This window comes from Mesorhizobium delmotii, assembly GCF_900149755.1.
GTDB classification, from domain to species: domain Bacteria; phylum Pseudomonadota; class Alphaproteobacteria; order Rhizobiales; family Rhizobiaceae; genus Mesorhizobium; species Mesorhizobium delmotii.
This window is the reverse complement of the sequence record NZ_FUIG01000043.1, coordinates 1-110,265: the sequence shown is the minus strand read 5'-3', so window position 1 is coordinate 110,265 and position 110,265 is coordinate 1. Positions and strand designations below refer to the sequence as shown.

The 110,265-nt window shown below is 62.6% G+C and carries 113 protein-coding genes, 1 pseudogene and 1 riboswitch; of the genes and pseudogenes, 49 read left to right on the top strand and 65 right to left on the bottom strand.

Going from position 1 to position 110,265, the window contains the following annotated elements; all coding sequences use genetic code 11:
• Positions 1-332: 332 nt before the first annotated feature.
• Positions 333-974: a LysE family transporter gene (locus BQ8482_RS26000; RefSeq protein WP_123150194.1), complete on the top strand. Its 642-nt coding sequence runs from the start codon at positions 333-335 to the stop codon at positions 972-974.
• A gap of 164 nt (positions 975-1,138) precedes the next feature.
• Here the strand turns inward: BQ8482_RS26000 and BQ8482_RS25995 are convergent, their stop codons facing one another.
• Both BQ8482_RS25995 and BQ8482_RS25990 read right to left on the bottom strand, forming a co-directional pair.
• The gene (locus tag BQ8482_RS25995; protein ID WP_065011316.1) at positions 1,139-1,279 is read right to left on the bottom strand and encodes a DUF1127 domain-containing protein; all 141 of its coding nucleotides are present in this window, start codon (positions 1,277-1,279) and stop codon (positions 1,139-1,141) included.
• A gap of 132 nt (positions 1,280-1,411) precedes the next feature.
• Positions 1,412-2,425, bottom strand: a complete 1,014-nt coding sequence (locus BQ8482_RS25990; protein WP_123150298.1) for an NAD(P)H-quinone oxidoreductase — start codon at positions 2,423-2,425, stop codon at positions 1,412-1,414.
• A gap of 187 nt (positions 2,426-2,612) precedes the next feature.
• On the opposite strand from BQ8482_RS25990, the gene BQ8482_RS25985 reads away from it, so the two are divergent.
• The 3 genes from BQ8482_RS25985 to BQ8482_RS25975 all read left to right on the top strand — a co-directional run bounded on the left by BQ8482_RS25985 (position 2,613) and on the right by BQ8482_RS25975 (position 4,461).
• A complete protein-coding gene (locus BQ8482_RS25985; protein ID WP_123150193.1) occupies positions 2,613-2,807 on the top strand; it encodes a DUF1192 family protein in 195 nt (64 codons plus the stop codon).
• Positions 2,808-2,894: 87 nt separating this feature from the next.
• Positions 2,895-4,142, top strand: a complete 1,248-nt coding sequence (locus BQ8482_RS25980) for an MFS transporter (RefSeq protein ID WP_123150297.1) — start codon at positions 2,895-2,897, stop codon at positions 4,140-4,142.
• Between the two features lie 31 nt (positions 4,143-4,173).
• On the top strand, positions 4,174-4,461 hold the full coding sequence (locus BQ8482_RS25975; protein WP_029348743.1) for an ArsR/SmtB family transcription factor: 288 nt from the start codon (positions 4,174-4,176) through the stop codon (positions 4,459-4,461).
• A gap of 136 nt (positions 4,462-4,597) precedes the next feature.
• Here the strand turns inward: BQ8482_RS25975 and BQ8482_RS25970 are convergent, their stop codons facing one another.
• The 6 genes from BQ8482_RS25970 to BQ8482_RS25945 all read right to left on the bottom strand — a co-directional run bounded on the left by BQ8482_RS25970 (position 4,598) and on the right by BQ8482_RS25945 (position 8,113).
• Positions 4,598-4,972 carry a nuclear transport factor 2 family protein gene (locus BQ8482_RS25970; RefSeq protein ID WP_123150192.1) on the bottom strand — a complete coding sequence of 125 codons (375 nt, stop codon included), beginning with the start codon at positions 4,970-4,972 and terminating at the stop codon, positions 4,598-4,600.
• Positions 4,973-5,047: 75 nt separating this feature from the next.
• Entirely contained in the window at positions 5,048-5,656 is a 609-nt protein-coding gene (locus BQ8482_RS25965) for a glutathione S-transferase family protein (RefSeq protein ID WP_123150191.1), read from the bottom strand.
• A 44-nt stretch (positions 5,657-5,700) separates the two neighbouring features.
• Complete coding sequence (locus BQ8482_RS25960; RefSeq protein ID WP_123150190.1) at positions 5,701-6,156, bottom strand: SRPBCC family protein; 456 nt, start codon at positions 6,154-6,156, stop codon at positions 5,701-5,703.
• A 10-nt stretch (positions 6,157-6,166) separates the two neighbouring features.
• Positions 6,167-6,508, bottom strand: coding sequence for an ArsR/SmtB family transcription factor (locus BQ8482_RS25955; protein WP_123150189.1), 342 nt, complete (start codon positions 6,506-6,508; stop codon positions 6,167-6,169).
• A 5-nt stretch (positions 6,509-6,513) separates the two neighbouring features.
• A complete protein-coding gene (locus BQ8482_RS25950) occupies positions 6,514-7,170 on the bottom strand; it encodes a glutathione S-transferase family protein (RefSeq protein WP_123150296.1) in 657 nt (218 codons plus the stop codon).
• 67 nt (positions 7,171-7,237) lie between these two features.
• A complete protein-coding gene (locus tag BQ8482_RS25945) occupies positions 7,238-8,113 on the bottom strand; it encodes an alpha/beta fold hydrolase (protein WP_123150188.1) in 876 nt (291 codons plus the stop codon).
• A 98-nt stretch (positions 8,114-8,211) separates the two neighbouring features.
• Here BQ8482_RS25945 and BQ8482_RS25940 point away from each other — a divergent pair, with 98 nt between their 5' ends.
• Together BQ8482_RS25940 and BQ8482_RS25935 are read left to right on the top strand one after the other, a co-directional pair.
• A complete protein-coding gene (locus BQ8482_RS25940) occupies positions 8,212-8,739 on the top strand; it encodes a winged helix-turn-helix transcriptional regulator (RefSeq protein ID WP_123150295.1) in 528 nt (175 codons plus the stop codon).
• A gap of 80 nt (positions 8,740-8,819) precedes the next feature.
• Entirely contained in the window at positions 8,820-9,050 is a 231-nt protein-coding gene (locus BQ8482_RS25935) for a hypothetical protein (protein ID WP_095495316.1), read from the top strand.
• 133 nt (positions 9,051-9,183) lie between these two features.
• On the opposite strand, the gene BQ8482_RS25930 is transcribed toward BQ8482_RS25935, so the two are convergent.
• The 3 genes from BQ8482_RS25930 to BQ8482_RS25920 form a co-directional block, all read right to left on the bottom strand.
• A complete protein-coding gene (locus tag BQ8482_RS25930) occupies positions 9,184-9,585 on the bottom strand; it encodes a hypothetical protein (RefSeq protein ID WP_095495317.1) in 402 nt (133 codons plus the stop codon).
• Between the two features lie 244 nt (positions 9,586-9,829).
• Entirely contained in the window at positions 9,830-10,012 is a 183-nt protein-coding gene (gene rpmF, locus BQ8482_RS25925) for a 50S ribosomal protein L32 (protein ID WP_029348751.1), read from the bottom strand.
• A 138-nt stretch (positions 10,013-10,150) separates the two neighbouring features.
• Complete coding sequence (locus BQ8482_RS25920) at positions 10,151-10,921, bottom strand: biosynthetic peptidoglycan transglycosylase (RefSeq protein WP_123150187.1); 771 nt, start codon at positions 10,919-10,921, stop codon at positions 10,151-10,153.
• A 78-nt stretch (positions 10,922-10,999) separates the two neighbouring features.
• Here BQ8482_RS25920 and BQ8482_RS25915 point away from each other — a divergent pair, with 78 nt between their 5' ends.
• Complete coding sequence (locus BQ8482_RS25915; protein ID WP_123150186.1) at positions 11,000-11,917, top strand: polyprenyl synthetase family protein; 918 nt, start codon at positions 11,000-11,002, stop codon at positions 11,915-11,917.
• Positions 11,918-11,944: 27 nt separating this feature from the next.
• On the opposite strand, the gene BQ8482_RS25910 is transcribed toward BQ8482_RS25915, so the two are convergent.
• From BQ8482_RS25910 to BQ8482_RS25890, 5 genes are all read right to left on the bottom strand, one after another.
• Positions 11,945-12,853, bottom strand: a complete 909-nt coding sequence (locus BQ8482_RS25910; protein ID WP_123150185.1) for a LysR family transcriptional regulator — start codon at positions 12,851-12,853, stop codon at positions 11,945-11,947.
• Positions 12,854-13,122: 269 nt separating this feature from the next.
• A complete protein-coding gene (locus BQ8482_RS25905) occupies positions 13,123-13,860 on the bottom strand; it encodes a class I SAM-dependent methyltransferase (protein ID WP_123150184.1) in 738 nt (245 codons plus the stop codon).
• 88 nt (positions 13,861-13,948) lie between these two features.
• Positions 13,949-14,821 carry a lytic transglycosylase domain-containing protein gene (locus tag BQ8482_RS25900; RefSeq protein ID WP_123150183.1) on the bottom strand — a complete coding sequence of 291 codons (873 nt, stop codon included), beginning with the start codon at positions 14,819-14,821 and terminating at the stop codon, positions 13,949-13,951.
• A 4-nt stretch (positions 14,822-14,825) separates the two neighbouring features.
• Complete coding sequence (ispG, locus tag BQ8482_RS25895; RefSeq protein ID WP_123150294.1) at positions 14,826-16,079, bottom strand: flavodoxin-dependent (E)-4-hydroxy-3-methylbut-2-enyl-diphosphate synthase; 1,254 nt, start codon at positions 16,077-16,079, stop codon at positions 14,826-14,828.
• A gap of 417 nt (positions 16,080-16,496) precedes the next feature.
• Positions 16,497-16,676 carry a YdcH family protein gene (locus BQ8482_RS25890; protein ID WP_095495322.1) on the bottom strand — a complete coding sequence of 60 codons (180 nt, stop codon included), beginning with the start codon at positions 16,674-16,676 and terminating at the stop codon, positions 16,497-16,499.
• Between the two features lie 240 nt (positions 16,677-16,916).
• Between BQ8482_RS25890 and BQ8482_RS25885 the strand changes: the two genes are divergently transcribed.
• Positions 16,917-17,120 (top strand): YdcH family protein, encoded by a 204-nt coding sequence (locus tag BQ8482_RS25885; RefSeq protein ID WP_077380473.1) that lies wholly within the window; start codon positions 16,917-16,919, stop codon positions 17,118-17,120.
• Positions 17,121-17,153: 33 nt separating this feature from the next.
• On the opposite strand, the gene BQ8482_RS25880 is transcribed toward BQ8482_RS25885, so the two are convergent.
• Positions 17,154-17,957 (bottom strand): IclR family transcriptional regulator, encoded by an 804-nt coding sequence (locus BQ8482_RS25880; protein WP_123150182.1) that lies wholly within the window; start codon positions 17,955-17,957, stop codon positions 17,154-17,156.
• Positions 17,958-18,080: 123 nt separating this feature from the next.
• Here BQ8482_RS25880 and BQ8482_RS25875 point away from each other — a divergent pair, with 123 nt between their 5' ends.
• From BQ8482_RS25875 to BQ8482_RS25825, 11 genes are all read left to right on the top strand, one after another.
• Entirely contained in the window at positions 18,081-18,962 is an 882-nt protein-coding gene (locus tag BQ8482_RS25875; protein WP_123150293.1) for a transporter substrate-binding protein, read from the top strand.
• 62 nt (positions 18,963-19,024) lie between these two features.
• A complete protein-coding gene (locus BQ8482_RS25870; RefSeq protein ID WP_123150181.1) occupies positions 19,025-19,690 on the top strand; it encodes an amino acid ABC transporter permease in 666 nt (221 codons plus the stop codon).
• A gap of 1 nt (position 19,691) precedes the next feature.
• Positions 19,692-20,342 carry an amino acid ABC transporter permease gene (locus BQ8482_RS25865; RefSeq protein ID WP_123150180.1) on the top strand — a complete coding sequence of 217 codons (651 nt, stop codon included), beginning with the start codon at positions 19,692-19,694 and terminating at the stop codon, positions 20,340-20,342.
• A gap of 4 nt (positions 20,343-20,346) precedes the next feature.
• The gene (locus BQ8482_RS25860) at positions 20,347-21,141 is read left to right on the top strand and encodes an amino acid ABC transporter ATP-binding protein (protein WP_123150179.1); all 795 of its coding nucleotides are present in this window, start codon (positions 20,347-20,349) and stop codon (positions 21,139-21,141) included.
• Positions 21,142-21,177: 36 nt separating this feature from the next.
• Positions 21,178-21,639: a RidA family protein gene (locus tag BQ8482_RS25855; RefSeq protein ID WP_123150178.1), complete on the top strand. Its 462-nt coding sequence runs from the start codon at positions 21,178-21,180 to the stop codon at positions 21,637-21,639.
• A gap of 24 nt (positions 21,640-21,663) precedes the next feature.
• Positions 21,664-22,869 carry an aminotransferase class V-fold PLP-dependent enzyme gene (locus BQ8482_RS25850; protein WP_123150177.1) on the top strand — a complete coding sequence of 402 codons (1,206 nt, stop codon included), beginning with the start codon at positions 21,664-21,666 and terminating at the stop codon, positions 22,867-22,869.
• A 103-nt stretch (positions 22,870-22,972) separates the two neighbouring features.
• A complete protein-coding gene (gene purE, locus BQ8482_RS25845) occupies positions 22,973-23,470 on the top strand; it encodes a 5-(carboxyamino)imidazole ribonucleotide mutase (RefSeq protein WP_123150292.1) in 498 nt (165 codons plus the stop codon).
• Complete coding sequence (locus tag BQ8482_RS25840; RefSeq protein WP_123150176.1) at positions 23,467-24,543, top strand: 5-(carboxyamino)imidazole ribonucleotide synthase; 1,077 nt, start codon at positions 23,467-23,469, stop codon at positions 24,541-24,543. Before purE ends, BQ8482_RS25840 begins: the two co-directional genes overlap by 4 nt.
• 200 nt (positions 24,544-24,743) lie before the next feature.
• Positions 24,744-24,869 carry a type B 50S ribosomal protein L36 gene (gene ykgO, locus BQ8482_RS25835; protein WP_006327841.1) on the top strand — a complete coding sequence of 42 codons (126 nt, stop codon included), beginning with the start codon at positions 24,744-24,746 and terminating at the stop codon, positions 24,867-24,869.
• Between the two features lie 114 nt (positions 24,870-24,983).
• Positions 24,984-25,568 (top strand): tetratricopeptide repeat protein, encoded by a 585-nt coding sequence (locus BQ8482_RS25830; RefSeq protein ID WP_123150175.1) that lies wholly within the window; start codon positions 24,984-24,986, stop codon positions 25,566-25,568.
• 87 nt (positions 25,569-25,655) lie between these two features.
• Positions 25,656-26,723 carry an alpha/beta fold hydrolase gene (locus BQ8482_RS25825; RefSeq protein WP_123150174.1) on the top strand — a complete coding sequence of 356 codons (1,068 nt, stop codon included), beginning with the start codon at positions 25,656-25,658 and terminating at the stop codon, positions 26,721-26,723.
• Between the two features lie 82 nt (positions 26,724-26,805).
• Here BQ8482_RS25825 and BQ8482_RS25820 read toward each other — a convergent pair whose 3' ends face one another.
• The 3 genes from BQ8482_RS25820 to BQ8482_RS25810 form a co-directional block, all read right to left on the bottom strand.
• Positions 26,806-26,994: an SRPBCC family protein gene (locus BQ8482_RS25820; RefSeq protein WP_123150173.1), complete on the bottom strand. Its 189-nt coding sequence runs from the start codon at positions 26,992-26,994 to the stop codon at positions 26,806-26,808.
• A gap of 68 nt (positions 26,995-27,062) precedes the next feature.
• The gene (pyk, locus tag BQ8482_RS25815; protein ID WP_123150172.1) at positions 27,063-28,499 is read right to left on the bottom strand and encodes a pyruvate kinase; all 1,437 of its coding nucleotides are present in this window, start codon (positions 28,497-28,499) and stop codon (positions 27,063-27,065) included.
• On the bottom strand, positions 28,496-28,942 hold the full coding sequence (locus tag BQ8482_RS25810; RefSeq protein ID WP_244602969.1) for a DUF1036 domain-containing protein: 447 nt from the start codon (positions 28,940-28,942) through the stop codon (positions 28,496-28,498). The genes pyk and BQ8482_RS25810 overlap by 4 nt, the downstream gene beginning before the upstream one ends.
• 287 nt (positions 28,943-29,229) lie before the next feature.
• On the opposite strand from BQ8482_RS25810, the gene BQ8482_RS25805 reads away from it, so the two are divergent.
• From BQ8482_RS25805 to BQ8482_RS25795, 3 genes are all read left to right on the top strand, one after another.
• Positions 29,230-30,027, top strand: a complete 798-nt coding sequence (locus BQ8482_RS25805; RefSeq protein ID WP_123150171.1) for an N-formylglutamate amidohydrolase — start codon at positions 29,230-29,232, stop codon at positions 30,025-30,027.
• Positions 30,028-30,037: 10 nt separating this feature from the next.
• On the top strand, positions 30,038-30,346 hold the full coding sequence (locus tag BQ8482_RS25800) for a DUF1244 domain-containing protein (RefSeq protein WP_095495334.1): 309 nt from the start codon (positions 30,038-30,040) through the stop codon (positions 30,344-30,346).
• Between the two features lie 219 nt (positions 30,347-30,565).
• On the top strand, positions 30,566-31,762 hold the full coding sequence (locus tag BQ8482_RS25795) for an MFS transporter (RefSeq protein WP_123150170.1): 1,197 nt from the start codon (positions 30,566-30,568) through the stop codon (positions 31,760-31,762).
• Here BQ8482_RS25795 and BQ8482_RS25790 read toward each other — a convergent pair.
• Complete coding sequence (locus BQ8482_RS25790; protein ID WP_123150169.1) at positions 31,720-32,631, bottom strand: LysR family transcriptional regulator; 912 nt, start codon at positions 32,629-32,631, stop codon at positions 31,720-31,722. The two genes, BQ8482_RS25795 and BQ8482_RS25790, sit on opposite strands and share 43 nt — an antisense overlap.
• 94 nt (positions 32,632-32,725) lie before the next feature.
• Here BQ8482_RS25790 and BQ8482_RS25785 point away from each other — a divergent pair, with 94 nt between their 5' ends.
• Positions 32,726-33,685: an NAD-dependent epimerase/dehydratase family protein gene (locus BQ8482_RS25785; RefSeq protein ID WP_123150168.1), complete on the top strand. Its 960-nt coding sequence runs from the start codon at positions 32,726-32,728 to the stop codon at positions 33,683-33,685.
• A 136-nt stretch (positions 33,686-33,821) separates the two neighbouring features.
• Here the strand turns inward: BQ8482_RS25785 and BQ8482_RS25780 are convergent, their stop codons facing one another.
• From BQ8482_RS25780 to BQ8482_RS25760, 5 genes are all read right to left on the bottom strand, one after another.
• Positions 33,822-33,980: a DUF3309 family protein gene (locus BQ8482_RS25780; RefSeq protein ID WP_036267059.1), complete on the bottom strand. Its 159-nt coding sequence runs from the start codon at positions 33,978-33,980 to the stop codon at positions 33,822-33,824.
• A gap of 119 nt (positions 33,981-34,099) precedes the next feature.
• Positions 34,100-37,276 carry an efflux RND transporter permease subunit gene (locus BQ8482_RS25775; RefSeq protein WP_123150167.1) on the bottom strand — a complete coding sequence of 1,059 codons (3,177 nt, stop codon included), beginning with the start codon at positions 37,274-37,276 and terminating at the stop codon, positions 34,100-34,102.
• Between the two features lie 2 nt (positions 37,277-37,278).
• Positions 37,279-38,460, bottom strand: a complete 1,182-nt coding sequence (locus tag BQ8482_RS25770; RefSeq protein ID WP_123150166.1) for an efflux RND transporter periplasmic adaptor subunit — start codon at positions 38,458-38,460, stop codon at positions 37,279-37,281.
• Positions 38,461-38,856: 396 nt separating this feature from the next.
• Positions 38,857-41,130, bottom strand: coding sequence for a xanthine dehydrogenase family protein molybdopterin-binding subunit (locus BQ8482_RS25765; RefSeq protein ID WP_123150165.1), 2,274 nt, complete (start codon positions 41,128-41,130; stop codon positions 38,857-38,859).
• A gap of 2 nt (positions 41,131-41,132) precedes the next feature.
• A complete protein-coding gene (locus BQ8482_RS25760; RefSeq protein WP_123150164.1) occupies positions 41,133-41,594 on the bottom strand; it encodes a (2Fe-2S)-binding protein in 462 nt (153 codons plus the stop codon).
• A 122-nt stretch (positions 41,595-41,716) separates the two neighbouring features.
• Between BQ8482_RS25760 and BQ8482_RS25755 the strand changes: the two genes are divergently transcribed.
• Positions 41,717-42,313 carry a TetR/AcrR family transcriptional regulator gene (locus BQ8482_RS25755; protein ID WP_123150163.1) on the top strand — a complete coding sequence of 199 codons (597 nt, stop codon included), beginning with the start codon at positions 41,717-41,719 and terminating at the stop codon, positions 42,311-42,313.
• A 14-nt stretch (positions 42,314-42,327) separates the two neighbouring features.
• Here BQ8482_RS25755 and BQ8482_RS25750 read toward each other — a convergent pair whose 3' ends face one another.
• The 3 genes from BQ8482_RS25750 to BQ8482_RS25740 all read right to left on the bottom strand — a co-directional run bounded on the left by BQ8482_RS25750 (position 42,328) and on the right by BQ8482_RS25740 (position 45,143).
• Positions 42,328-43,458 carry a patatin-like phospholipase family protein gene (locus BQ8482_RS25750; RefSeq protein WP_123150162.1) on the bottom strand — a complete coding sequence of 377 codons (1,131 nt, stop codon included), beginning with the start codon at positions 43,456-43,458 and terminating at the stop codon, positions 42,328-42,330.
• A 46-nt stretch (positions 43,459-43,504) separates the two neighbouring features.
• Positions 43,505-44,287 (bottom strand): 3-hydroxybutyrate dehydrogenase, encoded by a 783-nt coding sequence (locus tag BQ8482_RS25745; RefSeq protein WP_123150161.1) that lies wholly within the window; start codon positions 44,285-44,287, stop codon positions 43,505-43,507.
• Positions 44,288-44,456: 169 nt separating this feature from the next.
• Positions 44,457-45,143 (bottom strand): TetR/AcrR family transcriptional regulator, encoded by a 687-nt coding sequence (locus tag BQ8482_RS25740; protein ID WP_123150160.1) that lies wholly within the window; start codon positions 45,141-45,143, stop codon positions 44,457-44,459.
• A gap of 101 nt (positions 45,144-45,244) precedes the next feature.
• Here BQ8482_RS25740 and BQ8482_RS25735 point away from each other — a divergent pair, with 101 nt between their 5' ends.
• A complete protein-coding gene (locus tag BQ8482_RS25735; protein ID WP_123150159.1) occupies positions 45,245-45,691 on the top strand; it encodes a hypothetical protein in 447 nt (148 codons plus the stop codon).
• A 195-nt stretch (positions 45,692-45,886) separates the two neighbouring features.
• Here the strand turns inward: BQ8482_RS25735 and phaR are convergent, their stop codons facing one another.
• On the bottom strand, positions 45,887-46,498 hold the full coding sequence (gene phaR, locus BQ8482_RS25730) for a polyhydroxyalkanoate synthesis repressor PhaR (protein ID WP_123150291.1): 612 nt from the start codon (positions 46,496-46,498) through the stop codon (positions 45,887-45,889).
• A 299-nt stretch (positions 46,499-46,797) separates the two neighbouring features.
• Between phaR and BQ8482_RS25725 the strand changes: the two genes are divergently transcribed.
• Both BQ8482_RS25725 and phbB read left to right on the top strand, forming a co-directional pair.
• Positions 46,798-47,976 carry an acetyl-CoA C-acetyltransferase gene (locus BQ8482_RS25725; RefSeq protein WP_123150158.1) on the top strand — a complete coding sequence of 393 codons (1,179 nt, stop codon included), beginning with the start codon at positions 46,798-46,800 and terminating at the stop codon, positions 47,974-47,976.
• Positions 47,977-48,175: 199 nt separating this feature from the next.
• Positions 48,176-48,901: an acetoacetyl-CoA reductase gene (gene phbB / locus BQ8482_RS25720; RefSeq protein ID WP_065011280.1), complete on the top strand. Its 726-nt coding sequence runs from the start codon at positions 48,176-48,178 to the stop codon at positions 48,899-48,901.
• Positions 48,902-48,928: 27 nt separating this feature from the next.
• Here phbB and BQ8482_RS25715 read toward each other — a convergent pair whose 3' ends face one another.
• On the bottom strand, positions 48,929-50,173 hold the full coding sequence (locus BQ8482_RS25715) for an FAD-dependent monooxygenase (protein ID WP_123150290.1): 1,245 nt from the start codon (positions 50,171-50,173) through the stop codon (positions 48,929-48,931).
• A gap of 83 nt (positions 50,174-50,256) precedes the next feature.
• Between BQ8482_RS25715 and BQ8482_RS25710 the strand changes: the two genes are divergently transcribed.
• From BQ8482_RS25710 to BQ8482_RS25690, 5 genes are all read left to right on the top strand, one after another.
• A complete protein-coding gene (locus tag BQ8482_RS25710) occupies positions 50,257-50,841 on the top strand; it encodes a TetR/AcrR family transcriptional regulator (RefSeq protein ID WP_123150157.1) in 585 nt (194 codons plus the stop codon).
• Between the two features lie 667 nt (positions 50,842-51,508).
• Positions 51,509-54,916, top strand: coding sequence for a helicase-related protein (locus BQ8482_RS25705; protein ID WP_123150156.1), 3,408 nt, complete (start codon positions 51,509-51,511; stop codon positions 54,914-54,916).
• A gap of 14 nt (positions 54,917-54,930) precedes the next feature.
• Positions 54,931-55,317 (top strand): RNA-binding S4 domain-containing protein, encoded by a 387-nt coding sequence (locus BQ8482_RS25700; RefSeq protein WP_123150155.1) that lies wholly within the window; start codon positions 54,931-54,933, stop codon positions 55,315-55,317.
• Between the two features lie 149 nt (positions 55,318-55,466).
• A complete protein-coding gene (gene fdxA, locus BQ8482_RS25695; protein ID WP_023762879.1) occupies positions 55,467-55,805 on the top strand; it encodes a ferredoxin FdxA in 339 nt (112 codons plus the stop codon).
• 366 nt (positions 55,806-56,171) lie between these two features.
• Positions 56,172-56,753 carry a CarD family transcriptional regulator gene (locus tag BQ8482_RS25690; RefSeq protein ID WP_027152934.1) on the top strand — a complete coding sequence of 194 codons (582 nt, stop codon included), beginning with the start codon at positions 56,172-56,174 and terminating at the stop codon, positions 56,751-56,753.
• Between the two features lie 104 nt (positions 56,754-56,857).
• On the opposite strand, the gene BQ8482_RS25685 is transcribed toward BQ8482_RS25690, so the two are convergent.
• From BQ8482_RS25685 to BQ8482_RS25675, 3 genes are all read right to left on the bottom strand, one after another.
• Positions 56,858-57,631 (bottom strand): amino acid ABC transporter ATP-binding protein, encoded by a 774-nt coding sequence (locus BQ8482_RS25685; RefSeq protein WP_123150154.1) that lies wholly within the window; start codon positions 57,629-57,631, stop codon positions 56,858-56,860.
• A complete protein-coding gene (locus tag BQ8482_RS25680; RefSeq protein WP_123150289.1) occupies positions 57,628-58,308 on the bottom strand; it encodes an ABC transporter permease subunit in 681 nt (226 codons plus the stop codon). Before BQ8482_RS25680 ends, BQ8482_RS25685 begins: the two co-directional genes overlap by 4 nt.
• 159 nt (positions 58,309-58,467) lie before the next feature.
• Positions 58,468-59,241 carry an amino acid ABC transporter substrate-binding protein gene (locus BQ8482_RS25675; protein ID WP_123150153.1) on the bottom strand — a complete coding sequence of 258 codons (774 nt, stop codon included), beginning with the start codon at positions 59,239-59,241 and terminating at the stop codon, positions 58,468-58,470.
• Positions 59,242-59,572: 331 nt separating this feature from the next.
• On the opposite strand from BQ8482_RS25675, the gene BQ8482_RS25670 reads away from it, so the two are divergent.
• The gene (locus BQ8482_RS25670) at positions 59,573-60,436 is read left to right on the top strand and encodes an RNA polymerase factor sigma-32 (RefSeq protein ID WP_123150152.1); all 864 of its coding nucleotides are present in this window, start codon (positions 59,573-59,575) and stop codon (positions 60,434-60,436) included.
• Positions 60,437-60,439: 3 nt separating this feature from the next.
• Here BQ8482_RS25670 and BQ8482_RS25665 read toward each other — a convergent pair whose 3' ends face one another.
• From BQ8482_RS25665 to thiB, 4 genes are all read right to left on the bottom strand, one after another.
• Complete coding sequence (locus tag BQ8482_RS25665; protein WP_165848722.1) at positions 60,440-61,867, bottom strand: M48 family metalloprotease; 1,428 nt, start codon at positions 61,865-61,867, stop codon at positions 60,440-60,442.
• Between the two features lie 299 nt (positions 61,868-62,166).
• Positions 62,167-62,937, bottom strand: a complete 771-nt coding sequence (gene thiQ / locus BQ8482_RS25660; RefSeq protein WP_208867834.1) for a thiamine ABC transporter ATP-binding protein — start codon at positions 62,935-62,937, stop codon at positions 62,167-62,169.
• The gene (gene thiP / locus BQ8482_RS25655; RefSeq protein ID WP_123150149.1) at positions 62,937-64,556 is read right to left on the bottom strand and encodes a thiamine/thiamine pyrophosphate ABC transporter permease; all 1,620 of its coding nucleotides are present in this window, start codon (positions 64,554-64,556) and stop codon (positions 62,937-62,939) included. The genes thiQ and thiP overlap by 1 nt, the downstream gene beginning before the upstream one ends.
• Before the next feature lie 248 nt (positions 64,557-64,804).
• Complete coding sequence (thiB, locus tag BQ8482_RS25645; protein ID WP_123150147.1) at positions 64,805-65,818, bottom strand: thiamine ABC transporter substrate binding subunit; 1,014 nt, start codon at positions 65,816-65,818, stop codon at positions 64,805-64,807.
• Positions 65,819-65,861: 43 nt separating this feature from the next.
• A riboswitch (TPP riboswitch) is annotated at positions 65,862-65,976 on the bottom strand.
• Positions 65,977-66,078: 102 nt separating this feature from the next.
• Between thiB and BQ8482_RS25640 the strand changes: the two genes are divergently transcribed.
• Genes BQ8482_RS25640 through BQ8482_RS25625 form a run of 4 tightly spaced genes read left to right on the top strand, consistent with a single transcriptional unit; the run spans position 66,079 to position 69,143 of the window.
• On the top strand, positions 66,079-66,723 hold the full coding sequence (locus tag BQ8482_RS25640) for a thiamine diphosphokinase (RefSeq protein WP_123150146.1): 645 nt from the start codon (positions 66,079-66,081) through the stop codon (positions 66,721-66,723).
• A 1-nt stretch (position 66,724) separates the two neighbouring features.
• A complete protein-coding gene (locus BQ8482_RS25635) occupies positions 66,725-68,545 on the top strand; it encodes an ABC-F family ATP-binding cassette domain-containing protein (RefSeq protein WP_123150145.1) in 1,821 nt (606 codons plus the stop codon).
• 56 nt (positions 68,546-68,601) lie between these two features.
• Positions 68,602-68,844: a type II toxin-antitoxin system CcdA family antitoxin gene (locus BQ8482_RS25630; RefSeq protein ID WP_123150288.1), complete on the top strand. Its 243-nt coding sequence runs from the start codon at positions 68,602-68,604 to the stop codon at positions 68,842-68,844.
• On the top strand, positions 68,844-69,143 hold the full coding sequence (locus BQ8482_RS25625) for a CcdB family protein (RefSeq protein WP_123150144.1): 300 nt from the start codon (positions 68,844-68,846) through the stop codon (positions 69,141-69,143). Before BQ8482_RS25630 ends, BQ8482_RS25625 begins: the two co-directional genes overlap by 1 nt.
• A 32-nt stretch (positions 69,144-69,175) precedes the next feature.
• Here the strand turns inward: BQ8482_RS25625 and BQ8482_RS25620 are convergent, their stop codons facing one another.
• Together BQ8482_RS25620 and BQ8482_RS25615 are read right to left on the bottom strand one after the other, a co-directional pair.
• Complete coding sequence (locus BQ8482_RS25620) at positions 69,176-70,858, bottom strand: hypothetical protein (RefSeq protein WP_123150143.1); 1,683 nt, start codon at positions 70,856-70,858, stop codon at positions 69,176-69,178.
• A gap of 73 nt (positions 70,859-70,931) precedes the next feature.
• A complete protein-coding gene (locus tag BQ8482_RS25615) occupies positions 70,932-72,230 on the bottom strand; it encodes an adenylosuccinate synthase (RefSeq protein WP_123150142.1) in 1,299 nt (432 codons plus the stop codon).
• Positions 72,231-72,655: 425 nt separating this feature from the next.
• Between BQ8482_RS25615 and BQ8482_RS25610 the strand changes: the two genes are divergently transcribed.
• Positions 72,656-73,546 (top strand): DMT family transporter, encoded by an 891-nt coding sequence (locus tag BQ8482_RS25610; protein ID WP_123150141.1) that lies wholly within the window; start codon positions 72,656-72,658, stop codon positions 73,544-73,546.
• Between the two features lie 113 nt (positions 73,547-73,659).
• Here the strand turns inward: BQ8482_RS25610 and serA are convergent, their stop codons facing one another.
• The 5 genes from serA to glmM form a co-directional block, all read right to left on the bottom strand.
• Positions 73,660-75,258, bottom strand: a complete 1,599-nt coding sequence (gene serA / locus BQ8482_RS25605) for a phosphoglycerate dehydrogenase (RefSeq protein ID WP_123150140.1) — start codon at positions 75,256-75,258, stop codon at positions 73,660-73,662.
• A gap of 178 nt (positions 75,259-75,436) precedes the next feature.
• Positions 75,437-76,612 (bottom strand): phosphoserine transaminase, encoded by a 1,176-nt coding sequence (locus BQ8482_RS25600; protein WP_123150139.1) that lies wholly within the window; start codon positions 76,610-76,612, stop codon positions 75,437-75,439.
• A 201-nt stretch (positions 76,613-76,813) separates the two neighbouring features.
• The gene (locus BQ8482_RS25595) at positions 76,814-77,563 is read right to left on the bottom strand and encodes an outer membrane protein (protein ID WP_123150138.1); all 750 of its coding nucleotides are present in this window, start codon (positions 77,561-77,563) and stop codon (positions 76,814-76,816) included.
• A 191-nt stretch (positions 77,564-77,754) separates the two neighbouring features.
• Positions 77,755-78,585 carry an outer membrane protein gene (locus BQ8482_RS25590; RefSeq protein WP_123150137.1) on the bottom strand — a complete coding sequence of 277 codons (831 nt, stop codon included), beginning with the start codon at positions 78,583-78,585 and terminating at the stop codon, positions 77,755-77,757.
• Positions 78,586-78,809: 224 nt separating this feature from the next.
• On the bottom strand, positions 78,810-80,162 hold the full coding sequence (glmM, locus tag BQ8482_RS25585) for a phosphoglucosamine mutase (RefSeq protein ID WP_123150287.1): 1,353 nt from the start codon (positions 80,160-80,162) through the stop codon (positions 78,810-78,812).
• 515 nt (positions 80,163-80,677) lie between these two features.
• Between glmM and BQ8482_RS25580 the strand changes: the two genes are divergently transcribed.
• Positions 80,678-81,343, top strand: coding sequence for a hypothetical protein (locus BQ8482_RS25580; protein ID WP_123150136.1), 666 nt, complete (start codon positions 80,678-80,680; stop codon positions 81,341-81,343).
• A 462-nt stretch (positions 81,344-81,805) separates the two neighbouring features.
• Here the strand turns inward: BQ8482_RS25580 and ftsH are convergent, their stop codons facing one another.
• From ftsH to ybgC, 10 genes are all read right to left on the bottom strand, one after another.
• Positions 81,806-83,734 (bottom strand): ATP-dependent zinc metalloprotease FtsH, encoded by a 1,929-nt coding sequence (ftsH, locus tag BQ8482_RS25575; protein WP_123150135.1) that lies wholly within the window; start codon positions 83,732-83,734, stop codon positions 81,806-81,808.
• A gap of 123 nt (positions 83,735-83,857) precedes the next feature.
• Positions 83,858-85,231, bottom strand: coding sequence for a tRNA lysidine(34) synthetase TilS (gene tilS / locus BQ8482_RS25570; RefSeq protein WP_123150134.1), 1,374 nt, complete (start codon positions 85,229-85,231; stop codon positions 83,858-83,860).
• A 58-nt stretch (positions 85,232-85,289) separates the two neighbouring features.
• A complete protein-coding gene (ybgF, locus tag BQ8482_RS25565) occupies positions 85,290-86,381 on the bottom strand; it encodes a tol-pal system protein YbgF (RefSeq protein WP_123150133.1) in 1,092 nt (363 codons plus the stop codon).
• Positions 86,382-86,581: 200 nt separating this feature from the next.
• Entirely contained in the window at positions 86,582-87,088 is a 507-nt protein-coding gene (gene pal, locus BQ8482_RS25560) for a peptidoglycan-associated lipoprotein Pal (protein WP_123150132.1), read from the bottom strand.
• Positions 87,089-87,330: 242 nt separating this feature from the next.
• Positions 87,331-87,708, bottom strand: coding sequence for a four helix bundle protein (locus BQ8482_RS25555; RefSeq protein WP_123150131.1), 378 nt, complete (start codon positions 87,706-87,708; stop codon positions 87,331-87,333).
• A gap of 46 nt (positions 87,709-87,754) precedes the next feature.
• Positions 87,755-89,038: a Tol-Pal system beta propeller repeat protein TolB gene (tolB, locus tag BQ8482_RS25550; protein WP_244602968.1), complete on the bottom strand. Its 1,284-nt coding sequence runs from the start codon at positions 89,036-89,038 to the stop codon at positions 87,755-87,757.
• Between the two features lie 67 nt (positions 89,039-89,105).
• Positions 89,106-90,263 carry a cell envelope integrity protein TolA gene (tolA, locus tag BQ8482_RS25545; RefSeq protein ID WP_123150129.1) on the bottom strand — a complete coding sequence of 386 codons (1,158 nt, stop codon included), beginning with the start codon at positions 90,261-90,263 and terminating at the stop codon, positions 89,106-89,108.
• Between the two features lie 8 nt (positions 90,264-90,271).
• A complete protein-coding gene (locus BQ8482_RS25540) occupies positions 90,272-90,730 on the bottom strand; it encodes an ExbD/TolR family protein (RefSeq protein ID WP_077375321.1) in 459 nt (152 codons plus the stop codon).
• Positions 90,731-90,739: 9 nt separating this feature from the next.
• Positions 90,740-91,450: a protein TolQ gene (gene tolQ / locus BQ8482_RS25535; protein ID WP_123150128.1), complete on the bottom strand. Its 711-nt coding sequence runs from the start codon at positions 91,448-91,450 to the stop codon at positions 90,740-90,742.
• Between the two features lie 293 nt (positions 91,451-91,743).
• On the bottom strand, positions 91,744-92,217 hold the full coding sequence (gene ybgC, locus BQ8482_RS25530; protein WP_123150127.1) for a tol-pal system-associated acyl-CoA thioesterase: 474 nt from the start codon (positions 92,215-92,217) through the stop codon (positions 91,744-91,746).
• Positions 92,218-92,350: 133 nt separating this feature from the next.
• On the opposite strand from ybgC, the pseudogene BQ8482_RS25525 reads away from it, so the two are divergent.
• Positions 92,351-93,602: pseudogene (locus tag BQ8482_RS25525) on the top strand (glycoside hydrolase family 5 protein).
• Between the two features lie 3 nt (positions 93,603-93,605).
• On the opposite strand, the gene BQ8482_RS25520 reads toward BQ8482_RS25525, so the two are convergent.
• The 9 genes from BQ8482_RS25520 to BQ8482_RS25480 all read right to left on the bottom strand — a co-directional run bounded on the left by BQ8482_RS25520 (position 93,606) and on the right by BQ8482_RS25480 (position 101,592).
• Positions 93,606-94,514, bottom strand: coding sequence for a metallophosphoesterase (locus BQ8482_RS25520; RefSeq protein WP_123150126.1), 909 nt, complete (start codon positions 94,512-94,514; stop codon positions 93,606-93,608).
• Between the two features lie 299 nt (positions 94,515-94,813).
• Positions 94,814-95,836: a heme-binding protein gene (locus BQ8482_RS25515; RefSeq protein WP_123150125.1), complete on the bottom strand. Its 1,023-nt coding sequence runs from the start codon at positions 95,834-95,836 to the stop codon at positions 94,814-94,816.
• Between the two features lie 291 nt (positions 95,837-96,127).
• Positions 96,128-97,165, bottom strand: a complete 1,038-nt coding sequence (gene ruvB, locus BQ8482_RS25510) for a Holliday junction branch migration DNA helicase RuvB (protein ID WP_123150124.1) — start codon at positions 97,163-97,165, stop codon at positions 96,128-96,130.
• A gap of 43 nt (positions 97,166-97,208) precedes the next feature.
• Complete coding sequence (gene ruvA / locus BQ8482_RS25505) at positions 97,209-97,829, bottom strand: Holliday junction branch migration protein RuvA (protein WP_123150123.1); 621 nt, start codon at positions 97,827-97,829, stop codon at positions 97,209-97,211.
• A gap of 10 nt (positions 97,830-97,839) precedes the next feature.
• Positions 97,840-98,346: a crossover junction endodeoxyribonuclease RuvC gene (ruvC, locus tag BQ8482_RS25500; RefSeq protein WP_123150122.1), complete on the bottom strand. Its 507-nt coding sequence runs from the start codon at positions 98,344-98,346 to the stop codon at positions 97,840-97,842.
• A 330-nt stretch (positions 98,347-98,676) separates the two neighbouring features.
• Positions 98,677-99,207 (bottom strand): protease adaptor protein RcdA, encoded by a 531-nt coding sequence (gene rcdA, locus BQ8482_RS25495; RefSeq protein WP_123150286.1) that lies wholly within the window; start codon positions 99,205-99,207, stop codon positions 98,677-98,679.
• A 362-nt stretch (positions 99,208-99,569) separates the two neighbouring features.
• Positions 99,570-99,974, bottom strand: coding sequence for a hypothetical protein (locus BQ8482_RS25490; RefSeq protein ID WP_123150121.1), 405 nt, complete (start codon positions 99,972-99,974; stop codon positions 99,570-99,572).
• 276 nt (positions 99,975-100,250) lie between these two features.
• A complete protein-coding gene (locus BQ8482_RS25485) occupies positions 100,251-101,021 on the bottom strand; it encodes a sulfite exporter TauE/SafE family protein (RefSeq protein ID WP_123150120.1) in 771 nt (256 codons plus the stop codon).
• Between the two features lie 112 nt (positions 101,022-101,133).
• Positions 101,134-101,592 (bottom strand): Lrp/AsnC family transcriptional regulator, encoded by a 459-nt coding sequence (locus BQ8482_RS25480; RefSeq protein WP_123150119.1) that lies wholly within the window; start codon positions 101,590-101,592, stop codon positions 101,134-101,136.
• A 133-nt stretch (positions 101,593-101,725) separates the two neighbouring features.
• On the opposite strand from BQ8482_RS25480, the gene BQ8482_RS25475 reads away from it, so the two are divergent.
• The 9 genes from BQ8482_RS25475 (at position 101,726) to BQ8482_RS25435 (ending at position 109,696) form a co-directional block, all read left to right on the top strand.
• Positions 101,726-102,646: a DMT family transporter gene (locus BQ8482_RS25475; protein ID WP_123150118.1), complete on the top strand. Its 921-nt coding sequence runs from the start codon at positions 101,726-101,728 to the stop codon at positions 102,644-102,646.
• Between the two features lie 134 nt (positions 102,647-102,780).
• The gene (locus BQ8482_RS25470) at positions 102,781-103,428 is read left to right on the top strand and encodes a thiamine phosphate synthase (RefSeq protein WP_123150117.1); all 648 of its coding nucleotides are present in this window, start codon (positions 102,781-102,783) and stop codon (positions 103,426-103,428) included.
• 61 nt (positions 103,429-103,489) lie between these two features.
• A complete protein-coding gene (locus tag BQ8482_RS25465; RefSeq protein ID WP_123150285.1) occupies positions 103,490-104,461 on the top strand; it encodes a tetratricopeptide repeat protein in 972 nt (323 codons plus the stop codon).
• 174 nt (positions 104,462-104,635) lie between these two features.
• On the top strand, positions 104,636-105,202 hold the full coding sequence (efp, locus tag BQ8482_RS25460; protein ID WP_023800001.1) for an elongation factor P: 567 nt from the start codon (positions 104,636-104,638) through the stop codon (positions 105,200-105,202).
• Positions 105,203-105,283: 81 nt separating this feature from the next.
• The gene (locus tag BQ8482_RS25455; protein ID WP_123150116.1) at positions 105,284-106,084 is read left to right on the top strand and encodes an inositol monophosphatase family protein; all 801 of its coding nucleotides are present in this window, start codon (positions 105,284-105,286) and stop codon (positions 106,082-106,084) included.
• Between the two features lie 103 nt (positions 106,085-106,187).
• The gene (gene trhA / locus BQ8482_RS25450; RefSeq protein WP_123150115.1) at positions 106,188-106,880 is read left to right on the top strand and encodes a PAQR family membrane homeostasis protein TrhA; all 693 of its coding nucleotides are present in this window, start codon (positions 106,188-106,190) and stop codon (positions 106,878-106,880) included.
• Positions 106,881-106,991: 111 nt separating this feature from the next.
• Positions 106,992-108,017: a MotA/TolQ/ExbB proton channel family protein gene (locus tag BQ8482_RS25445; RefSeq protein WP_123150284.1), complete on the top strand. Its 1,026-nt coding sequence runs from the start codon at positions 106,992-106,994 to the stop codon at positions 108,015-108,017.
• A 1-nt stretch (position 108,018) separates the two neighbouring features.
• On the top strand, positions 108,019-109,050 hold the full coding sequence (locus BQ8482_RS25440) for a peptidoglycan -binding protein (protein WP_123150114.1): 1,032 nt from the start codon (positions 108,019-108,021) through the stop codon (positions 109,048-109,050).
• A 232-nt stretch (positions 109,051-109,282) separates the two neighbouring features.
• Complete coding sequence (locus BQ8482_RS25435; RefSeq protein ID WP_123150113.1) at positions 109,283-109,696, top strand: hypothetical protein; 414 nt, start codon at positions 109,283-109,285, stop codon at positions 109,694-109,696.
• 107 nt (positions 109,697-109,803) lie between these two features.
• Here BQ8482_RS25435 and BQ8482_RS25430 read toward each other — a convergent pair whose 3' ends face one another.
• Positions 109,804-110,154, bottom strand: coding sequence for a DUF1304 domain-containing protein (locus BQ8482_RS25430; RefSeq protein WP_123150112.1), 351 nt, complete (start codon positions 110,152-110,154; stop codon positions 109,804-109,806).
• Positions 110,155-110,265: the final 111 nt, after the last annotated feature.

Genomic DNA, 110,265 nt, shown 5'->3' with positions numbered 1-110,265 from the left:
GTTCGCCCGCGTTCCCGCGCGGGCGGTGGTTTTAGAGCCACCAAAATGGGAAATTCGCTGCGTATATAACCACTCCGTTGTCGTTTCGCAACGTTTTTGGAAGGTACCCGCGAGATTGGCGGGGGAGATCGAAACGTGTCAAATCAACCCGTTTGGCTTCGGCACCGTGCTTTCGGCGAGCCGCTCAGCGGGCGCGGCCGATAATCCGGCAAAAAGAGGTCCTCATGTCGGCATTTGCCGACTGTTAGAAGGGACATGTTTCATACACATTTCGCCCTCGGTGGCAGCGGCTGCCTTCAGGAGAGCAGGCCGCCGCCGATGTGGGCTGATCGATGTTGGAAACCGGGCACGCTGTCGCGGCGGGGTTGTTTCCGTTCGCCATTTCCTATGCGCTGTTGGCAATGCTGCCGGGCGCCAATTTTGCTGTCGTCGCGCAGGCCGGGCTAACCGCTTCGCGTGCCACAGCGCTTTCGGCAGCCGCTGGTATCGCCCTTGGCGCGAGTTCGTTGGCGGCGATCGTCGCGACGGGAGCCGGCGCGCTGCCGCCGGGGGGCATCGCACACCAGATGGCCGCCAGCCTATACGGCGCAGTGCTGGTCTTCATCGGCTGGAATTCGATGCGACGGGCGCTGTCTATCAAGACCGGCATCAACGAGCCGAAGCCGGTTTCAATCGCTCGATACTTCCGGCTGGGCTTTGTCACGGCAGTGGCAAATCCTGCCACCGCGCTGTTTTTCGCATCCTCCACGCTGAATTTAAATGCTAGTGGGGCAACTCACCTGTCCGCGGTCGCACTGGTGTTTGCTATTGCGATCGCCTGGTTTGGTCTTCTCGGCCTTTCCATTTCCCAACCGGCCACACGACGATTTTACAGTCATTTCCGAAAGCATGCGGACATCGTGCTGGGAGGAGCCCTGGTGGCCGCTCGGTTTTGCCGCACTTGGCTATTGAGACACGCAACCGCCGCTGCTTGACGGACCTCAAAACGACAAAACCCGCCGGACAGGGTCCAGCGGGCTCGGAACCGGCGACGGGAAACCCGTCTGCTGCGGCTCTGGCTTCTAAAGCAGGATCTCGGACCGAAGCACCACTTCGCGAAAAAGCGGCTTGATGCTTTCGGGCGAGATCACGCTCGAGATCAAAGCGCCTTGCGGGCGATCCTCTCGATGTCACCACGGTTGATGCCGAGGTCGTTGAGCTGACGGGCGTTCAGGCGGTTCAGTTCGCGCACGGTTTCATTGTACATGCGCCAGTTACGGAAAGCACGGATCGGGTTCATGGTAGTCCTCCATCGTTTCGATGCCGCTGAAATAGGCATCGTTGATGAAAAGTTGAACAGACGCTTTTGCATGGCCGCAATGCGTTTGTTGCATTGCACAATTAAGGTTTTGTTCAGCTTGTTTACCGACCGTCAGCCGACATCGAGCACGATCTTGCCGATATGGTCGCCGTCCTCCATTCGCTCATGCGCCCGCCACGCTTCCTTGAGCGGGAAGATCATGTCCATGACGGGTGCTACCTTGCGGGTGCCAAGCAGCGGCCACACCTGCGCCTCCAGTGCTGCGGCGACTGCCGCCTTGAATTCGACGGTGCGCGGCCGCAGCATCGAGCCGGTGTGGGTGAGCCGCTTGGCCATCATCTTCGAGAAATCGGCGCTAGCCACCGCCCCGCCCTGCGTGGCGATCTGGACGATGCGGCCTTCCACAGCCGCGGCCTCGTAGTTTCGCGCCACATAGTCGCCGCCGACCATGTCGAGGATGACGTTGGCGCCCTTGCCGCCGGTCGCGTCCTTGACCGCCGCGACGAAGTCCTCCTCGCGGTAGTTGATCGCCCGGTCGGCGCCAAGCTTCAGGCAGGCGTCGCACTTCTCCTGGCTGCCGGCGGTGGTGATGACATAGGCGCCGAAGGCCGAGGCGAGCTGGATCGCCGTGGTGCCGATCCCGGACGAGCCGCCATGGACGAGCAGCGTCTCGCCGCTCTTTAAGGCCCCGCGCTCGAAGACATTGTGCCAGACGGTGAAGTAGTTTTCCGGAACTGCCGCCGCTTCTGTGTGGGTAAAGCCGGCGGGCAGTGGCAGCACGCTGCCGGCATGGACCTTGACATATTCGGCATAGCCGCCGCCGGGCGTCAGCGCGCAGACCCGGTCGCCGACACGCCAGCGCGATGTCTCGTCGCCAAGGGCTGCAACTTCGCCGGACGCTTCGAGACCCGGCAGATCCGACGCACCGGGCGGCGGTGGATAGACGCCCTTGCGCTGCTGCACATCCGGCCGGTTGATACCGGCAGCGCGCACCCGGATCAGGATTTCGCCGGGACCGGGCACGGGCACGTCGCGCGTTTCCGGTTTCAGCACTCGCGGTCCGCCGGGTTCCAAGATCGCAATGGCCGTCATCTTCGCCGGAATTTTGTTCTGTCCACTCGCCATGAATTTTCCCGTCTCGCTTCGCCAGTTTCTTGCCAGCTGCCGGTTTTCTTGCCGACTATTTGCATCCATGCCCCTGCCCTATGTATGCTGATTGCCAAATCAGGCAAATGGCCACTGCAGCGTCGGGCGTTCGATTGGACGCGCAAAGGTAGCAGTTTAATTTTTTGCGCATGAGCGAGGAGCGACGATGGCGATCTTCGACGACGAACCCAAAAAGAAAGCCCGCCCGCATGAGATCGGGCAGGATCTGTCGCTGCTTTCCCTTAGCGAACTGTCCGAGCGGATCGGCATCTTGCGCGACGAGATCGCCCGGCTCGAAGCCGAGCTCAAGACCAAGAGCACCACCAAATCAGCGGCCGAGGCGCTGTTCCGCCGCGAATAGTTTCCAGAGCCGAATCGCCCGCCGCCGAAAAGCTCGAATGCGGCTGTCTTCAGATCCTCTCTAGATTCCAGCCGGATCAGCTAAATGATGTTTGCAAGCTACCGACCGATCCTCTCGCTGCTTCGCGGCACCGCTTTCCTGCTGGCGGCGACCGGGCTGCACGGGCTGCTGTTGCCGCTGCGCGGCCAGTTGGAAGGCTTCTCGACCGCATCGCTAGGCCTGATGGGCACGGCCTGGGCCGGCGGCTTCGTCACCGGCTGCTTTTTTGCGCCGCGCCTCGTGCGTCGCGCCGGTCACGTACGCGCTTTCGGCGCCTTTGCGGCATCGGGAGCCATCGTCGCGCTGCTCACCGGCCTGATCATCGACGAATATGTCTGGATCCTGCTGCGCGCCTTCACCGGCTTCACCATGGCCGGCGCCTTCATGGTCATCGAAAGCTGGCTGAACGAGAAGTCCACCAACGAGAACCGCGGCACCGTCTTCGGCCTTTACATGATGGTCACCTATGCCTCGATTATGGGCGGCCAAATGATCGTTGCCGGCGGCGACGTGAAGTCGGCCTCGCTGTTCATGATCACCGGTATCCTGTTCTGCCTGTCGCTCATTCCGACCGCAGTGTCGACGGCTTCGCACCCCAAGCCGCTGCAGGACGTCTCGCTCGACGTCAAGGGGCTCTATGTCAATTCGCCGGTGTCGGCGATCGCCTGCGTTTTGATCGGCATCGCTAACGGCGCGTGGGGCACGCTTGGTGCCGTCTATGGCGCCCGTATCGGCATTTCCACGGCCGAGATCGCGCTGATGATGAGCCTGGTGGTCGTCGCCGGCGCCGCCATGCAACTTCCGGCCGGACGTCTCTCCGACAAGACCGACCGCCGCTTTGTGCTGGCGGGCCTGGCCTTCGGCGCGGCGCTGTTCGCCGTCGCGGTCTTCCTGTTCGAGCCGCGCTCCGGCGTGTTCGTCATCGTCTGCACCGCCGCCTACGGCGCTTTTGCCTACACGCTGTATTCGATCGCCGTGGCCCATGCCAACGACCACGCCCGGGCGGAGGATTTCGTCAAGGTGTCGGGCGGCCTGCTGCTGCTCTATGGTTTCGGCACGATGATCGGGCCGCTGCTGGCCGCCGGCCTGATGGGCTGGATGCGGCCGGAAGGCCTGTTCCTTGCGACGGCCTTCGCGCATCTTTGCCTGGCGGGCTATACGTTGCTGCGCATCAGCCGGCGCGCGCCGGTGCCGATCGAAGACCGCGACACCTTCAAGACGCAACCGGCCGAGCGCTCGATCACGCCGGAAGCATTGCGGCTCGATCCGCGCAGAAAGCCTGAAACCAACGGTTGAGATTTAGAAAACTTTGCCCCACAAATAAGGCATGATGTTTTCTGACGCCTTCATGGCGATTGCCGATCCCAACCGGCGCCATCTTTTGGAAGAGCTCCGGCGCGGCCCGAAGACCGTCAACGAACTGGCCGCCGGGTTGCCAGTCTCGCGCCCGGCTGTTTCCCAGCATCTAAAGGTGCTGCTCGATGCCGGACTGGTCAACGCCAAGCCGGAAGGGACAAGGCGCGTCTACACGGTCAGCAATGCCGGCTTCCTGAAGCTCAACATCTGGCTCGACCAGTTCTGGGATGCAGAGCAGCTTGGCTCGCCCGGAAACTGAGATGCGCCGTCGCGTCTTTGCCAGTAGCGCACCAGGCGCGTCGAGCAGCTCGCCCGTGCCATGCTTGCTTGCGGGTGCCGAGATCATCATGGCTGTCGAGAAAGGCACACTGCTCCGTCCTCGTCAGGCCGATGAGCTAGCTCAATGGTTGTTGCGGGACGAAAACGCCGTCCTTGTAGGTAGCGCCGAAATAGACCTCGACGCTGTGCAGCCTACCGTCCTGGAACGAATGTAATTCGGTGTTGCGGAAGACCTTGCCGTCGAGCGTTTCGCAGCGATAGAGAACTAAAGCACCGTTGCCGTCCTCGCAAATCCTCTCGACGGCGATCGACTTGAACAGCGTGCTGTTCGGCCAGCAGCGCGCGAAGTAAGTCGCGCGATCGATGGCGTCGTCATAGGGGCTGGTGAAGGTGAAATCGTCTGTCAGCACCGCCTCAATGACGCTGCGGTCGTTGGCCTGGTAGGCGGCGAAGTAACTGTGGATCAGGTCCGATCTGCTTTTGACAGGCATGGCGAAAGCTCCTTTGGATTCAGGTGCTGGCGTTGAGCCGCACATCGTCCCATTGGAACAGTGTCGGGCATCGGCCTAAGCGTTCCAGCTTGGACGTTTCTGAACACGGTCGAGCCAATGATGGACATTGACGAGCGCGTCCGGAATGTCGGCGCCGAAGAAGGCGCCAAGCCACGCTGCGACGGCGGCGGTGATGTCGGCGACGGAGTACTGGTCGCCGGCGATGAACGGGCGGCCATCGGCGATCTCGCGGTCAAGCCACGCCCACTTTGCCGGAACGGCCTCGCGCTGCGTTTCGGCGAAAGCCGGGAACTGCACGAGCCGCTCCGCAAACATGGGATCGGAATGCTGGGCGATGCTGCCAATCGTTCCGAAGATCTCGATCTCGGCGCGGCGGTTCCACATCTCGACCTTGCCTTGGCTGACCGCGTCTGAGCCGAACAGTGCCGGCGTTGGATGAAGCGCCTCCAGACAGCGGCAGATGGCGATGCTTTCGGTGATCACCGTCCCGTCATCGAGCACGAGCACGGGAACCTGGCCTAGTGAGTTGAGCTCAAGGAATTGCGGCGCCTTGTGCTCGCCTTTTGTCAGGTCGACTTCAACCCGCGGAACGTCGATGCCTTTCTCAGCCATGAAGATGCGAACGCGGTAGGAATTCGGGCCAATGCCGCAGTAGAGTTTCATACTGTCCTCCCGATTCTGCTGGTCTTTGGCTCAGGCTGCGGCGCTCACGCGCATTCCACCCGCAGGTTGTCGAGCATCTGGCTCCAGCCAGCCTGATGGTTTTCGGGCTGATCATGGCCGTCAAGAAAGGCGCTTTGCTCGGTCATCACCAGCCGGCAGCCTGTGCCTTCTGGACTGAATTCAACCGTCAGCAGGCCGACAAACGATCGCTGGCCGCTGCTGGTCATGCCACCAGCCGAGACGATACGCTGGTCGCGCACGATGTCGAGGTAGCGCGTCTCGTTCACATAACTCTCGCCACCCTCGGGCCCGAAACGGCTGAGCGCAATGCCGCCCACCTGGAACTCGAAGCAGTCAATGCTGCTTTCCCACCCCTCGCCGGGCGAGCCCCAGCGCTGCAATGCGGCGGGATTGGACCAGGCGGCGAACACCCGCGCCGGCGAAGCGTCGTAGCTGCGTTCGAGCACTATGGTCGAATGGACGACGGAGCGTTCGCTCATGTTGGCCCCCTCAGTTTCCTTCAGTTTCGTCCTTGGTTTCCGCGAGAAAGGCGCCGAGTCGGTCGAGCCGCTGTTCCCAGGCCAGGCGCCGTTCGTTGATCCAGTGTTCGGCGGTCCTCAGCGCCTTCGGCTCGATATGGCAGGTGCGCACCCGGCCGAGCTTTTCGGTGCGGACGAGACCGCTCGCCTCGAGCACGTTCAGGTGCTGGACGACCGCCGACAGCGACATCGCCAGCGGCTCGGCCAACTGGCTTACCGAGGCGGGGCCGCACGACAGCCGCTCCACCATGTGCCGCCGCGCCGGGTCGGCGAGCGCCTGGAACATCAGGTCGAGCTGGGCGGTATCCTGCATCGGGCTTAGCCGTTGTTGTAGGGGAAGAGCTTGAAATAGGGCTGCGCTTCCTCGATCACGCGGGCGACAGACGGGCGTTTCAGCAACCGGTCGTGATAGCGTCTCACCGCCGGATATTTGTCGCCGAACGGCTCGACCTTGTTGGCGTAGAACAATGCCGGGGCGGCGGCGCAATCGGCCATCGTGAAGGCCTCGCCCATCGCCCATGTCCTCGACTGCATGTCCTGTTCGATGATGGCGTAGGCGCTGCGCAGCTGGGCGCGCGCCTCCTCGACGCCGAACGGATCGGTCTTGCCTTCCGGCCGCAGGCGGTCGCTGACGATCTTCTGCATCGGGTGCTGCACGTAAAAGTCATAGAAGCGGTCGGCGAGGCGGGTCTGGCGGGCGAGATCGATATCGGCAGGGATCAGCTCGACCGGTCCGGGATAATACGCGTTGAGATATTCGATGACGATCGTCGATTCCGGCACCGTCCGGTCCAGCGCTTCATCGCGCAGCATCGGCATCTTGCCCGCCGGCGACAATTTCAGGAACGCCGCGCGCGACTGTTCATTGCCGAGATCGACGACGACCGACGTGAACGGCGTGCCGTTCTCATAGAGCGCGATCAGCGGCTTCCAGCAGAAGGAGGCCAGCGGATGGAGATGCATCGTCAAGGACATCGTTTTGCTCGTTCCCTTGGTGGTTCGCCGCTGCATGGTTTACAGAGCTAAACACTGAAGCGATTACTTAACTATTGGATGGTGTGTCAAGGTCCGGCTCCGCGCTTATCTGGCCTTGGCTATGGGCGACGATGGCATCAACGATCGTGGTCCAATCGTCGGGATGGAGTTCGTGGCCGCCGCCTTCGATACGGACAAACCTCGCGCCGGCAACCGCTTCGGCGAGAGCGGCGCCATGCTCGACCGGAAAGATCGGATCGTCGGTGCCGTGGATAACGAGGAGCGGCGCCGTCATTTGACCCAGCCGCCCCTTCCAGTCCTCCCCGCCCTTGAGCATGAAATGATTGGTCGCGCTTAGAAAACCGCCGGACCGGTCGCAGTCCTGTTCGACGAAGGCCCTCGTTGGCTTCTCGTCGAAGGGATGCGCGGTGCCTGCGATCGCGTGCGCGTCCTTGACGATGAAGTCGATCACCTGGGCTCGGTCAGACCAGTCGACCTTCGCGCCTTCGGCCGAATGCTTCATATAAGCCTCGGTCGTGCCAGGCAGATGCGACGTGTCGATTCCTACAGGAGAAGTGCTGATCGCCGTGAGCGAGACGACCCGCGACGGATATTTCAGCGCCACAAGCTGCGCGATCATGCCGCCCATCGACATGCCGACCACACGCGCTTTCGCGACGCCATGGCCGTCGAGAACGCGGATGGCGTCGTCCGCCATGTCGTCGAATGTGTACGGCGGCTCGCCCGGCGCATATTTGATCGAACGGCCGGTATCACGATTATCATAGCGGATCACGAACAGACCCTTGCCGGCCAGTGTCCGGCAGAACGCCTCCGGCCACCAGAGCATCGAAGCCATGGCGCCCATGATCAGCAGCACCGATGGGTGCGCGGGGTCGCCAAACGTCTGGGACGCGATTTCGGGTTCCGCAGCCTTCATCATGATCGCATTCTCCTCCCTATAAACTGATTGCGTTTTGCAATCAGTTGCACGATAATAAAACTGATATGATAATGCAACCGGTTTCTTCGGAGAATCGCATGAGCATCGATCGCCGGTCTGGGTGCCCGATCAACCTGTCGCTTGAAGTGTTTGGCGACCGGTGGAGCCTGATCATTCTTCGCGACATGATTTTCGGCGGCAAACGCCACTTTCGCGACCTGCTCAACGGATCTCTGGAACGCATCGCTTCCAACATCCTCGCCGATCGGCTGAAGCGGCTGATGGAACTCGGCATGCTGACTAGGGCCGACGATCCCACCCACAAGCAGAAGGCGATCTACAGCCTGACCGAAATGGCGATAACGCTGGTGCCGATCCTGGCGCATCTCGGCGCCTGGGGTCGCGTCTGGCTGCCGGTCAGCGAGGAACTCTCGATCCGCGCCGAGCTTCTGGAAAAGGGCGGCCCGCCGATGTGGGAAAAGTTCATGGACGAACTGCGCCATGAACATCTGGGCACGCCTTCCAACACGCCGCCGGATGCCACCGTGCGTGCGAGTTTGCAGGCTGGGTACGAGGCGGTTGTCGCCCGAAAGGCGCCGGGCGCCGGGTGCGATCCTGACGCCTGACAAACTTATTTTCCCCATCGCAGACCGGCTCTGCTATTAAAGGGATTGAAAGCTATAATTTACGGGATTGGAAAAAGCCCTTGGTTGAGAACTCTAAGGATACTGCCCGCGCGCGGGCCGATTTGCGTTTCAAGAAGCAGGAAGAGGCAGCCACGGTTCGTCAGAAGGCGATGGCGGAATATGTCGCCGAGAGCGACGCCCGCCAGATAAAGACCAACAAACTGAGGGCGCTGCGCCTCGCCAAGGAAGCGGAAGACCTCGCCAATGCGCCTGCTGCTCCGGCAAAGAAGCCGCGCGCCAAGAAAAAATAGAGCTGGTTCCTTGCGCATGACACTGGAAGCCGGAATCGGTTTCCGGAAAAGATCATGCGCTGATTCAAAGCAGCCGCCACCGCGGGCATCAAGACGGCTGGCTTCACCGCCGATCCAGGCTAAGGCCGGGCCTCTAGTTCACGTTTATGTCACGAGTGGCCGCCCGCATCGACACCGAGAAACCGGCCAGGACGTCGACCAGTGCGATGACCATCAGCGTGAAGAAGACCGAGTGCGCCGCACCCTTCACCAGCAGGAACTCGACCAGGAACGCCACGAAGACGAAGGTCGACAACAGGTGGTCCATGACCGACGCGTTTGACGTGCGCGTCGATTTCACGATTTCGATGAAGAAGAGGATCAGCCCGATCAGCACGATCAGATCGCCGAGCGTCATCGAGAACACCCCGCCCGACATCATGCGGATCGAGAACATTTCGCTTGCCCAGGGATCGTCGCCGCCGCCGAATATTCCCAGAAGCCCGAGATTATAGAGGACGAAGGGCACGATCAGCAGCGGGATGGCACCGAACATCAGGCGGCTCCGGTTGGACAGCCTTCTCTAGTATGCGCTCGGCGTTCGCCGTCAAGAAATTTCGTACGTGACCGCGAACACGGACAAAGACCGTGCGAAATAACAGTGCCAGCCGGCCCGGCCGCCATCCGGCATGGCCGCTGGGCTTTTCGAAGATGATCCGGTGGGCGATCATCTGCGCACAATGCAAAAAGACCGGCGCAATGGCCGGTCCTTCGATAGTCACAAACCGTCGAAAGCTGTTTCAGCTTTCCTTCGGTTCCAGAACCTGGCGACCGCGATACATGCCGGTCTTCATGTCGATATGATGCGGGCGGCGCATCTCGCCGGAATTCTTGTCCTCGACATAAGTCGGGGCCTTCAAGGCGTCGGCCGAACGGCGCATGCCGCGCTTCGACGGAGAGGTTTTTCGTTTCGGTACGGCCATGGATATGCTCCACTACATGGTCAAAATGCCCCGGCTGCCCTCGTGAAAGGGCCGCGTCAGGGGCCGGAATCTGAGAAAGTCGGGTGCCTATACACGCCCTGCGCAGTTTTGGCCAGCGCCGTCGCGAAATTTTTTAAGCTATCGCAGACAGCCGACATAGGCGCCGGACCGACCCGCGCGCCGCTCGATCAGCGCGGCCAGCCGTCTCAGTCCCGGTCCGGGTTTCGCCGGGTTGCGTGCGATCGGGTTCGGCAAGGTGACGGCAAGCAGTGCCGCCTGGCGACGCGACAATCGTTTTGCCGAAACTCCGAAATGGTGCTGGGCGGCGGCCTCGATGCCATAGATGCCCGGCCCCCATTCGGCGATATTGAGATAGATTTCCATGATGCGCCGTTTCGACATCACCATGTCGACATAGACGGCCAGCGGCAGCTCGACGACTTTCCGGACCGAGCCCAGCGGCCGCGACCACAGATAAAGGTTCTTCACCGTCTGCATGGTAATGGTGGATGCGCCGCGCGTCATCTCCCCGGCCAAGGCATCGTCGACGACGCCCCTCAACTCGCCAAGGTCGATGCCGCGATGGAAACAGAACTGCCCGTCCTCCGACATGATGACCGAATTCGCAAGCGCCGGCGCCACATCGTCGATCGAGACCCAGCGCCGGTCATAGCCGGAAAACGTCGCCAGATCCTTCAGCATCAGTGTCGATACCGGATGCACGAACGGCGGCAGATAGAGAAAGGTCAACACCACCGGCATCAGCGCCAGCACGACGGCGAAGGTGATACCGCGCCGGACCCAGTGCCGGGGCCAACGTTTGAGACCGATGCGGTTGCCGCGTTTCGGCCTCACCATGTCCAGCCCTTCGGTTTCGTGATCGACGATCGGTTCCGCCAAGCCGCTCAATCCATGCTGCTCCCTGCCCCGGCATAATGGCGCTTGGCTTCTTGCGCAACGTCTGAGTGTCGGCTACCCGTCCCCGGCATGACGAAAGACGATCAAATACCGTTCGAGGCAGCGCTTGTCGCACGCACAGGGCCGATCGAGGCGCTGCTCAGGCAGCTGCTCGGCGACCGCCCGCTTTCAGGCGAGATCGCGCGGCCGCAGCGTCTGATGGAGGCGATGCGCCACGGCGTGCTGAACGGCGGCAAGCGCCTGCGCCCTTTCCTGGTCATGGAAAGCGCCGCGCTGTTTTCCGCCGACGGCGAGGCGGCGCTGCGCGTGGCGGCCGCGCTCGAATGCGTGCATTGCTATTCGCTGATCCATGACGATCTGCCGGCCATGGACGACGACGATTTGCGCCGCGGCCAGCCGACCGTGCACAAGGCCTTCGACGAGGCGACCGCCATCCTCGCCGGCGACGCCTTGCTGGCGCTCGCCTTCGACATCATTGCCGACGAAGCGACGATGCTGCCGGCCGAGCGACGGGCGGCGCTGGTGCTGGCGCTGGCCCGCGCCGCCGGAGCCGGCGGCATGGTCGGCGGCCAGATGCTCGATCTCGAAGCCGAGCGTATCAGGCCGGACGAAGCCGGCATCATCCGGCTTCAGGCGATGAAGACCGGCGCGTTGATCCGCTTCGCCTGCGAGGCGGGCGCAATCCTTGCCGGCGCGGCAGCGGCCGACCGTGAAAGACTGGCGGAATTCGGCTCGGCGATCGGGCTTGCTTTTCAACTTGCCGACGACCTGCTCGATCTGACGGCGGATGCGCACCAGATGGGCAAGGCGACCGGCAAGGATGCCGCCGCCGGCAAGGCGACGCTGGTGGCACTGCACGGCGCGAACTGGGCGCGGGACCAGCTTCAAGGCCTCGTCGACCAGGCCCACGCCTTGCTTCATCCCTATGGCGAAGACGCCGTGCTTCTGAAGCAGGCAGCGAAATTCGTGGCGGCCCGCAACAGCTGACGCTGTTCCAACTGTACTCCCGACGTCTTACGGCGCGCCATGTAGCCAAGGAGGGTTGGTGAACTGTTCGGCCAGAAAATCCACGAACACCCGCACACGCGGCGACAGAATTCGACCAGGCGGATAAACAGCGCAGATTGGCGGTCCGTCATGATGATTGTATCCGGTGAGCAATGCGGTCAGCCTGCCTGCCCTGATGTCCGGCCCGACCAATATCTCCGACATGCGGATGATGCCGACACCGGCGAGCGCCAGCCGGCGCAGGGCTTCGGTGCTGTTGGCCTCTATCGGGCTGCGGATACGCATGCTTTGCGGACCGTCCGGGCCGTCGAATTCCCAGATGTTGAGGCCGCCGCGTGATGTGATGCCGAGACATGTATGATGTTGAAGGTCGCCTGGCGTCATCGGTGTGCCGTGTTTTTCGAGATACCGAGCTGACGCGCAAATGACACGGTGATTGGGCGCCAGCCGCCGCATCACCAGCCTGGAATCGCTCTGGGCGGCAACACGCACGGCGACATCCGTCTCCTCAGCCAACAGGTCAATGATCGCATCTGTAAACATCAGCTCGAGCTCAATGGCCGGGTAGCGATCGATGAAAGCCGGCAACAACGGCACGATCAAACGATGGCCGAAGGCGCTCGGAAGACTGACGCGCAGCCGGCCGCGCGGTTCTGCGCCGGGTTGAATCGCGATTTCAGCCTCTTTGATGTCGCTCAGGATACGGCGAGCGCTGTCGGCATAGGTGCTGCCTTCCGCCGTCAAGCTGATGCGCCGCGTCGAGCGTTGCAGCAAGCGCACGCCGAGACGGGATTCCAGGCGACCTACAATTTTGCTGACGGCCGAGGGGGCCATCCGCAGCCGGCGCGCCGCCGCCGAGAAGTCGCCTTCCTCGACAACCGACAGGAACACGCCCATCGTTTCTTGCCGGTCCATGTGATCTATTCCATTTCGTCACAGATAAACGGAATTTATCACAGATTATCGGCGCAAGCACTACATAATATGGATTTCCTCCTCAGCATTCAAAAATACCAATGAGGAGGTGCAATGCGTTCAGAACAGCCAAACCTGCGCGATGCTCACGAACTGCATCGGTGGGCACGTCGCCAGCGCAGCGCCGCGATTGGCCGGTTATGCCTTCGGATTGTCCGCGTGCTGATTCGGTCAAAAGATGAGGAACCGCTCAAGGAGCAACGTCCGGGCTAGCGCAGCCGGCCGATCGGAATGATTTCGGGCGATGTCGGAGCGTATGGCTCGCCACGCCAATTGCCGAGCCATTCTTCGACGACCAGCCCGGTCTGGTCCAGCATCTGCGCAAGGCTTTCCTTTGTCGGGAAGGCGATTTTCGATTCGGCGCTGAGCACCCGCCCGCTGTCGGGAATTTCGTAATGGGTGGAGTAAGTGACGACACCGGTAGCGGGATCGTGGCGGAAATCGTTCCACGCTCTTACCGTGCCCAATCCGGGATGACTCAGTTCCCGTTGCGACCGTTCCGGCGTCCACTCGAGCCATTCCTCCGTGGCTGGATTTCGCGTGTCGAAGATGAAGCGCCCATCGGGAGCCAGATGAGCAGCGATCGTGCGAAGCACCGCCTTTCGATCTTCTGGCGTGAGGAACACCTGGAAGGCGTGCCCGGTCAAAAGCATCAGATCGAAGCGTCGTCCGAGCCGGACGTTTCGCGCATCGGCCTCGACCCAGTCGACCCTCTGCCCGCCGGCTCTGCGGCGGGCGATATCGAGCATCGCCGGCGCCGGATCGACGCCGGCCACCCTGCGCCGGTCGGCGAGCGCGGCGGCCAATTGTCCGGTGCCGCAGCCGAGGTCGAGAACGCAGCCCGCATGCTTGGCAAAGCCGACGCAATAGTAGAAGTCCACGCCGCCTTCGTTCTCGATATCGTAGAACTGGACGAGATCGGGATCGCTGTAGAGACGGTCGATCATCGTGGGCCTATAGCTCGAGCCATGGATCAGCAGAATTCGTGAAATGAAAGCACAGCTTCGGCGGTTGGCGGCCAATCAGTCGGTAACCCTACCGATTCCGCACGACAATGCATGCACCGCCGACGCTTTGCAGTTTCTGGCAGATGTTGTCGGCCTTGGCTTTGGAGTCGGCGCCGATCCGGACCGCATAGATGCCGCGCCTGCCGATCGGCGAGCGCACCCGGCTGACCACCGGATTATGCCCGCCAAGCAAAGCCGGAAACCGGCGCTTCACACCAGTCCATTGATTGAGCGCGGCGGCGCGGCGGAAATTGCCGGCGACCTGCACGCCCCACGGCTTGATGTTGATCGACGCCATGGCCACGGTTTGGGACTTGATGACCGGCAGCTTGCGGCAGGCGACCGCGAAGCTCGCTTTCTTGTCGAGCGGCTGGATGGTGCCGGTATAGGCGGTGTCGGTGAACCTGTCGGCCGGCTCGCCCATGATATCCAGAACGTAGTTTTCGGTCTCCATCGGCAGGAAGCCACCGGAACTCAGCCAGCGCGATACCCGGCTTTCACCGGCATTGTAGGCGGCGGCCGCCAGGCCCAGATTGCCGAAGCCGGTTTTCATTTCGGCGAGATATTTTGCCGAGGCGGGGATGGCCTGCTCGATATCGAAGGAATTGGCGAGACCGCGTATCTTGGCGGTGCCCGGCATGAACTGGGCTATGCCTTCGGCGCCGACCGGACTGACCGCATTGGGATCGAAGCGGCTTTCCTTCCAGATCAGCCGGGCAAAGAAATCCTTGGGCAGGCCGTTTTGATCCGCCTGGGCCTCGATCAAGTTGCAAACACGGTCGAGCAGCCGCTGCTTGGCGGGGCGCGGCGGATCGGCGTGGGCGGCTGTCGCCCAGCCCAGCCCACCAAGCAAAACCAATCCACCAAGCAAAATCGGCGTCGCCCAGCGGAAGCGCCGCATCGACCTACTCCGCCGCAGCCTTGCCGGGTTGCCCAAACCGCTGCTCGATATAATCGGCGACCATTTTTTCGAAGTCGGCGGCAATCGAAGGGCCGCGCAGCGTCGCCGCCTTGCTGCCGTCGACGAACACCGGCGCCGTCGGCGTCTCGCCGGTGCCGGGCAGCGAAATGCCGATATCGGCATGCTTGGATTCACCCGGACCGTTGACGATGCAACCCATCACCGCGACCTTGAGGTTCTCGACGCCGGGGTATTTTTCACGCCACACCGGCATGTTCTTGCGCAGATCCGCCTGGATATTCTGGGCGAGTTCCTGGAACACGGTAGAGGTCGTGCGGCCACAGCCGGGGCAGGCGGCGACGATCGGCACGAACTGCCGGAACCCCATGGTCTGCAGGAGTTCTTGCGACACCTGCACCTCGCGCGTGCGGTCGCCGTTCGGCTCCGGTGTCAGCGAGATGCGGATCGTGTCGCCAATGCCTTGCTGGAGCAGGATGCCCATCGCCGCGGACGAGGCGACGATGCCTTTCGAACCCATGCCGGCCTCGGTGAGGCCGAGATGCAGCGCGTGGTTGGAGCGGGTGGCAAGCTCGGTGTAGACCGCGATCAGATCCTGCACGCCGCTGACCTTGGCCGACAGGATGACCTTCTCGCGGCCAAGGCCGATCTCCTCGGCCATTTCGGCCGATAGGATCGCCGACTGCACGATCGCCTCGCGCGTCACTTCCTGCGCGGTCAGCGGAAAGCCCTGCCGCTGGTTGTCGTCCATCAGCCGGGTCAGAAGCTCCTGGTCGAGCGACCCCCAGTTGACGCCGATGCGCACCGGCTTGTCGTACCGGATCGCCATCTCGACGATCGCCGCGAACTGCCGGTCCTTCTTGTCCTTGAAGCCGACATTGCCGGGATTGATGCGGTATTTGGCCAGCGCCTCGGCGCAAGCCGGATGGTCGGCAAGCAGCTTGTGGCCGATATAGTGGAAATCGCCGACCAGCGGCACGTTGATGCCGAGCCGTCCGAGCCGCTCGCGGATGGCGGGCACGGCGGCAGCACTCTCGTCGCGGTCTACGGTGATGCGCACGATCTCGGAGCCGGCGCGATGTAGCGCCGCAACTTGAGCGACTGTCTGGTCGACATCGGCGGTGTCGGTGTTGGTCATCGACTGGACGACGACAGGGGCACCCCCGCCGACCATCACGCCGCCGACATCGACACCGACCGAGGTGCGGCGCGGGAAGGGAGAGGAAAAATATCCGGTCATGGCCGGCTGCCCTTTGTTGGCTCCGAATTCCGGAATCGGTTTCCGGAAACAATCATGCGCAAAAATCAAAATACAGCGTCGTTTGCGGGTCCGAAAGGACGCGCGGCGCTGTAGAAGGTCCGGGCATGAGGTGGAGGAGCAAAGATGGCTTGTCAATGGCGACAGGCAGGCAGACCTGCCGAATCGATAACAGGAAGACGGCTGGCAAGCCATCTTTCCTGTCCACGTCGCCGGAACAAAACAAGGGAACGCTCCGGCGGCATGGCTGCCACCGGAAAGGTCGCGCCGAAAGCGGCGCAACTATCCCCGCGCATGATTCCGAAAATCGGAATCGATTTTCGCTGGGATCATGCGCCAAATCAGAAGGGCTACAGCGTCCTTTGCGCGCCCAAAGGACGCCGGCGCTGTAGAAGAGCGTCAGTGCTTGGTCGGTTTCGCCTTCAGTTTTTCAATCTCGTCCTTGAGTGCCAGCTTGCGCCGCTTGAGATTCACGATTTCGAGGTCGTCGACCGATGGATGGTTCATCGCATCATCGATTTCGCGTTCGATGTCGCCGTGTTTCCGCTGCAGCTCATCAAGATGGGATGCAAGAGACATGATTGGTTCTCCCTTTCATGGTTTCCTCGATTGCAGCCGTCCAAGGCGCGTCCACCGCAAGTTCGCTTCTGTGACGGCATAATGACAGTGTGCCACTATCGGGCATCGATGTCGAATGCTGCGTGGTAGCATTCCACGACAATACGAAATGTGGTATTGGCTGCGCGCCGGTGCAAGATACCTCCGGCCTCGCCCAATCAGGCCCATTTTTGGGCGCCGCAGACGTGCAGACGGTAGATAATGTCCGAACAGGAACAGGCTGATATCCGCCTCGAATATTCTCGGCTGAAGCAGGAGCACGCCGATTTCGACGCGGCCATCAACGCGATGATCGCCATGAACTGCGACCCTCTGCAGATCCAGCGCATGAAGAAGAAGAAACTTTTCCTGAAAGACCGGCTGATGGCGCTGGAAGACCGGATCATCCCCGACATCATCGCGTGAGCGAATCCCACTTACGGTCGCGACAAATTCTGCTCATCCCGTGATCGAAAGCCTCGCGGCGCGTTCGCGCAGCAGGGCGATGAGATCGCCGGTCTTCTCCTCGGAAGTGTCGATTGGAACCACCAGGCATATCGTAGCCTCGACCTTGCCGGCAGCTGAAAAGACCGGCGCGGCAAGGCATTTTGTATAGGCGTCGACAAGACCTGAGGTTACACAGTAGCCGGCAGCCCCAGCCGTAGCGATATCGGCTATGAAGTCGTCCAGCAGCAATCTGCGGCCGTCTGGCAGGACGAGATCATCTTCGGACACCATGTCTTCGATCACCGCCCTTTCGAAACCGGCGAGAAGCAACCGCCCGGAAGCGGTCCACGGAAGCGGGATCTGCAGACCTGTGGCCGAACTGATCCGGAACGGCCTGGTGCCTGGACTGGAATGGACAATCGTGTAGCGGCCGCTTTGCAGCATGCACAATTCGGAGGTCTCGCCTGTCTCGCGCGACAGGTTGTCGACTTCCTGACGCCCTCGCCTGAGCAGGTCGTTGCCGCGCACATAGTCCATTCCGTAGAGATAAAGCTTCTTCCCGAAATAGACCCGATTACCGTCGCCGGCCATTTCCAGCAGGCCCGCATCCACGAGCGAGCGCACGAGCGTGTAGATCGTTGAGCGCGGCGCATTCACTCCCTTGGCGAGATTACCAATCCCGATCGCACGCTGGTTCGCGTGAAGAAACTCCAGGATATGGAGCACCCGGTTGAGACCCTTCTCGCGAGAGCCCGAATTCCTGTCTTCGTCCGGACCAGCGTCCGGCCGAACTGCCAAGGCATTGCCATCTTGCATTACTTGTTCCTGATGTTAGTATCTGTCTTGTACAGGATACATGTGTCTTTTGTAAGAGACAATCCAGCAGATCACTGATGCATGTATCGGCAAAGGGGAACACAACACGAAAAGGAGGTCGCCGTGAACGACACATCCAAAAGACGTGAATTTCTGAAACTGGGAATGGCCGGGCTCGCAACGGCCGGAGTGGTGGGCGCAGCAGCAACGGTCGATGTTCAGAAGGCGGCGGCGCAAGCGGCACCGGACAGCCTGCTGCGCACCGTTCTCGAGCGCGGCAAGGTGATCGTCGGCACCGGCAGCACCAACGCGCCATGGCACTTCGAAAACGATGCCGGCGAACTGGTCGGCATGGACATCACCATGGGGCGCATTCTTGCCAAGGGGCTTTTCGACGATCCGACCAAGGTCGAATTCGTCATGCAGGATCCAGCCCAGCGCATTCCGAACGTGACCACCAACAAGGTCGACATCTCGATCCAGTTCATGACCATGACCGCCCAGCGCTCGCAGCTGATCCACTTCTCCCGGCCCTATTACGTCGAAGGCATCGCCTTGCTGACCCTTCCGAACGCCGAAAACAAGACCTTCGACAAGCTGGTTGCCGGCGGTTCGGCGACACGGATTTCCATCCTGCAAAACGTCGATGCCGAGGCAAATGTGCACATCGTCCTGCCGGAGGCGCAGGTGATGCAGATTGACACGCAGGCCAACGTGCTGCAGGCACTGGAATCGAAGCGCGTCGACGCCGCCGCCGTCGATCTGTCGACGGTCCGCTGGCTCGCCTCACGTAATCCGGACAAATACTTCGATGCCGGCAAGAGCTGGTTCTCGATGCTTTACGGCGCCGCACTTCGGCAAGGCGACCCCGACTGGCTGACCTTCGTCAACACGACCTTCACCACCGCCATGTTCGGCCATGAGACGGCGCTCTATGACGCTGCATTCAAGGACTATTTCGGACAGGAGCCGCCGGCGCGCCATCCCGGCTTCCCGGTCATCTGATGCAAGCCGGCGGAAGGGCCGCGCCCTTCCGCCTCCTTCTCGTCGACAGCTGACAGGGACACATGGGCTATACCCTAAACTTCAACCTGATCTGGCGGCATTTCGACAAGCTCTGGGGCGGGCTGCTGCTCAGCCTCGAGCTGGCCGTGATCTCCATCGCGATCGGCATCGTCATCGGGCTGCTTCTGGCGGTCTGGTACGTATCGGCCGGGCGGCTGGTCCGGACCGCCATCGCCGCCTATGTCGAATTCATCCGCAACGTACCGCTGATCCTGCTCGTCTATCTCGTCTTCTACGGCCTGCCGACGGTGGTCGACATCGCCTACAGCGCGCAGACCTCATTCATTGCCACGCTGTCGCTCTATAGCGGCGCGTATCTGGTCGAGGTGTTCCGCTCGGGGCTCGAAGCGGTTCCGCGCGGGCAGCTCGACGCCGGCAAGGCGATTGGCCTGACGCCATGGCAAAGGCTGCTCCATGTGCGCCTGCCGACAATGCTGCGCATAACGCTGCCCGCGCTTTCCAACACGTTCCTATCGCTCTTCAAGGACACGTCCGTTGCTTCTGTCATTTCGGTGCCCGAGCTCACCTACGGCGCCCAGTGGATCAACTTCAACACCTTCCGGATCGTCGAGGTCTACCTTTTGGTGACGGCGATGTACCTCTTGACGGGCTACGCGCTTCTTTATGCGCTTCGGCTTGTCGAGCGCCGGTTCAGGGCGGCGCACTAGGATGCTTGGCCAGATCGCCTATGCCTTGCCCTTCCTGGCCCAGGGTTTTGCCGTGACACTGTGGGTGTCGCTGCTGGTCGTGGTATTGTCGCTCATCGCCGGTGTGATGATGGGCGTCGGCCTTGTCTATGGCCCGGCTCCGCTGCGCTGGGCAGTGCGCATTTTCAGCGACACCATTCGCGGCATTCCGATCCTGGTGCTCATCTTCTTCGTCTATTACGGCCTGCCTGCCGTCGGCATCCATCTGGAATCCTTCTGGGCAGCCGTGCTGGCGCTCACCCTGTTCAAGACGGCACAGGTCATCGAGTATCTGCGCGGTGCGGTCGGTTCCATACCGAAGGGGCAGTCCGAAGCGGCGATGGCGATCGGGCTGACCTTTCGCCAGCGACTGGCCTACGTCATCTTCCCGCAAGCGTTCAGGCGCTTCCTGCCGCCTTGGATCAATGGCGTCACCGATGCGGTGAAGGGCAGCGCGCTGGTCTCGCTGCTCGGCATCACCGACCTGATGCACGCCATCAACCAGGTCATCGGCCGCACCTACGAAGCGATGCCGCTCTACATCCTCGGTGCGGTCATCTACTTCGTCGTCAATTACGCCCTCTCCCTGGCCAGCCGACGGTTGGAGCGGCGTTTCTCCTTCATCCGGGAATAGTAAGATGTCCATCTCCCCGCCCGCCAATCCGGCGCTTCTCGACATCTCCGACGTTTCCAAATCCTTTGGATCCGTCGAGGTCCTGCGCTCCGTCAGCCTGCAGGTGACACGCGGCGAAGTGGTGACTGTCATCGGACCTTCCGGCAGCGGCAAGACCACGCTGCTGCGCTGCGTCAACTTCCTGGAGAGCTACGACAGCGGCTCCATCCGCATCGACGGCAAGGAGGTCGGCTTCCGCGACACGGGAACACGCCAGCGCCGCAGCGAGCGCGACCTGGCGAAGATGCGGGCCGAAACCGGAATGGTGTTCCAGAGTTTCAACCTGTTTCCGCATCTGACGGCGGCCGGCAACATCATGCTTGGCCTGCGCAAGGTGCGCGGCAAGAGCAGTACCGAAGCCCGTGCCATTGCCGAGCACTGGCTGGGCCGGGTCGGACTTGCCCACAAGGCCGACAGCCTGCCGGCCGAGCTTTCCGGTGGCCAGCAGCAGCGCGTCGGCATCGCCCGGGCGGTGGCGATGGAGCCGAAAATCCTGCTGCTTGACGAGATAACGTCCGCGCTCGACCCGGAACTCGTCGGCGAGGTGCTCGAGGTCGTGCGCAGCCTGGCCGAGGACGGTATGACGATGGTGATGGTCACGCACGAGATGGCCTTTGCGCGCGACGCGTCGAGCCGCATCGTCTTCATGGCGGATGGCGGTGTCAGCGCCGCGGGCCCGCCTGCCGAGATTCTGGGCACCGAGATCGACAATGAGCGTCTTCGCAGCTTCCTGGCGCGGTTTCGTGCCTCGCATTTCTGACACCGGGCGGCGAAAGCTGTCGCAAGGAGCCTTTTCATGACGCCTTACATCCGGCTCGCCGAATTGGGCCTGACGCTGCCCGAGCCGCCGACGCCGATCGCCAATTTCGTCACCCACGCCGAAAGCGGGCGGCTGATCTTCCTCTCCGGCCAAGGGCCGCTGCGCGCCGATGGCACGCTTTGCACCGGCAAGGTGGGCGAGGACGTCACGGTTGAAGAGGCCTATAAGCATGCCCGTCTCACCGGGCTGAACCTGCTCGCCGTCATGCACGCCGCGGCAGGCGACCTCGGCCGTATCGTGCGCGTCGTCAAGCTGCTTGGCTTCGTCAACGCCATCCCGACCTTCAGCGACCATCCGCAGGTGGTGAATGGCTGTTCCGATCTTTTCGCCGAAGTCTTCGATAGTATCGGCGGGCACGCCCGCTCGGCGATCGGTGTCGGTTCCTTGCCGGGAAACATTACGGTCGAAATCGAGGCGGTCGTCGAGATCGCTGCCTGACATCTACCAATGGGATCTCTCGAGATGAAAAACTATTCCGCAAACGGCTCCAACACGACAATCCGCGAACGGCTCGGCCTTCGCCCGATCATCAATGTTTCCGGCACGATGACGGCGCTCGGCGCCTCGATCATCGTCCCGGAAGCGATCGCCGCGATGTCGGAGATCGCTTCGCAATGGGTGGAAATGGACGATCTGCAACGCGCCGCAAGCACGGTCGTCGCGCGCCTCACAGGAGGCGAGGCCGGCTTCATCACGGCTTGCTGCGCCAGCGGCATCACCATGGCGATTGCCGGCACGATGACCGGCACCAACCTTCTCGCGATCGAGCGGCTGCCGGACGACACCGAGGGCCTCAAGTCGGAGGTCATCGTCCAGCTCGGCCACATCGTCAATTACGGCGCGCCGATCGACCAGTCGATCCGGCTTGCCGGGGCCAGGACCATACCGGCCGGCACGGTCAGCGTGACGCAGGATTATCATGTGCGCGACGCGATCCGCGACCGCACCGCGGCCGGCCTCTACGTCGTTGCGCATCACACGGTGCAATACGGCATGCTTTCGCTCGAGGAATTCTGCGAGATCTGCCACGCCAGGGGTGTCCCGGTGATCGTCGACGCCGCCTCCGAATACGACCTGCGCGGCTTTCTCGCACGCGGCGCCGACATCGTCGTCTATAGTGGGCACAAATTCCTCAGCGGACCGACAAGCGGCATCGTGACGGGGCGCAAGGATCTGGTGCGGGCCGCCTATCTGCAGAATCGTGGCGTTGCGCGGGCGATGAAGGTCGGCAAGGAAAGCATCGCCGGAACCATGGCCGCGCTGGAGGCCTGGGAGCGGCGCGACCATGCCGGCATCCGCAAGCGGGAAGAAGCCGCTCTGCATCTGTGGAAGGACGCATTGCAGGGCTCGCCCGGTATCGCTGCGCATATCATTCCCGATCCGACCGGCAATCCGCTCGACCGCCTGCAGGTGTTTGTTACGCCCGAAAGCAGGTTCACCGCCGCCGGCCTTGCCTCGGCGCTGGCGGCCGGTTCGCCCCCTATTATCGTCCGCAACCACGAGGTCGAGCGCGGTCACTTCTTCCTCGACCCGTGCAATCTTCATCCTGGCGAGGCGGAGATCGTCGCCGAACGCCTGCGGGCCGTGTTGAGCGCGGCCGAGCGTCCGGCGGATGCGATGAAGTCCGCCCGCAAGGATAGCGCCGGCGCCTTGCGCTGGCCGGATTAGGTAATGATGGTGCCTCGCGCCCGAATGCTGCGCGGAGGCACCACATCCTTGCCGTCGATCCCGAATTCCGCTAATGCGCGCCTTTGCCGCCGGGAGCAGAAGCTTGGACGATCACCGCGCCGACGTCGCCGTCATCATGGGCAGCCAGTCCGACTGGGCGACGATGCGCCACGCCGCCGAAACGCTGGAGGCACTGGGCATTCCGCACAAGCGGCTGATCGTCTCGGCTCATCGCACTCCCGACCGGCTCTATGATTTTGCCAAGGGCGCCAAGGCCGCCGGTTTTCGGGTGATCATCGCCGGCGCCGGCGGTGCGGCGCACCTGCCCGGCATGACGGCGGCGATGACGCCGCTCCCGGTTTTTGGCGTGCCGGTAGAATCGAAGGCGCTTTCCGGACAGGACTCGCTGCTCTCCATCGTGCAGATGCCGGCCGGTATTCCGGTCGGCACGCTGGCCATCGGCAAGGCGGGCGCCACCAATGCCGCCCTTCTGGCCGCGGCCGTGCTGGCGCTGACCGACGAAAAGCTCGCTGCCCGACTCGATGCCTGGCGCGCCGCCCAGACCGCCAGGGTCGCTGCCGAGCCCACGGACACGCCATGAGCCTGCCCGCGGGATCGACCATCGGCATCGTCGGCGGCGGCCAGCTCGGCCGCATGCTGGCCATGGCCGCGGCCCGCCTCGGCTACCGCATAGTCGTGCTGGAACCGCAGCCGGATTGCCCGGCGGCACAGGTCGCAAACCGGCAGATCACCGCCGCCTACGACGACACGGCTGCGCTCGCCGAACTGGCTGCAGTCAGCGCCGTCGTCACCTACGAGTTCGAGAACGTGCCGGTCATGGCTGCCAGCGCGCTTGCCGTCACGGTCCCGGTCTATCCGCCGGCGCGCGCGCTGGAAGTGGCGCAGGACCGGGTGGCGGAGAAGAAATTCCTCAACGGCATCGGCGTTCCCACTGCGGATTTTTGTCCCGTCGACAATGACGACGAATTGACGGCGGCGCTGAAAAAGTTCGACGGCAGCGGCATATTGAAGACGCGGCGCATGGGCTATGACGGCAAGGGTCAGCGCGTCTTCCGCAACATGGAAACAGGCGGCTTTGCCGGCACCTGCGAGGCGATGGGCAACGTGCCGCTGATCCTCGAATCCTTCGTCGCCTTCGAACGCGAGATTTCGGTGATCGCGGCGCGCGGCATGGACGGTTCGCTCGCCGCCTACGATCCGGCAGAAAACGTCCACCGCAACGGCATCCTGCACAGCTCGACCCTGCCGGCCAGGATAGAGTCCGAAACCGCCGCTGCAGCGCAGGCGGCGGCGGCAAAGATACTTGCGTCGCTCGATTATGTCGGCGTCATCGGTATCGAGTTCTTTGTCCTTGCCGACGGCGCGCTGCTGGCCAATGAGATCGCGCCGCGCGTCCACAATTCCGGCCACTGGACTGAGGCCGCCTGCATCGTCTCGCAGTTCGAGCAGCACATTCGCGCCGTCGCCGGCCTGCCCTTGGGAAATCCCGGCCGCCATTTCGACTGTGTCATGGAAAACCTGATCGGCGACGATATCCTGCGTGTTCCAGCCCTGCTCGCCGAGCCCGATCTGATGCTGCATCTCTACGGCAAGGCCGAAGCGCGCCCCGGCCGCAAGATGGGCCATTTTACGCGAATGAGCCGTCACCGTTGAGGCTATAGGACGGCACCGCTCTAACGCCGTCGGTCGAGCAGGAAACCAAACTCCGCCACGCTGGCTTCATCTATGAAGCACGCTTGCGGTTGACACGGACAAGGCTCCTCGTTTATGAGCCACGCACAAGTTGAGAGGCGCGCTTTCCGAGCGCGCCTTAATAATTCGGCCCAAGCGGGCCCAGACCGACGGGCAAGACCATGAAGATCAAGAATTCGCTCAAGGCGCTCAAGGCGCGTCACCGCGACAACCAGCTGGTTCGCCGCAAGGGCCGCGTGTACATCATCAACAAGACCGCTCCGCGCTACAAGGCGCGTCAGGGTTGAGTGTTTCGCGTGGAGGCGCCTGCCTCCGCCTGCATGATGTAATTTGCCGGCCTGCCGGCCCTTTCACGCTAAATTCAGTTTGACGATCTGCCGTCCGGGGTTAGATTCCCGGCCATGCGGATTCTCTTTGCATTCTTCGCGGCGCTTTTTCTTTTCGGTTTCGCCCCGCTTCCGGCTCAAGCGGACGATGCGGTCGCCCCTCCGGTTGCCACGACTAGGGAGGCAAGGCTCGACCAGCTGTTCGTCGACCTGAAGCGCCAGCGCAATGAAAAGGCCGCCGAGCGCATCGCCGCTCGCATCTCGCACGAGTGGTCGCAATCCGGCAGCGCCTCGATCGACCTGATGATGCAATGGTCGCAAAAGGCGATCGAAGATAAGAAATTCGACGTGGCACTCGATTTTCTCGACCAAGTGGTGACCTTGCAACCGGCCTATGCGGAAGGCTGGAACCGGCGCGCCACCGTACATTTCATGATGAATAACTTTGGAAAATCGATGTCGGACATCGACCGCACGTTGCAGCTCGAGCCGCGCCATTTTGGCGCACTGTCCGGCCTGGCGCAGATCATGGCCGTAACCGGCCACAAGCAGTCGGCGCTGGAAGCCTGGCAGCGCGTGCTCGGCATCTATCCGATGATGCGCAGCGCCCAGGATCAGGTCGGCACGCTTTCGGAAGAACTTGCCGGCGAAGGAATTTGATTTCCCGGTTGGCGGACAATTCCACTTGAGTGAAAGTCGCTTTAGCTAGACTGTGAACTAATTTCGCTCCGGTCCGTACCTCTCCCCATGAACCTGATCTTCGCCGCGCTCGTCTTCCTCATGGCGCTTGTGTTCACCCTTGCAGGTGTCACCCTCGCCGGCTCATGGCTGATCGAGCGTCGCAATCCGCCGATCGGCGACTTCGCGGATATAAACGGTGCCCGCATCCACTACGTTCACGTTCCGGCGCGGAAAAACGCTGAACTGCCGCCGATCGTCTTCATCCACGGCGCCAGCGCCAATCTCAGAGATCAGATGCTGCCGCTGAGGCCCTTGCTGGAAGGCCGTGCCGAGATGCTGTTCTTCGACCGCCCGGGTGCAGGCTGGTCGGGGCGCGGCCCCGGAAACGACGAGACCCCATCGGCACAGGCCAGCACCATCGCAGCTCTGATGGACCATCTCGGCATCAGGAAAGCCATCATCGCCGGCCATTCCTTCGGCGGCTCGGTGACCACCGCCTTCGGCCGCGAGCATCCCGACAAGACGCTCGGCCTGGTGTTCATGGCGCCTGCCACCCATCCCTGGCCGGGCGGCGCGACCGCCTGGTACTACAATTTGACGACCATTCCGATCGTCGGCCGGCTGTTTTCCGAAACGCTGACCTATCCGTCGGGAACGCTGCAGATGAATACCGCCACCGCCTGCGTCTTTGCCCCCAACATGGTGCCGGATGGCTATGTCGCCGAGGTTTCGATCCCGCTGGTGCTTCGGCCGAACGCCTTTCGTGCCAACGCCACCGATGTCGCCGGCCTCTATCGCTATACGCTCGATGCCGCGCCGCACTACCGCGATATCAAGACGCCGACCGTGGTCATCTCGGGCGACCGCGACAAGGTGGTCTATGCAACGGTCCATTCGGTCGGCCTCGTCCGCGACATCGCCGGCGCCGAGCTGGTCTGGGTCCACAATCTCGGCCACAAGCCGGACTGGATCGCACCCGATCTCGTCGTCGGCGCGATCGAAAAGGTCGCCGGCAAGGACGTGGACCTTCAGGCAATGGCGAAGGCCGTGGAAGTCAGGGTCGCCAACGACACCTACGGCGCCGGCAAATGCGCCGACATCAAAGCGCCGGAAGCCGAACTCGCGCCGATTTAATGCATGTCGCGCAAAAGTGTGCAGCGGTTTTGCGATAACGACATGCATAAACAACAACCTAAAGCGCGTCGCATGAGGCCGGTCAAACGCGACGCGATTTAGAGCAACCTCGCCGAAGCGCTTCGAATTCGTGGATGACGCCCGTCATTTCAGCCGGCGGCAGCCAGGCGACGAGCGCGGTCGGATTCGTGAAGGCCGCGTAGAAGTCTTCGGGCCGGGCTTTGATGACCCTCGACGTGCGGGTCCAGACGCCCGCATGATCTTTGCTCATGCGGCCTCCAATGGTCGCGACACGGAGAACAGGATCTCCCTGCCGCGAATCCGCCCAGTGTGAGCGGCCTAGCGGCGGGCCTGCACCTCCGACCCGACATAGGCGATGCGCAGCATGTTGGTGGAGCCCGGCGTCCTCAGCGGCACGCCGGCCGTGATGATGACCCGGTCGCCCGGCTTGCCGAACCCCTCGTCCAAAGCGATGCGGCAGGCGCGGTCGACCATGTCGTCGAGGTCGATGGCATCGGGCGAGACGACGCAATGCGTGCCCCACAAAAGCGACAGCCGGCGCGCCGTGTTGACGATCGGCGACAGCGCGACGATCGGCACCTGCGGCCGCTCGCGCGCAGCGCGCAGGCCGGTCGTGCCGGACGCCGTATAGCTGATGATCGCCGACAGTTTCAGCGTCTCGGCGATTTCGCGGGCGGCAAGCGAGATGGCGTCGGCGCCGGTCGCTTCCGGCTCCGAGCGCTGCGCATTGATGATGCCGGCATAGGTCGGATCGGTTTCGACCTTGCTGGCGATGCGGTTCATCATCGCCACCGCCTCGACCGGGTAGGCGCCGGCCGCGGATTCGGCCGAGAGCATGATGGCGTCGGCGCCTTCAAACACGGCGATCGAGACGTCCGACACCTCGGCGCGGGTCGGCACCGGCGCGGCGATCATCGATTCCAGCATCTGCGTGGCGATCACCACCGGCTTGCCGGCGCGGCGCGCGGCGCGGGTGATCTGCTTCTGGATGCCGGGCACGGCTTCGAGCGGCATTTCGACGCCGAGATCGCCGCGGGCGACCATCAGTGCGTCCGAAAGTTCGATGATCTCGGCCAGCCGTGCGACGGCCTGCGGCTTTTCGATCTTGGCCATGATCAGCGCCCGGCCACGCGCGATCTTGCGCGCTTCCGCCAGATCCTCCGGCCGCTGCACGAACGACAGCGCCACCCAGTCGACGCCGGTGGCCAGCACCGCATCGAGGTCCCTGCGGTCCTTTTCGGTCAGCGCGCCGACCGGCAGGTCGGTATCGGGCAGGCTGACGCCCTTCTTGTCGGAGATGCTGGTGCCGGCGACGACGGTGCAGACGATCGCCTTGCCGTCGCTCTTCACCGCCTTCAGCTCGAGTTTGCCGTCGTCGATCAAAAGGCGGTGACCGGTCTCGACCGATCTCAGGATTTCGGGGTGGGGCAGATAGACCCTGGCCGAATTGCCGGGCTCGGGATTGTCGTCGAGCGTGAAAGTCTGGCCGAGTGTCAGCGCCTCTTTGCCGTTGGCAAATTTGCCAACCCGCAGCTTGGGCCCCTGCAAGTCGGCGAGAATGCCGATCGGCCGGCCGACCGCTTTCTCGACCGCGCGGATGCGACCGACAAGCGTGCGCATCAATTCATGATCGGTGTGGCTCATATTGATGCGAAACACGTCGGCGCCGGCTTCGAAGAGCTTCTTCAGCATGTCCTCGGAGGAGGAGGCCGGACCGATGGTGGCGAGTATCTTGACCTTGCGGCTGCGTCTCATTGACTGTTTGTTCCCGGGGCGGCTGGAACGCCCCCCGTTGCGGGGTCATCGGTCAGCTGGACCATCCAGCTTGCCTGCTCGCCCGTGTCATATTCCTGGAATCCGGCGCGCTGGAAGCCCCGCGCGACGCAATCGGCAACGCCGGCGATCTTGAACTCTTTTTCGGCCACGCACATGTTGATCGGGCCATCCCAGCGCCCGCCGCGCTCGGCGTCTTCTGCATAAAGATAGTAAAACCTTGATGACAGCGGCCCTTCGATCAACGTCTTGCAGCTCGATCCTTCGATGTGCCACCAGCCTTCGGTGATCCAGCCGGCCTTGGCGCGATAGCCGATGCCGACGCCGACCAGGTTCTGCGTTGCGTTGCAGACACGGAAATCGGCGCGCGCCGGCGAGGCAGCAAGCATCGCGGCGAGGCCCACAGCAAGGGTCAGGAGCGGCATGGCGAAGGCATAGCGCACGCGCGGCCTGCCGGCGGAACCCATCCTGAAATCCCTCAAGAACCACATTTGCATCTCTCAACGCCCCTTTTCGGAAAAGTCCGGGCGCATGTCAACGCGCCCTTTTGCCCAATTCCAATCGATTTAGAAAGGCTTCGGCGCACGATCTGTCGCCTTCTGCCAGATTTCCGCAGAAACCGTGGCCAAACGACGGCATTGCGTAATCGTCTCCTTCGTGGAAAGACGATACCATCCTCCCTGGAAGCCAGCGAACAGACCATTTCCCGCCGATGACCCGATCCACAGTTTTCGCGCCTTTCGACGTCGTCGAGGGCGACCGCAAGCGAGGCATCGTGCTTTTGGCCGATCACGCTCGTCGCGACTTGCCGGAAGAGTATGGCAGCCTCGGCTTGCCGGCGGCGGAATTCGAACGCCATATCGCCTACGACATCGGTGTCGAGACGGTGACCCGCGAATTGGCGGCTTTGCTTGGCGTGCCGGCAGTACTCGCCAATTTTTCGCGACTTCTGATCGACCCCAATCGCGGCGAAGACGATCCGACGCTGATCCGCCAACTCTATGACGGCACCGTCATTTCGGGAAATTATCCACTTGCCTTGAAAGAACGTGAAAGGCGGCTCGACCGCTTCTATCGGCCCTATCACGATGCCGTCGGCGCCATGATCGCCTCGGTGGCGCAGGCTTCTGCAGGCGCACCCTTCATCTTGTCGATACATTCCTTCACCCCTTTCATGCAGGGATTCGTGCGCCCTTGGCATGTTGGTGTCTTGTGGGATCGCGACGACCGGGTGGCGCGACCGCTGATCGACATGCTCGCCGAGGACAAAAGCCTTATCGTTGGCGACAACGAGCCCTATGACGGCGCATTGCGCGGCGACACCATGTTCAGGCATGCCATCGTCAATGGCTTTGCCCATGCGCTGATCGAAATCCGTCAGGACCTGATCGCCGATCCGAAGGATGCGGTCGCCTGGGCCGAACGGCTGGCGCCGATCGTTGACGCGATCAACCGCCGTCCCGATATACATCGGGTCAAACGATTCGGCTCGCGCACCGGGCCGCTGTAAGGAGGTTTCGATGACCGAACTCAGCGACGAGCAAAGACGCGATTTCGAAGCCGCCGCCTTCCGCCGGCTGGTCGCGCATCTGCGCGAACGCACGGACGTGCAGAACATCGACCTGATGAACCTCGCCGGCTTCTGCCGCAACTGCCTCTCCAACTGGTATCGCGACGCCGCGGAGGCCGAGGGCGTCGATCTCAGCAAGGACCAGTCGCGCGAGATCATCTATGGCATGCCTTATGCCGAATGGCAGGCGCTCAACCAGACCGAGGCCTCCGATGCCAAGAAGGCGGAGTTCGAGGCAAGACGCCCCAGGGATCATTAAGACCACGATCCCGAACCGAAGGACCGCGTAAGCGAAAAGTGGAATCCGGTTTTCGGATAAGATCATGGTCGAACAAAAAGCCCTGTCCCGATCGGCTCTCATCAACCTCGGATTCAAGCGAGCCGCTTGGCCCAAGCACTTCCAAGAGCGAGCGCTTGACTGAAGATTGAATCGATCTAATTTGCCGCGCGAAGCTATTTTCGCACCGGACTCTACACGATGGACACGCTAAAAATCATGCAGACCGCCATTCGTGGACGATGGGCCGTGGCGGCCATCTTCCTGGCCAATGGTTTTCTGACCGGCGCCTGGGCGCCGCAGATCCCGGTGGTCCTGACCCGGCTGGATATCAGCAAGTTTACGCTCGGCCTGCTGATCCTGCTGTTCGGCGCCGGCGCGGTCACGGCCATGACCTGGTGCGGCCACCTGATCTCTAGGCATGGTTCGCGCAGCGTGCTGCGCTGGTTCGGTCTCATCGGCAGTTTCGGCCTGCTGGTTGTGGCGCTTGCCCCCAACGTGCCGCTGGCGGCCATCGCCATGTTCATCTTCGGCGCTTCGATCGGCGGCATGGATGTCGCCATGAACGCCAATGCGGTCACTGTGGAACGGCGGTTGTCCCGCGCCATCATGTCGTCCTCGCACGGCTTCTGGAGCCTTGGCGGTTTCGCCGGTGGCGCTCTCGGCGGCTTCGCCATCCAGAATTACGGTCATCTCGCCCATGCGGCGGTGGTGACGGCTCTTGCCTTTGCCGTGATCGCGGTGGCAGTTCGCTACCTGATCGCCGAGGGCAAGCCGCCCCAAGGATCATCGGGGATTACCGGACATCGCAAATTCGCGCTGCCTGGAAATCCGCTGGTCTATCTGGTCGGGCTGATGGCGCTGCTGACGATGATCTCCGAGGGTGCGGTGCTCGACTGGGCGGCGCTTTACCTGCAACAGGAACTCGGCACCGACCTCGCCGTAGCTGGTTTGGCCTACGCCGCTTTTTCCGGCGTCATGGCCGTCATGCGCTTCGTTGGCGACGGCGTCCGCAACCGTTTCGGAGCCGTGACGACGCTGCGCGTCTCGGCCCTTGTCGCCGCCGCCGGCATGCTGGTTGCGGGGCTTGCGCCCTCGCCCTGGCTCGCCATCTCAGCTTTTGCCTTTTGCGGCTTCGGCATCGCCAATATGGTGCCGATCCTGTTTTCGGCCGGCGGCAACCAGGAAGGCATGTCGCCCGGCACCGGTATGAGCGTCGTCACCACGATGGGCTATTCCGGCATTCTGGTGGCGCCGTCGGCGATCGGCTTCATCGCCGAGCACTCGAGCTTCAGTCCGATCTTCGTCGCTTTGTCGGGGCTGCTGGTCGTCGTATTTTTGATGGCCGGGCTCGCTCACCGCGCCGAATTCGCGCCCGACGCAGCACCGGCCGAATAGCGCTTCAACTCCTCATACAGGAAATCCGCGACACGGCGGATGCGCACGCTGGTGCGCACGTCGCGGTGCATGGCCAGCCATACCGGCAGCGTCGGCAGCGCGAGGCCCGGCAGCACTGTCTCCACCAGCGGATCGCGATCGGCCAGCGGCTCCTGGCCGAAGCCGATGCCGTTTCCCGCCCGCACCGCCTCCCAAAGCACGATTTGGTTGTCGGTCCTGAAGCGGAAGGCATTGCGGGTGAGCGGGACGCCGAACTGGGCAAAGCCGCGAATGATCTCATCGCTGCGGTCGAAGCCGATCAGGTCGTGGCCGGCAAGATCGCCGGGCTCGCGCGGACGGCCACGCCGGTCGAGATAGGATTTTGCCGCGCAGGCACGGAGCGGAATCTCAGTCACCTTGCGCGCCACCAACTCGTTCTGCGCCGGCTTGACCATGCGGATGGCAATGTCGGCATCGCGGCGCAAAAGGTTCTCGACCTGATTCGACGCGACGATCTCGACCTCGATGCCGGGTTCCTCAGCGCCCAGCCGCGCCGTCATCTCGGGCAGGACATAGGCAGCCACCACCTCGCTGGCGGCAATGCGCACCGTGCCTTCGATCGCCTCGACTGATCCCAGCGCCAATAGCGAAAAGGCGCTCGCCTGCTCGCTCACCGCCCGGCCGCGTTCGTAGAGCGTGCTGCCGGCTTCCGTAAGCGCATAGCCGCGCCGCCCGCGCCGGAACAGGGTGACCCCGAGGGCCTGCTCCAGCTCGGCGATATGGCGGCCGAGCGTCGGCTGGCTTGCAGCCAGCTTGCGCGCGGCAGCTGACAGGCTGCCGGTTTCCGCCACGGTGACGAAACTCTTGATCAGGTTCCAGTCGATTTCCATTCAAAACTGAATATCACATCGCCAAATTCATTCAATTTCCATTCGTTTGCGGGCGAATCATATTGTGACCGTACCGCAAACACGGAGACGAAAAATGACCAAGATCGCAATTCTGGGTGCCAATGGCCGGCTCGGCCGCGTGGTTGCCAAGGCCTTCATCGACGCCGGCTATGATGTTCGCGCCATCACCCGCAGCGGCAAAATACCGGCAGAACTCGCCGGCGCCACAGCCGTCGCCGGCGACGGGCTCGATCGCGAAGCGCTTATCCGCGCCACCGAAGGCGTCGACATCATCTTCAACGGCCTCAACCCGATCTATACCGACTGGGGCAAGTGCCTGCCGATGGCCGAGAACGTCATGGTCGCGTGCCGCGCGAACCACGCATTGCACCTCGCTCCCGGCAGCGTTTACAATTACGGCTCGCCGATGCCGGCTGTCGTCACCGAAGACACGCCATTCCACCCGACGACGGAAAAGGGCCGCATCCGCGTCGCCATGGAAGACCTCTTTCGCCGCGAGGCCGAAGCAGGCCGAGTGCGCACCATTCTGCTGCGAGCCGGCGATTTCTTCGGCGGCACCGGCACCGGATCGTGGTTCGATCTGATGGTGGCCGCCAAGATGGACAAGGGCGTCTATACCGCCCCTGGGCCGGCCGATCTCGTGCATGAATGGGCCTATCTGCCTGATATGGCCAAGGCTTTCGTCGGACTGACTGAGAATCTCACCAAGCTCGGCGCCTACGAGGCGCTGAACTTTCCCGGCCACGCCGTTACCGATCTGGAGATCAAGGCGGCTGCGGAGCAGGCGCTCGGGCGCACGCTGAAACTGACGTCGATGCCGTGGTGGGTGCTGCGCGCCGGCAGTCCGTTCGTGGCGATGTGGCGCGAGCTCGTCTCGATGTCCTATCTCCGCTTCGAGCCACACCAGCTGACCTCGGCAAGGCTGGAAGGCATTATTGGTACGATCCCGCATACGCCGTTGGGTAGGGCGGTGGCAGCGGCTCTCGATGATATCGGTGTCGCCACGATTGATGGCGTTCCGAAAGCTGCCTGAAACGGAAAGCGGCCATTACTAACGCATGATCCGAGCCGAAGGCTCGGAAAGGACCATGCGCAAAATCAAATGCTACAGCGCTGTGAGTCCAAAAGGACGCGCAGCGCTGTAGCATTCATGCACACCAAACTCCGGGTCAAATCCTGCCCATCAGCAGCAACACCAAGAGGACGATCAGGATGACGCCGACAATGCCGGAGGGACCATAACCCCAGGAACGCGAATGAGGCCATGCCGGCACCGCGCCGATCAGAATGAGGATCAGAATGATGACGAGAATGGTGCTGAGCGTCATGAGAAACTCCCCGCTTTGAGGTGTCGCATGACAGGACAATGCAAAAGGCCGCCGGGTTGTTCCCGGCGGCCTTTTCTTTGCGCGACCAAAATACGCGCGGCACTCCAAGCAAAGTTGGCCTATTCGGCGGCCTTCGGGAAGGCGATCGCCGGCTCGTCAAGCGAGCCCGGTCTTGCGGATGTCTCGACAGTCGCACCGACTGTCTTGCCGCGCCGGAACACCCGACGGAAGAATGCATAGAAGCGGCTGTTCTTACTACGCGTGAACACCATCAGCATCGACGGTGTCACCACCAGCGTCAGCAAGGTGGCGAAGGACAGGCCGAAGACGATCGCCGACGACAGTGAAATCCACCATTGCGTCGACGGCGCGTTGATCGTCGTCTCGTGATGGAAGATTTCGAGACCGAGGCCGAAAGCGATCGGCAGTACGCCGAGAATCGCCGACACCGCCGTCAGCACGACCGGGCGGGCACGTTCGCGGCAGGTCTGCAGCACCGCGTCCATCTTGTCCCAGCCTTCTTCGCGCAGCCGGTCATAGGTGTCGATCAGCACGATGTTGTTGTTCACCACCACACCGGCCAGCGCGATGACGCCGATGCCCGACATGACGATGCCGAACGCCTCTCCAGTCAACAGCAATCCCAGGAACACGCCGACCGTCGCCATGACCACGCAGGACAGCACCAGCCAGACGCTGGTGAACTTGTTGAACTGCATCAGAAGCACCAGGAAGATCAGGAAGATCGCCGCACCGAAGGCCTTGCTAAGGAAGGCGCTGGCCTCGGCGCTGTCCTCGTTCGAGCCGGCGAGCTTCCAGCGTATGCTGCTGCCGAGCTCCATATCGGCGACAGCCTGGGTGACCTGCTGCTGGACAGCAGCGACTTGCTCGCCGGCGGCGACATTGGCCTGGATGACCACCGTGCGCGCGCCGTCGATGCGGTTGAGGATACCGACGGTGGGCTCGGGCTTGCGCACGACGAAATTCGAGATCGGCACCGACCCTTGCGAAGTCTGCACCCTGAGGTCATCGAGTGTCGACAGCGTGCGCCGGTCCTCGGGCAGACGCAGCCTGATGTCGACGGCGTCGTCAGCACCGGCTGGCCGGTATTCACTGAGCTTCAGCCCGTTCGTCACCAGTTGCACCACCGTTCCGACCGAGGTCGGGCTGATGCCGTATTGTGCCGCTTTGGCGCGATCGACGTCGAGCGCCCAGTCGACGCCGGGCGGCGGCAGGCCGTCGGAAATATCGATGACGCCGGGCACCTTGGCAATGCGCGCGGCGACGGCGCGCGCCTTGTCGTCGAGGCCTTCCGGGTCGACGGCCGAAAGCCTGATCTGGATCGGCTTGCCGGTGGGCGGGCCGGCCTCGGGCACGCGAACCTCGACGTCGACGCCGGGAATGCCGGCCATGACGCCGCGCAGTTCGTCCAGGATCGCGTTCGCCGATTTGCGCTCGCGCCAGTCGACGAACTCGTACTGGATCACGCCGACCACGTCTTCAGGAATGTCCTGGCCGCCGCCTTGCGTCTTGCCGACACGGGTATAGACCGACTTAACGCCCGGCCAGCCGAGAAGCCGGTTTTCCGCGGTCGTTGTGGCGGCATCCATTTCGGCGAGCGAAAGGTTGCCGCGGGCGTGCACATAGAGCAGGCCGTAGTCAGGCTCGACATTCGGGAAAAACTCGACGCCGGCGCCGTATTTCGAATAGGCAAAACCGACACCGAACAAAAGGCCGACGGTGAGCAGAAGCACGGTGATGGGAAAGCGCACCGCCTGCTTGACGACCGCCATGTACCAGCCGTCGCGATTGTCGTTCTCGTGATGCGGCGGCGCCTTGGCGAACAAGGCGCCCAGCGCCGGCGCAAAGACCAGCGCATAGAGCATCGAGGCCGAGAGCGTGACGATCAGCGTGATCGGCATGTATTTCATAAAGTCGCCGATGATGCCCGGCCAAAACAGCAGCGGCGAAAAGGCGGCGATGCGCGTCATCGTCGCCGCGATGACCGGACCGGCCATGCGCTTGGCGGCAAGCGCGAAGGCCTCCGCCTTCGGCATGCCTTCGCTCATCCGCCGTTCGGCGAATTCGGTGACGATGATGGCGTCGTCGACGAGCATACCGACCGCCAGGATGAGGCTGAACAACACGATCATGTTGATCGTGTAGCCCATCATGGCCAACAGCAGGATGCCGATCAGGAAGGACGATGGAATGGCCAGTCCGATCAGCAGCGAGGCACGGCCCGACAGTGCATAGAGAATGACGATGAACACCAGGATCACGGCGATCATGACGTGGTTCTGCAGATCGCCGAGCAACTGGTTGACGAAGACCGATTTGTCCTGCGTGTAGGTGACGTGCATGCCTTCCGGCATGGTCTTTATGAAGGCATCGGACACGGACCTCACCTGGGCGATCGTGTCGATCAGGTTGGAGCCGATGCGCTTCTTCACCTCGATGGCGATCGCCGGCTTGCCGTCGAGACGGGTTACCGTCTCAGCGTCCTTGAAGGTGGAGCGGACGGTGGCGATATCCTTAGCCTGCACCACGGCATTGGGACCGGCGACGATCGGAAGCGCCGCCACGTCCTCCGGCGTTTCGATCAGCGACGGCACCTTGACCGCGTATTTGCCCTCGGACCCTTCGATGTTGCCGGCGGCGACGAGACTGTTGGAATCGCCGACCGCACCGATCAGCTGCTCGAGTTGCAGCCCATAGGAAGACAGTTTCATCGGATCGATGACGACTTCGACGAGATCGTCGCGCGCACCTTGCAGCGCGCCTTCCAGCACGCCCGGCACTTCCTCGATGCGGTCGCGCAACTCGCGCGCCGCCGCCGTGAGCATGCGCTCGGGCACTTCGCCCGACAGCGTCACGACAAGGACGGGGAATTCGGAGACGTTGACTTCGGAGACTACAGGCTCCTCGGCTGCCTGCGGCAGGTCGGCCTTGCCGTCCTGGACCTTGCTGCGTGTGTCCTGCAACGCCGTCGCCAGATCCGTCTGCGGGTGGAATTCGACCAGCACATAGCCGCCGCCCTGGAAGGCGGCCGAGCGCATCTCCTTGAGACCCTTGAGGCTCTTCAGCTTGGCTTCCATCGGCCGCAGCAGAAGGCGCTCCGAATCCTCGGGCGAGATGCCCTGATAGATCAGGCTGACATACATCATGGGAATCGGAACGTCGGGTTCCGCTTCCTTCGGCGTCGACTGGTAGGCGACCGCACCCGCAAGGATGAGGAAGACCAGGACCGAAATGGTCAGCCGGGCATTGCTGATTGCGAGTTTGACGATATCCATGATTACTGCGTCCCGGCCGTCGCTTCGCCCAACAGCTTCTGGATGGTCGCCTGGTCGGCCTCGACCGGCTTGACCACTTCGCCTTCCTTCACCAGCTCCTGGCCGGCGACGATGACACGTGCATCGGCCGGGATGCCGCCAAGCACCAGGCCGTTTGGCGTGTCGTCGACCAGGTCGATCGGGAAGAACACGACCTTGTTGTCCTTGTCGACGGCGCGAATACCGAGATCGCCCTTGTCGCCGAGCGTCACCACCGAGCGCGGCAGCATGACAGCGTCGGTCGGCTGGGCGCTCAGCGCGATCTCGGCGGTCATCCCGGCCGGAATGGTGCCCTCAGGATTAGGGATTGCGATCTCGACCCGGAAGGTGCGGGTGGCGGACGACGCGTCGCGGCTGATATAGCGCACGGTGCCCTCGACGATCTGGCCGCTGACCAGCCGTACATTCGCCTTGTCGCCGATCTTCAGATAGCCGAGATCACGCTCGCTGACCTCGCCGCGGGCGATCACAGGGTCTAGGCTCAGAATGGTTGCCACCTCGCCGCCCTGCATCACCGAACTGCCAAGCTCCACCGGCACCCGGTCGATGACGCCGTCGAACGGAGCCCTCACCTCATTGCGATCAAGCTGGGCTTGCATCGCTTCCAGCATCGATTGCGCTAAGGTCAGGGTGGAGCGAGCGTTGTCGAGCTGCAGCTTGGGCAGATTGCCGGTTTTCGCCAGCCGCGAGGCCGCATCAAGTTCGGCCTGACGCTGCGCGACAAGCTGCTTGGCATTGCCGAGCGCCGAAAGCTTTTCCTCGGTGGCAAGCATCAGCACGAGGTCGCCCGTCTTGACGTGCTGTCCTTGCTTGACCGGCAGCTTGTCGATGATGCCGTCGACCCGGGTCGCCAGCACCGCGCGCTTATCGGCTTCGGTCAGTCCGGAAATCCGGATGGCGCGCGCATAGGTCCGCCGCGGCGGGGTTATGACCGCGACGGTGCGCAAGGCTGCCTTTGGCTGTTCTGCCTCAGTGGGCTTGGGCTTACCCGCGTCAGCCGTTTTTGGCTGCTCGACTTCGCCTGCCTTGGGCTTGTTGTCGGCAGACGCGCTGCCGACGGACGAGAACTCGCCCGTCACCATCCAAGCAGCGAACCCAACAAGCACAACAATGGCTGCAAGCTTGTGAAACCTGTATTTCGGCATCGTCGTTTTTCCATTGCGCGGAGTTCGGCCAGGCCGCGTCTTCTAACTCGGCGCGTCGCCGATATGGGTGCGCGCAAGGCCGTGTTCAACTTGCCGTGATCGGCGAACGAGCTTCTACATCAAAGTTGCACCGCAATATAGTCAGAAAAGTTGATGGGTAATACTTCGCTGGACAGGATGCGCCCGCCGCCGTCAGGCGCGCCGGACCAGCGCGGCCGTTCGTCTGCGACATCGCACTCCGCGCAGCGCGGATGCGAAAGCAACCGCTAGGCCGCGTTCCTCGGGCAAGTCTTGGCTGCATCGACCGTCATCGGTGCCGTGCCTTGGCTTTCCTCTGCCGCTGGGGAGGCGCCATCGAAACAGCATGGCAGCAACTGTCAGCATGATGGCAATACTTCATGCAAAGGTCACCTCCTTCGACAAGGGCAGTGTCCGGATGCGCTTGCCTGCTAGTGCGAAGATGGCGTTGGCGAGTGCCGGTGCCGCCGGCGGCGTGCCGACTTCGCCGACGCCGCCCATCTTGTGAAAATTCTCCAGGATGGCGACTTCGAACGCCGGACACTGGGAGATGCGCATGGCGTCGTAGTCATGAAAATTCGACTGTTCGACCATGCCGTCGGCGAAAGTAATTTCCTGACCCATCGCTGCCGACAGGCCGTAGATGGCGGCGGAGACGAGTTGCGCCTCGATGATATCAGGATCGAGCGCGGTGCCGACATCGGCGGCGATCCACACCTTCTCAATGCGGATTCCGGACGGCGTGTCGGCGACCTGGACGATCTCACCGACCCAACTGCCGAAGGACAGCGTGAACGCCATGCCCTTGGCCTTGCCGGCGGGCAGCGCCTCGCCCCATTTCGCCATCGCGGCGACCTTCTCGACAACTTTCACCGCCGCCGGATAGGCAGCCATCAGCGTCTTGCGCAGTTCGACCGGATCGACTTTCCCGGCGGTGGCGATCTCGTCCATGAAGCCCTCATGAAAGAAGCCGTTGATCGAGCAGCCGACCGATCGCCAGAAGCCGACCGGGATGGAGGCGGGCGCAGCAATGCCGCTGACCCGGTAATTCGGGATGGTGTAGGGCTGGTCGTAGGCCCCATCGACAATGGACTTGTCGGGGCCAAGCGGCGGGATCGAGGGAAACAACCGGCGCAAGGTGCTGGCTATCAGCGATGGCGAGGCGATTGTCATGTCGACGGCGAACGGTATGCCGTCGTTGCCAAGCCGCGCCTGGAATTTGCCGACCGAAGCCGGCCGGTAGGCGTCGTGGCGCATGTCCTCCTCGCGCGTCCAAATCACCTTGATTGGCCGGCCTGCCGTTTCTTTCGCCATCAGCGCAGCACAGAGCGCATAATCCACCTCGATACGTCGGCCGAAGCCGCCGCCCATGAAGGTGGTGTGGACGCTGACCTTGTCCTGCTCAATGCCGACAGCATTGGCGCAAAGCTGCCGCACCAAGGTCGGCGCCTGGTTGCCGCACCAGATGTCGAGGACGCCGTCCTTCAGCCGCGCCGTGGCGTTCATCGGCTCCATCGTCGCATGTGCCAGATAAGGCACCGCATAGTCGGCCTCGACGATCCTTTCGCGCGGCGCGTCGGCGAAGGCGGTATCGACATCGCCATCGTCGCGCATCACCGACCCTTTGGTGCCGAGCGCCTGCTTCAGCACCTCGGAAATGCCGGCGCTGTCCAGCGGATATTCGGGATCGGCCCATTCGGCGTCGATCGCCTCCGCCGCCTTGAACGCCGCCCAGGTGTTTTCTGCGATGATGCCGAAGCCGTGGCCGTAATTCGTGTCGATCGGCACGATCTTGATCACGCCAGGCATTTTCTCGGCGTTGGAGAAATCCGCCTTGACCGGCTTGGCCCAGAAGCGCGGGCTCATCTTGACCGTGCCGTACAGCATTTCCGGCAGCGTCACGTCGATGCCGAAGATCGGCGCCCCGGTGACCTTGGCCAGCATGTCGATGCGTCTTTGCGGTTTGCCGAGCAGTTTCCAGTCGGCTTTGTCTTTGAGCCTGATTTCCGCGGGCGGCGCCATCGTCGCGGCGGTCGCGGCGACAGCGCCATAGGTCAGCGACTTGCCCGACGCCTTGTGCAGGATCGAGCCATTGGCCGTTTCCAGATCGGCGGCAGCTATACCGAACTTTTGCGCGGCCGCTGCAATCAGCATCTGACGCGCGGCGGCGCCTGCCTGCCGCATCTTGCCGAAACCATCGAGCGTCGATGTCGAACCGCCGGTGCCTTGCAGGGCGAGGAATTTTCCGACCACGCCCATGCCGGCGCGCACTATTTCCGCGGTCATGCTTTCGTCGAAGAAGGCGAACGGACCGCCCTCTTCCAGGATCGCCGCATTGAAATAGGCGTAGGAGGCCGGGCCGTGCTCGACCTTGATCTGGTCGAGCCCGACATCGAGCTCTTCGGCAACCATGGCAGCAAGCGTCGTCGAGATACCTTGGCCCATCTCGGCGCGCGGCGCGACGATGGTGATGGTGTTGTCGGCGCCGATCTTCACATAGGGGTTGAAGGTCGCTTCATCAGCGGCGAGGTAGCCTTCCAGCGGATTCGGGTAGGGTTTGCGGTAGTAATAATAACCGACAGCGATGCCGCCCGCGATGGCAGCCGCTCCGATGAGAAACGTGCGGCGGGCGATCTTTCCGACACTGGCCATGGTCAGATCCCCGCCGTCTTGAGCACGACCGCTCTTTTGATCGCCGCACGGATCTTCGGGTAGGTGCCGCAGCGGCAGAGATTGCCGCCCATGGCATCGTCGATGTCGGCATCGGTCGGGTCGGCAACCTCGTCGAGCAACGCCACCGCGCTCATGATCTGGCCGGCCTGGCAGTAACCGCATTGGGCGACCTGCTCTTCCAGCCATGCCTGCTGTACCAGATGCAGTCTGCCTTCGGTACCGATGCCTTCGATCGTGGTGACCGCGCCGGTGACCTCACCGACCGGCAATGAACAGGAGCGCACCGGCTGGCCGTCGACATGCACCGTGCAGGCGCCGCAGGCGGCGATGCCGCAGCCGAACTTCGGCCCGGTCTTGCCCATGAGATCGCGCAGCGCCCACAGCAGCGGCATTTCGGGATCGGCATTGACGTCGAATGCCTGCCCGTCGACGGTGAGGCGCATCGGGATACCCTTTGTTGTCGTCCACAGCCCGAGGCAAAAGGACGGTCGGCCATTTCGTCCTCATACATCTTGACAAATTACGTCATTTTGTCAACAGAGCTTTTGCAGGATAAAGTCGCGCCATGATCGAGATCGAGGACATCGCCACCGACCCCAAGCGCGTCCGCATTCTGGACAGCGCGATGAAGGTGTTTCTGGCCTATGGTTTCGCCCGCACCACCATGGACGACATTGCGCGTGCCGCCGACATGTCGCGGCCGGCGCTTTATCTCCAGTTCAAGAACAAGACCGATATTTATCGCGCCATCGCGTTGATGCTGCTCTCCCGCTCGCTCGAGCAGGCGAAAACGGCACTCGCCGGCGAAGAACCATTTGCCGAGCGCACGATGCGGGCCATCGACGAAGCGCTGATCTCGATGACGCGCACCGTCCACGCCTCGCCGCATGGCGCCGAACTCCTCGACATGAAGTCGAGTCTCGCCGACTTGATCGGCTGCTGGCGCAGCCGGTTTGCCGAGCATATCGCCGCAGCGATCCAGAGCGAGGCCGGACGCAATGGCGTCGATCTCACCGCCAAGGGCTTGTCGGCAAAATTGCTGGCCGACATGCTGCTCGACGGGCTGGAAGGCATGAAGATGCGCATCAGCGATCCGGACGAGCAGCGGCGGGCCGCGGCCGCGCTGATCAAGGTGATCGATCTAGCCTTGCAAAAAAGCTGACAATTCAAAACGCCTCAGGCTCGGCGACGCGCTGCTTCGGGCTTCTTGCGTGCCGCGAGGAACTCCTTGACCCGCCGCCCTGGTGCCGGACCACGCACCGGCTTGAAGCCGTCATCGAGTTCGCCTGAGAGATCAAGCGTCGGCCGCTTGCCGACGGCGTCGTAATTCTCCTCCAGCCAGTCGCTGGCGGCGGTGCGGCCAAGGTCGCGCAGATAGGTCAGGAACGCCCATTCGGCATTGACCTTGGACGATGCCGACAGGTCCTTGAACGCCTCGTCGGCATCGATGCGGTGCATGCGGATGTCGCGGTATTCGCCATGCGGCAGCCGGCCGGCTGCAATCAGCTCCTTGATGAAGGCGATCGAGCGGAATTCGCGCAAGAGTCCGGCGTTGAAGGTGATCTCGTCGATGCGATTCTGGATTTCGTTGGCGCTCTTCGGCGTCCCCTCGCGGACCACCGGATTGATCTGCACCAAAAGCACGTCCTCGGTGGCAGTCGTCTTGAAGAACGGGAACAGCGCCGGATTGCCGCCATAGCCGCCATCCCAGTAGGGCACCCCCTTGATCTCGACGGCGCGGAACAGCTGCGGCAGGCAAGCCGACGCCATCACCGTGTCGAGGTCGATCTCGCCATCGGAAAAGACGCGTAACTGCCCGGTCTCGACATTGGTCGCGGAGATGAACAGTTCCATCGACTTGCAGGCGCGCACATTGCCGAAATCGATCTCCTTTTCAATCACGTCGCGCAGCGGATTGAGGCCGAGCGGGTTGGCGACATAGGGCGAAAACACCCGCGACATGGTGTCGAAAAAGAGATAGCCTGGTGTGTTCTCGATCGACCAATTGCCCCAGGCCACGTCCCACGGCATGCGCTGCACCGGGCTGAACCGGCCCTTCCGCGCCACCGCGCGCCAGAAATCGTCGAGCTTCTGCCGCGCGCCCTCGACGCCGCCGCGGATGAAGCCGTCGGCCAGCGCCACCGCGTTCATGGCGCCGGCGCTGGTGCCCGAAACCGCCGCGATGTCGAGCCGCCCGTCCTCCAGCAGCTGGTCGAGCACCCCCCAGGAGAAGGCGCCGTGCGAGCCGCCACCCTGCAGCGCGACGTTGATCTTCTTGGGCTCCTCCACCTTGCCGTTCGTCGTCATGGCGTTGCCCTTGATTTGTCGGCCAGATTTGTTCGCACGCTCAAATTCACTGGGCGGTCCAGCCGCCGTCGACCGAAATATGAGTGCCGTTGATCTGCGCTGCCGCATCCGAACACAGGAACACCGCGGCAGCGGCAACCTGCTCGACCGTGACGAACTCCTTGGTCGGCTGCTTTTCGAGCATGACCTCGCGGACCACAGTGTCGCGGTCCATCTTGTTGGCCTTCATCTGGTCGGGGATCTGCGCCTCGACCAGCGGCGTCAGCACATAGCCGGGGCAGATCGCGTTGCAGGTGATCTTGTCGCGCGCCAGTTCCAAAGCGACCGTCTTGGTCAGCCCCATGATGCCGTGCTTGGCCGAGACATAAGCCGACTTGAACGGCGAGGCGACCAGCCCGTGGGCCGAGGCGATGTTGACGATCCTGCCGCCGCCGGCTTGTTTCATCAGCGGGATCGCGGCAGCGATGGTGTGGAAGGCCGACGACAGATTGATGGCAATGATCGCGTCCCATTTCTCGATGGGAAATTCTTCCACCGGCGCGACATGCTGGATGCCGGCATTGTTGACCAGGATGTCGACCGAGCCGAACGTCTCGGCTGCTTTCTCGATCAAAGCCCGGCATTCGGCCGGCTTCGACATGTCTGCCTTGATATAGGCGGTCTTCACGCCGTGATGTTTGGCGATCGCATCGGTGATGGCCCGGTCGTCGGCAGTGTCGGAAAAGGAATTGACGATGACATTGCAGCCGTCCGCCGCGAGCGCATGGGCGATGGCCAGGCCGATGCCCGAGGTGGAACCGGTGACGATGGCGGTTTTTCTGCTGGGCAAGGCGAAATCCTTCAGTAAGGTGCTAACGGAAGCATATTGCAGTGCAGCATATATGTCTCGTGCGGCGCAAGAACAGCGGCGCGGATTGGCGATGACATGAAATTTTTGTCATGAATGAGGACACCCTCACTCGAAGTTGTGCCCTGACAGACGGTGTGAAAACAGTTTGTCAGCGATCCCGCGTAGCCACTTCGAGGTGCTCCTGAGATTGCGTTTTGGATGAAATCCGGCTCATGAAAAGATGGAGAGCTCTGCGCGCGGCGAGCGATGGCGGCTCGGACGGATGCCACTCCGGAAAATGACCATCGATCGCCATCCGCGCCAACCCGTAGACAAACGCGCGCGCGGCAAGCACCAGATGATCGAAGTCGGTGTCCGGAGCAAGCCGACCTTGTTGTTGCGCTTGGGTCAGCAGGCCGATCATCTTCCGGCGAACGGTTTCATTCTGATCACGAAGACTATCCGACGCGTCGAAATCAATCAGCGTTCGAGAACTTATGATCTGGAAATGCGTCGGATTGCTGATCGCCCATTCCAGATAGCCCTGTCCGATCGCTTCGAAGGCCACGATGGGATCTGCGCTGTCGACTTTGGACTGTGCATCGGCAACGGCTTCGGTCAGCCGGTTCATGGCCTGTTCGGCGACTGCGGTCAGCAGTGCTGTTTTCGACCGAAAATGCCGGAATGGCGCGCCGGGCGAGACGCCGGCACGTTTTGCGGCCTCACGCACAGAGACATGCTCTGCTCCGCGCTCTTCGATGATCTCCACGGTAGCAGCGATCAAGGCCTCGACCAGATTGCCGTGATGATAGCGCTTGGGGTTGGCGGCGTCGCCGGAATCCGTGGGGTTGGTCATGCCTGCCCAATAGCACGAGGCCGAAATGTAATCACCGATTATTTTCTTGCGCCCGAGCGATTCGTATGTAATCAGTGATTACAACGTCAACGGAGGTTACCATGCTTCGCATCATCGCAACGACTGTCCTCGCTTTCTCTTTATTGTCGCTCGGGTCTGCCCAGGCCGAAGATCGGCCAACCCTGCAGATCGTCTGGCCGGTGGCCGGTTCGGTCATCGAACTCGGCAACGATCCCGAGAAGGCGATAGGCGTCATCGTCAGGAGCAACTTCACGCTGCTGCCAGCGGGTGAATGCGACGGCGTCGGCCAATGCGGCCACGTGCATTTGAAGATCGATCCCACCGGAGATACCTGCAACATCCCCGGCAAGCCGTACAACAGCATGAACAGCGACTTTGGCGGCGATCTTATCAAGGCTCGTTTCGGCCATTGTCCGGATGCCGCCGGCAAGCACGTGATCGGCGTGCTACTTGCCGATGATCATCACAAGCCCATTCTTGTGGACGGCAAACCCGTTACCGCGCTGGTGACGGTGACGACGAAATAATGCATGTCGCGCAAAAGTGTGCAGCGGTTTTGCGATAACGACATGCATAAAAACAACACCTAAAGCGCGTCGCATGAGGCCGGTCAAACGCGACGCGCTTTAGGTGGCTGGAGGCCCTCAGCCTCATTCGAGGCGGAGATGCGCTGACACGGTCTGCTGATGAGAGATTTTGGCCGGGTTTGGTCCGGCCGGCGATCACGACATGGTGTCGAGCTTGCGCTGCATGGCGGCGATCTGTTCCTTCAACTCCTGAAGGTCGTCAGGTTTTTCCGACGTCTCTTTCCTGGCCGGCTCCGCCGGCGCTGCGGAAGAGCCATTCGAGCCTGCGGGTGGAAAGGGCGTGAACAAGCGCATGGCGTTCTGGAACATCTCCATATTGCGGCGCGTCTGCTCTTCCAGCGCTTTGATCGGCGTGGCGATCTTCATCATGTCCAGTGGCGACTTGCCCAAGGCACCCTTCATCTGCTCGCGGAAGCGTTCCTGTTCCTTTGAGAAGGCGATCATCGACTGCTCGAGGAAGCTCGGCACGATCATCTGCATCTGGTCGCCGTAGAAGGCGATCAACTGGCGCAGGAACGGAATCGGCAGCATGTTCTGCCCCTCCTTGTTCTCCAGTTCAAAGATGATCTGGGTCAGCACAGGATGGGTGATGTCGTCGCCGGTCTTGGCGTCCTGGACGGTGAACTCCTCGCCCTTCTTGACCATTTCGGCAAGGTCCTCGAGCGTCACATAAGTGCTGGTGCCGGTGTTGTAGAGGCGGCGATTGGCATATTTTTTGATGATAATCGGTTCGTCTTTCGCGGCCATCAGCATCCTCCCGGGACACCGGCGCACTTGAGTAAGCTGCCGGTAACGATTGCGCCTTTTCAAGGATATGCGCAAAAGCGTCGCAATTCCAAGTGCTTTGTGCACTGCGGGATCATTTAATGCTGCAGGGCGGGCTAAAAATGCTGCGCAGCAACGGACGGGCTGTTTCCATGACGATGCGCAACCTGCTTGCGGCGCATGGCCGACATGCCCATTTCCGGTTTGACTTGGATCATTGAAAGGGCAAGAAAAGCCCTGACGATTCCAAAAACTCGATGCCTCGAAGTCTGGAGAAGAACATGTCCGCTGCCATCGTTGTCGCCAGTGCGGCACGCACGCCCGTCGGTTCCTTCAACGGCGCCTTTGCCGCCACCCCGGCGCATGAGCTTGGTTCCGTGGTCATCAAGGAACTGTTGTCTCGCGCCGGTGTCGAGCCGACGGAGGTCGACGAGGTCATCCTCGGCCAGGTGCTGACCGCGGCTCAGGGCCAGAACCCCGCCCGCCAGGCATCTATCAATGCCGGCCTGCCAAAGGAAACCACCGCCTGGGGCCTCAATCAGGTTTGCGGCTCAGGTCTGCGCGCTATTGCTCTCGGTATGCAGCAGATCGCCACCGGCGACGCCAGGGTGATCGTCGCCGGCGGGCAGGAATCGATGTCGCTGGCCCCGCACGCTCAACACCTGCGTGCCGGCGTCAAGATGGGCGACTACAAGATGATCGACACCATGATCAAGGACGGGCTTTGGGATGCCTTCAATGGCTACCACATGGGCAACACCGCCGAAAACGTCGCTCGCCAGTTCCAGATTACCCGTGAGGACCAGGACGGGCTCGCATTGGCCTCCCAGAACAAGGCAGAGGCCGCACAGAAGGCCGGCAAGTTCAAAGACGAGATCGTGGCTTTCATCGTCAAGGGCAAGAAAGGCGACACGACAGTCGACCAGGACGAATATATCCGCCACGGCGCCACGATCGACGCCATGACCAAGCTAAGACCGGCCTTCGACAAGGACGGCACGGTGACCGCCGCCAATGCCTCCGGCATCAATGACGGCGCCGCCGCCGTGCTGCTGATGACCGAGGCGGAAGCCGCAAAGCGCGGCATCACGCCGCTGGCGCGCATCGTGTCCTGGGCGACCGCTGGCGTCGATCCGCAGATCATGGGCACCGGGCCTATTCCCGCCTCGCGCAAGGCGCTGGCCAAGGCCGGCTGGTCGGTCGGCAATCTCGACCTGGTCGAGGCCAACGAGGCCTTCGCCGCCCAGGCCTGCGCCGTCAACAAGGACATGGGCTGGGATCCGTCCATCGTCAACGTCAACGGCGGCGCCATCGCCATCGGCCATCCGATCGGCGCCTCAGGTGCCCGCATCTTCAACACGCTGGTTTACGAGATGCGCCGCCGCGGCGCCAAGAAGGGCCTCGCCACGCTGTGCATCGGCGGCGGCATGGGTGTCGCCATGTGCGTGGAAGCACTCTGAAGACAGACTACAGCGCCGGGCGTCCCTTGGGACGTGCAAAGGAGGCTGTAGCACTTGCGCATGATCCTTTTTCGAAAATCGATTTCGATTTTCGGGGTTCATGCGCCAGCCAAGCCATGAAATAGTCGGTGGCGAACGGGCTCAATCGCCGTTAGAGCGTTCAGCGCCCGCCACTCACGAATTAAAAAGGGAGGAAACCATGACAAAGGTAGCACTCGTCACCGGCGGGTCGCGCGGTATTGGCGCCGCGATTTCGATCGGCCTGAAGACCGCCGGCTACAAGGTTGCCGCGAACTACGCCGGCAATGACGAAGCGGCGCAGAAATTCAAGGCAGAGACCGGCATCCCGGTCTACAAATGGTCGGTGGCCGACTACGATGCCTGCGCTGCCGGCATTAAGCAGATCGAGGCCGATCTCGGCCCGGTCTCCGTTCTGGTCAACAATGCCGGGATCACCCGCGACGCCATGTTCCACAAGATGACGCGCGAGCAATGGAAAGAGGTCGTCGACACCAATCTTTCCGGCGTGTTCAACATGACCCACCCGCTGTGGGGCGGCATGCGCGACCGCAAGTTCGGCCGCGTCATCACCATCTCCTCGATCAACGGCCAGAAGGGTCAGACCGGCCAGGTCAATTATTCGGCGTCGAAGGCCGGCGACATCGGCTTCACCAAGGCGCTCGCCCAGGAAGGAGCGCGGGCCGGCATCACCGTCAATGTCATCTGCCCCGGCTATATCGCTACCGAGATGGTCAGGGCGATGGACGAGAAGGTGCTCAACGAACGCGTCATCCCGCAGATCCCGGTCGGCCGCCTCGGCGAGCCGGAAGAGATCGCACGCTGCGTCGTCTTCCTCGCTTCCGACGATGCCGGTTTCATCACTGGCTCGACCATCTCCGCCAATGGCGGCCAGTACATCACCTGAGGCGTCGGAACCGGATAGTAGCGGCTGTCAGGCGACAAGCTTCAGCCCTGGTTCGGCTGCAGGCTTGGTCTGGGCGATCGGCTCGCGCGAAGGTGCCGGCAGGCGGGCAAGCGGCGCCCGGCTGAGGCCTGACAGTTTCAATGCGATACGAAGCTTCAGGAATGGATTGAGGTTCAGCACCGAAAGCACGAGATTGCGGACGAACCGCTTCACCGAACTGCGGGTAAGCGCCATGTCGGTCATCGTGCCCGCCAGTTCAAGCACCTCTTGGGCCGCCGGGCGGCGCAGCGTTTCGTAGAGGTCGAGCTCGGCTTCCGGGCGCACGCCGTTCATCACGTCGCCAAACAACTGGCCAAGCACGACCGCGTCGATGATGCCGGTGTTCATGCCTTGTCCTCCCGCCGGGCTGTGCACGTGCGCGGCATCGCCCATGAGGAACAATCGGTCCTTGCGGTACGAGCGGATCAGGCGGTGATGCACACGAAAACGCGAGTTCCACGACAGGTCGAGCACCCGGGTTCTTTTCTTGGTCGGTCCACGGCTGTCGAGCAGCGCCTGGATGTCGGCGATCTCGGGCTTTTCCGGTGCGTCATCCATTGTCGCGACGACCCGGTACGATCCGTCCGGAAGCGGCGCCACCACCACCAGCCCGGCCGGTGCAAAGAACAGCGACACTTCCGTCGGCCCAACCGGCCAGTCGAGACGAACATCGGCGAGTACGAACGAAGCGTCATAGGCCGCGCCGTCGAACTCGATGCCGGTCGACCTGCGCACCAGGCTTTGCATGCCGTCGGCACCAACGACATAGCGTGCCGATATCAGTTTCTCGCGGCCGTTCTCGACCACCGTCACGCGCGCGCCGTCAGCATCCTGAACGACCGCCTTGGCCTCGACCGTGCGGTGAATCACGCCGCCCAGGGCTGCGATCCGTTCGGCGAACACCTGCTCGGTCAGGTTCTGAGGCAGCATCATCAGATAAGGATGCCTCGACGGAAGCTTGCCGAAATCGAGCTTGAGCAGCGCCCGATTGCGGTCGCGGATGGCGAAATTCTGCAGCTTCAGGGCAAGTTCGCTCAGCCGCTGCGTAACGCCGAGAGGCTCCAGCGTTTCCAGCGTCTGCGCGTGGATGACGCCAGCCCGCGAGGTCTGAAGGCCCTGTGCCAGCCTGTCGATCAGAACATGATCGACACCGGCCTGGTGCAGCACGATGGACAGCGCCATGCCGGTCGGGCCGGCGCCAATGATCAGGACTTCCGTTGTATCGGGCAACATTTTTTTCTCCATTTTGTCAACGATCGTTGACTTTCTAGTCGAAGCTATTGCATTTGTCAACGGCCGTTGGCATATGAATTTTCATGACCGAGAATCAGCCGAAGAAACCCAGCAAGTCGGACCGCACGCGCTCCCAAATCCTCGAGGCCGCGAGGCTCCTGTTCGCCGAGCACGGCTATGACGGCGCCTCCATCCGCGACGTCGCGGCGCATGCCTCGATCGATCCGGCCATGGTGATCCGCTATTTCCGCAGCAAGGACGAGCTGTTCGCCAGGGCGGCGGTCGTCGACCTGCAATTGCCGGCACTTCGGGTAATCGACCGAAACACCATCGGTGAAACGCTGATCAGGCGTTTTCTCGAAATCTGGGAGGGCGCGGCCAGCGGTCCTGGCATGGCAATTCTGCTGCGTTCGGCGACGTCGAACGAATTCGCCGCCGAAAAGCTGCGTGACGTATTTGGCAACCAGGTCAGGCCGGTGGTTGCGGCGGTCGCTGATCCCGCCGACGCGGGTCGACGTGCCGGGCTCGTTTCGAGCCAGTTGCTGGGTTTGGCGATGTGCCGATACCTGCTGCGGCTTCCGCCCGTCGTCGCCCTGTCCCACGATGAAATCATTCAGAACGTCGGCCCTATTTTGCAGCGCTATGCCGTGGGAGAGGACGTTTCTTGAACCTGGAGTTTGGTCCTGCGCGACTGCGCCGACCGACGGACGTGACACCGATTTGTGCCGAAGCGGCACGCAAAAGTTAACGGCGGCCGCACAGCCTGTGCAAAACCCTGTTCCTCGCCTGTTGATAACAGGTGGAAAACCTGTTCACGACACAACATATTGGGGTGAACAAACCGGGAAACACCCGTCAGCGCTGATTCGTCGCCGTTTCGTTCCGGCTTTGACCGGAAGGTTAACGACAAAGGCTGAAAACATCCCTCAAACCGTAAAGGCGCGTTAGGAAAGATCAATAATTTCATAATGTTGGGTGATGCCCGCCGGCCTGCGCCGATCGTTCACCGGCAACTGTTAAGGAGGACATCCGCCCTGCATGAATCGGGCCAGTTCGGCGATTCAGCATGTGGTGAGACTCGTCGGCAAAAAATCCAGATGTAGCCGTGAACAAAACCTGAATCAGCAAGAGTCAGCGATTCGTAGCTGATTCGTTCCAGACTCGTTCCAACTGTTAATCAGGACCAGTTGACAACACCAGACGAGAGCCTTCGAGCTGCCGTCGGAACATTCCGCTTTCGCTTCGCACTCGAAATCCCTATGTGTCGACTGTCACACGCGCCGCCACGGGGCGCGCTCCCGACAACGCGAAGAAGAGAGCCTGATTTCCAGGTCGATGAACATCCCGCCGAAACATATTGAGCCGCTGATCCTCTCGGGCCGCGACGTGACTGCCGTGCTCGGGCCGACCAACACCGGTAAGACCCATCTCGCCATCGAGCGCATGGTGGCGCATGAAAGCGGCATCATCGGCCTGCCGCTCAGGTTGCTCGCCCGCGAGGTTTATTCACGCGTCTGCGAGAAGGTCGGCGCTCACAAGGTGGCGCTCATCACCGGCGAGGAGAAGATCCAGCCCGACGGTGCCAGATATTCGGTCTGTACCGTCGAAGCCATGCCGCGCGAGACCAACGCCGCCTTCGTCGCCATCGACGAGGTGCAGCTGGCTGGCGATCTCGAGCGCGGCCACATCTTCACCGACCGTATCCTGCATCTGCGCGGCCGCCAGGAGACATTGCTGCTCGGCGCAGCCACCATGCACGGCATCCTCCAGCGTCTGCTGAAGGGCGTGTCGGTGGTGACCCGGCCACGGCTGTCGCATCTCGCCTATGCCGGCTCGAAGAAGCTGACCCGCCTGCCGCGACGCACGGCGATCGTCGCCTTTTCCGCCGACGAGGTCTATGCGATTGCCGAACTGATCCGCCGCCAGCAAGGGGGTGCGGCCGTCGTGCTCGGCGCGCTATCACCCCGCACTCGCAACGCGCAGGTGGAGCTGTTCCAATCGGGTGATGTCGATTACCTGGTCGCCACCGATGCGATCGGCATGGGCCTGAACCTCGATCTCGATCATGTCGCCTTCGCTCAAAACCGTAAATTCGATGGCTACCAGTATCGCAACCTGACGGCGGCCGAGCTCGGCCAGATCGCCGGCCGCGCCGGCCGGCACTTGCGCGACGGCACTTTCGGCGTCACCGGCCAGGTCGATCCGCTCGACGAAGATCTGGTCAAGAAGATCGAAGGGCATGAGTTCGACCCGGTGAAAGTGCTGCAATGGCGCACCGCGCATTTCGATTTCGCCAGCCTCGATGCGCTGAAGCGCTCCACCGAGACCAACGCGCCGGTCGAAGGCCTGACGCGTGCGCTGCCGGCGGTGGATGCGCAGGCGCTCGAGCATTTGTCCCGCGACGAGGATATCCGGGCCTTGGCCACCAACGCCAAGCGCGTGGCGCTGTTGTGGGAGGCCTGCGCCCTTCCCGACTACAGGAAGATCGCGCCTGCCCAGCACGCCGACCTGATCGCCTCGATCTACATGGACCTTGCCAGGCATGGCCATGTCGACGAGAATTACATGGCCGAGCAGGTGCGCCGTGCCGACACCACCGAGGGCGACATCGACACGCTGTCGCACCGGATCGCCCAGATCCGCACCTGGACATTCGTCTCCAACCGGCCCGGCTGGCTGGCCGATCAGGCACACTGGCAGGAAAAGACGCGCGAAATCGAAGACAGATTGTCGGATGCGCTGCATGAGCGGTTGACGAAACGCTTCGTAGACCGCAGGACTTCCGTCCTCATGCGGCGCCTTAGAGAAAATACCATGCCTGAAGCCGAAATTAGCCCAACCGGAACTGTCCTCGTCGAAGGCCATCATGTCGGCGAGTTGCAAGGGTTCCGCTTCACCGCCGACCAGAGCGCCGGCGGCGAGGACGCCAAGGCAGTGCGCACAGCAGCCCAGAAGGCGCTTGCAGCCGAATTCGAGGCGCGGGCCGAACGCTTCGGCGCCTCGGCCAATGGCGACATCGCGCTCGGCTCCGACGGCACGCTGCGCTGGATCGGCGCGCCGATCGGCACGCTGGTCGCAGGCGACGAGCCGTTGAAGCCGCGCCTTGTGCTGCTTGCCGACGAGCAGCTCACCGGACCAGCCCGCGACAAGGTCGCGGCGCGCGCCGAGCGCTTCGTCAATTTCCAGATCGAGTCCTTGCTGAAGCCGCTGGTCGACCTCAAGAACGCCGAGCAGATCACCGGCATCGGCCGCGGCATTGCCTTCCAGCTCGTCGAGCATTTCGGCCTCATCAACCGCCGCGACATCGCCCAGGAGATGAAGTCGCTCGACCAGGAAGGCCGCGCCGCCCTTCGCCGGCTCGGCGTGCGCTTCGGCGCCTACCACGTCTTCGTGCCCGCGCTGATCAAGCCGGCCCCGGCCGGACTGGTGACGCTGTTGTGGGCGCTGCAGAACGACGGCAAGGACAAGCCCGGCTTTGGCGATGTGGTCCACGCGCTGGCCTCCGGCCGCACCTCGGTGGTCATCGATCCCACGTTCGACAAGGCCTTCTACAAACTGGCCGGCTACCGCAATCTCGGCCGTCGCGCGGTGCGCGTCGACATCCTTGAACGGTTGGCCGACCTGATCCGGCCCGCAACCAACTGGAAGCCGGGCCTCGGTCAGCGGCCCGACGGCGCCTATGACGGTCAGTCTTTCATGGTGACGCCGCCGATGATGTCGATCCTCGGCGCTACGGCCGACGACATGGAAGAGATTTTGAAAGGCCTCGGCTACCGAGCGGAGCCGAAGCCGGCAGTCGAGGTGAGGGCGCGGCTCGAGGCACAGGACAATGCCGCGCGTGAAGCCGCCGCGGCCAAGCAGGAGGCGGAAGAAGCTGCGCGAGCCGAGCAGGCCAAGGCAGCGGACGCCGCGGTTGCGGACGCAGCCGCCGAGGCGCCGGCCGAGAGTTCGGAGCCGGATGCCGTGGCAGAGGCCACAGCCGAAGCGCCCGCGGAACCTGTCGCAGAAGCTCAGCAGCAAACTCCGGCTGAGGTCACGGTAGAGGGACTGCCTCCAGCCGAAGCCGCAGCTGAAATGTCTGCGGTACCCGCGGCTCAGCCAGAGGCAGAACCCGAAGCCACCGAGGTTGAGGTCGCCCCGGCGGAGCCGGCTTTCGAAGCCTCGGCCGCAACGGAAGCCGTGTCGGCCGAACCTGCCGCGACAGCGGAAGCCGCCACCGGCGAGGCTGCTCCAGAGGCCGAGAAAGAGGCCGAAGAACCAAAACCCATCCTGTTGTGGCGGCAGGGCCGCTTCGACCAGCGTCCGCGCCACCGCCACCACGACAGCCGGCCCCGTGACAGGGACAATCGCCCGCGCAACGGGCAAGCCGCCCGCGATGGCCGTGGCGACGCACCGGCAGATGCCACCGGCGGACAACCGGCCGGCGCTCCAGGCAGCCGGCCCCCCCATCAAGGACGCCGCGACGGCGACGGCGCCGGCAAGCCGCGCTTCGACCGCAGCAAGTTCAAGCCCAAGCCTCAGGGTGAGGCAGGGGAACGGCGCGACGGCAAGCCGCAGGGCGAGCGTCCCGATCGTCGCGAAAGCCGGCCGGACTGGAAGGGCGGCAGGCAGGACGGCAAGGGTGGCGCACCAGGTGGAAAGTCCGCGTTCCAGCCTAAGCCTCGCGAGGAGCGTCCCGTGCGCTTCGACCCGGATTCTCCATTCGCCAAGCTCGCCGCGTTGCGCGACCAGCTGAAGAAGTAAGTTCGCTCGCTCCGATGGTCGCCGAAGGCCGCCAGCGCATCGACAAATGGCTGTTCTTTTCGCGCGCGGTGAAATCGCGCTCGCTGGCAGCGAAGCTGGTGGTGGCCGGACGCGTCCGCATCAATCGCGACAAAGCAGCGCAGGCCTCCGATCTGGTCCGGGCCGGCGATGTCCTGACCATCACTCTTGAGCGGCGCATCTTCGTCTGGAAGGTGCTCGGCACGGGAAGCCGGCGCGGCCCTGCCGAAGAAGCGCGCATGCTCTACGAGGATATGTCGCCGCCGCCCGCGCCGAAGGGCGAGGCCGTTGCCGATGTGATTCCCGCGCTGCGCGATGCCGGCAGCGGCCGCCCGACCAAGAAGGAACGCCGGGAGACCGACCGGTTGTTCGGCGACGACTGACGCATAACCGGCTTTCGCCGCATCGCCCCTCTGGAATTCCATTCCGGAAACACCGGTATCGCGCGCAATGGCTCCCCTTGCAAGCGGCGGCCAAAGACGTTACCTCACCAAAAAAGCCTAACAAAAACGGGACGTCCCGGAGCCGACCGATGACCTATGTCGTGACCGACAATTGCATAAAATGCAAATATATGGACTGCATCGAGGTCTGTCCGGTCGACTGTTTCTACGAAGGCGAGAACATGCTCGTCATCCATCCCGACGAATGCATCGACTGCGGCGTCTGCGAACCGGAATGCCCGGCCGACGCGATCAAGCCCGACACCGAGCCGGGTCTCGACAAATGGCTGCAGATCAACACCGAATACGCTGATAAATGGCCCAACATCACCGCCAAGAAGGAGCCTCCGGCCGACGCCAAATCCTTCGATGGCGAGGCCGGCAAGTTCGAGAAATATTTCTCTCCCGAGCCCGGCGAGGGCGACTGACAAGACCGCTGTTTCAGCCAGCATAACGCCGCGTAAAAGGCATGGTACATTAACTGCCTTCACAGGCGGCGATGGCGCATGGCCTTCGCGCGTGCAGCAAAACCTTGATTCTTCCGACTTTTTGTGCTACATGAACCAAACATGCCGGTGACACAACGTCGATTTATGGCGCAAACGCCCCAAATCACTGAAAGGTGAATTTCTCAATCCGGACCAGAGTGATCTGGGGCAGGCAGTCGCAATCATGCGGTTTGCCGGCCTCGGCTTTTCCGGTGGGTTCGTAGTTGTGCGGCTAACGATCGGTTACCCGATCGCGCGAGTTCGGCCGGCAGAGTGCCGGTACCACACCAAGGAGTTCATGGCGTAATGGCAACAATCACCCCGCAGAAGAAGTCCAGCGCAGCGCGTCACGGTTTTAAGACCGGCGAGTACATCGTCTATCCGGCGCATGGCGTCGGCCAGATCGTCTCGATCGATGAGCAGGAAGTTGCGGGCCACAAGCTGGAACTGTTCGTCATCGACTTCCAGAAGGACAAGATGCGTCTGAAAGTGCCGGTTGCCAAGGCGACCTCCATCGGCATGCGCAAGCTGTCGGAAGAGGATTATGTCGATCGCGCGCTGAAGGTCGTGCAGGGCCGCGCCCGCGTCAAGCGCACCATGTGGTCGCGCCGCGCCCAGGAATATGATGCGAAGATCAATTCCGGCGACCTGATCTCGATCTCCGAAGTGGTGCGCGACCTCTACCGCGCCGACAACCAGCCGGAGCAGTCCTATTCAGAGCGCCAGCTTTATGAGGCGGCACTCGACCGCATGGCGCGCGAGATCGCGGCCGTCAACCGCATGTCGGAAACCGAAGCGGTGCGCCTCATCGAGGTGAATCTCAACAAGGGTCCGAAGCGCGGCGCCAAGGCCGACAACGAAGAAGCCGAGCAGGAAGAAGCAGCCTGAGCGCATCTCGCCTTCGAATTTGGAAGAACCCGGCCTCGCGCCGGGTTTTTTCTTATTATGCATGTCGTTATCCCAAAACCGCTACGCAGTTTGGGCGACATGCATTAACCTTCGCCGCCGCCTTCCTTCTCCGCCTCCTGCTTCAGCGTCGCGATGAACCGCTTGGTTCGCTGCCGCTCCGGATTGCTGAACAGAACAGCGGCGGGGCCTTTCTCGATGATGGCGCCGGCGTCGAGGAACACCACTTCCTGCGCGATCTTCGAAGCGAGGCGCAAATCATGCGTCGCCATCACCATGGTGGTGCCCTCACGAGCGAGCTGGCTGAGCACGTCGACCACCTCCTGAGCCAGTTCCGGATCGAGCGCCGAGGTCGGCTCGTCGCACAGCAGCACTTTCGGCGATGGCGCCAGCGCCCGGGCAATCGCCACGCGTTGCTGCTGGCCGCCTGACAGGGTCGCCGGCCAGGCATCGGCCTTGTGCGCCATGCCGACCTTTTCGAGCAGAGCGAGCGCCCGCTCGCGCGCTCGCTCGACCGGCCATTTCAGCACCGTCACCAGCCCCTCCATGACATTTTCGATTGCCGTGCGGTGCGGAAACAGCTGGAAATTCTGGAACACCATGCCGGTCTGCAGCCGCAGGCGCTGGATGGCCCTGCCGGAAACCTTGCTGCCGGGGTGGAATTCGAGCGCGTCGTCGCCGATGCGCACTGTGCCCGAAGTCGGGATCTCGAGCAGGTTGATGCAGCGCAGAAGCGTGCTTTTTCCGCCGCCCGAGGGACCGACAAGGGCGGTGACGCTGCCTTCCTCGATGGTGACCGTCACGCCCTTCAGCACAAGATTGTCGCCGAAGCGCTTCTCGATGTTAGTAAGACCGATCATGAGCGCGCCTCTAGGAAGCCGCCATAGCGGTTGAGCCGCTTTTCCAAGCGCGTCTGCAACGCCGACAGCACCGAGCTCAGCGCCAGATAGAGAGCCGCCGCCTCGACATAGAGGATCAGCGGCTCATAGGTGGTGGCGACGATGCGCTGCGCCGCCTGGAACATCTCCGGCACGGTGATGGCGGCGGCCAGCGATGTATCCTTGACCAGCGAGATGAAGGTGTTTGACAGCGGCGGCACCGCGACGCGGCCTGCTTGCGGAAGAATCGTGCGCCGCATCGCCTGGCCCCAGGTCATGCCGATCGAATAGGCCGCCTCCCACTGCCCCTTCGGCACAGAGCCTATGACGGCGCGGATGATCTCCGACGTATAGGCGCCGATGTTGAGCGTGAAGCCGATCAACGCAGCTGAAAAAGCGTCGAGCAGGATGCCGACCGAAGGCAGGCCGTAGAAGATCAGGAAGAGTTGCACCAGAAGCGGCGTGCCACGGAAGATCCAGACGTAGAAGCGGACCACGGCGACCAGCGGCTTCGGGCCGAACAGCCGGACGAGCGCCGCAACCAGTCCTACGAAGAGACCGAATGCGAACGACAGCAGCGTTAGCGGCACGGTGAAGATCAGCGCGGCCCATAGCAGCGTGGGCAACGAGTCCAGCGTCAGTTGCAGCCAGTGCGGCACGAAAACCCTCCTTGCGAGATTGCCGCCCAAAACCGCCCCGGCAGCATCGAAGCGCGATCATACGGCCGTCATATCACGCGAAAAGCGGCGGCCGTCAAAGACAGCTCGCCGCGATACCTGCCATGCGGGCCAACAACCGGCCCGCTCCGTGAAATGCGCTTACTTCGAAACGTCCTGGCCGAAATAGGTGTCGGCGATCTTCTGGTAGGTGCCGTCGGCCCTGATATCGGCCAGCGCCTGATTGATGGCGGCGACCAGTTCCGGATCGCCCTTGCGCACGAGGACGCCGGAATAGTCGGCGTTTTCTTCCTGCGCGGCGATCTTCACATTGGCGTCGGGCTTGTGGTTCTTGAAATCGAGGAAGGACAGGCTGTCGTTGATGGTGGCGTCGGCACGGCCGGTAAGAAGCAGCTGGATCGACTGGTCGAAACCATCGGTGCCGACGAGTTCGGCGCCGTTCGCTTCGGCGAGCTTGCCGAAATTCGAGGTCAGCGACTGCGCCGCCTTCTTGCCCTTGAGGTCGGCAAAGCTCTTGATGTCGGTATTGTCGCCGCGCACGATCAGCACCGCCTTGGACGCGATATAGGGATCGGAGAAATCATACTTGGCCTTGCGCTCCTCGGTGATACCGACCTGGTTGATGACGGCGTCATAGCGCTTGGCGTCGAGGCCGGCGATCAGCCCATCCCATTTGCCTTCGAGGAATTCGGCCTTGACGCCGAGGCGCTCGGCGATCGCCTTGGCGATCTCGACATCGAAGCCGACCAATGCGCCCGAGGCATCATGATAGGTGAAGGGGGCATAGGTACCCTCCGTGCCGACCTTGAAGACACCGGCCTGCTTGATCTGCTCGAGATTGGCGCCGGCATGGCCTGATGTGACGGCCAGTACCTGCAGTGTTGCGGCGACGATAAGCGAATTGAGCCATTTCATTTTTCTGTGATCCCGTCATTGGCCGGCGTCCGCCGCATTTGTGAGCGCCGGAAACTGACAGATGCAGGCTGGCGAAATAAGGAACCAGATTTCAAAAATGAGACGCTTTCGAAATCCAATTCTCAAAACCACATCGAGTCGCGCCAACCGACCACGTAGCGACCACCGCAACGAGCTTTCGGCAGTGCAAGCCACGCGACATCAGTGGCGGAACCATTCACCCGCGTGGCACGTTCTTGGCTGTTGTAGGGCGCGGCGTCGCCAATTCAACCACGATGCCAGCTTAGGGTTCGAGCGATCGCACCGCAACGCCCGGAACAGGGAGCGTGGCATGATGGAAGATATGGCAGGGCGAACCATGGTCCGCGCGGCGATGAAAGCCCCCTATCTTGAGCGCGACGAAGAGCATCTTCTCGCGATGCGCTGGAAGGAAGACAACGACCAGCAGGCGCTGCACCAAATCGCCATGGCACATATGCGTCTGGTCATTTCCATGGCCTCGAAATTCCGCCACTACGGTCTGCCGCTCGGCGATCTGGTCCAGGAAGGCCATGTCGGCCTGCTGGAGGCGGCGGCCCGCTTCGAACCGGAACGCGAGGTGCGGTTTTCGACCTACGCGACATGGTGGATTCGCGCCTCGATGCAGGACTATATCCTGCGCAACTGGTCGATCGTGCGTGGCGGCACCAGTTCGGCGCAAAAGGCGTTGTTCTTCAATTTGCGGCGCCTGCGCGCCCGCTTGGCGAACGGTGCCGAGCCGATCTCGAATACCTCGCTCTATCGCGAGGTGTCGGTCGCGCTCGGCGTCTCCGAGGCTGACGTGGCGATGATGGACTCCCGCCTTTCGGCACCGGATAGCTCGCTCAACCAGCCACTCGCCGACGATGCGGGCGCCACCGAGCGAATGGATTTCCTGGTTTCGGACGATCCTTTGCCGGACGAGGTCGTGGGCGACACGATCGATGTCGAACGCCGCTCTGTCTGGCTGAAAACGGCGCTTGGCGCGCTCAATGCCCGCGAGCTCAGGATCATCGAGGAGCGCCGGCTGAGCGACGAGGGCGCGACGCTCGAAGCCCTCGGTGAGGCGCTCGGCATCTCCAAGGAACGCGTCCGCCAGATCGAGGCACGCGCCATGGAAAAGCTCAAGGTGGCGCTGGTGAAGCAAAACCCCGAGTTTCTGGCGACCGCCGCCTGACTCTTATTTGTCGGTGATGATCTTGACCTTGTCGCCGGCCGAAACGGCTGCGCCGGGCGACATCGCATTTAGCACCCTGAACAGGTCGAGCTTGCGGTCGACGCCGACCATCTGCGCGGCCAGCGAACCCATGGTCTGTCCGGGCCGCACCGTGACAACGCGGATATGCAGCGGCTTCAGCGCCGCTTTCTCGGCCGCGCTCAAGATACGGAAGGAGCCGCTGACCGAGCGCGCCACGGCACCCAGCGAGGCGCTGGCCGAAGGGGCAGCCGTCAGCAGCCGGTAGACCTGGCCACCGGCGCGGATCACCGCGATGTCGAACTGCCAGCCCTCGGCACTGGCATGCGCCGTCGCCGCGTCGTTGCCATTGATCGTTTCCTGGCGCACGCTGCTTTCGTCGAGACCGGCCACCCAGCCGCTGCGGATGTAGTCGGTCAGCGAGCGGCTCTTGTCGATCGAAACGCCGTCGAAGCGAATCGCTATGTCGCCTGGCCCGGTTGCCGTCACCGCCGCGGCCGAGTTGTCGATGATGAAGCCGTCGGGCACCGAGAACGACACGCCGAGCCCTGGATGCAGGAAGGTTTCGCCACGCACATAGCCCTCCTCCGGCGTGTCGCCGTAGAGCAGGCCGTCTATGCCGGCGAGGAAGGCGTCGCGGTCGCGCGTGCCGACGCCGGGCGCGCCGAACTGGCGGGCATGACGCTGCGCCAGATCGATGCGCTGCGGCGTGTTGGGATGCGTCGCCAGGAAGTCGAGGCTGGCGTCGGTGGCGCCGCTGATCGAGCGGAAATCGGTGTAGGCTGACATCGACTGCAGGAAGCGGCCGGCGGCAAAGGGATCGAAGCCCGCCTCGCCGATCGACTTGATGCCGATGCCATCGGCCTCAAGCTCCTGATTGCGCGAGAACTGGGCAAGCCGCAGCTTGCCGCGGATCAGTGCCGCCTTGGCGGTCGGGCTGTCGCCGAGCACGTCGGAGACGACCTTGGTTGCAAACCCCTCCTCAGCCTCGAGCTGTTGGCGCTGCAAGCCGTGGTTTGCAGTGACGTGGCCCATCTCATGCGCGATGACCGCGGCGAGCTCGGCCGAATCGTTGGCCAGCGCCAACAGGCCGCGCGTGATGTAGAGATAGCCGCCCGGCAGCGCGAAAGCATTGACGTTGGGCGAATTGAGGATGGTGATGCGGTAGGTCTGGCTCGGGTTGGCCGACACCACGGTCAGGCTGCCGACGACCTTGGCGACCATGCGCTCGAGCTTGGGATCGGAATACTCGCCGCCATAGGTGGCGAGTATGCGCGGATGCTGCGCCTTCGCCATTTCGGCGAGCTTGCTGTTGGCGGCGACATTGTCGACCGTGATCGGTTTGCTGGAAGGTTGGAAGCCGGATTCCTGAACGTCCGGAGGCGTGAACATCTGGCAGCTTGCCAGCGCCATGGCAAAGCCGGCCAGCGCGAGGAAGCGCGCCAGCGGTTTCCTTCTCACTCTGTCGGTGCCGGTCGGCAGAACAGCTTCCTTTCGGGTCTCAGCACATGGCCCCGAAAATCGGGCATCGATTTTCAGAAAGGATCATGCGCACAATCAACTGCCACAGCGTCCTTCGCGGCCATGAGCACGCATGGCACACCGTAGTGGCAAATCACAACCTATGCCGGACCAGTATCGGAGGACCTAGTCACACTACTTTGACCATGGCAAGCAAGCACCACATCGCCTGAAGCCGGTTTGGCCGTAAATTATGTCCGCTTCCGGGCAACATCTCGTGATCCCGCGCCAAACGGACCTGCACCGATATAGCGCCGGAAGGCTTCCGGTCCAGCCTTGGTAAAAAAATCGGCGACAGTCCCGGTTGCGGCAACCGTGCCATTGTCCAGGAACACCATATCCTGGCCGATACGGTGGGCGTCCTCCGGCTGATGCGTGACGAACAGCACCGTCATGCGCCGCTCCGCATGGACGCCGGCTACCAGATCGAGCATGTCGTCGCGCAAGGCCGGTCCGAGCGAGGCGAACGGTTCGTCGAGCAAGAGCACCGGCCGGTCGCGCACCAGGACGCGGGCGAGCGCGACGCGCTGCCGCTCGCCACCGGAGAGTTCGTGCGGCAGGCGCTGTTGCTTGCCGGCAAGGCCGACGCGCTTGAGCGCCGCGGCGATTGCAGTGTGGTCGCCCTCGGTCAGCCTGAGCGACGGCGAGCGGCCAAGGCCGACATTTCGTTCGACCGAAAGATGGGCAAAGAGATTGTTTTCCTGGAACACCATCGACACTGGCCGCGCCGACGGCGGTTTGGTGCCGACATCGGCGCCGCCGATCAGCACGCGGCCCGATTGCGGCGTCTCGAAGCCGGCCACCAGATTGAGCAGCGTCGATTTTCCCGAACCGCTCGGCCCCATGATGGCTGTGATCTTCGAGGCGGCGAACTCGACATCGAATAAAAACGGCGCTTCACGATAGCTGAACGAGACCTTTTCCAGCCGCACAGCCGTACCGCTTTCCGCGCTGTTGAGCATCATGATTTTTCTCCCTGCCCCAGCCAGTCAGCGGCCAAGACAAGCGCAAGACAAACCAGGCCGAGCAGCAACGCCAGACCTGCCGCGTCCATCGTGCGGTAGCTGCCCATGCGCGCCAGCAAGAGGTAAGGCAGTGTCTGCAGGGAGTCGCTGCCGAACAGGGCAATGACGCCGAGATCGCCGAGCGACAAAGCCATGGCGAACGCGAAACCGGTGGCGAGCGGCGGCCGCAGCGACGGCCAGTCGACCAGCCGGAACCGGTTCCAGCCCGAAATGCCAAGCAGCAAACAGAGCCGTTCGTGGCGTTCGCTCGCCGCATCATAGCCGGGGCGAATGGCGCGGATGGCAAACGGCATCGCCATTACCGCATTGACGGTGACGACCATGACAGGGGCGATGGCAAAGACGTCGCTGACAGTACGCAGGAGCAGGAACCAGCCGGCGCCGATGACGATGGGCGGCACGACGAGGACGAAGCCGGCGCCGGTATCGGTGGCGTATTCGAGCAGCGTCCTGGCGCCGACGCGACGCCTCAAGGCCAGCGCCCGTCGTGCCATGACGAGCGACAGCGACAGCGCCACTGAAAGCAGCGCCGCCAGCAGGGCGAGCACGGCGCTGGTCAGCGTCGCCTGCCGCACCGCGATCTCGCCCGCCAGCCGGCCGAGATCGGCGCCAAGGCCTGACGTCACCATGGCAGCCATCGGCCCGGCGACGAACAGCAATGCGAGAACGATCAATGCTGTGTTCAGCACGGTCTCGGCCGTGCCGGCCGAAAGATAGCGGCGCGGTGCCACCGGCAGATTGGCGTCGCCGACAGTGTTGGCGCCAAGCCGCATCAATGCCAGCACAACGACGAAGGTCAGCGCGATCTGCAGCAGTGTCAGCGTCACCGCGCGGGCAGGATCGAAATCGAAACGCAGTGCCTGGTAGATGGCGACCTCCAATGTCGTCGCACGCGGCCCGCCGCCCAGCGTGAGCACGATGGTAAAGGATGTGATGCAGAGCATGAAGACAAGCCCAGCGACGCCCGGCAACGCCGCGCGCAGCGTCGGCCATTCGATCAGCCGGAAGGCGGGTCTGGCGCCCATGCCGAGCTGGCTCGCCAGCCGCCACTGGTCGGCCGGCACTGTCGTCAGCGCTTCAAGGAACAGCCGCGTGGCCAGCGGCAGATTGAAGAAGACATGGGCGACGAGGATGCCGGACAGGCCGTATATGCCCGGCCAGCCCTGACCGCCAATCGCGGTGAGCACGCCGGCGAAATAGCCGGCACGGCCATAGAGAGCCAGAATGCCGAGTGCGGCGACGATGGCCGGCAGCGCAAGCGGCACGGCGAAGAGCTGCAGGATCAGGCCGCGACCAAAGAAGCGCGGATGCCGCGACAACGCCCGCGCAACGAACAGCGCCGGCACGACGGAAAGCAGTGTCGACAGCAAAGCCTGCCACAGCGTGAAACGGGCGACGCGGAAGAGGTAGGAATCGAAGGCCGACATGGCGCCGGACGGGTCGCGGGCGCCTTCGACGATGAGCCCGGCGAACGCTCCGCCGATCAGCAGCGCAACAGCGGCAAGCGCGATGGTGCCGGCAGTGACGCGGGGATCGGCAGGATATCCGGTATGCATGCCGCCCTGCCTAGTTCAACGATCGTCGAAGCAGAAAATATGGCTGAGGTCGAGTTCCCGCCCACCCCCCTCTGTCCTGCCGGACATCTCCCCCTCAAGTGGGGAGATTGGCAGCTTCACCCTCGCCTCAATCTTTCGACTGTAGCGATTGGCGAAAGCGGAAGTGACATCCGATCTCCCCCCTGGAGGGGGAGATGTCCGGCAGGACAGAGGGGGGCGCCGTAGAGTAATCATCTTTCAATCACAAGCTACTTGCTCATCACCGACAGCCATTCGTCGACCCAGGCCTTGCGATTGGCGGCGACCTCTTCGGGGCTGAAAAGCAAAGTCTTGGTCGGCTTGACGAGCTTGTCGAAAGCCGGATTGAGCGGTTTGTCGGTCTTGCCGGCAGGGAACATCCAGTTGGTCTCGGGGATGACATCCTGGAATTTCGGTCCGGTCATGAAAGTCAGGAACTGTTTCGCCAACGGGTTCTTCGCGCCTGACGTGGTGATGCCGGCAACCTCGATCTGCAGATACTCGCCCTCCTCGAAGGACGCCGCCTGATAGCGTTCGGTGTTTTCGGCGACCATGTGATAGGCCGGCGAGGTGGTATAGGACAGCACCATCGGCGCCTCGCCCTTGGTGAACAGGCCATAGGCCTCGCTCCAGCCCGGCGTCACGGTGAGCACCTTTGCCCTAAGCTTTGCCCAGGCTTCCGGCGCCTTGTCGCCATAAACCGACCTCACCCACAACAACAAGCCGAGACCGGGCGTCGAGGTGCGCGGATCCTGGATGACGATCTTCTCATCGGCATTGCCCTCGACCAATTCCTTCAGGCTCTTCGGCGGCGTCTTCAGCTTTTCGGTGTCGTAGACGACGGCGAAATAGCCATAGTCGAACGGCACGAAAATATCGTCGCTCCAGCCGCCCGGCACATTGACGTCGATGACGGCACCATGCGGCGAAAACAGGCCGGTGGCCTTGGCTTCCGCAGTCAGGTTGGTGTCGAGGCCGAGCACGATGTCGGCCTTGGTCGCGGCCCCTTCCAGCTTGACGCGGTTGAGCAGGGCGACGCCGTCGGCGACCGCGACGAATTCGAGAGTACAGCCGCATTCGGCCTCGAAGGCCTTCTTCACCGCGCGGCCTGGACCCCAGTCGGCGGTGAAGCTCTCATAGGTATAGACGGTGAGTTTTTCCTGCGCGGATGCCGGCCCGATGCCGGCGGGAACGGTCGCCGCAAGCAGCACTGCCGAAACTAGAGTGTATAAAAACGTACGCATCGGCGCCTCCTTCGTTCGCGTTGAAAGGAATTGAGGCGTCGGGCTGTCCGAAACGTCTAATCCCTCCGCCGGTACAAACCGGATCAGGTTCAGCGGGTTGGCATGGTCGCCTCTCAGCTGGTTCGCGAAGATCGCGTCCAGCACCCCGTTAGAGCGTTTCGACACATAGGCCCGGCCTAGTTGCGGCGCAAGCGGAAGTTTGCCGGGCATCTGGAACGCGGCCTTCCGTTTCGCAAGCAGGGCTGGTAAGGGCCACGCATATGAGCAAATTCACCATCCTGCTTGCCGGCGATCTAATCCGCACGCCGCTGCTCGACCGTCAGGTCGAAGGCTCCCGTGTCATCGCCGCCGACGCCGGCATGAGCCATGCCCGGACGCTGAACCTGACGCCGGAACTCTGGGTCGGCGACTTCGATTCGGTGCCGGCGGACTTGCCGGACGAGCTGGCCGCCGTGGCCCGCCAGGTGTTTCCGGCAGAAAAGGACAAGACCGACGGCGAACTGGCTATCGCCGCCGCGCTCGAACGCGGCGCGACCAGTCTCGTGCTCGCCGGCGCGTTCGGCGGCAAGCGCACCGACCACGCCTTCCTGCACCTGGCGCTCAGTGTCCGACTGGCCGAGGCAGGGACGGAGGTGCTTTTGACCAGCGGCGCACAGGAAGGCACCCCCTTGCTTCGCGGAAAGGCCGGCTTCGACTACGCCGATGGCACGCTGTTTTCGATTCTCGGCTTTTCCGACCTTACCGGCCTGACCGTGACCGGCGCCAAATGGCCGCTGAACCATATCGAGATGGCGTTCGGTTCGTCGCTGACCATTTCCAACGAGGTCAAGGGCCGGCTGGAAATCGCGCTGAGCAGTGGCCGCGCGCTGTTGCTCGCCCACCCATTCCCCTTACCTGGAAGCTGACATGGCGCCGCCACTTCTCAATCTCGACGGCATAAAACTGACCTTCGGTGGCACGCCGCTGCTCGACGGGGCGGAACTGACGGCGTCGGCGGGCGACAAGATCGCTTTGGTCGGCCGCAACGGCTCGGGCAAGTCGACGTTGCTCAAGATCGCTGCGGGATTGATAGAGCCGCAGGACGGCGAGGTGTTCCGCCAGCCCTCGGCGACAGTGCGCTACCTGCCGCAAATGCCCGACTTGGATGGTTTCGCCAGCGTCCGCGCCTATGTCGAGGCGGGGCTCGGACCCGCCGACGATCCCTACCGCGCCACCTATCTGATGGAGCATCTCGGCCTGTCCGGCGACGAGCGGCCGAGCGATCTCTCCGGCGGCGAGGCGCGCCGTGCCGCCCTTGCCCGCGTCATGGCGCCGGAGCCCGACATTCTCCTCCTCGATGAGCCGACCAACCATCTCGACCTGTCGGTCATCGAATGGCTGGAGGAGGAGCTTGCCCGCACCTCTTCGGCGCTGATCGTCATCTCGCACGACCGCCGCTTCCTCGAGCGCGTGTCGCGCGCCACCGTCTGGCTCGATCGCGGCCAGACCCGCAGGCTGGACAAGGGCTTTGGCCATTTCGAGGAATGGCGCGACACCGTTCTGGAAGAAGAAGAGCGCGAGCAGCACAAGCTTGGCCGCCAGATCGTGCGCGAGGAGCACTGGCTGCGCTATGGCGTGACTGCAAGGCGCAAGCGCAACATGCGCCGGCTCGGCGAACTGCAGACCATGCGCCAGCGCTTTCGTGGCCATCGCGGCGCCGAGGGTGCGGCGACCATGGTGGCCAGCGACGCCGCCGAATCCGGCAAGCTGGTGATCGAGGCCAAGACCATCGAGAAGAGCTTTGGCGACCTTACTGTGGTCAAGGGCTTCTCGACCCGCATCCAGCGCGGCGACCGCGTCGGCCTGGTCGGCCCGAACGGTGCCGGCAAGACGACACTGCTGAAGATGCTGACCGGCGAATTGAAGCCGGACTCAGGCACGGTGCGGCTCGGCACCAATCTGGAGATCGCCACGCTCGACCAGAAACGCGAGGCGGTCGATCCGCAAGAGACACTGGCGCAATACCTTACCGACGGGCGCGGCGAGAACCTCGTCATCAATGGCGAGCAGCGCCACGTCGTCTCCTACATGAAGGATTTCCTGTTCAAACCGGAACAGGCGCGCACGCCGGTGCGCGAGCTTTCGGGCGGCGAGCGGGCGCGGCTGCTGCTCGCCCGCGTGCTGGCGCGGCCGGCGAACCTGCTGGTGCTCGATGAGCCGACCAACGACCTCGACATGGAGACGCTGGAATTGCTGCAGGAACTGGTCGCCGGTTTTGCCGGTACGGTGATCCTCGTCAGCCACGACCGCGATTTCCTCGACCGCACCTTGACCAGCCTGGTCGCGCCGGACGGCGGTGGCCGCTGGATCGAATATGCCGGCGGCTATTCCGACATGCTGGCGCAGCGCGGCGGCACCAAGCTGGACGACCGCAAGGCACGGCCAAAGGCCGAGACCAGCGAAGTGGTGGCGGTAGGCAGGAGCGAAGCAGCTGCGCCGAAGGGCTCGGCAAAAAAACTGTCGTTCAAGCAAAAATTCGCGCTGGAATCGCTGCCGAAGAAGATCGAGGCGGTGACCGCCTCGATATCACGGCTGGAGGACAACATCGCCGACCCGGCCTATTACGAGCGCGATCCGGCCTCGTTCCAGAAGACCATCGCCGCCCTCGACAAGGAGCGCGCCACGCTGGCAGCGCTCGAGGAGGAATGGCTGGAACTTGAAATGTTGCGCGAGGAGATGGAGGGGTAGGCATTGCATGCGTGCTTTCGTGCGCCTATCTTATGCGCATGAATGGGAGCTGCTCCATGCTTCAATCGACTCCAAAAGCCCAACGAAAATCGGTCAATACCTCGATCGACTCCAGATTGATCGAGGACGCCAAGGCGCTCGGTATTAATATATCTCGCGCCGCCGAGGAGGGTATCGCCAAGGCGATTTCAGCCGAAAAAACGCGCCGGTGGCAGGAGGAAAACAGGGAGGCGATCGAGAGCTCTAACGACTATGTCAGGCGCAACGGACTGCCACTGGCCAAGTACCGGCCGTTTTGATGGCGCGTTACGATTTCTACCGGAGAGCTGAAGGCGACGGCTATCTGCTCGACGTTCAGGCTGATCTTCTTGAAGGTCTAAACACAAGGATTGTCATCCCGTTGATGCCGCCCAACATGGCCCCGGTGCCGGGGCGCCGGCTAAACCCCACCTTCACGATCAACGGCAGTGACCATGTCATGGTCACTCAATTCATGTCAGCCTTGATGGCTTCTGAATTGCGTGCCGCCGAAGGAAATCTTTCCAGCCGACACGACGACATCGTGGCCGCACTCGACATGCTGTTCCAGGGCTTCTGAGCCAAGGGAACGTTGAGGCTGGTTAGCCGGCCTCAGCCCGCCGTCTTTGTTTGCCAGGCCTTCAGCGCTTCGTCGAACACCTTCTCGCCGGGAATGCCCTTTTCCATGGTGAGCAGCGCCCGCCGCCCGGTCTTGTAGACCACCGGCACGTCGATCCAGTTCTGGCCCCGGAGCAGGGTCAGATTGGCGTCTTCGTCCGCCTTGGTATCGTTGAGAGCGACCAGGAAGAAGCCGTCCGCGATTTTTGCCGGGATGCCGATCAGCGGGCTGCCGGCATCCTGTTCAGAGCCCTTCATGGCGACGCGCAGGATATTGTCGACGCCGCCGCCGTCGAAACCATCGGGCGTCAGGAAAATCATCTCGATGATGTGGCTGGCCGGCAGCGTTTGGTCGGTGTTGCGGCGGATGGTCATGCGCAACTGCACGTCCTTACCCGGAATGCTCGCCTCGGCGCGGATTGCCGGCTCGGGCGGCAGATTGCCGCCGGGCGATTCCTGTACCAGCGACCAGACGATGCTGCCGGGCTCGGCCGAGCCTTGGGCGGTGCTGGTGCGCTCCTCGTAGAAGATCGCCTTTTGGCCGACCGCCAGCGCGGTTTCCGCAGGCGCGGCTGTCGGCGCGGCCGGCGCAGCACCGGGGGCCGGCGCTGCCGGGGCGGCTGCGCTATCGGTCGGCGCCGCCGGCGCCGGCGTGGCGCCATCGGCAGGCGGCGTTGCGGGGGCAGCACCCGGCGTGGCGGGCGCAGTCGTGGCTGGCGTATCGCCGGCCGGCGCTGCAGGCGCAGGTGCAGCCGGCGGCGGCGTGGTCAGTGCTGCGACGGATTCGCCCTCTCCGATACCGCTTTGTCCTGGAGCGGGGCCGGGATCGACCTCACCGCCCTCGGGCGTCAGCCGCTGGGTGAACTTTGTGCCCTCGGCATCCGTTGGAGCCGCAGCTGCCGGAGGCCTTGCCGCGGCATCGGTAGCCGGCTCGGCCGGGGTCGGCTTCACTAGCGGCTCTATGGTTGCGACCGTCGTGCTGTTGAGACCTAGCATATTGCTGAACGCGTCCTTGTTCAGCCAGATGCCATAGCCGCCGCCGGCGACGACGAGCAAAGCGACGACAGCGGCGATCAGCCCGCCATAGCTGCGCCTACGCTCGGCAGGACGCAGACGCTGAAAGGTGTCCGGCGCCGGCTCTTCGTCGTTGGGAAAGACATCGTCTCTAAAGGTATCGCTCTTCTCGTCCTCCGCTGGAAGACCCGCGTCCGAAGGCACCGCATCGGTGTGCTCTGGAGGAGAAGCAACGGATGGCGGTTTTTGCCAATTCGGCGCGGCTTTGGCGACAGGCGCCGGCTGCCATGCCGGCTCAGTCTTTACCGGCTGCCATGCCGGCTCATTCTCTGCCGGCTGCCATGCCGGCTCGGTCTTTGCCGGCTGCCGAACATGGCTGGGTTGGTTCTTGTTGCGGTCGATGGAGGAGAAGATGTCTTCCAGCTCCGACAGCGGATCGGACGCCGGCACACTCCTGGTATAATCCCGCTCGACGCTGGCGATGGCGTCTTCCAGGGTGCGCTTATGCTGGGCAACGACCGAAGGCGCCAGCGGCGGTGTGATCTTGGCCAGCTTGTCCGCGATCGTCGAACGGGCCTTGTCATAGACCCTCGCGCGTACCTCCGGCGATGGCTCGCCGAGACCATTGAGCGTCTTTTTCAGAGCACCAACAAAATCTGCCATGCTTCAGTCGACCTGCATTTCGTTTCTGGGCCGGCCCCACAAATCGGCCGCGATGCCCGGAACGGCTGAGAATCTAGTCTTGAAACGGATCGGTCACAAGTATTGTGTCGTCCCGTTCAGGGCTGGTGGAGAGGAGTGCGACCGGCGCGCCGATCAGCTCCTCGATGTGACGGACATATTTGACTGCCTGTGCCGGCAGATCGTTCCAGCTTCTGGCACCGGCGGTGGTGCCTTTCCAGCCCTCCAGCGTCTCGTAGACCGGTTCGACGCGCGCCTGCGCACCTTGGCTGGCCGGCAGATAATCGATCGCCTCGCCATCGAGGCGGTAGCCGGTACAGACCTTGATCTCGTCCAGCCCGTCGAGCACATCGAGCTTGGTCAGGGCGATGCCCTTGATGCCGTTGACGGCGACGGCCTGGCGGACCAGCACGGCATCGAACCAGCCGCAGCGGCGCTTGCGGCCGGTGACGACGCCGAACTCGTGGCCGCGCGTGCCCAGGAACTCGCCGATCTCGTTCTTCTGTTCGGTCGGGAACGGACCTTCGCCGACACGCGTCGTATAGGCCTTGGTGATGCCGAGCACATAACCGATGGCACCCGGGCCGACACCGGATCCGGCGGCCGCTTGACCGGCGACCGTGTTGGACGAGGTGACGAACGGATAAGTGCCGTGGTCGATGTCGAGCAGCGTGCCTTGCGCGCCCTCGAACAGGATGCGTTCGCCGGCGCGGCGCTTGTCGTCGAGGATCTTCCAGACACGGTCCATATAGGGCAGGATCTCGTCGGCGACCGAAATCAGCTCACTCATGATGGCGTCATGCGTGACCTCGGCGTGGCCGAGCCCACGGCGCAGCGCATTGTGATGCGTCAGCAGCCTGTCGACCTTCAAGGGCAGCGTTTCCAAATCCGCCAAGTCCATCACCCTGATCGCGCGCCGGCCCACCTTATCCTCATACGCGGGGCCAATGCCGCGACGGGTCGTGCCGATCTTCGTTCCGGAATTGGAGGCGGCGTCTTCGCGGAATCCGTCCAGCTCCCGGTGCAAGGACAGGATAAGCGCGGTGTTTTCGGCTATTTTCAGGCGCTCCGGCGTCACCTCGACGCCTTGCGCCTTCAATTTCGTCACTTCCGCGACGAAGGCGTGCGGGTCGAAGACGACGCCATTGCCGATGATGGACAGCTTGCCTTGTCGCACCACGCCGGACGGAAGCAGCGACAGCTTGTATACCTTGCCGTCGACGACCAGCGTATGGCCGGCATTGTGGCCGCCCTGGAAGCGCACGACGACGTCGGCGCGTTCCGACAGCCAGTCAACGATCTTGCCTTTGCCCTCGTCGCCCCATTGCGAGCCGACGACCACCACGTTGGCCATGTTTCTTTTCCCTTGAGGCGCCGCTCGGAGCGGCTTGAAATGGTTCGAAACGACAGGCTTCTATCGCATAGGCCCGAAAATCGGAATCGATTTCGGAAAGCACGATGCCGACATTCAAGCCTTGAGACGCGTACTTTTTCCGTCCAAGTGGACGCACGTCGCTCTATAACGTCAAGACCCGGCGAGCGCGACCATTCTTTACCGCCGAAAGCGCCCTCAGGCACAACAATTTTCGCCTTTGACATCATTTACTTGGGCGAACCACCACAATAATGCATGTCGCGCAAAAGTGCGCAGCGGTTTTGGGATAACGACCTGCATAAAAACAAGAACCTAAAGCGCGTCGCATATGCTCCGTTCAGACGCGACGCGCTTTAGGTCGGCAAAGACCCTCCGCCTGCCCCTCCCCCGGCTGGAATTTCGCGATGCATCGAACCGCCTATCTGTTCTTGCTGTTCACCAGCTTGCTGTGGGGCGGCAACTCCGTGGCCGGCAAGCTGGCGGTCGACCACATTTCGCCGATGACGCTGGTCTTCCTGCGCTGGGTTCTGGCCGTTCTGATCATGCTGCCGATCGGCTGGCGAACGCTGCGCGAGGATTGGCCGGTGGTGCGCCAGCATTGGTTGCCGCTTGGCGGGCTCGGCGCTTGCGGCTTCACCTTCTTCAACGCGATCTTCTACACGGCGCTCAACTACACGACGGCGATCAACGTCTCGATCGAGCAGGCTGCGATCCCGATCGTGATCATCCTCGCCAATTTCGTGTTGTTTCGCCTGCGTGTGAACCGGGTGCAGATCGCCGGCGTCGTGCTGACGATCATCGGTGTCGCCCTGACCGCCAGCCATGGCGATCTGCGCCAGCTTCTCAAGCTGGATCTCAACTTCGGCGACGCCATTATGCTGATCGCGGTGCTTTGCTACAGTTTCTACTCGGTCGGGCTGCGGTTGAAGCCGGCCATACGCTGGCAAAGCCTGATGCTGGCGCTGTCGATTGCCGCACTTGTCACCTCGCTGCCTTTCTTCCTGTGGGAAGTGGCCGCCGGCAAGGTCATCGTCCCCGATGCGCGCGGCTGGGCGATAGCGTTCTACACCGCGATCGGCGCCTCAGTCGTCTCGCAGATCTTCTATATCAGGGGCAACGAACTGATCGGCGCAAACCGGGCCGGCCTGTTCATCAACCTGGTGCCGATCTTCGGTACGCTGCTGTCGGTGCTGATCGTCGGTGAGACATTCCAGCTCTATCAGGGTCTGGCCCTCGTGCTGGTGCTCGGCGGCATCAGCCTCGCCGAATACAGCGGAAGGAAGCTGGCGATTTAGCCGGCAAATGTTCGGAATCGGATCAGAATGGTGCAATCCAGAGCCCGTCGCAGCCATTATTGTCGAAACGCCCCGTGTGCTTGTAGAGCACGCGGGGCGCGCGCGGGCATGTTTTAGGCGCCGCCCACATCGAAATGCAGCCGCTTGGCGGAATCGATCGACTTGTGCGCCCGCACCTGTTCCAGCACGTTTTCCGGAAACGGAGCATCGAGATAGAGCAGCGCGATGGCATCGCCGCCAGGCCGGTTGCGGCCGAGCTGGAAATTGGCGATGTTGACGCCGTTCTCGCCGCAGACCGTGCCGAGCAGACCGATGATGCCGGGCGCATCGGCATTTGTCGTGTAAAGCATGTGCTGACCGACCTCGGCGTCTAGGTTGATGCCTTTGATTTGGATGAAGCGCGGCTTGCCGTCCGAGAAGCAGGTGCCGGCGATCGAGCGCGTCCTGTGCTCGGTCTTGACCGTGAGCTTGATGTAACCGTCGAACACGCCGGATTTGTCACGCTTGACCTCGGCGACGATGATGCCACGCTCCTTAACCATGATCGGCGCCGAGACCATGTTGACGTCGGAGACCTGCGGCCGGATCAGCCCGGCAAGGGTGGCGCTGATCAGCGCGCGCGTGTTCATCGTCGCGGTCGAGCCGTCGAAAAGAATCTCGACCTCCTTGATCGGGTCCTCTGTGACCTGGCCGACAAAGGCGCCGAGCACTTCGGCCAGCTTGACGAAAGGTTTTAGGCGCGGCGCCTCCTCGGCGGTGATCGACGGCATGTTGATGGCGTTGGAAACGGCGCCCTTGATCAGATAGTCGGCCATCTGCTCGGCGACGTGCAGGGCGACATTCTCCTGCGCCTCCATCGTCGACGCACCGAGGTGCGGCGTCGCCACCACATTCTCCATGCCGAACAGTTCGCTCTGCTCCGCCGGTTCGACCTCGAACACGTCGATCCCGGCACCTGCCACCTTGCCGCTTTTCAGCGCCGCGATCAGGTCGGCCTCGACGATCAGCCCGCCACGAGCGCAGTTGATGATGCGCACGCCGGTCTTCATTTTGGCGATCGCCGCAGCGTCGATGATGTTGCGCGTCTTGTCGGTCAGTGGCGTGTGCAGGGTGATGAAATCGGCGCGGGCGAACAGCTCGTCGAGTTCGACCTTCTCGACGCCGAGTTCCTCGGCACGGCTGTCCGACAGGAAAGGGTCGAAGGCGATGACATGCATCTTCAGGCCGACGCCGCGCGTGGCCACGATCGAGCCGATGTTGCCGCAGCCGATGATGCCCAGCGTCTTGCTGGTGATCTCGATGCCCATGAAGCGGTTCTTTTCCCACTTGCCGGCATGGGTCGAGGCATTGGCTTCCGGTATCTGGCGGGCCAGCGCGAAGATCATGGCGACGGCATGCTCGGCGGTGGTGATCGAATTGCCGAAGGGCGTGTTCATCACGATGATGCCCTTGCGGCTCGCCGCCGGGATGTCGACATTGTCGACGCCGATGCCGGCGCGGCCGACCACCTTCAATTTGGTGGCGGCGTTGATCAGCTTCTCTGTGACTTTCGTCGCCGAACGGATGGCGAGGCCGTCATACTGGCCGATCACTTCGAGCAGCTTTTCCTTGTCCTTGCCGAGGTCGGGCAGGTAGTCGACGTCGATGCCGCGATCCCTAAAGATCTGCACGGCAGTGGTGGAGAGTTTGTCTGAGACGAGAACGCGGGGCATTGGCTTGGTCCTTTGCGATTGGCGCCCTCCCCCTTTGAGGGGAGGGTCGGCGCGAGCGCCGGGTGGGGTCGTTGCGGCCGGACGCCGCCGAAATCTTTTCTTTCTGGATGGCGGACCGTTGAGTGGTGGAGGCAACCCCACCGGCCCTTCGGGCCACCCTCCCCTCAAGGGGGAGGGGTCAGGCGGCCGCCTTGAGCGACGCCTTTTGTGCGGCAAAGGCCCAGTCGAGCCACGGCAGCAGCGCTTCGAGATCGGAAGTCTCGACCGTCGCCCCACACCAGATGCGCAGGCCGGGCGGCGCGTCGCGATAGGCGCCGATGTCGTAGGCGACGCCTTCCTTGTCGAGATCCGAGACAATTGCCTTGGCGAAGGCCGCCTGTCCGTAGGCGTCGAGTGCCGCGATATCCGGGTCGGTGAAGGAAAGACAGACGGACGTGTTCGACCGCGTCGCCGGGTCGGTGGCCAGATGGCCGAGCCATGCGGATCTGCCGACGAAGCCGTCGAGAACGGCGGCATTGGCGTCGGCGCGGGCGATCAGCGCATCGAGGCCGCCGATCGACTTCGCCCAACGCAGTGCGTCGAGATAATCCTCGACGCACAGCATCGACGGCGTGTTGATGGTCTCGCCCTTGAAGATGCCTTCGATGAGCTTGCCGCCCGAGGTGAGGCGGAAGATTTTCGGCAGCGGCCAAGCCGGCTTGTAGCTTTCCAGCCGCTCGACGGCGCGCGGGCTGAGGATCAGCACGCCGTGCGCCCCTTCGCCGCCGAGCACCTTCTGCCAGGAGAAGGTGACGACATCGAGCTTCTGGAAATCGAGCTTTTGCGCAAAGGCCGCCGAGGTCGCATCGCAGATGGTCAGGCCCTTGCGTCCGGCCGGGATGAAATCGCCGTTCGGCACACGCACGCCTGATGTCGTGCCGTTCCAGGTGAAGACGACATCGCGGTTGAAGTCGATTTTTGCCAGATCCGGCAGCGCGCCGTAACCGGCTTCGATCCTGCGCACGTCGGCGAGCTTCAGCTGCTTGACCACATCGGTGACCCAGCCGGAACCGAAACTCTCCCAGGCGACCATGTCGACGCCGCGTTCGCCGAGCAGCGACCACAGCGCCATCTCGACCGCGCCGGTGTCCGACGCCGGCACGATGCCGATGCGATAATCTGCGGGAATCTGGAGGACCTCTCGCGTCAGTTCGATCGCCTGTTCGAGCTTGGTCTTGCCGATCTTGGCGCGGTGCGAGCGTCCGAGCGCGGCATTGGTCAGCGCCTCGACCGACCAGCCGGGACGCTTTGCACAGGGACCTGAGGAAAAATTGGGATTTGCCGGACGCAGTCCGGGCTTCGTATGCGTCGTCATCGTGGTCTATCCTTCCAGATAGTGGCCCCTCGTTGGGGAGGGGTGGCCCACGGACGGCGATATGCGTTCAGGCTTCCGGCGTCAAGGGGAAAGTTTTTGTCGCTGGCAGGACACTGATCACCTGTGATGAGAATGTCATGGCCTCGAAACACGAACGGCGGCCCCGAAGATCCGCCGTCAAGATTGTCGCGTGCGCAGCTCCTACCAGAGGTCGTAACGCAACCCGAGCTTGACTTGATGATTGCTGATCCCTTTGTCGATCGGATAGGAAGTCAGGCTCTCGGCAGTCGCATATTCGGCGTCGGGCGCGGAAAAATACTGATAGCCCAGATCTACGGAAAAATTCTTGGACACTTGATAGGCAAGGCCTGCATTCAGCGTGTAAGCGAAGGAATACTGGGTCTTGTCGTCCTGCAGAACGAAATCGTCGGTAGGGTCATTGTTGTCGGTGAAATAGCTCGCTGAAAGCTTGCGGTTGCTCTGGACGACACCGATACCCGCGCCGAGATAGGGCGTGATCCCGACATAGGTGCCAAGATCGACATAGCCGTTGAGCATGCCCGAGAAGGCGTAGTTCTTCAGGGACGCTGATGCCACGGTCGTTCCGTCATCATAGCCGACGCCGATCTTATTGCCGGGCAGATAGCCGAAATTGAGATCGGCACGCAGATAGTCGTTGAAATGGTAGCCGAAGCCGATGCTGGCAAAGATCGGATCCTCATTGTCGCTGAAGCTCGCCGGTGTGAAGGCGAAATCCTCATCTTCGAAGCTCTTTTCCGGCAAATAGGCGACATCGCCGCGCAGATACCATCCCGAACCGACTTCGACCGGCACATAGTCCGGCGCCTGGTCGACATAGATCGGCGGATCGTAGTCGGCACCAAGTGCCTGCGACAGTGGCGTCAGGGCGATTGCTGCAAGCGCCAGCGCTATGTGCGATTTGACTGTCATGATAGCCGGCTCCCGAAGTTGGCGCCATTCGCGATCGCGAGCGCCGTTTCAGGAGGCATTGTTAACCATAGTGGTTAAGTGGCGGTTAAGGATAACAGAGCGTTAGCGAATTGATTTTGATGCGCTTTGCCGACACAAACGGGAACCGCCCGGCTTTTGCCGGGCGGTCCGCAAACCTGCTCTCGAAGTGATTACTTGGTGTAGACCGGTTCGGGTTCGTAGGCGATCGGCACCGGCTGGGCGCAGTCCGAGTTGCCGAACTGGTAGCGCAGGCCGCCGCGCGCTTCGTGCACATTGATGCCTTTGTCATGGCCAGGACCGACATCGCTGTCGAAGTCGAACATCTTACCGCCTTCGATATGGCTGAAGCGGTAGCCGACATCGAGCTTGACCCGATCGGTCAAGCAGTAGGATGCGCCCGCCATGGCGGCATAGGCAAAACGCCAACCCTTGCCGCCATTGTGGGAGAATTCGCCGTCTTCAATGGTGTTGTGAAGCTTATCCCACTTGACCCAGGCGCCGCCGATGCCGGCGCCGACATAGGGCGTGATGCCGTGCCAGGTGCCGATATCGACATAGGCGTTGGCGAGCAGCAGCAGCGCGGTATAGGACGAGGTGTCGGTCGAAGTACAGGGATCTCCATCGAGGCAGATGCCGGTGGTCGAGCCGCGGAATTCGGATTTGCTCATCCAGTCCGCGGTCAGGTCGGTGCGGAAATACTGGTTGATCTGGTAACCGACGCCGGCACCGGCCGAGAAGGCACCGTCCAGCTCGCCGCTGTCAAAGCGGCCGGTGCCTGGATCCGGCCCGTAGGTGATGTAGTCGCCGCCGCGAAACTCCGACCAGTGATAGTCGATATCGCCGCGAATGTACCAGCCGCCATATTCGACCGGCTGCTCGTAGACCGGCAGCGGCGGGGCCGGCTCGACCACGGGCGGCTCGACGAAGTCGGCGGCGAACACTGGTCCGGCCACGCCCGCGAGCAGCGCCGCAAAGAGGGCCGTTCTTGCTGTATTCAACATGCTTGTCACCCCTGAGAACCCTCGGCACAGCGAACGCGTCCGAATCTGATTGGCTTCAGTCGTGGATAATGAATTGGAAAAGTTAAAAGGCGTTTAACCCTATCGCTTAACCATGAATCTCTAGATCTTTCAGGATTTCGCGTCATTTCCCTGGATTAATTGGAATGCAACCCAATAAAAAAGCCCGCCGGGAGGCGGGCTTTCGAACTGGCAAAGCTGCAGGATCAGGCGGCGCTGCGCGTTTCCGAAATGACCCCGACAATGTCGTTGACGACGGCCTCGACCAATTGCTGGTCATCGCCTTCCGCCATGACGCGAATAAGTGGTTCCGTGCCGGATGGCCGGATGACCAGGCGCCCGGCCTTGCCCAGCCGGTGGCGTGCATCTTCGATCGCCGCCTTGACCGGGGCTTCCTCGAGCGGCTTGCCGCCGGAAATATGGACGTTCTTCAGCAGCTGCGGCACCGGCGCAAACTTCTTCGACAGTTCGCTGACCGGCCGGTTCTGCCGCTTGATGCAGGCCAGCACCTGGAGCGCCGAGACGAGGCCGTCGCCGGTCGTGGAAAAATCGGACAGCACGATGTGGCCCGACTGTTCGCCGCCGACATTCAGGCCGTGCGCACGCATGTGCTCGACGACATAGCGGTCGCCGACCTTGGTGCGGTGCAACTGCAGGTTCATGTCGCCGAGGAAGCGTTCGAGGCCGAGATTGGACATCACCGTCGAGACGACGCCGCCGCCGGCCAGCCGTCCGCTCTGATGCCAGGACTCGGCGATCAGCGCCATGATCTGGTCGCCATCGACGATCGCGCCGTTCTCGTCGACGATGACGACGCGGTCGGCATCGCCGTCGAGCGCGATGCCGATATCGGCGCGCACTTCGTGCACCTTCTTCTGCAGGCCGGCCGGATGGGTCGAGCCGCATTCCTTGTTGATGTTGAAGCCGTTGGGCTCGACATTGATGGCGACGACCTCGGCGCCGAGTTCCCACAGCGCCTCGGGCGCCACCTTGTAGGCAGCGCCATTGGCGCAATCGACGACGATGCGGAGGCCCGACAGTGACATCGACCGTGGCAGCGTGCGCTTGGCGAATTCGATGTAGCGGTCATGGACGCCGTCGACGCGCTTGGCCCGGCCGAGCCCGTCCGAATCGGCGAGCGCCAGGTCGATATCCTTGTCGAGCATCCCCTCGATGCGCTCCTCGATCTCGTCGGAGAGCTTGTAGCCATCTGGGCCGAACAGCTTGATGCCATTGTCGTAGTAGGGATTGTGCGAGGCCGAGATCATCACGCCGATGTCCGCGCGCAACGAGCGCACCAGCATGGCGACCGCGGGGGTCGGAATCGGGCCGAGCAGGAACACGTCCATGCCGGCGGCGCACAGGCCCGACACCATCGCATTCTCGATCATGTAGCCGGAAAGTCTGGTGTCCTTGCCGAGCACGACGCGGTGGCGATGGTTGCCGCGCTGGAACGAAAGGCCGGCGGCCATGCCGACCCTCATGGCGACCTCCGCCGTCATTGGAAACCTGTTGGCGCGCCCGCGAATGCCGTCCGTACCGAAATAACTTCCTGCCATGCTAGCCAGCTTCCCGATGGTTCTTTTCCGGCACGTCATGCCACAAATTGGCCCGGGCCCTATCATCACAATGCACGATTATATGTCGCCAATCCTTAGAAAATTGTTGGTTTGTGTGTTTTGTGTCACGCTAATTGTTGAGTTTCCTGTTCTGGTTGCGGGCAGCAGCGTTCAGGAAACTTCAGACCGCATCCGGATTCTTCATGTGCCAATCAGTAGGCATTGAATTCGGAACCCACACGTCGTGTTGCTCTGGACCGGGCATTCAGGTCCGCCGCACCGGCCGACCCGATCGACCCGTCATGTGCGGCAGTTCCTGACTGTGGTCCGCTCTACACAAGTTTTCCGTGCAAATGCGCCCGGGAAAATTTCCTGGCGAACCGGAGCTAGCAACGATCTCATAAAAAATAATGCACTTTCCGACGGCTTTCACGCCATTTAGCCTCTGGCGCAACCAGTCGTTGAGTGCTATTGCTAGCGCGGTACATAACGTGAACACCTGAGGGAGAAGACGCATGATCATCCACCGACTTGCCACTTTGACGGGTCTTGCCGTCGTGACTTTATTCCTGGCGGCGCCCGCCAATGCGCTGACCATGGCTGAATGCAGCACCAAGTATAACGCGGCAAAGGACGCCGGAACACTTGGCGGGCAGAACTGGAACCAGTTCCGCAAGGCAGAATGCGCCACCGTCGCCGCCGCAACCGACGCCACGCCAGGCAAGGCGGACAGCACCAGCGCTGCAACGCCCGATGCGGCCGCCGCAGCGACGACCAAGGCAGCGGTAACCGCCAACGCAGGCAGCGGCCTCAGCAGGGCGGAGTGCGGCGCGAAATATCGGGCGGCCAAGGTCGGCAACACGCTGAACGGCATGAAGTGGAATGACTTCCGCATGAGCCAGTGCGGTGCCAGTGCTTTCGACGACGACACCAAGCCGGCAGCCGATCAGGCAAGCCTCACCAGCCAGCCGAAAAAGCCGACCGTCACCGCTCCCCAGAGAGTGACGTTGCCGAAGGCGATCTCGGACAAATATAGCAGCGAAACTCCGGCCAAGGCCCGCATGTACACCTGCCGCGACCAGTACCACGCCAACAAGGGGGCCGGGACGCTGGGCGGCCTCAAATGGATCCAGACCGGTGGCGGCTTCTACAGCCTGTGCAATGCCGCACTGAAGAGCTGATCGGCATCAACATTCGAAGATAGCAAGGCCCGCGAGCCGCAAGCTTCGCGGGCCTTTTTGTTGCCGGCGGTGGCGGGCAAGGCCAGGATATGCCGTATCTGCGCTGCAAGCGAGGCGCTGTCGACGACGCTGCCAATCTCCCCCCTCGTGGGGGAGATGCCCGGCAGGGCAGAGGGGGGCGCGAAGGATCGCCAACCTTCCCATTATTCGCCTCGCTGATTGGGATTAGTTGGCGTGGGCATGGCTGCGGTACGTTGACAGGTCGGCGGGACAGCGCCCCCCTCTGTCCTGCCGGACATCTCCCCCACAAGGGGGGAGATTAGCCGCCATGCCGGCTTTCGCCAATCGCCAACTGCGGGTGCGCGGTCGCGGACAACTCCGGTAGTCCTCTCCAACCTCCTGAACAGAAAACGCCGCGGTCCAGGCCGCGGCGTTTTCGAAATCAATCTTCTGAGCCGGACCCTAGCTTGACGGCTGAGGCTCCATGCCGCCTTCGGGCTCCGGGCCCTTCTTGCGGCGGCTACCGGACTTCGGCACGGCCGAGCCACGGCTCGGTGGCGTGTCGTCGCCGAGATCGCGAGCGGGCTTGTGGCCGGCGATCAACTGCTTGATCTCCTCGCCGGACAGCGTCTCGTATTCCAAAAGCCCCTGCGCCAGCGCGATCCATTCCTTCTTCTTCTTGGTCAGGACGGATTTCGCCGTCGAATAGGCCTCGTCGATCAGCCGGCGCACTTCGGCGTCGATGATCTGCGCCGTCTCTTCCGAGACGTTCTGCGTGCGCGCCACCGAATGGCCGAGGAAGACCTCTTCCTGGTTATCGCCATAGGCGACATGGCCGAGCTTGTCGGAGAAGCCCCAGCGCGTGACCATGGCGCGTGCCAGCTTGGTTGCCTGCTCGATGTCCGAGGAGGCACCCGAGGTGATGTTCTCCTTGCCGAACTTGAACTCCTCGGCGACGCGGCCACCCATCATGATGGCGAGGCGCGAGATCATGTATTTGTAGCTCATCGAATAGCGGTCGCCTTCCGGCAGCTGCATGACCATGCCAAGCGCCCGGCCACGCGGGATGATGGTCGCCTTGTGCAGCGGATCGGCCGAAGGCACGTTCAGCGCCAGGATGGCGTGGCCGGCCTCGTGATAGGCGGTGAGTTCCTTCTCGGCCTGGGTCATGGCCGACGAGCGGCGCTCGGCGCCCATCATGATCTTGTCCTTGGCGTCCTCGAACTCGGCCATGGTGACAAGGCGCTTGTTGCGCCGCGCCGCCATCAGGGCGGATTCATTGACGAGGTTCATCAGATCCGCGCCGGAAAAGCCCGGCGTGCCGCGTGCGATCACCTTGAGGTCGACGTTCGGCGCCAGCGGCACGTTGCGCACATGCACCTTCAGTATCTTCTCGCGGCCGACGATGTCGGGATTCGGCACCACCACCTGGCGGTCGAAACGGCCGGGCCTGAGCAGCGCCGGATCGAGCACGTCCGGCCGGTTGGTGGCGGCGATCAGGATGATGCTTTCGTTGGATTCGAAGCCGTCCATTTCGACCAGCAACTGGTTCAGCGTCTGCTCGCGTTCGTCGTTGCCGCCGCCGAGGCCGGCGCCGCGATGGCGGCCGACCGCGTCGATTTCGTCGATGAAGATGATGCAGGGCGCGTTCTTCTTGGCCTGGTCGAACATGTCGCGGACGCGGCTGGCGCCAACGCCGACGAACATCTCGACAAAGTCCGAGCCGGAAATGGTGAAGAACGGCACGTTGGCCTCACCGGCGACCGAACGGGCAAGCAGCGTCTTGCCGGTTCCGGGAGGGCCGACGAGCAGCACACCGCGCGGGATCTTGCCGCCAAGCCGCTGGAACTTCTGCGGATCACGCAAAAATTCGACGATCTCTTCCAGATCTTGCTTGGCTTCGTCGACGCCGGCGACGTCCTGGAAGGTGACGCGGCCATGCGCTTCGGTCAAAAGCTTGGCCTTCGACTTGCCGAAACCCATGGCGCGGCCGGAGCCGGACTGCATCTGGCGCATGAAGAATATCCAGACGCCAAGGATGAGGATCATCGGCAGCCAGGAGATGAGATAACCGAACAGCGAATTAGAACCGTCGGATTCGGGGCGCGCGTTGATGGTGACGTTCTTGTCCTGGAGTCTCGAAACCAGCGACGGATCACCCGGCGAATAGGTCTGGAAGCCGGTAGAGGTGTCGGTATAAGTGCCCGAGATGCGGGCACCCGCGATCGTCACCGTCTTGACCCGGCCGGCCGCGACATCCTGCAGGAACTGCGAATATGGGACGTCACTCGCTGCTCCGCGCGTCTGCGGCGTCTGGAACAGATTGAAGAGAGCGATGAGCAGGACCGCTATGATCGCCCAGAGCGCGAGATTGCGATAATTCGGATTCATCAATTGTCCCGTTGGCGTCCGCTGGCGGACACGCGTCGTGAGAGGAAACTTGGGTCTAACATAGGGATGGCGCCTTCCCTTGCCAAGCAGAACAGCATGTCGCGGTTAAGCTTTCGCCCATCATCAACCGGCAGTGTGGCCGCTGAAAGGCGGGGCAGGAAGAAGCGGCGCGCCGATCAGCGCGGCGACAGTTCCGGCCGGCGCCAGGTCGAAGGACGGCAGGAAGCGGGCAAAGGGCGCGACGACCGGGCATACCGCTGTTCGTGGCAAGACCGGGCTGTCCTGCGCCGGACCAGGGCACTCGCCAAGATATTCGCTTGCGCGCCACAGCACCGGCTCGGCCGCCAGAGCCGCGCGGACAAGGCTTGGCGGCGTGCCGTCTTCGGCAGTTGCCAGTTTTGCGGCACGAGCCGCGCCGAGCGGCGCGATCAATAATGCACCTGACTCGTCGCCCAATTTGATCCTCCGGCGGCCGTCCCAGAGGGCATTGTCCACGGCAGGAGCAGCAGGCGGCAGGTTGCGGGTTTCGCGACGCAGGAAGATGCCGGCACGCCGTGCATCGACCACCGTCCGCGACAATGTGGCGCAAAATGGCGCGGCCCTCAGCCGGTCGAGCAGCGCCTCGCTGCGAGCCTTGTCGGGCAGAAAGGCAGCGCCGCCGACAGTCGCCAGCAGGATGCGCAGCGCATAGACGGCCGCCGGTTCGTCGCCGGCCGTCGCAAAACCCGGATCGAGACGGATAAGGCCATCGGCGGGGCTGCTGGCAAAGCCACGGATCAGCGCGGCGGCGCGATGGCCAAGCTGTTCGCGCTCGACCGCAGCCCGCGCGGCCAGCGCCACCGCATCTTCCACGCGCTGCGCATTATTGCTGTCGGCAAGCGCTGCGCGGATACGCGGCCGCTCGAAAGCCTCGTCTTCATTGGTCGGGTCTTCGGCCCAGCCGACATTTGCGCGCCGCAAAACATCGCGCAGCGCCGCACGTCGTGTGCCGAGAAGCGGCCGTGCGATCCAGATCCGCCAATCATAGAGAGTGGCCGGTGCCATGCCGGCAAGGCCTCGCCCCTCTTCGCGTGCCCCATAGCCGCGCACGCGCCGCATCAGCACGGTCTCGGCCTGGTCGTCGGCAGTGTGGCCGGTCAGGATCAAGCCGATTCCTTCCGCCTGCGCTGCCTCGGCCAGCAGCCGGTAGCGGGCCTCTCGCGCGGCAGCCGGCAGGCCGGTCGACGGCTTGCGCCCGGACCAGACCAGGGTGCGGTGGGCAATGCCGCGCTCGGCACAAAGCCTGGCCACGGCTTGCGCTTCCGCTGCCGAGCCCGGCCGCAAACCGTGATCGATCGTCACGGCCAGCAATTTCGTTGCGGGCGCGGTACGGTCGAGGTGATCCTTGAGGAGAAGGAGAAGGGCGGTCGAGTCGCTGCCGCCGGACACGGCCGCAACAGCGCCGTTCGTAAAATCGATCTGCGAAAAAACCGAAAGGTCAGGCTCGGTTTCGAGCATCAATGCATGTCGCCCAAAAGTGGCCCCGGTTCAGGGGCAACGACATGCAGGAAAAAAACTAGCACGCCGCGAGCGCCCTTTCCTGCTTGACGCGTTCCTTGAGCGTGCCGGAAACGTTGGGATAGCGCTTGCCGATCTCGCCGAAAGTGGCGCAGGCCACGTCGCGCTGGTTCAAGCCGACCAGCGAGACACCGAGCTTCAGCAGCATGTCGGGAGCCTTCTTGGCCTTCGGATAGTCCTTGCTGGCGGCGAGGAAAGTCTCGGCCGCGTCGCGGTATTTCTGCTGGCCGAGCAGCGACTCACCCAGCCAGTAATGCGCGTCCGCCGTCTTGGCGTCCTTAGGGAAGCGGGCGATGTGGTCGCGAAAACCCTGTTCGGCAGTGCTGTAGTCGCCCGACAAGATGAACTGATAGGAATTGCGGTAAAGCTCCTCCGGGTCGTCGGTGGCGGGCAGCGCCGCAACCACTGTATCGTCGGACTTGCCGGACTGCGTGCCGGCGGCTTGGTCGGCTTGGCCACCGGGTACGGGGGCGGTGTTCTGCGCCGGTGCATTTGCCTGCGTGTTGCCGTCGGCGTCGATCACATTGCCATTCTTGTCGACGGTGATGGTGCCGAACGTCTTCGGCGGCGTGCCCGGGATCACCGTGCCGGGTTCACCCGTCGGCGATTCGACGATGACCTCACCGCTCTGGCCGTCGGCGGGCGGTGTGCGTGCATCGGCCGGCGCGTGCGTCGCCGGAGCCTCGGCGACGCTGCTGTCGGGGTTGGTGGTGGCGTCCGACTTTTTCTGCTCGGCTGGTTGCTGCGCGCCTTGCGAACCGCCTTCCAGCTGCTGGAAGCGAAACTCGTTGTCTTCCTGCTGCTTGCGGATCTGCTCCTGCATCTGCAGCACCTGGAAGTTGAGCTCCTCAATCTTGCCGTTCATTTGCCGGAGTTGTTCCTCCAGCGCGGTAGTGCCGGTGCCATCCTGCGCGAATTGAACCTGATCCTGTTTCTTCCTCTCCCCGAAGATGCCGGGCAGCTTGATCGTTGGCAAATTGAAGGAAAATCCGCCTTTCGGCGGGTGTTGCTCGTTGCCGCTTGCCGGGGCAGCGACGCTTGATACGAGCAGCAGCGCGAGCGTGCCGCTCAAGACCGATCTGAAATGCATGTGCCTCTCGCCGTGAAATTGTTTGCCTGTTACATGCCTTCCGATCGGAGTGGACCGTCAGGCGCTCGGCTTTTACCAGGACGCAGGACTTCGGCCAAATTTTGTTTCAAGTCCCATATCCGGGCGTCGGACACGAAAAAGGCGGCCGCGGCCGCCTTTCGCACCTATGTGTTGCATTTCTGCCGATCAGGAATTGCCGATCAAGAACCGGCGCCGCTGATCGTGGTGACGGCGCGGCGGTTCTGCGACCAGCAGGAGATGTCGTCGCAAACCGCGACCGGACGCTCCTTGCCGTAGGAAATGGTCTTCAGGCGCTGGGCGGAGACACCCCTGGCGACGAGGAAGTCGCGGGTGGCGGCGGCACGGCGGGCGCCGAGCGCCAGATTGTATTCGCGCGTGCCGCGCTCGTCGGCATGGCCTTCGATGACGATGCCATACTGCCTATACTGGTTCAGCCACTGCGCCTGGCGCGAAAGCGTCGTCTGCGCGTCGGCGCGGATCGAGGACGAATCCGTGTCGAAGAAGATGCGGTCGCCGATGTTGACGGTGAAGTCCTGGGCCGATCCGGGCGTTGCCGCCCCGGCGCCACTGAGACCAAGATCGGCGGCGCTGTTCAGGTTCTTCTTCGAGGCGCAACCGGCGATGGCGAGCAACGCCACCAGCGCGATCATCGCCGGGTTTCTGGTAAGTGCTGCGATACGGCCCATGCCGCCTCTCCTTCGCAATTCGAGTGATTTCGTTGATCGTCCAGTAACCACGTTTGGGTTAACCGGCGTTCAAGAAACACGGTTAAAATTTGGTTTCGGCTGCCGTCCGCAGCCGTTTTGCCAGACGCCACCAGAGGGGCAACAATGTGCGCGGACCCTAGGCGGAAATGCGGCTAAAACGCGACCAAGCCGTGGAAAGAGCGAATTGAAGAGTTGAGGAATCGAGGAACTGAAGAGAGAGGTCACTTTAGCTTCTCTCTCAGATTCACCAGCATTCCATAGATGTAAGCATAGGATTGCAGCCATTCGTCGCGGAGCGCTTGTGTGATGTATCCAAGGTCGAACGCGTACGAAATCCACGTCTCCACTTCGCTGCACGACCCCATAGCCATCGAAATGAAACGTGCGAATTCGAGCTTGGAGTGGGTCTGTTTGGCAAATCCCTCAGCCAAATTGGCGCAGATTCCCTTGCTGGAACGACGCAATTGATCGGCCAGTGCGTACTGCTCCATTTTCGGGAAAGCAAGCGTGGCTCCGTGCACGTCCAGAGAAACCGCATAAGCGCGCTTATAGACCTCTAGATCCCTCGCTCGCTTAATATAGCTTCCCGTTTTCTCCATCTCTTCAATTCTTCATCTCTTCAATTCTTCATTTCTCCAATTCCTCTCACTCGAGCAGCGGCGACCAGGCCGGGTCCGATGCGAAATTCGCGGTCGGGATCGACTGTTCGTTGCGGCCGGTGAGATCGACCGAAACGAGTTTCGGCCCGCCGGCTGAATCGCGGAAGAACATCAGCACCCGGCCGTTGGGCGCCCAGGTCGGCCCCTCCTGCTGGAAGCCGGTTGAGAGGATGCGCTCGCCCGAACCGTCGACGCGCATGACGCCGATCTGGAACTCGCCGGCAGTCTGCTTGGTGAAGGCGATGAGATCGCCACGCGGCGACCACACCGGCGTCGAATAGACGCCATCGCCGAAGGAGATGCGGGTCTGGCCCGAACCGTCGGCGCCCATCACATAGATCTGCGCGCGGCCGCCGCGGTCGGAGGTGAACACCACCTTGCTGCCATCCGGAGAATAGGATGGCGACGTGTCGATGGCCGTCGAATTGGTGAGCCTTGTCGTCGAGCGGCTCCTCAAATCCATGGCGAAGATGTTGGAATTGCCGTCGTCGCGCAGCAGGCTCATGATCACCTTCTGGCCGTCGGGCGAGAAGCGCGGCGCAAAGGTCATGCCGGGAAAGTCGCCGACCAGTTCGCGCTGCCCGGTCTCGATCTGCAGCAGATAGACCTTCGGCTGGCCGCTTTCATAGGACATGTAGGTGATTTCCTGCCGGTTTGGCGAGAAACGCGGGGTCAGCACGATCGACCTGCCATCCGACAAGTAGCGGATATTGGCGCCGTCCTGGTCCATGATGGCGAGGCGCTTCTTGCGCGCGTTCTTTGCGCCCGATTCGTCGATGAAGACGACGCGCGTGTCGAAATAGCCCTTCTCGCCGGTCAGCCGCTCATAGATGGCGTCGGCGATGATATGGGCGACACGCCTCGTATTGGCGTCGTTGGCGAAGAACTGCTCGCCGGACATCTGCTGGCCGGCAAACGTATCCCACAGCCTGTACTGGGCGCGGACGCGGCCATCGGCCTCCTTGCTGACGCTGCCGGTGACCAGCGCCTGGGCATTGATCACTTTCCAGTCCTCGAAACGGGGCGTGGCATCCGGATTGGAGATCTTTTCTATGAAGGCGCTCTTGTCGATCGGCGCGAACAGGCCGGAGCGTTTCAGGTCTGCGCTGACGATGCCCGAAATCTCCGCACCCAGCGCATCGCCACCTTGAAAGTCGGTGATGGCGATCGGCAGCGGCTCTACATTGCCTTTGTTGACGTTGAGCTCAACGAGCGCCCGCGCCGGCAAGGTGGCGGCGGCAGTCATGCCCAGCGCCATCGCTATGATCATCAGGAGCGGCTGGAGGATGGATTTCATGTCTTCTCGCTTCTCTTTAATATTCTACGGGGCGCCAGGCCTATAGGCCCAGCATCTCCCTCGGATCGAACGTGACCCGGACGTCGGCCCAGATGTCTTGTTTGCCTGCGGGAACCTGCAGGCCGGCCACATCGCATTTCTGAACCGCGCGCACGGCACTTTCGTCGAACGGGCGGTTTCCGCTCGACTTTTCGACAGATGGCCGTCCGTCCAGCTTGCCGGAGGCGTCCAGGTTGAACCGGACTACGACGATGAAATTCTCGGAACCCTCGAGCCCTACCGGCAGGGTCCAGCAACCACCGAGCTGTGCCTCCAACGCGCCCTGCTCCGACCTCGAGAGCTTCTGGCCCTGATCCTTGTCCCCACCGAGCGATGCCTGCTGGGTCGAGCGCTTGGCGCCGCCGCCGGACGGCTTCCGCTTGTCGAGCAGCGCCGAAATCTCGTCGGCGTTGAACTGCTTGTCTTCAGATTTCGGCTTGGACGAAGCTTCCTTGACCGGCTTGTCGGCGTCCTTGCGCTCGGGCGCCTTAGCGCTTTCGGCCTGAGCCGGCTGCGGCTTCGGCCGCGCCTGCGGGGCCGGCGCAGAGTCCGGAAGCTGCGTCGTCTCGGTTGGCGGCTCCTTGGCGATGGCCTCGGCGACGGCGTCCGGCTTGACCTTATGCTGCGGGTCGATGGCGGCGGTCTTGTCTTGCGGCGGCGTCGGCGCCGGTTCCTTGGCCGGTGTCGGTTTTGGCTCCGCCTGCTTGACCGGCTCGGGCTTGACCTCTTCCTTCGGCTGCGGCACCGGCGCCACTTCCGTTGCGGGAATCGGCTTCGGCTTTTCCTGCGGCTTCGGCACGTCCTCGGCCTTCGGCTTCTCGGTCGGCGTCGGCGCAGGCGGCGGCGCCTCCGCCTTATCGACTGGCTGGGGCTTGGGTTCCGGCGTCGGCGGCTTGTCGGTATCGACGCTGTTCTCGCCGACCGTCTGCGCGTCGGCCACGATGTCCGGACGCTGGGTCGGCAATGGAGTAGGCTTTTCGCTCACCGCAGCTTTCTTGTCGCCTTTCTGTATCTGCGCGATCGCTTCCATCGGCACGATCTCGACTGCGACCGACTCGACTTCGGACGACGGAAGTGCAGCCGGCGCCGACAGCGTGAACAGCCCGAAGGCGATCGCCGTCGCATGCAAGATCACCGATGTGGTGAGGCCGGTCCGCATGTTCTTGTCTACTGGTCCTGTTCCTGCAGCGAGATGAGACTCATATTCTTGTAGCCAGCGGCTTGGACACGGGCCATGACCTGCAGAGCCGCTCCATAATTGGTTGCCTTGTCGGCGCGAAAGAAGATGCGCTCGTCATAGCCGGTCTTCGAGATCGCCTGCAGCTTTGCCACCAGTTCCTCGATCGGGATCTCGGTCTTCTGGATGTAAATCTGGCCGGCGGAGTTGATGGATACCTCGATCGGTTGCGTGTCGGCCGCAATCGCCTTGGCCTGTGTTTCCGGCAGGTCGACCGGAACGCCGACCGTCAGCAGTGGCGCCGCGACCATGAAGATGATCAACAGCACCAGCATCACGTCGACCATCGGTGTGACGTTGATCTCCGATATCATCGCGTGATGGCGGCCGCGCCGCCTGTGGCCACGACCACCGCGTCCTCCGCCACCCGCGCCTACAGACATTCCCATGATTGTTCCTCAGGTCTTCTGCGCGACTTTTTCATCGATTTGGCGCGAGAGTATGGCGGAGAACTCGTCCGCGAACCCTTCCATGCGCACAGCGATCTTGCTCGCGTCCGACGACAGTTTGTTGTAGGCGATGACGGCGGGGATAGCCGCGAGCAGGCCTATTGCCGTAGCCAGCAGCGCCTCGGCAATGCCGGGTGCGACCACCGACAGGCTGGTATTCTTGGATGCGGCGATCGCCTGGAACGAGGTCATGATGCCGATCACGGTGCCGAACAGGCCGATGAAGGGCGCCGCCGAGCCGGTGGTGGCGAGAAAGCCAAGCCGTCCTTCCAGTTTTTCCATTTCGCGGGTCAGCGCCAGGTCCATCGCCTTGTCGATGCGGGTCTGCAGGCCAAGCGGCGATTTCGCGCCCTTCTCGAAGCTTTTTTTCCATTCGCGCATGGCGGCGACGAAGATGGCGCTCATGCCTGACGTCTTGCGGTCGGCGAGCGTGCGGTAGAGCTCTTCCAGCGACTGCCCCGACCAGAACACCTGTTCGAAGCGATTGAGCGCGAGCCGCATGCGGCCATAGGCGACGAGCTTGTCGACGATGATCGCCCAGGTCCAGATCGAGGCGCAGAGCAGCCCGATCATGACCAGCTTGACCACCCAGCCGGCCTGTATGAACAGCGCCCAAATCGACAAATGCGCGCCCGGTTCGGCGAGTGCGATATTTTCCATGGTTACGTCCTTAAGATTTTCCGAGCACGGCTGGCAGCTGGCCCATGGGCATCCCTTGTGGTCCGTTCGCGCAAAGCTTGCGGAATAACCCCAAAATGCACCGTTGGCGGCGTTTTCGGGGCAAATCTTGGTGAAAGGAAGGCGCTGGATTCTCCAATCTTCACCACCCTCTTCATGAACCGTTATGGTTAAGGATGGGTTAGGACGGACAGCGCGGCGCATTGCCGCGCCTTGGGCGAGCCGCCCGGCATCGTCGGCGGATCATCGGCGTCAGTAACTTACCGATTTTGAACTTACTGATTTGCCTTGGGCATGAAGGCAGCGATCCATTCCTTCGGAAAACGCCTAGGCCGGCCGTTCTCGCCGATGATCGCCGCCTCGACCCGCGCCTCGACCAGCACCTCGCCGCCGCGCTTCAGCTGCTGCGCCATGAAGATGCGGGCGCCCGAAATGTCCTCGGTGCGCGTCTCGATGGTCAAGACATCGTCCATGCGGGCGGAGCCGCGGAAGTCGATCTCCATGCGCCGCACCACCCAAATTATTTTTTCGCCATGCTTGCCCTCGGCAAGCTCGGTGTGATGGACCCCGGCAAGCCTGAGATAGTCGGAACGGCCGCGCTCAAAGAATTCGAGATAGCGTGCGTGGTAGACGACGCCGGAGAAATCGGTGTCGGCATAATAGACCCGCGCCATCAGCCGGTGGCCGAATTCCGTCAGCGCGCCGGAAAGCCCGGCGCAGAGCGTCGCCGATTCACCATGATCGTCCATTGCGCTTTCCTTTTCGGGCCTGACCGGGCACCTGAAGCGCGACGCGCTTTAGGCAGTTGTTTCCGTGCGTGTCGTTGTCCCAAAACCGCTACACACTTTTGGGCGACACGCATTAGCTTGGCGCATGAACCCGATGGCACTGTTGACGGCGATGATCAAGACCTTGATAGCGGCGCTGCTTGTGCTGGCCGCGCTGGCTCTACCGGGCCAGGCGGCGAGCTTTTCGATGAAGCGCGGCCTCAATCTCGACCAATGGACGACCTGGCCGGGCGAGGACAAATGGGGCGACCGGCGGGCAATCCTGCCCTATCCGGAATGGCGCAAATTCCTCAACGACGATGACCTTAAGGCGCTGAAGAGCGCCGGCTTCGATTTCCTGCGCATGCCGGTCGATCCGTCGCCGTTCCTGTCCGGCGAGACGCTGGCGCTGCGCGACGGCCTCTATGCCAGCGTGCTGGACTCGGTGCGGATGATCAATGATGCCGGGCTGAAGGTGATCGTCGACATGCATCTGATCCCCAGCGGCAGCAGCCGCAAGATCGGCATGGGCGAGGTGATGGACGACCGGAAAGTGCTCGATGCCTATGTCGAAGTGGTGCGCAATATGGCGCGCACGCTGGCCGATGAGGATCCGCGCCAAGTCGCTTTCGAGCCGATGAACGAGCCGGTCGTCGACTGCGAAACCGACGGCACCGGCCTCTGGCCGGAGCGCCAGCAGAAACTGTTCGCGGCGGCGCGTTCATCGGCCACCAAGCTCACCTTGGTCCTGACCGGCGCCTGCTATTCCAATGCGGCATCGCTGGCAAAGATCGATCCAAAGGCGATCCCGGACGACAACATCATCTGGACCTTTCATTCCTACGAGCCGTTCCTGCTGACCCAATCAGGGCGCGACCTGGGCCGGCGATTTCATCCCCTATGTGACCGGCCTGCCCTATCCGCTCAGCGCCGTCCCGCGCGTCCAGCTGGATGCTGCGCTCGATACGATCCGCGCAAGGATCAAGGCCGAGGCGCCATGGCCGCGGCAGAGCGGCCTACTTGCCTATCTCGACGAGCAGGTGGTCAGCATCGACACGGATGAGAAGCTGCTCGGGAAGATGGATGCGCCGTTCACCAGGGTCGAAGCCTGGGCAAAGGCCAACGCCATCAAGCCGGAGAACATCACGCTCGGCGAATTCGGCATGATCCGCCAGGAATACGGCAATGCCCATGTGATTCCGGCCGAATACCGCGCCGCCTATGTCAGGGATATGATCGCGCGCGTGGAAGCCCATGGCTTTGCATGGTCGGTCTGGAGCTATGGCGGCGCCTTGGGCATCATCGAGGCGTTTGATGGCGACAAGGCCGAGCCGGATGTGATGGACGTGGTCAAGTCACTTCATTGACGGTCAGGCTGAACCCAGTTCGATCGAAAGAATCTCTGGGCGCATCCCAAAACGCACCGGCAGGATGCTGAAGCCGAGGCCTCCGGAGACGATCAGGTTGCGGTTCTCCTCCACGACATGGCCATAGGCAAAACGGTTGCCGAAGCGGGATGGCACGACCGGAGAATAGCCGAACAGCCGCACCTGTCCGCCATGGGTATGACCCGAAAGAGTCAACGATACCCGTGACGGGACCTTCGGGAATATGTCGGGCTCATGTGCCAGCAGAATAACGGGAGCCGTGTCGCTTACGCTTGCCAGCGTGCCATGCAGGTCGTCCAATCCTTTGAATCCGCTGCGGCCCCAGGCTTTGCCCGGCCGCAGCGCAAGTTGGTCCGCAAGTCCGGCGACCCAGAAGTTATGCCCGTCCTTTTCGAGGCGAACTGCGTCGTTTTCCAGGACCGGGATGCCGGCGCGCTCGAGCGCCCTTCGCGCGACCGTCGGCCCCAACCCCGCCTTCTGCGCGGAAAGGTCCTCCCACCAGTCGTGATTGCCAAGAATTGACCACACGCCGAGCGGCGCCCTCAGGCCGGACAAGGCCGGCGCCCATTCGGAGGAACCCACCCAGTCCGTAACCAGGCGTGTGCCGGCTGCATAGTCGCCAAGCAGGACAATCAGATCCGGTTGCAGGGTGTTCGCCCGTTCGGCAAGCGACCTGATCCGCTCCGGCGTCATCCATGGCCGGCAAGCATGAATATCGGCGAGAGCGACAACCCGAAGCCGCAATCCTGCAGGCGAGTTTGGCGGGGTTAGTGAATAGCGCTTTACATGCGTCAGCAACATCGGCTCGAGGCCAACCGCATAAGCGCTGAGCGACACCGCCGATAAGAAGGAACCGCCGATGAGGCGCAGGAAGCCACGTCTGGTGATCATCACTCAACTCCGTCGTTCGTGGGACGGTCCCACAGCGCGAAGCGTTAGAGCCCGCAAATGCGCCGGCAAGCTGACCAGGATTAGGAGATTTTGCGCAGCTAAAGCATCGGACCCAAAAGTGGGTACCGGTTTTGGGAAAATCCGGTGCTCAAACATTGAGATAGAGCCCCATCCCGCTGTCGGGATGGACCAGGTTCAAAGCGCGCCGCGTTTGAAAGGATTCATGCGACGCGCTTCAAATGTTTGTTTCCATGCATGTCGTTGCCCCAAAACCGCTGCGCACTTTTGGCCGACATGCATCAGGGCGTGGCTGGCGCCGCTGTCTTCATTGCGTCGGCATCCGCGACCTTCTCCATCGTGTTGATGCTGACATGGGGCCATCTTATCAGGCCCGGCAGACCATCGCGACGCGGGAAGAAATCGAGAAGCACGATTTGCAGATATTGCAGAATGAGGCGCGGCGTTCCCGCGGGCGTCAGCTCGTCCAATTCCATTATCCAGAAAGTCGAAATCATTTCGGCCGCGTTGGCCTGCCTTACGATGAAGGGAATATTGACGATCCCGGCGGTCTCGACAGTCGTGCTGACCTGCAGCTTTGTCGTTCTGGTTACGGTTCCCGGAGCGCCGCCGACAAGAAGCAGATGTGGCTTTACCGGATCGAAACCCGGAAAGGTGGGATCGGCCACAACACCCTTGAACGGAGCGAGATGAAAATGATTGTAGGGCGCCAGATAGGGACTGGTGAGACTCTGATTGACGCCTATCGGCAACCCATTGATTGGCGGAATTGTCGGTGGCCCGTTGGTGACCTCGCCCGCACCCAATGCAAGCAGTGAGTCGCCGTGCGGAATGGTCCCAAGGCGTCCAATGTTGCTGGTTTTCTCTGCCTCATTGGTCATGAACAACCAAAGGCCCGGCTCGTGGTGAATCGTCGTGTTCGGATCTCCCTGCAGGCCGCTCGCCGGAAAATCGTCGGCAAGCAACTGCTCGATCCGTTGCTCGTAATCCAGTGCGACCACGACCTGGTCGGTGTTGATCGAAGTTCCGTTCCTCTGGATGCCGCGATTCTTGACGCCCTTGTCCACCAAAGTGAATTTGAGCACCTCATCATATTGATTGACCAGGAGCCGGTAGTCGATCCCGCTGCCCGATGAAGCGAATGGCAAAGCGATCGCATTCCAGCCGCGCCCCTTCATGCCCGGGTCATTCTTCCACGTTCCAGGAAGTAACTTGAGTACATCGAGATCGCTATCACCCTGTCTGGCGATATCGATGTAGCGGGGTTCTGTCTTAAGCTCGGTCACTCTGCTTGCTGCAATCATAGCTTCCCCCTGCCATATTGAACAATTGACAATATACTTCTTCGCCGCTGTCAGCGGCGCAGAAAGCCAGGACTTCAATGCATATAGTTATGCGTGAGCGCTTAATGCCGCATATTACGCGGTGCCTGAAATAACGCTATACTATTTGAAAAAAGTCAAATCGAAATTTGACTGAACTTCTATGGTTAAGAAATGAGCAGCATGATGAGGATTATAATCCTTGTCAATCATCACCTTGGATCCGACGAAGACACAGAAGCATTCGCGACTGAGAGGCGCCTGCAGACTTCGTCATTCCTCCTGGAACAGGCTGATCTGCTGCTGCGCCAGATCCTTCGGCGCGTCGAGTCCGATATGCCGCCAGGCATTGGCGGTCAGCACGCGGCCGCGCGGCGTGCGCTGAATAAAACCCTGCTGGATCAGATAGGGCTCTATGATGTCCTCGATGGCGTCGCGCGGCTCGGAAAGCCCTGCCGCAATGGTCTCGATGCCGACCGGCCCGCCGCCAAAATTACGCGCGATCATCGAGAGATAGCGGCGGTCGAGCGCGTCGAGGCCGAGCGCGTCGACCTCGAGCCGCGTCAGCGCCTCGTCGGCGATCTGGCAGTCGACATGACCGTCGCCGGCGACGGAGGCAAAATCGCGCACGCGGCGCAACAGCCGGCCGGCGATGCGCGGCGTGCCACGCGCGCGCCGTGCGATCTCCAGCGCGCCATCGTCGCCAAGCGGCATCGCAAGGATGCGGGCGCCGCGCCGCACGATCTGCTCCAGTTCCTCGACCGAGTAGAAATTGAGGCGGACCGGAATGCCGAAGCGGTCGCGCAGCGGGTTGGTCAAGAGGCCGAGCCGGGTGGTTGCGGCGACCAGGGTGAAACGGGCTAGGTCGATCTTGACCGAGCGCGCCGCCGGCCCTTCGCCGATGATCAGGTCGAGCTGGAAATCCTCCATCGCCGGATAGAGGATTTCCTCAACCGCCGGGTTGAGCCGGTGGATCTCGTCGATGAACAGCACGTCGCGGTCTTCGAGATTGGTGAGCAGGGCTGCGAGATCGCCGGCCTTGGCGATGACCGGGCCGGAGGTCGAGCGGAAATTGACGCCGAGCTCGCGCGCCATGATTTGCGCCAGCGTCGTCTTGCCGAGGCCGGGTGGGCCGACGAACAGCACATGGTCGAGCGCCTCGCTGCGGCCCTTTGCGGCCTCGATGAACACTTTGAGATTGGCCCGCACCGCCGTCTGGCCGACGAAGTCGCCGAGCGTCTGCGGCCGCAAGGTCTGCTCGGCGTCCTCGCCGCGCTTGTCGGGAGCAATGAGGCGTGGCGAAAGGCTCATGCCGCCTTCCTTGCACAGGGCAGGGAGCGGGACAAGCGAAGACTCACCGCGCCAGTTCCTTCAGCCCGAAGCGGATCAGCTTCGACGCATCCGCGTCCTCGCCGGCGCTTTTCAGCGCCGCCGCCACCGCATTGGCGGCGGTATCGCGCGAATAGCCGAGATTGACCAGCGCCGAGACGGCGTCGGTGATCGGCGCCGGCGCGACGCCTTCGCCAAGCTCCTGCTTCAGGCCGATGGTGCCGGAGGCAGCGCCCGCAAAGGCCGGCGCCTTGTTCTTCAGTTCGGTGACGATGCGCTCGGCCACCTTCTTGCCGACGCCGGGCGCGCGGCTGACCATGGCAATATCACGCAGCGCGATGGCATTGGCCAGATCGGCCGGCGCCAGCGTCGACAGAATAGCCAGCGCCACCTTGGCGCCGACGCCCTGCACATTGCTCATCAACAGTCGGAACCACTCGCGCTCCAGCACCGACTGGAAACCGTAGAGCCGCAGCATATCCTCGCGCACATAGGTCTCGATGAACAGCACCACCGCCTCGCCGGGTGCCGGCAAAGCGGCCAGCGTGCGCGCCGAGCAGTGGGCGACATAGCCGACGCCGTGCACGTCGATGATGCAGAAATCCTCGTCGATCTCGTCCAGCGTGCCTTTGAGCTTGCCGATCATGTGTGGTCCCTCATGCCAGCGCCATCCTATAGACAACACTCTGCCGGTGATGAGCGTGGCAGATGGCAATGGCCAGCGCGTCGGCGGCATCGTCGGTGTCGAACGTCGCCTTCGGCATCAGCACCTTGACCATCATGTGGATCTGTTTCTTGTCGCCATGGCCGACGCCGATCACCGCCTTCTTGACGGCATTGGGCGCATATTCGGCAACGACCAGACCTGCCAGCGCCGGCACCAGCATGGCGATGCCGCGGGCCTGGCCAAGCTTCAGCGTCGCGGCCGCATCCTTGTTGACGAAAGTCTGCTCGACCGCCGCCTCGTGCGGCATGGCGGTATGCAGGATCTCGGCAAGCCCATCATGCAACTGGCAAAGCCGCGTCGCCAGCGCCGCCTTGTCGTCGGAACGCACCGTGCCGGAGGCGACGAAGCGCAGCGAGTTGCCGAGGCTCTCGACGATGCCCCAGCCGGTACGCCTCAGCCCCGGATCGATACCGATGATGCGAATCGTTTCCCCCATCCGCCAAGTCTACCCTTGGCGGACAGCGATGCCAGCGAAATGTGAACAAACCAGAAACAGGCTCCGCTGCGTCCAGGAAGAGCCAAAGAGACTGTTTCGAAAGTCGCTCCGGCGAGTCATATGGTGGTGGTTTCGAGAACCGGAGCGGAGCGGACATTTGGGTCCGTGAGCCCGCGCATGACCCCGAAAATCGGAAAGACTTTCGGAAAGGATCATGCGCAAAACCAAAGTGCTACAGCGTTCTTTGCGCGTCCAAAGGACGCGCGACGCTGTAGGTAAGCGCAGAAAACACCATCAGATACCGCCGGAGCACAGTTTCCAAACAGTCTCTCAGCCGCGGGCAAAAGCCGTGTTCAGCAGCGTGATCTGATCGGAAACCGGATTGACGCGGCGGCCGGATGGCGACACGTCGGCCACGGCGCCGCCGTAGATTTCCTCGTCCATGCGACGCACCAGCGCCTGCAGGCGCAGCGAGCGGTCGATGAGGTCAAGAAAATCCTTGGGCAGTTCGACCCAGCCTGCGGCATCGTTGTTGGCGGAAGCGGTGTCGAGACGCACCTTGGATTTTTCGGAAGCAACCTGATCGCGGGTCATCTCGCCGGAATTCGCCGCGCGCTGCAATAGCAGCCAAGAGGCGACCTGCATCAGCCTCGTGGTCAGTCGCATCGATTCGGCCGCATAGAGCGTCGCCGCCAGCCTGGACAGTTTCTTCGCCTCCGCCCGGCCCTTGCCGTCCAGATATTCGGCCGCCTGCTCGACCAGGCCCATCCCTTCCTGGTAGAGCGGCTTGAAGGATTGGGAGAAAACCCGGCGCTCCGCCAGCTTGATGGTTTTCGCGCTTCCCTTCGAAAGATCGTTCATCGATACGCCCTGCACTTGCCTTACAGCCGGCCGAATCGGCGCCATCGCCGTCACGCCCTGCACCCTATATGACCGAGGCTTGAAAATGCGCTTCGCCGCCGGCGAAGGCAAGCACATGTTTAACAAACGGTTAACGGCGGCGCAGGCGCCCGGCAATCCGATCGCGGACAAAAAAAGAGCCGCGGATAAGGCGGCTCTCAGGAGTTTAACAGGGAGGCGTCAAACAAAGTGGCTCCAACCACTCGGTAAGAATCCAGATCACTGGATGCACATAGTAAACGCCTGTAAAGCTTAATGAAGCCTTAACGGCGCGGATATTTTTTGAACAAGCGTCGCCCGCCTGTGCCGTAACAGCACAATATTCAGGCCTTTTGGGCCTCAAGAAGCCGCTCGGCTTTCCACACCACCGGCAGCGCGATATAGGCGAACAGCAGCAATCCCGCGTAAAAGCCCATCGAGGACGTTGCCACCAGCGGCTCGATCGCCGGGTTGCCGCCAAGCATGATGTAAAGGCCGATCAACAGGCCGATGCCACTGATTGCCGTCAACCAGAAATGGACGGTGGCGAGCGTCTTTTGCCCGATTGCCGGAAACAAATGGTAGAAGAAGGCAAACACCGCCGACATCAGCCATCCGGCCACCATGGTATGGGCGTGGGTCGGCATCTGCCCATGGTCTTTGCTGATCGCCATCTGAAGGCCGAGCGCCATCCCGAACAGTGCGTAGATGACGGCAAGCGTGAAGAAATTTCGTGCTACCTTTTGCATAATATCCCCCGATTTGCCTCTTCCCGTCATGGGAATGGGTTGAATTCAGGCGGTTGATCCGCCACCGGGTCCCCGGCATCGGCGCATTATCGTCGACAATGTTTCTGGACGATGTCGCATCGCGCCCGACCCTTCCCGGCGCTGTAAAAATAGCAGGAAACAGCGCGGCGCGCTCGCGCAATCACTGAACGATGCCGTGCCGGTGCCGAGCGCCGCCTGAAATCTGCCGTGAAGCTGACGGCAACTCGGCGGCCGGCGGCTTCCATGGCCGGCGATCTAGAGAAGGCCGGCGATCCCATCCCACAGAAGCTTGACCGCGACGACCGCCACGGTCGCATAGGTGAAGGGATAGAACAGTTCCGGCCGCATCCGCCGCACCAGCCAGGCGCCGGCGATGGTCGAGAGCGGCGCCAGCGGCACCAGAACCGCCGACGCGGTCAGATTGGTGGTGTCGAACTGTCCCAGCGCAAAATAGGGGATGAGCTTCAATGCGTTGGTGGCGGCAAAGAAGATTGCGGCGGTGCCCGACAGCACTTTCGGATCGAGCCGGATCGGCAGCGCATAGACCTGAAAGGGCGGGCCGCCGACATGGGCGACGAAGCTGGTGAAGCCGGCGACCGTCCCCCAAAAGGCGGCAGCCGCGCGGTTGGGCTCGGCTGAGTGGCTCGCACCGTGCCGCACCTGTAGATAGACCCAGCGAAGCACGAAGATAATGGCCACCGCGCCGACGATCAGCCGCACCATGTCCGCTGTCACCAGCGCCGCGGTCAGCCAGCCGATGCCGATGCCGATCACCGCTCCCGGCATCATCTCTGTAAGCATCTTGCGGTCGTAGACACCCCACCATGTCCACACCGAGACGATGTCCATCAGGCACAGTATCGGCAGCAGGATGGCGGCGGCCTGCACCGGCGGCATGGCCAGCGCCATCAGCGGCACGCCGACGAAACCGACCGCACCGCCAAAGCCGCCCTTGGACAGACCGACCAGGATGACGGCTGGAATGGCGGCGGCATAGAACCAGGGATCGAGGAGAAGACCTGACATCGGCGGGGAGCAGTTGGAGGGAAAGCGTGTCGACGCTGGAATAGCCGATAAACCTTCGCGCCGCGACTGCAAATGTACACACAATGCGATGCGTCGTCAGTGCCGAGGCCTGTTACGGTTTTGAGATGGCGGTTGCGGCGAGCGGCGGTGGGCGCCTCCGGATCGGCTGCGCCTTGATGATGGCTGTGCTGGTTTCGGCCTTGTCGGCGATACGGTCGAGAAGCTTGTCGAGATCGCCGATCGAGCGCACGAACAGCCGGGCAACAAAGCAATCGTCGCCCGTCACCTTGTCGCATTCGCCAAACTCCGGGATCTCCTCGATCAGCTTCTGGACGATATGCAGCTTGCCCGGCAAAGGCCGGATGCGAACGATCGCCTGCAAGGTGTAGCCGAGCGCTTGCGGGTCGATCTCGACGGTGAAAGCCCTGATAACGCCGCGATCCTCGAGACGTCGAAGCCGCTCCGAAACGCTTGGCGATGACAACCCGACCTGCTGGGCCAACTCCTTCAGCGAGGTTCGTGAATCCCGGATCAGGATGTCGAGAAGCTTTTTGTCCGGTTCGTCCAGCATTTTACGATCCTCAATCAAAAACGAGATTTGCCTCACTTAATTAGGCAAGACAGGGATAACACCTTCTGCAAATCATATAAAGCGCCGGAGCCATGTGAGATTGTCAAGTCTCAACAGATCTCAGGGGTATTTCATGGACAGCACGGTGCGCGGCACGATCGAAATGACGGCCGCAATGGCGATCCTCGGCACGATCGGATGGTTCGTCGTCATGTCGGGCCAGCCCATCATGGACGTCGTCTTCTGGCGCTGTGCCTTCGGCGCGATAACGCTGCTGATCATCTGCGCTGCCCTTGGGCTGCTGCGCGGCAAGCTGTCGTTGCGCATCGTGGCGATCGCGGCCCTTGGCGGCGCGGCCATCGTCATCAACTGGTTGCTGCTGTTCAGCTCGTTTTCCCGCGCCTCGATCTCGATCGCCACGGCTGTCTACAACACGCAGCCCTTCATGCTGGTCGGCTTCGGCGCGCTCTTCTTCTCAGAACGGCTGACCATGACAAAGCTGGCCTGGCTTGGCATCGCCTTCGTCGGCATGCTGCTGATCGTGCAGGCCTCGCCTGATGCTGCAGGCCCCAATACAGGTAGTGTCGGCACGGATTATTTTACCGGCATCGCGATGGCGCTGGGTGCGGCTTTCTTCTGGGCCGTCGCCGCCATCGTCACCAAGAAGCTAAAAGGCACGCCACCGCACCTGATCGCCCTGATCCAGGTCTGCGTCGGCGTCGTCATACTGGCACCCTTCGCCAACTTTTCTCATTTTCCCGCCGATGCGTGGAGCTGGAGCATGCTGGCGACGCTTGGCGTCGTCCATACCGGTCTGATGTACATCCTGATGTACGGCGCCATCCAGAAACTGCCAACGCATCTGCAGGGGTCGCTGTCTTTTATCTACCCTGTGGTCGCGATCCTAGTCGATGTCGTCGCCTTCGGCCACCGGCTGCATCCGGCCCAGATCGTCGGCGCCGCCGCCATCCTGATCGCCGCCGCCGGGATGAATCTTGGCTGGACGCTGTGGAGATCGAAGGCCCCAGCCGAGAGCACTCAGGCAATCAAGTGAGGCAAGAACGTCGCCGGACGACAATCATGCGCCAATGATCCTGCCCCGCCCGCCTGTTCAAGGCCGGCACTTTGCTCTATGCCGCAATGCAACCATCTTCGCCCGGCATAGGCGAAAACCGGGATCGAAAACCAATGAACGACGCAACGCCTCCAAATCGCTGCCGCATCGTGCTGATCGCGCCGCCCGGCGTGTCGGCTGAGCGCATCGGCACGGCGTTCAAGGGCGGCGATGTCGCCTCGCTCATCCTGCCGGAGAACGGCATGGACGAGGCTTCCTTCCAGGCCTTCGCCGAACGGATCGTGCCGACGGCGCAGGCGGCAGGCGTTGCTGTCGTCATTGCCGGCGACACCCGCATCGCCGGTCGCGTCCAGGCCGATGGCATCCATGTCGAGGTCGGCAAGGCCGAACTCGCCGAGACGATCGAACGTTTTCAGACAAAAATGATGGTCGGCACCGGCGGCGCCAAGACGCGCGACGATGCGCTGGAACTCGGCGAACTCAGACCCGACTACATCTTCTTCGGCCGCTTCGGCTACGACAACAAGCCGGAGCCGCACCCGCGCAACCTGTCGCTGGGACAATGGTGGGCGGATGTGATCCAGATCCCTTGCATCGTCATGGCAGGGTCCGACCTCGCCTCGGTGGAGGCGGTGGCAGCCACCGGCGCCGAATTCGTGGCGCTGTCCAGCGCCGTCTTTGCCGACGGCGTCGACCCAAAGATGGCAGTCGCCAGCGCCAACGCGCTGCTCGACGAGACCGCGCCGCGTTTCGAGGACTGACGTGCCCGCGCGGACAATCCTTTTCAGTGCGTTCCTTGCGGCGCTCACGGTGCAGTCCGCCATGGCGGAAACCGTCCCGTTGCCGCAACCCAAGCCCGACATCGGCGCAACCACCGACAAGCCGATCGCCACGCCGCTGCCGCAGCCCGCCACCACGGCCCCGCTGCCGTCGGCCGACGCCATCAATCCCGACCGCTTCGGTGCAAAGCCGTCGGATTCCGCCTATGGCGCCTTCCAGCGCGGCCTTTACAAGACGGCCTACAACCTCGCCTTGGTCCGCGCTCAGAACGGCGATCCGGCGGCGCAGACACTGGTCGCCGAGATATTGTCACGCGGTCTTGGCGTGCCGGTCAACGCGGCGGAGGCGGCAAAGTGGTACGCGCTTGCCGCCGAGCAGGGGATACCGGAATCACAGTTCCAATATGCGCTGATGCTGCTCGACGGCCGCTACGTCAAGAAAGACGAGAAGGGCGCCTACGCGCTGATGCAGGCCGCCGCCGAAGCCGGAAACCGTCTGGCGCAGTTCAATTTCGCGCAGCTTCTGGTCCAGCAGGACCCCGGCGATGCCGGCATCGCCAAGGCGGTGTCCTACTATCAGCGCGCCGCCGCAACCGGCCTTGCCGACGCGCAATATGCGATGGCGCAGGTCTATGCCAATGGCGTCGGCCGCAAGCCGCGCGACGATGTCCAGGCCCGAGGCCTGCTGGCGCAGGCAGCACGGCAGAACTACGATACGGCACAGATCGATCTCGCCGCCTGGATGATCGAGGGGCGTGGTGGCGCCCGCGACCTGAAATCCGGCTTCGGCTGGATGAAACAGGCCGCCGAGGGCGGCAATGTCGCCGCCCAGAACCGCCTCGCCAAGCTTTACATGGGCGGCATCGGCACCGATCCGGATCCGATCCTTGCCGGCGCCTGGTACGTTGTCGCCCGTCGCGCTGGGCTCATCGATCCGCAGATGGACGATTTTCTGCAGGGCCTGACCGACGACCAGACGAAGCAGGCGCTGCAGAAGGCCAACCGCCTGCCGTAGAGCGTCGCGGACGGTGAATTACCTGGCAGCGGATGCTGACGAGGAGATGGCTCCGCCCCGTCCCCCCGTGCCCACTGCCCCTCTTGCCCACTCTCTTGCCTCTCCTGGCGATTTGTGGTCTTGGAGGCGCCAAATCGCTTTCATCGCGAAAATCTCATTCCGGATCACATCATCATGGCCAAGATCAATGGCAACGAAATCCGTCCCGGCAACGTCATCGAGCACGATGGCGGCCTTTGGGTGGCGGTCAGAACCAACGCTGTCAAACCAGGCAAGGGCGGCGCCTATAACCAGGTCGAGTTGAAGAACCTGATCAACGGCACCAAGCTCAATGAGCGTTTCCGCTCCGCCGAAACCGTCGAACAGATCCGGCTGGAGATGAAGGATTTCTCCTTCCTCTACGAGCAGGGCGAAGCGCTGGTGTTCATGGACACCGAAAGCTACGAGCAGCTTGAGTTGCAAAAGGATTTCGTCGGCGATCGCGCTGCCTTCCTGCAGGACGGCATGATGGTGACGGTCCAGCTCTATGATGAAAGGCCGATCGGCATTTCACTGCCCGACCAGGTGACGCTGACCATCACCGAGGCCGATCCGGTGGTGAAGGGTCAGACGGCCGCCTCATCCTATAAGCCGGCGATGCTGGAAAACGGCATCCGTGTGCTGGTGCCGCCGTTCATCGGTTCGGGCGAGCGCATCATCGTCGACACCAACGAAATCACTTACGTGCGCCGCGCCGACTAAGGCATGATCCCAAAAAGTTGCAGACTTTTTGGATAAGATCATGCCTCAAAGCAAATAGGCGCGGCAGCAGGAAGAGACACTATGGCGCGTTCCGCAATCCTCAATGTAATGGTCCAGGCCGCCATGAAGGCCGGCCGCTCGCTGTCGCGCGATTTCGGCGAAGTACAGAACCTGCAGGTCTCGATGAAGGGGCCGGGCGACTATGTTAGCCAGGCCGACCGCAAGGCCGAAGAAATCCTCTTCACCGAGCTATCGAAGGCGCGGCCGGGCTATGCCTTCCTGATGGAGGAGCGCGGCCTGATCGAAGGCGACGACGGCCAGCACCGCTGGATCGTCGACCCGCTCGACGGCACCACCAATTTCCTGCACGGTATTCCGCTCTTCGCCATCTCGATCGCGCTGGAGCGCCAGGGCCAGATCGTCGCCGGTGTCGTCTACAATCCGGCGATGGACGAACTCTACACCGCCGAGCGCGGCGGCGGCGCCTTCATGAACGACCGTCGGCTGCGGGTCGCCGGCCGCACCAAGCTGATCGACACGGTGATCGGTTGCGGCGTGCCGCATCTCGGGCGCGGCCAGCATGGCAATTTCCTGGTCGAGCTGCGCAACGTGATGGCCGAAGTCTCGGGCGTGCGCCGCCTCGGCTCCGCCTCGCTCGATCTCGCCTACGTCGCTGCCGGCCGCATGGACGGGTTCTGGGAAACCGGCCTGTCGGCCTGGGACGTCGCCGCCGGCATCCTGCTGATCCGCGAGGCGGGCGGCTTCATCTCCGACTTCGCCGGCGGGCAGAACATGCTGGATGGCGGCTCGATCGTCGTCGGCAACGAGATCATCCAGCGCGCGCTGTTGAAGACCGTCAGGAAGCCGGTGGCGCCGCGCTAGGCTCTAGCGGACTTGGCGCGCTGAACCGCCGCAGTCGCAAAACCGCAACCAAAGCTTGAAATATTGTCCGGCATCCGCCCAGATAAGGGATGCAGGATCATTCATGACGCACGTCGGCCCCGAATCCCGGATCGAAATCCCCTTCATGGGACGCTGGCACTATTCGCGCGCCGAAATGATCGCCGACGGCATCGTCCATGCGGTGGGCATCGTGCTCGCCATTGCCGCCGGTTCGGCGCTGCTGGCGCTGGCCGCCTTCCATGCCGGTCCCGGCGAATATGTCGCCGCCGCTTTCTACGTGGTTTCGCTGCTCACCGTGCTGTCGGTGTCGCTGGCCTATAATCTGTGGCCGGTGTCGTCGCCAGCCAAGTGGATATTGCGGCGCTTCGACCATGCCGCGATCTATCTGCTGATCGCCGCGACCTACACGCCTTTCCTCGCCCAGCTCGACGGCTCGCCGCTGGCCGTCTCGATGATCGTCCTGGTTTGGGTCGCGGCAGCGATCGGCATCGCCATCAAAGTGCTCCTTCCCGGCCGCTTCGACCGGCTGGCGATCGTCTTCTATCTCGCCATCGGCTGGAGCGGCATCGTTCTGGTCGAGCCGCTCGTCCAGACATTGCCGACGACGTCGATCGCGCTGATCGTTGCCGGCGGCATCGTCTATTCCTGCGGCGTCATCTTCTTCGCCTGGAAGGGCCTGCGCTTCCACAATGCGCTGTGGCACGGCTTTGTCGTCACCGGCGCCGGCCTGCATCTTGCTGCCATGGTCGACTGCCTGATCATCAACCGACTCTGACGCGATGGTCCGCTTGGCAATATTGCCAAGCGCCATTCAATTTGGTCACAATTGCGTTTAGAGTCGCCGTCAAACGTGAAGTGCGGCAACGGCATCGGAAACGGGGCACGGATGGCTTTTTTCAAATCCTTCGGCATGGGCAGGCGCTCCGACGTTCTGATGTACGATCCGCACAAATTGTCGAGCCCGCAGGTCTTTCTCCTGACCATGGTCATCTTCCTGATGATCGTTGCCTTCATTGCCGCCATCCTGACCCGTCAGATCTCGAGCGCTTTCGCCACCAATCCCGGTCTCAACGGCCTGATCATCGGCGTGCTTGCGGTCGGCATCCTGCTGGCCTTCGTGCAGGTCGGCCGGCTGTTTCGCGAAGTGCGCTGGGTCAACTCATTTCGAGCCGGCTCCGAAACCACCGAACCGGTGCTGCTGGCGCCGATGAAGGCGATGATCGGCCGCTCGCCGACGATCGCCTTCTCGACCAGCTCAATGCGCACCATGCTCGATTCGATCGCCACCCGCCTCGACGAAAGCCGCGACACCTCGCGCTATCTTGTCGGGCTGCTGGTGTTCCTTGGCCTGCTCGGCACCTTCTGGGGCCTGCTCAACACGATCGGCTCGATCCGCGAAACCATCGAGTCGCTCGATCCCGGCACCGGCGATGCCGCCGCCGTGCTCGAATCCCTGAAGGCGGGGCTTTCCGCGCCGCTGGCCGGCATGGGCACTGCCTTCTCGTCCTCGCTGTTCGGCCTGTCCGGCTCCCTGGTGCTCGGGTTCCTCGACCTGCAGGCCGGCCGTGCCCAGACACGCTTCTACACCGAGCTCGAAAACTGGCTGTCCTCGGTCACCGATCTGTCGTCCGATATCGTTGTCGCCGAACCGCCCAAGGTCGAATCCTCCGACGAGATCCGCGTCCTGTCGGAAAGACTGCGCAGCATGCAGGAGAACGGCGGCGGCGCCAATCCGCGTGTCGCCACCGCCATGGCCAACCTTGCCGACGGCATTTCGGGCCTGGTCAAGAACATGCGCTCGGAGCAGCAGATCATGCGCGACTGGGTCGAGGCCCAGTCGGACGAGCAGAAGGCGATGCGCAACACGCTGGAGAAGATCGCCGACGCCCTGAAGAAGACTGGAGTCCATTAGCATGGCTCTCGCCAGGAGCCGGCGTACCGATCGCCGTATCGATTACTGGCCGGGCTTCGTCGACGCGCTGTCGACGCTGCTGCTGGCGATCATGTTCCTGCTCACGGTCTTCGTGCTGGCGCAGTTCCTGCTCGGCCGCGAAATCTCCGGCAAGGACACGGTGCTCAACCGCCTCAATTCGCAGATCAACGAACTGACCCAGCTTCTGGCGCTGGAACGCTCGACGACGCAGGACAAGGAAGATTCGCTCGCCAATTTGCAGGCGTCGCTGTCGGCATCGGAGGCGGAAAAGAGCCGGCTCGAGCAATTGCTGGCGCAAGGCGCCGGTGCCGGCGACGCGGCCAACCAGCGGGCCACGGCGCTTTCGGGTCAACTCGACAACCAGCGCCAGATCAGCCAGCAGGCGCTGAGCCAGGTCGAAATCCTCAACCAGCAGATCGCGGCGCTGCGCAGGCAGATCGGAGCGCTCGAAGAAGCGCTCAACGTGTCCGAAGCGCGCGACCGCGAGTCCAACACCAAGATCGCCGATCTCGGCCGCCGCCTGAACGTCGCGCTGGCGCAACGGGTGCAGGAACTGAACCGCTATCGGTCCGACTTCTTCGGGCGCCTGCGCGAAATCCTCGCCGACCGCGAGAACATCCGCATCGTCGGCGACCGCTTCGTCTTCCAGTCGGAAGTGCTTTTCCCGACAGGCTCCGAAGTGATCAACGACGCCGGCAAGGTCGAGATGAAGAAGCTCGCCGGAGCCATCATCGACCTGCAGAAGGAGATCCCGCCGGAGATCAACTGGGTGCTGCGCGTCGACGGCCACACCGACGACAAGCCGCTGTCGGGCACCGGCCGTTACCGCGACAATTGGGAACTGTCGACGGCGCGCTCGACCTCGGTGGTGAAGTTCCTGATCGAAAACGGCGTGCCGGCCAACCGGCTGGTTGCGGCCGGCTTCGGCGAATTCCAGCCGCTCGACCCCGCCGACACCGAAGACGCGCGCAACAAGAACCGCCGCATCGAGCTGAAACTGACCGAGCGCTGATCCGGGCTGGCCTCAAGGCGAACGCCCGGATTTAGGGCGCCCGTGCGGGCAGGCAAGGCCTGAAAAGATTACCTTTTTTTTAATCTTTGCCGAGAACCGCTCCTAGGTTGTGCCACGGGGCCGAGAACCGCCGGCGGTGAAATCGTCCATCGCGAAGCGACGGAACCGGACGGCCCAAGGCCGGAAGGCGGCGTCCTCACCGCCGCCTTCCCCAGTAAAAGGAGACGCAACCATGCGCTCTTTCACTCCCAAAACCCTCAGGCCCAAAACCTTCAGGACTGCAACGCTCGCTGCCCTTCTCGTCACCGTTCCGTTTGCTGGCGCCTACGCCGGCCCGCGTGAGACAGCTTTGATCAGCCAGATACAGAGCGTGGATACGGGTATACGGTCCGCTACGCAGGCGAACCAGCTCGAGCCGGACGAGGCGCGCGACTTGCGCACGCAAATCGCTCAACTCGATCGGGCTGCCCGGCGGGCCGCGCGAGATGGAACGATGCCGACCACCCAATATCAGCAGTTGCTGGCGCAGCTCGACGATGTGAGCCAGAAGCTGCGGGCAGCCACCGGCAGCGCCTTCCTTATCGGCAGCGGCGGCGATGGCGGATATTATCCAAACGGCTACGGCCCAAAATATCCAAAAGGCTGAAATCATCCATCAGAGCGCCCCGCGGCTTTTTTCGGACGCGCACAGGACGCTGTAGCAATTTGATTTTGCGCATAATCCTTTTCCGGCCTTCGGTTCGGGATCATGCGCTAGCTCAACGCCAGCGCGATCAGCGCCATCACTGCCGGCACGGTCTGGATGTAGAGGATTCTCCTGCCGACCGTCGCCGCGCCGTATAGCCCGGCGATGGCGACGCAGAGCAGGAAAAACACCTTGATCTGGAAACCGGTCTCGCCGAGGTAAAGCCCCCAGATCAGCCCGGCTGCGAGAAAGCCGTTGTAAAGCCCCTGGTTGGCCGCAAGCACCTTCGATGCGCTGGCGAATTCCGGCGTCAGCTTGAACAGCTTGTGGCCGCGCGGCGTATCCCACTGCACCATCTCCAGATAGACGATGTAGAGGTGGATCAGCGCCACCAACCCGACCAGCACATTGGCGATCATGCTTCGTCTCCCGTCGCGGCACGCGCCGCCTCGCGATATTGATCACGCACGCCGCCGCTCCCGCAAGACGCATTGCGGCGTGCATCGTGCTAGTGTCATGATCGCGTAATT

Coding starts and splice junctions, on each gene's coding strand:
- ybgC (WP_123150127.1), bottom strand. CDS start 92,217: ATGGACGATCATGGTGAATCGGCGACGCTCTGCGCCGGGCTTTCCGGC.
- BQ8482_RS25930 (WP_095495317.1), bottom strand. CDS start 9,585: ATGTTCGGTGCCATCCCGCTGCTGATCGTGCCCTTCGTCCTCTATAAT.
- glmM (WP_123150287.1), bottom strand. CDS start 80,162: ATGGCAGGAAGTTATTTCGGTACGGACGGCATTCGCGGGCGCGCCAAC.
- BQ8482_RS25440 (WP_123150114.1), top strand. CDS start 108,019: ATGGCTCTCGCCAGGAGCCGGCGTACCGATCGCCGTATCGATTACTGG.
- BQ8482_RS25625 (WP_123150144.1), top strand. CDS start 68,844: ATGGCGCGTTACGATTTCTACCGGAGAGCTGAAGGCGACGGCTATCTG.
- BQ8482_RS25710 (WP_123150157.1), top strand. CDS start 50,257: ATGACCGAGAATCAGCCGAAGAAACCCAGCAAGTCGGACCGCACGCGC.
- BQ8482_RS25985 (WP_123150193.1), top strand. CDS start 2,613: ATGGCGATCTTCGACGACGAACCCAAAAAGAAAGCCCGCCCGCATGAG.
- BQ8482_RS25960 (WP_123150190.1), bottom strand. CDS start 6,156: ATGAGCGAACGCTCCGTCGTCCATTCGACCATAGTGCTCGAACGCAGC.
- BQ8482_RS25755 (WP_123150163.1), top strand. CDS start 41,717: ATGATCGAGATCGAGGACATCGCCACCGACCCCAAGCGCGTCCGCATT.
- BQ8482_RS25705 (WP_123150156.1), top strand. CDS start 51,509: ATGAACATCCCGCCGAAACATATTGAGCCGCTGATCCTCTCGGGCCGC.
- BQ8482_RS25470 (WP_123150117.1), top strand. CDS start 102,781: ATGAACGACGCAACGCCTCCAAATCGCTGCCGCATCGTGCTGATCGCG.
- BQ8482_RS25995 (WP_065011316.1), bottom strand. CDS start 1,279: ATGAACCCGATCCGTGCTTTCCGTAACTGGCGCATGTACAATGAAACC.
- BQ8482_RS25590 (WP_123150137.1), bottom strand. CDS start 78,585: ATGTTGAATACAGCAAGAACGGCCCTCTTTGCGGCGCTGCTCGCGGGC.
- BQ8482_RS25785 (WP_123150168.1), top strand. CDS start 32,726: ATGACCAAGATCGCAATTCTGGGTGCCAATGGCCGGCTCGGCCGCGTG.
- BQ8482_RS25715 (WP_123150290.1), bottom strand. CDS start 50,173: ATGTTGCCCGATACAACGGAAGTCCTGATCATTGGCGCCGGCCCGACC.
- BQ8482_RS25855 (WP_123150178.1), top strand. CDS start 21,178: ATGACGCCTTACATCCGGCTCGCCGAATTGGGCCTGACGCTGCCCGAG.
- BQ8482_RS25800 (WP_095495334.1), top strand. CDS start 30,038: ATGACCGAACTCAGCGACGAGCAAAGACGCGATTTCGAAGCCGCCGCC.
- BQ8482_RS25725 (WP_123150158.1), top strand. CDS start 46,798: ATGTCCGCTGCCATCGTTGTCGCCAGTGCGGCACGCACGCCCGTCGGT.
- BQ8482_RS25770 (WP_123150166.1), bottom strand. CDS start 38,460: ATGCCGAAATACAGGTTTCACAAGCTTGCAGCCATTGTTGTGCTTGTT.
- BQ8482_RS25620 (WP_123150143.1), bottom strand. CDS start 70,858: ATGGCAGATTTTGTTGGTGCTCTGAAAAAGACGCTCAATGGTCTCGGC.
- serA (WP_123150140.1), bottom strand. CDS start 75,258: ATGCCCCGCGTTCTCGTCTCAGACAAACTCTCCACCACTGCCGTGCAG.
- BQ8482_RS25540 (WP_077375321.1), bottom strand. CDS start 90,730: ATGGGAATGTCTGTAGGCGCGGGTGGCGGAGGACGCGGTGGTCGTGGC.
- rcdA (WP_123150286.1), bottom strand. CDS start 99,207: ATGAACGATCTTTCGAAGGGAAGCGCGAAAACCATCAAGCTGGCGGAG.
- BQ8482_RS25690 (WP_027152934.1), top strand. CDS start 56,172: ATGGCAACAATCACCCCGCAGAAGAAGTCCAGCGCAGCGCGTCACGGT.
- BQ8482_RS25600 (WP_123150139.1), bottom strand. CDS start 76,612: ATGACGACGCATACGAAGCCCGGACTGCGTCCGGCAAATCCCAATTTT.
- BQ8482_RS25740 (WP_123150160.1), bottom strand. CDS start 45,143: ATGACCAACCCCACGGATTCCGGCGACGCCGCCAACCCCAAGCGCTAT.
- ruvA (WP_123150123.1), bottom strand. CDS start 97,829: ATGATCGGCAAGCTCAAAGGCACGCTGGACGAGATCGACGAGGATTTC.
- thiB (WP_123150147.1), bottom strand. CDS start 65,818: ATGCGTACGTTTTTATACACTCTAGTTTCGGCAGTGCTGCTTGCGGCG.
- BQ8482_RS25485 (WP_123150120.1), bottom strand. CDS start 101,021: ATGTCAGGTCTTCTCCTCGATCCCTGGTTCTATGCCGCCGCCATTCCA.
- BQ8482_RS25825 (WP_123150174.1), top strand. CDS start 25,656: ATGAACCTGATCTTCGCCGCGCTCGTCTTCCTCATGGCGCTTGTGTTC.
- BQ8482_RS25970 (WP_123150192.1), bottom strand. CDS start 4,972: ATGCCTGTCAAAAGCAGATCGGACCTGATCCACAGTTACTTCGCCGCC.
- BQ8482_RS25820 (WP_123150173.1), bottom strand. CDS start 26,994: ATGAGCAAAGATCATGCGGGCGTCTGGACCCGCACGTCGAGGGTCATC.
- ftsH (WP_123150135.1), bottom strand. CDS start 83,734: ATGAATCCGAATTATCGCAATCTCGCGCTCTGGGCGATCATAGCGGTC.
- BQ8482_RS25610 (WP_123150141.1), top strand. CDS start 72,656: ATGCATCGAACCGCCTATCTGTTCTTGCTGTTCACCAGCTTGCTGTGG.
- BQ8482_RS25795 (WP_123150170.1), top strand. CDS start 30,566: ATGGACACGCTAAAAATCATGCAGACCGCCATTCGTGGACGATGGGCC.
- BQ8482_RS25735 (WP_123150159.1), top strand. CDS start 45,245: ATGCTTCGCATCATCGCAACGACTGTCCTCGCTTTCTCTTTATTGTCG.
- BQ8482_RS25455 (WP_123150116.1), top strand. CDS start 105,284: ATGGCGCGTTCCGCAATCCTCAATGTAATGGTCCAGGCCGCCATGAAG.
- BQ8482_RS25480 (WP_123150119.1), bottom strand. CDS start 101,592: ATGCTGGACGAACCGGACAAAAAGCTTCTCGACATCCTGATCCGGGAT.
- tolQ (WP_123150128.1), bottom strand. CDS start 91,450: ATGGAAAATATCGCACTCGCCGAACCGGGCGCGCATTTGTCGATTTGG.
- BQ8482_RS25750 (WP_123150162.1), bottom strand. CDS start 43,458: ATGACGACGAACGGCAAGGTGGAGGAGCCCAAGAAGATCAACGTCGCG.
- BQ8482_RS25760 (WP_123150164.1), bottom strand. CDS start 41,594: ATGCGCCTCACCGTCGACGGGCAGGCATTCGACGTCAATGCCGATCCC.
- BQ8482_RS25950 (WP_123150296.1), bottom strand. CDS start 7,170: ATGTCCTTGACGATGCATCTCCATCCGCTGGCCTCCTTCTGCTGGAAG.
- ruvB (WP_123150124.1), bottom strand. CDS start 97,165: ATGAGCCTTTCGCCACGCCTCATTGCTCCCGACAAGCGCGGCGAGGAC.
- ispG (WP_123150294.1), bottom strand. CDS start 16,079: ATGACCGGATATTTTTCCTCTCCCTTCCCGCGCCGCACCTCGGTCGGT.
- BQ8482_RS25555 (WP_123150131.1), bottom strand. CDS start 87,708: ATGGAGAAAACGGGAAGCTATATTAAGCGAGCGAGGGATCTAGAGGTC.
- pal (WP_123150132.1), bottom strand. CDS start 87,088: ATGGGCCGTATCGCAGCACTTACCAGAAACCCGGCGATGATCGCGCTG.
- BQ8482_RS25670 (WP_123150152.1), top strand. CDS start 59,573: ATGATGGAAGATATGGCAGGGCGAACCATGGTCCGCGCGGCGATGAAA.
- BQ8482_RS25830 (WP_123150175.1), top strand. CDS start 24,984: ATGCGGATTCTCTTTGCATTCTTCGCGGCGCTTTTTCTTTTCGGTTTC.
- BQ8482_RS25685 (WP_123150154.1), bottom strand. CDS start 57,631: ATGATCGGTCTTACTAACATCGAGAAGCGCTTCGGCGACAATCTTGTG.
- BQ8482_RS25775 (WP_123150167.1), bottom strand. CDS start 37,276: ATGGATATCGTCAAACTCGCAATCAGCAATGCCCGGCTGACCATTTCG.
- BQ8482_RS25810 (WP_244602969.1), bottom strand. CDS start 28,942: ATGCCGCTCCTGACCCTTGCTGTGGGCCTCGCCGCGATGCTTGCTGCC.
- BQ8482_RS25445 (WP_123150284.1), top strand. CDS start 106,992: ATGGCTTTTTTCAAATCCTTCGGCATGGGCAGGCGCTCCGACGTTCTG.
- BQ8482_RS25475 (WP_123150118.1), top strand. CDS start 101,726: ATGGACAGCACGGTGCGCGGCACGATCGAAATGACGGCCGCAATGGCG.
- BQ8482_RS25980 (WP_123150297.1), top strand. CDS start 2,895: ATGTTTGCAAGCTACCGACCGATCCTCTCGCTGCTTCGCGGCACCGCT.
- BQ8482_RS25940 (WP_123150295.1), top strand. CDS start 8,212: ATGAGCATCGATCGCCGGTCTGGGTGCCCGATCAACCTGTCGCTTGAA.
- ruvC (WP_123150122.1), bottom strand. CDS start 98,346: ATGGGGGAAACGATTCGCATCATCGGTATCGATCCGGGGCTGAGGCGT.
- BQ8482_RS25805 (WP_123150171.1), top strand. CDS start 29,230: ATGACCCGATCCACAGTTTTCGCGCCTTTCGACGTCGTCGAGGGCGAC.
- thiQ (WP_208867834.1), bottom strand. CDS start 62,937: ATGCTCAACAGCGCGGAAAGCGGTACGGCTGTGCGGCTGGAAAAGGTC.
- rpmF (WP_029348751.1), bottom strand. CDS start 10,012: ATGGCCGTACCGAAACGAAAAACCTCTCCGTCGAAGCGCGGCATGCGC.
- BQ8482_RS25520 (WP_123150126.1), bottom strand. CDS start 94,514: ATGATCACCAGACGTGGCTTCCTGCGCCTCATCGGCGGTTCCTTCTTA.
- tilS (WP_123150134.1), bottom strand. CDS start 85,231: ATGCTCGAAACCGAGCCTGACCTTTCGGTTTTTTCGCAGATCGATTTT.
- BQ8482_RS25990 (WP_123150298.1), bottom strand. CDS start 2,425: ATGGCGAGTGGACAGAACAAAATTCCGGCGAAGATGACGGCCATTGCG.
- BQ8482_RS25700 (WP_123150155.1), top strand. CDS start 54,931: ATGGTCGCCGAAGGCCGCCAGCGCATCGACAAATGGCTGTTCTTTTCG.
- trhA (WP_123150115.1), top strand. CDS start 106,188: ATGACGCACGTCGGCCCCGAATCCCGGATCGAAATCCCCTTCATGGGA.
- tolB (WP_244602968.1), bottom strand. CDS start 89,038: ATGATCATAGCGATGGCGCTGGGCATGACTGCCGCCGCCACCTTGCCG.
- fdxA (WP_023762879.1), top strand. CDS start 55,467: ATGACCTATGTCGTGACCGACAATTGCATAAAATGCAAATATATGGAC.
- efp (WP_023800001.1), top strand. CDS start 104,636: ATGGCCAAGATCAATGGCAACGAAATCCGTCCCGGCAACGTCATCGAG.
- BQ8482_RS25630 (WP_123150288.1), top strand. CDS start 68,602: ATGCTTCAATCGACTCCAAAAGCCCAACGAAAATCGGTCAATACCTCG.
- BQ8482_RS25615 (WP_123150142.1), bottom strand. CDS start 72,230: ATGGCCAACGTGGTGGTCGTCGGCTCGCAATGGGGCGACGAGGGCAAA.
- BQ8482_RS25890 (WP_095495322.1), bottom strand. CDS start 16,676: ATGTCTCTTGCATCCCATCTTGATGAGCTGCAGCGGAAACACGGCGAC.
- BQ8482_RS25635 (WP_123150145.1), top strand. CDS start 66,725: ATGGCGCCGCCACTTCTCAATCTCGACGGCATAAAACTGACCTTCGGT.
- BQ8482_RS25900 (WP_123150183.1), bottom strand. CDS start 14,821: ATGCGGCGCTTCCGCTGGGCGACGCCGATTTTGCTTGGTGGATTGGTT.
- thiP (WP_123150149.1), bottom strand. CDS start 64,556: ATGCATACCGGATATCCTGCCGATCCCCGCGTCACTGCCGGCACCATC.
- BQ8482_RS25905 (WP_123150184.1), bottom strand. CDS start 13,860: ATGATCGACCGTCTCTACAGCGATCCCGATCTCGTCCAGTTCTACGAT.
- BQ8482_RS25595 (WP_123150138.1), bottom strand. CDS start 77,563: ATGACAGTCAAATCGCACATAGCGCTGGCGCTTGCAGCAATCGCCCTG.
- phaR (WP_123150291.1), bottom strand. CDS start 46,498: ATGGCCGCGAAAGACGAACCGATTATCATCAAAAAATATGCCAATCGC.
- pyk (WP_123150172.1), bottom strand. CDS start 28,499: ATGAGACGCAGCCGCAAGGTCAAGATACTCGCCACCATCGGTCCGGCC.
- ybgF (WP_123150133.1), bottom strand. CDS start 86,381: ATGCATTTCAGATCGGTCTTGAGCGGCACGCTCGCGCTGCTGCTCGTA.
- BQ8482_RS25490 (WP_123150121.1), bottom strand. CDS start 99,974: ATGCAAAAGGTAGCACGAAATTTCTTCACGCTTGCCGTCATCTACGCA.
- BQ8482_RS25430 (WP_123150112.1), bottom strand. CDS start 110,154: ATGATCGCCAATGTGCTGGTCGGGTTGGTGGCGCTGATCCACCTCTAC.
- BQ8482_RS25790 (WP_123150169.1), bottom strand. CDS start 32,631: ATGGAAATCGACTGGAACCTGATCAAGAGTTTCGTCACCGTGGCGGAA.
- BQ8482_RS25910 (WP_123150185.1), bottom strand. CDS start 12,853: ATGGACCGGCAAGAAACGATGGGCGTGTTCCTGTCGGTTGTCGAGGAA.
- ykgO (WP_006327841.1), top strand. CDS start 24,744: ATGAAGATCAAGAATTCGCTCAAGGCGCTCAAGGCGCGTCACCGCGAC.
- BQ8482_RS25840 (WP_123150176.1), top strand. CDS start 23,467: ATGAGCCTGCCCGCGGGATCGACCATCGGCATCGTCGGCGGCGGCCAG.
- BQ8482_RS25915 (WP_123150186.1), top strand. CDS start 11,000: ATGACGAAAGACGATCAAATACCGTTCGAGGCAGCGCTTGTCGCACGC.
- BQ8482_RS26000 (WP_123150194.1), top strand. CDS start 333: ATGTTGGAAACCGGGCACGCTGTCGCGGCGGGGTTGTTTCCGTTCGCC.
- BQ8482_RS25515 (WP_123150125.1), bottom strand. CDS start 95,836: ATGATTGCAGCAAGCAGAGTGACCGAGCTTAAGACAGAACCCCGCTAC.
- BQ8482_RS25870 (WP_123150181.1), top strand. CDS start 19,025: ATGGGCTATACCCTAAACTTCAACCTGATCTGGCGGCATTTCGACAAG.
- BQ8482_RS25465 (WP_123150285.1), top strand. CDS start 103,490: ATGGCGGAAACCGTCCCGTTGCCGCAACCCAAGCCCGACATCGGCGCA.
- BQ8482_RS25880 (WP_123150182.1), bottom strand. CDS start 17,957: ATGCAAGATGGCAATGCCTTGGCAGTTCGGCCGGACGCTGGTCCGGAC.
- BQ8482_RS25765 (WP_123150165.1), bottom strand. CDS start 41,130: ATGGCCAGTGTCGGAAAGATCGCCCGCCGCACGTTTCTCATCGGAGCG.
- BQ8482_RS25965 (WP_123150191.1), bottom strand. CDS start 5,656: ATGAAACTCTACTGCGGCATTGGCCCGAATTCCTACCGCGTTCGCATC.
- BQ8482_RS25435 (WP_123150113.1), top strand. CDS start 109,283: ATGCGCTCTTTCACTCCCAAAACCCTCAGGCCCAAAACCTTCAGGACT.
- BQ8482_RS25885 (WP_077380473.1), top strand. CDS start 16,917: ATGTCCGAACAGGAACAGGCTGATATCCGCCTCGAATATTCTCGGCTG.
- BQ8482_RS25640 (WP_123150146.1), top strand. CDS start 66,079: ATGAGCAAATTCACCATCCTGCTTGCCGGCGATCTAATCCGCACGCCG.
- phbB (WP_065011280.1), top strand. CDS start 48,176: ATGACAAAGGTAGCACTCGTCACCGGCGGGTCGCGCGGTATTGGCGCC.
- BQ8482_RS25865 (WP_123150180.1), top strand. CDS start 19,692: ATGCTTGGCCAGATCGCCTATGCCTTGCCCTTCCTGGCCCAGGGTTTT.
- BQ8482_RS25945 (WP_123150188.1), bottom strand. CDS start 8,113: ATGATGAAGGCTGCGGAACCCGAAATCGCGTCCCAGACGTTTGGCGAC.
- tolA (WP_123150129.1), bottom strand. CDS start 90,263: ATGCGGACCGGCCTCACCACATCGGTGATCTTGCATGCGACGGCGATC.
- BQ8482_RS25665 (WP_165848722.1), bottom strand. CDS start 61,867: ATGGCGCTGGCAAGCTGCCAGATGTTCACGCCTCCGGACGTTCAGGAA.
- BQ8482_RS25955 (WP_123150189.1), bottom strand. CDS start 6,508: ATGCAGGATACCGCCCAGCTCGACCTGATGTTCCAGGCGCTCGCCGAC.
- BQ8482_RS25675 (WP_123150153.1), bottom strand. CDS start 59,241: ATGAAATGGCTCAATTCGCTTATCGTCGCCGCAACACTGCAGGTACTG.
- BQ8482_RS25860 (WP_123150179.1), top strand. CDS start 20,347: ATGTCCATCTCCCCGCCCGCCAATCCGGCGCTTCTCGACATCTCCGAC.
- BQ8482_RS25850 (WP_123150177.1), top strand. CDS start 21,664: ATGAAAAACTATTCCGCAAACGGCTCCAACACGACAATCCGCGAACGG.
- BQ8482_RS25975 (WP_029348743.1), top strand. CDS start 4,174: ATGATGTTTTCTGACGCCTTCATGGCGATTGCCGATCCCAACCGGCGC.
- BQ8482_RS25780 (WP_036267059.1), bottom strand. CDS start 33,980: ATGACGCTCAGCACCATTCTCGTCATCATTCTGATCCTCATTCTGATC.
- BQ8482_RS25580 (WP_123150136.1), top strand. CDS start 80,678: ATGATCATCCACCGACTTGCCACTTTGACGGGTCTTGCCGTCGTGACT.